The 111,316-nt window shown below is 65.7% G+C and carries 109 protein-coding genes, 1 tRNA gene and 2 pseudogenes (2 of these 112 only partly in view); 49 read left to right on the top strand and 63 right to left on the bottom strand.

Annotated elements, in window-relative coordinates; translation table 11 throughout:
- On the top strand, positions 1-768 hold the 3' portion of the coding sequence (locus QW887_RS05990) for a LysR family transcriptional regulator (protein ID WP_315714177.1). It extends 360 nt beyond the left edge of the window; the window shows 768 of its 1,128 coding nt (coding positions 361-1,128); its start codon lies off the left edge, out of view; its stop codon occupies positions 766-768.
- A 279-nt stretch (positions 769-1,047) separates the two neighbouring features.
- Here QW887_RS05990 and QW887_RS05985 read toward each other — a convergent pair whose 3' ends face one another.
- Complete coding sequence (locus tag QW887_RS05985) at positions 1,048-2,874, bottom strand: tannase/feruloyl esterase family alpha/beta hydrolase (protein ID WP_315706502.1); 1,827 nt, start codon at positions 2,872-2,874, stop codon at positions 1,048-1,050.
- Between the two features lie 59 nt (positions 2,875-2,933).
- Here QW887_RS05985 and QW887_RS34875 point away from each other — a divergent pair.
- Positions 2,934-3,062: pseudogene (locus QW887_RS34875) on the top strand (hypothetical protein); the annotation flags it as partial.
- Here QW887_RS34875 and QW887_RS05980 read toward each other — a convergent pair.
- The 7 genes and pseudogenes from QW887_RS05980 to QW887_RS05950 form a co-directional block, all read right to left on the bottom strand.
- Positions 3,063-4,784: an FAD-dependent oxidoreductase gene (locus QW887_RS05980; RefSeq protein WP_315706503.1), complete on the bottom strand. Its 1,722-nt coding sequence runs from the start codon at positions 4,782-4,784 to the stop codon at positions 3,063-3,065.
- A gap of 15 nt (positions 4,785-4,799) precedes the next feature.
- The gene (locus QW887_RS05975) at positions 4,800-5,615 is read right to left on the bottom strand and encodes a sugar phosphate isomerase/epimerase family protein (protein ID WP_315706504.1); all 816 of its coding nucleotides are present in this window, start codon (positions 5,613-5,615) and stop codon (positions 4,800-4,802) included.
- The gene (locus tag QW887_RS05970; protein ID WP_315706505.1) at positions 5,615-6,271 is read right to left on the bottom strand and encodes a hypothetical protein; all 657 of its coding nucleotides are present in this window, start codon (positions 6,269-6,271) and stop codon (positions 5,615-5,617) included. Before QW887_RS05970 ends, QW887_RS05975 begins: the two co-directional genes overlap by 1 nt.
- A gap of 13 nt (positions 6,272-6,284) precedes the next feature.
- Entirely contained in the window at positions 6,285-6,779 is a 495-nt protein-coding gene (locus tag QW887_RS05965; protein ID WP_315706506.1) for a type II 3-dehydroquinate dehydratase, read from the bottom strand.
- 28 nt (positions 6,780-6,807) lie between these two features.
- Positions 6,808-8,081, bottom strand: a pseudogene (locus tag QW887_RS05960) (TRAP transporter large permease).
- 55 nt (positions 8,082-8,136) lie between these two features.
- Positions 8,137-8,646, bottom strand: coding sequence for a TRAP transporter small permease (locus QW887_RS05955; protein ID WP_315706507.1), 510 nt, complete (start codon positions 8,644-8,646; stop codon positions 8,137-8,139).
- 74 nt (positions 8,647-8,720) lie between these two features.
- Entirely contained in the window at positions 8,721-9,740 is a 1,020-nt protein-coding gene (locus tag QW887_RS05950; protein ID WP_315706508.1) for a TRAP transporter substrate-binding protein, read from the bottom strand.
- 217 nt (positions 9,741-9,957) lie between these two features.
- Here QW887_RS05950 and QW887_RS05945 point away from each other — a divergent pair, with 217 nt between their 5' ends.
- From QW887_RS05945 to QW887_RS05935, 3 genes are read left to right on the top strand one after another with little or no spacing between them, the layout of a single operon-like run.
- Positions 9,958-10,617 carry a GntR family transcriptional regulator gene (locus tag QW887_RS05945; RefSeq protein ID WP_315706509.1) on the top strand — a complete coding sequence of 220 codons (660 nt, stop codon included), beginning with the start codon at positions 9,958-9,960 and terminating at the stop codon, positions 10,615-10,617.
- Positions 10,614-11,186, top strand: coding sequence for a hypothetical protein (locus QW887_RS05940; protein ID WP_315706510.1), 573 nt, complete (start codon positions 10,614-10,616; stop codon positions 11,184-11,186). The genes QW887_RS05945 and QW887_RS05940 overlap by 4 nt, the downstream gene beginning before the upstream one ends.
- The gene (locus QW887_RS05935; protein WP_315706511.1) at positions 11,161-12,102 is read left to right on the top strand and encodes an SMP-30/gluconolactonase/LRE family protein; all 942 of its coding nucleotides are present in this window, start codon (positions 11,161-11,163) and stop codon (positions 12,100-12,102) included. Before QW887_RS05940 ends, QW887_RS05935 begins: the two co-directional genes overlap by 26 nt.
- A gap of 27 nt (positions 12,103-12,129) precedes the next feature.
- Here QW887_RS05935 and QW887_RS05930 read toward each other — a convergent pair whose 3' ends face one another.
- Positions 12,130-13,224, bottom strand: coding sequence for a hypothetical protein (locus QW887_RS05930; protein WP_315706512.1), 1,095 nt, complete (start codon positions 13,222-13,224; stop codon positions 12,130-12,132).
- A 274-nt stretch (positions 13,225-13,498) separates the two neighbouring features.
- Between QW887_RS05930 and QW887_RS05925 the strand changes: the two genes are divergently transcribed.
- Positions 13,499-14,497 (top strand): LysR substrate-binding domain-containing protein, encoded by a 999-nt coding sequence (locus QW887_RS05925; protein ID WP_315706513.1) that lies wholly within the window; start codon positions 13,499-13,501, stop codon positions 14,495-14,497.
- Between the two features lie 27 nt (positions 14,498-14,524).
- Here the strand turns inward: QW887_RS05925 and QW887_RS05920 are convergent, their stop codons facing one another.
- The gene (locus tag QW887_RS05920; protein ID WP_315706514.1) at positions 14,525-15,997 is read right to left on the bottom strand and encodes a carboxylesterase/lipase family protein; all 1,473 of its coding nucleotides are present in this window, start codon (positions 15,995-15,997) and stop codon (positions 14,525-14,527) included.
- Between the two features lie 105 nt (positions 15,998-16,102).
- Positions 16,103-17,410 carry an MFS transporter gene (locus QW887_RS05915; protein ID WP_315706515.1) on the bottom strand — a complete coding sequence of 436 codons (1,308 nt, stop codon included), beginning with the start codon at positions 17,408-17,410 and terminating at the stop codon, positions 16,103-16,105.
- Between the two features lie 274 nt (positions 17,411-17,684).
- On the opposite strand from QW887_RS05915, the gene QW887_RS05910 reads away from it, so the two are divergent.
- Positions 17,685-17,882 (top strand): tetratricopeptide repeat protein, encoded by a 198-nt coding sequence (locus tag QW887_RS05910; RefSeq protein ID WP_315706516.1) that lies wholly within the window; start codon positions 17,685-17,687, stop codon positions 17,880-17,882.
- A gap of 94 nt (positions 17,883-17,976) precedes the next feature.
- On the opposite strand, the gene QW887_RS05905 is transcribed toward QW887_RS05910, so the two are convergent.
- Complete coding sequence (locus QW887_RS05905; protein WP_315706517.1) at positions 17,977-18,246, bottom strand: conjugal transfer protein TraD; 270 nt, start codon at positions 18,244-18,246, stop codon at positions 17,977-17,979.
- A 1-nt stretch (position 18,247) separates the two neighbouring features.
- Positions 18,248-18,574, bottom strand: a complete 327-nt coding sequence (locus QW887_RS05900; protein ID WP_315706518.1) for a conjugal transfer protein TraD — start codon at positions 18,572-18,574, stop codon at positions 18,248-18,250.
- A 169-nt stretch (positions 18,575-18,743) separates the two neighbouring features.
- On the opposite strand from QW887_RS05900, the gene traA reads away from it, so the two are divergent.
- Positions 18,744-21,755 carry a Ti-type conjugative transfer relaxase TraA gene (traA, locus tag QW887_RS05895; RefSeq protein ID WP_315827668.1) on the top strand — a complete coding sequence of 1,004 codons (3,012 nt, stop codon included), beginning with the start codon at positions 18,744-18,746 and terminating at the stop codon, positions 21,753-21,755.
- Positions 21,756-21,857: 102 nt separating this feature from the next.
- Positions 21,858-22,133 carry a helix-turn-helix transcriptional regulator gene (locus QW887_RS05890; RefSeq protein WP_315707353.1) on the top strand — a complete coding sequence of 92 codons (276 nt, stop codon included), beginning with the start codon at positions 21,858-21,860 and terminating at the stop codon, positions 22,131-22,133.
- A gap of 218 nt (positions 22,134-22,351) precedes the next feature.
- Here QW887_RS05890 and QW887_RS05885 read toward each other — a convergent pair whose 3' ends face one another.
- On the bottom strand, positions 22,352-22,615 hold the full coding sequence (locus QW887_RS05885; protein ID WP_315707331.1) for a hypothetical protein: 264 nt from the start codon (positions 22,613-22,615) through the stop codon (positions 22,352-22,354).
- On the opposite strand from QW887_RS05885, the gene QW887_RS05880 reads away from it, so the two are divergent.
- Positions 22,560-24,230, top strand: coding sequence for a recombinase family protein (locus QW887_RS05880; RefSeq protein ID WP_315714387.1), 1,671 nt, complete (start codon positions 22,560-22,562; stop codon positions 24,228-24,230). The genes QW887_RS05885 and QW887_RS05880 overlap by 56 nt on opposite strands.
- On the opposite strand, the gene QW887_RS05875 is transcribed toward QW887_RS05880, so the two are convergent.
- The 5 genes from QW887_RS05875 to QW887_RS05855 form a co-directional block, all read right to left on the bottom strand.
- Positions 24,187-24,263: transfer RNA gene (locus QW887_RS05875), tRNA-Met, on the bottom strand. The two genes, QW887_RS05880 and QW887_RS05875, sit on opposite strands and share 44 nt — an antisense overlap.
- A 237-nt stretch (positions 24,264-24,500) precedes the next feature.
- On the bottom strand, positions 24,501-24,851 hold the full coding sequence (locus QW887_RS05870; protein ID WP_316194262.1) for a hypothetical protein: 351 nt from the start codon (positions 24,849-24,851) through the stop codon (positions 24,501-24,503).
- A gap of 76 nt (positions 24,852-24,927) precedes the next feature.
- Positions 24,928-25,563 (bottom strand): class I SAM-dependent methyltransferase, encoded by a 636-nt coding sequence (locus tag QW887_RS05865; RefSeq protein WP_316166538.1) that lies wholly within the window; start codon positions 25,561-25,563, stop codon positions 24,928-24,930.
- Positions 25,564-25,590: 27 nt separating this feature from the next.
- On the bottom strand, positions 25,591-26,787 hold the full coding sequence (gene mnmA / locus QW887_RS05860) for a tRNA 2-thiouridine(34) synthase MnmA (protein ID WP_315714172.1): 1,197 nt from the start codon (positions 26,785-26,787) through the stop codon (positions 25,591-25,593).
- 140 nt (positions 26,788-26,927) lie between these two features.
- Complete coding sequence (locus tag QW887_RS05855) at positions 26,928-27,155, bottom strand: hypothetical protein (protein WP_316194261.1); 228 nt, start codon at positions 27,153-27,155, stop codon at positions 26,928-26,930.
- On the opposite strand from QW887_RS05855, the gene QW887_RS05850 reads away from it, so the two are divergent.
- From QW887_RS05850 to QW887_RS05815, 8 genes are all read left to right on the top strand, one after another.
- On the top strand, positions 27,142-28,746 hold the full coding sequence (locus QW887_RS05850) for a flagellar hook-length control protein FliK (protein ID WP_316194260.1): 1,605 nt from the start codon (positions 27,142-27,144) through the stop codon (positions 28,744-28,746). The genes QW887_RS05855 and QW887_RS05850 overlap by 14 nt on opposite strands.
- 12 nt (positions 28,747-28,758) lie before the next feature.
- Positions 28,759-29,457: a flagellar hook capping FlgD N-terminal domain-containing protein gene (locus tag QW887_RS05845; RefSeq protein ID WP_315714169.1), complete on the top strand. Its 699-nt coding sequence runs from the start codon at positions 28,759-28,761 to the stop codon at positions 29,455-29,457.
- 272 nt (positions 29,458-29,729) lie between these two features.
- Complete coding sequence (locus QW887_RS05840) at positions 29,730-30,005, top strand: DUF1153 domain-containing protein (protein WP_002714638.1); 276 nt, start codon at positions 29,730-29,732, stop codon at positions 30,003-30,005.
- A gap of 335 nt (positions 30,006-30,340) precedes the next feature.
- On the top strand, positions 30,341-31,939 hold the full coding sequence (gene fliF / locus QW887_RS05835; RefSeq protein ID WP_315750101.1) for a flagellar basal-body MS-ring/collar protein FliF: 1,599 nt from the start codon (positions 30,341-30,343) through the stop codon (positions 31,937-31,939).
- A gap of 44 nt (positions 31,940-31,983) precedes the next feature.
- Positions 31,984-33,078, top strand: coding sequence for a flagellar motor switch protein FliG (gene fliG / locus QW887_RS05830; RefSeq protein ID WP_315714167.1), 1,095 nt, complete (start codon positions 31,984-31,986; stop codon positions 33,076-33,078).
- Positions 33,078-33,698, top strand: coding sequence for a FliH/SctL family protein (locus QW887_RS05825; RefSeq protein WP_315714166.1), 621 nt, complete (start codon positions 33,078-33,080; stop codon positions 33,696-33,698). The genes fliG and QW887_RS05825 overlap by 1 nt, the downstream gene beginning before the upstream one ends.
- A gap of 30 nt (positions 33,699-33,728) precedes the next feature.
- Positions 33,729-34,076 (top strand): flagellar motor switch protein FliN, encoded by a 348-nt coding sequence (gene fliN, locus QW887_RS05820; RefSeq protein WP_015669138.1) that lies wholly within the window; start codon positions 33,729-33,731, stop codon positions 34,074-34,076.
- 53 nt (positions 34,077-34,129) lie between these two features.
- Positions 34,130-35,509, top strand: coding sequence for a sigma-54 dependent transcriptional regulator (locus QW887_RS05815; RefSeq protein ID WP_316194259.1), 1,380 nt, complete (start codon positions 34,130-34,132; stop codon positions 35,507-35,509).
- Between the two features lie 444 nt (positions 35,510-35,953).
- On the opposite strand, the gene QW887_RS05810 is transcribed toward QW887_RS05815, so the two are convergent.
- The 6 genes from QW887_RS05810 to QW887_RS05785 form a co-directional block, all read right to left on the bottom strand.
- Positions 35,954-36,109, bottom strand: coding sequence for a hypothetical protein (locus QW887_RS05810; RefSeq protein ID WP_315714164.1), 156 nt, complete (start codon positions 36,107-36,109; stop codon positions 35,954-35,956).
- 91 nt (positions 36,110-36,200) lie between these two features.
- On the bottom strand, positions 36,201-36,776 hold the full coding sequence (locus QW887_RS05805; protein ID WP_316172600.1) for a flavin reductase family protein: 576 nt from the start codon (positions 36,774-36,776) through the stop codon (positions 36,201-36,203).
- 14 nt (positions 36,777-36,790) lie between these two features.
- Entirely contained in the window at positions 36,791-37,651 is an 861-nt protein-coding gene (locus tag QW887_RS05800) for an ATP-binding cassette domain-containing protein (protein ID WP_316188081.1), read from the bottom strand.
- A 9-nt stretch (positions 37,652-37,660) separates the two neighbouring features.
- The gene (locus QW887_RS05795; RefSeq protein ID WP_315714161.1) at positions 37,661-38,467 is read right to left on the bottom strand and encodes an ABC transporter permease subunit; all 807 of its coding nucleotides are present in this window, start codon (positions 38,465-38,467) and stop codon (positions 37,661-37,663) included.
- On the bottom strand, positions 38,464-39,642 hold the full coding sequence (ssuD, locus tag QW887_RS05790) for an FMNH2-dependent alkanesulfonate monooxygenase (protein ID WP_315827660.1): 1,179 nt from the start codon (positions 39,640-39,642) through the stop codon (positions 38,464-38,466). Before ssuD ends, QW887_RS05795 begins: the two co-directional genes overlap by 4 nt.
- A gap of 36 nt (positions 39,643-39,678) precedes the next feature.
- On the bottom strand, positions 39,679-40,635 hold the full coding sequence (locus tag QW887_RS05785) for an aliphatic sulfonate ABC transporter substrate-binding protein (RefSeq protein ID WP_316194258.1): 957 nt from the start codon (positions 40,633-40,635) through the stop codon (positions 39,679-39,681).
- A 389-nt stretch (positions 40,636-41,024) separates the two neighbouring features.
- On the opposite strand from QW887_RS05785, the gene napE reads away from it, so the two are divergent.
- The 7 genes from napE to ppk2 all read left to right on the top strand — a co-directional run bounded on the left by napE (position 41,025) and on the right by ppk2 (position 47,856).
- Positions 41,025-41,210, top strand: coding sequence for a periplasmic nitrate reductase, NapE protein (gene napE, locus QW887_RS05780; protein WP_315714158.1), 186 nt, complete (start codon positions 41,025-41,027; stop codon positions 41,208-41,210).
- A 16-nt stretch (positions 41,211-41,226) separates the two neighbouring features.
- Positions 41,227-41,547 carry a chaperone NapD gene (locus QW887_RS05775; RefSeq protein ID WP_315750094.1) on the top strand — a complete coding sequence of 107 codons (321 nt, stop codon included), beginning with the start codon at positions 41,227-41,229 and terminating at the stop codon, positions 41,545-41,547.
- 15 nt (positions 41,548-41,562) lie between these two features.
- Positions 41,563-44,067 (top strand): nitrate reductase catalytic subunit NapA, encoded by a 2,505-nt coding sequence (gene napA / locus QW887_RS05770; RefSeq protein WP_315750092.1) that lies wholly within the window; start codon positions 41,563-41,565, stop codon positions 44,065-44,067.
- 5 nt (positions 44,068-44,072) lie between these two features.
- A complete protein-coding gene (locus QW887_RS05765; protein WP_315714155.1) occupies positions 44,073-44,543 on the top strand; it encodes a nitrate reductase cytochrome c-type subunit in 471 nt (156 codons plus the stop codon).
- Complete coding sequence (locus QW887_RS05760) at positions 44,540-45,202, top strand: NapC/NirT family cytochrome c (protein WP_315714154.1); 663 nt, start codon at positions 44,540-44,542, stop codon at positions 45,200-45,202. The genes QW887_RS05765 and QW887_RS05760 overlap by 4 nt, the downstream gene beginning before the upstream one ends.
- A gap of 267 nt (positions 45,203-45,469) precedes the next feature.
- On the top strand, positions 45,470-46,579 hold the full coding sequence (locus QW887_RS05755; RefSeq protein ID WP_315733892.1) for an ATP-dependent RecD-like DNA helicase: 1,110 nt from the start codon (positions 45,470-45,472) through the stop codon (positions 46,577-46,579).
- A gap of 146 nt (positions 46,580-46,725) precedes the next feature.
- Positions 46,726-47,856, top strand: coding sequence for a polyphosphate kinase 2 (ppk2, locus tag QW887_RS05750; RefSeq protein WP_315750091.1), 1,131 nt, complete (start codon positions 46,726-46,728; stop codon positions 47,854-47,856).
- A gap of 10 nt (positions 47,857-47,866) precedes the next feature.
- On the opposite strand, the gene QW887_RS05745 is transcribed toward ppk2, so the two are convergent.
- Both QW887_RS05745 and QW887_RS05740 read right to left on the bottom strand, forming a co-directional pair.
- Positions 47,867-48,118, bottom strand: a complete 252-nt coding sequence (locus tag QW887_RS05745; RefSeq protein WP_315750090.1) for a hypothetical protein — start codon at positions 48,116-48,118, stop codon at positions 47,867-47,869.
- A 178-nt stretch (positions 48,119-48,296) separates the two neighbouring features.
- A complete protein-coding gene (locus QW887_RS05740; RefSeq protein WP_315750089.1) occupies positions 48,297-48,554 on the bottom strand; it encodes a hypothetical protein in 258 nt (85 codons plus the stop codon).
- 1,046 nt (positions 48,555-49,600) lie between these two features.
- Here QW887_RS05740 and msrA point away from each other — a divergent pair.
- The 3 genes from msrA (at position 49,601) to QW887_RS05725 (ending at position 51,519) form a co-directional block, all read left to right on the top strand.
- Positions 49,601-50,314, top strand: coding sequence for a peptide-methionine (S)-S-oxide reductase MsrA (gene msrA / locus QW887_RS05735; protein ID WP_316166528.1), 714 nt, complete (start codon positions 49,601-49,603; stop codon positions 50,312-50,314).
- A gap of 112 nt (positions 50,315-50,426) precedes the next feature.
- Positions 50,427-50,837, top strand: a complete 411-nt coding sequence (msrB, locus tag QW887_RS05730) for a peptide-methionine (R)-S-oxide reductase MsrB (RefSeq protein WP_315750087.1) — start codon at positions 50,427-50,429, stop codon at positions 50,835-50,837.
- 397 nt (positions 50,838-51,234) lie between these two features.
- Complete coding sequence (locus QW887_RS05725; RefSeq protein ID WP_315714146.1) at positions 51,235-51,519, top strand: hypothetical protein; 285 nt, start codon at positions 51,235-51,237, stop codon at positions 51,517-51,519.
- 99 nt (positions 51,520-51,618) lie between these two features.
- Here QW887_RS05725 and QW887_RS05720 read toward each other — a convergent pair whose 3' ends face one another.
- Together QW887_RS05720 and QW887_RS05715 are read right to left on the bottom strand one after the other, a co-directional pair.
- Entirely contained in the window at positions 51,619-52,152 is a 534-nt protein-coding gene (locus QW887_RS05720; RefSeq protein WP_315750086.1) for a DUF4112 domain-containing protein, read from the bottom strand.
- Between the two features lie 75 nt (positions 52,153-52,227).
- Entirely contained in the window at positions 52,228-53,187 is a 960-nt protein-coding gene (locus QW887_RS05715) for an AraC family transcriptional regulator (protein ID WP_315714144.1), read from the bottom strand.
- A gap of 261 nt (positions 53,188-53,448) precedes the next feature.
- Between QW887_RS05715 and QW887_RS05710 the strand changes: the two genes are divergently transcribed.
- On the top strand, positions 53,449-53,694 hold the full coding sequence (locus QW887_RS05710; RefSeq protein WP_315714143.1) for a hypothetical protein: 246 nt from the start codon (positions 53,449-53,451) through the stop codon (positions 53,692-53,694).
- Between the two features lie 32 nt (positions 53,695-53,726).
- Complete coding sequence (locus QW887_RS05705; protein WP_316194257.1) at positions 53,727-53,975, top strand: GCG_CRPN prefix-to-repeats domain-containing protein; 249 nt, start codon at positions 53,727-53,729, stop codon at positions 53,973-53,975.
- 24 nt (positions 53,976-53,999) lie between these two features.
- Here the strand turns inward: QW887_RS05705 and QW887_RS05700 are convergent, their stop codons facing one another.
- From QW887_RS05700 to QW887_RS05675, 6 genes are all read right to left on the bottom strand, one after another.
- Positions 54,000-54,437, bottom strand: a complete 438-nt coding sequence (locus QW887_RS05700) for a DUF5413 family protein (RefSeq protein WP_315714141.1) — start codon at positions 54,435-54,437, stop codon at positions 54,000-54,002.
- A 54-nt stretch (positions 54,438-54,491) separates the two neighbouring features.
- Entirely contained in the window at positions 54,492-56,141 is a 1,650-nt protein-coding gene (locus tag QW887_RS05695) for a hypothetical protein (protein ID WP_315714140.1), read from the bottom strand.
- A 36-nt stretch (positions 56,142-56,177) separates the two neighbouring features.
- Entirely contained in the window at positions 56,178-57,470 is a 1,293-nt protein-coding gene (locus QW887_RS05690) for an adenylosuccinate synthase (RefSeq protein WP_315714139.1), read from the bottom strand.
- A gap of 347 nt (positions 57,471-57,817) precedes the next feature.
- The gene (locus tag QW887_RS05685; RefSeq protein WP_315714138.1) at positions 57,818-58,501 is read right to left on the bottom strand and encodes an ABC transporter ATP-binding protein; all 684 of its coding nucleotides are present in this window, start codon (positions 58,499-58,501) and stop codon (positions 57,818-57,820) included.
- Positions 58,494-59,720 (bottom strand): ABC transporter permease, encoded by a 1,227-nt coding sequence (locus QW887_RS05680; RefSeq protein WP_315750080.1) that lies wholly within the window; start codon positions 59,718-59,720, stop codon positions 58,494-58,496. The genes QW887_RS05685 and QW887_RS05680 overlap by 8 nt, the downstream gene beginning before the upstream one ends.
- On the bottom strand, positions 59,717-60,985 hold the full coding sequence (locus tag QW887_RS05675) for an efflux RND transporter periplasmic adaptor subunit (RefSeq protein WP_316194498.1): 1,269 nt from the start codon (positions 60,983-60,985) through the stop codon (positions 59,717-59,719). The genes QW887_RS05680 and QW887_RS05675 overlap by 4 nt, the downstream gene beginning before the upstream one ends.
- A 208-nt stretch (positions 60,986-61,193) precedes the next feature.
- Here QW887_RS05675 and mgtA point away from each other — a divergent pair, with 208 nt between their 5' ends.
- The gene (gene mgtA, locus QW887_RS05670) at positions 61,194-63,752 is read left to right on the top strand and encodes a magnesium-translocating P-type ATPase (protein WP_316194256.1); all 2,559 of its coding nucleotides are present in this window, start codon (positions 61,194-61,196) and stop codon (positions 63,750-63,752) included.
- A 143-nt stretch (positions 63,753-63,895) separates the two neighbouring features.
- Positions 63,896-64,825, top strand: coding sequence for a DMT family transporter (locus tag QW887_RS05665; RefSeq protein ID WP_315750078.1), 930 nt, complete (start codon positions 63,896-63,898; stop codon positions 64,823-64,825).
- 10 nt (positions 64,826-64,835) lie between these two features.
- On the opposite strand, the gene QW887_RS05660 is transcribed toward QW887_RS05665, so the two are convergent.
- Both QW887_RS05660 and QW887_RS05655 read right to left on the bottom strand, forming a co-directional pair.
- The gene (locus QW887_RS05660) at positions 64,836-65,615 is read right to left on the bottom strand and encodes a sulfite exporter TauE/SafE family protein (protein ID WP_316194497.1); all 780 of its coding nucleotides are present in this window, start codon (positions 65,613-65,615) and stop codon (positions 64,836-64,838) included.
- A 44-nt stretch (positions 65,616-65,659) separates the two neighbouring features.
- Complete coding sequence (locus tag QW887_RS05655; protein ID WP_316194255.1) at positions 65,660-66,370, bottom strand: TetR/AcrR family transcriptional regulator; 711 nt, start codon at positions 66,368-66,370, stop codon at positions 65,660-65,662.
- Between the two features lie 91 nt (positions 66,371-66,461).
- On the opposite strand from QW887_RS05655, the gene QW887_RS05650 reads away from it, so the two are divergent.
- The gene (locus QW887_RS05650; RefSeq protein WP_316194254.1) at positions 66,462-67,391 is read left to right on the top strand and encodes a DMT family transporter; all 930 of its coding nucleotides are present in this window, start codon (positions 66,462-66,464) and stop codon (positions 67,389-67,391) included.
- Between the two features lie 57 nt (positions 67,392-67,448).
- Here the strand turns inward: QW887_RS05650 and QW887_RS05645 are convergent, their stop codons facing one another.
- From QW887_RS05645 to QW887_RS05620, 6 genes are all read right to left on the bottom strand, one after another.
- On the bottom strand, positions 67,449-69,134 hold the full coding sequence (locus QW887_RS05645) for a methyl-accepting chemotaxis protein (RefSeq protein ID WP_315750075.1): 1,686 nt from the start codon (positions 69,132-69,134) through the stop codon (positions 67,449-67,451).
- Between the two features lie 117 nt (positions 69,135-69,251).
- On the bottom strand, positions 69,252-71,108 hold the full coding sequence (gene ftsH, locus QW887_RS05640) for an ATP-dependent zinc metalloprotease FtsH (protein ID WP_315714130.1): 1,857 nt from the start codon (positions 71,106-71,108) through the stop codon (positions 69,252-69,254).
- A gap of 130 nt (positions 71,109-71,238) precedes the next feature.
- Positions 71,239-72,882: a mucoidy inhibitor MuiA family protein gene (locus QW887_RS05635; RefSeq protein ID WP_316166522.1), complete on the bottom strand. Its 1,644-nt coding sequence runs from the start codon at positions 72,880-72,882 to the stop codon at positions 71,239-71,241.
- A gap of 197 nt (positions 72,883-73,079) precedes the next feature.
- Positions 73,080-74,669 carry a phosphoglycerate dehydrogenase gene (serA, locus tag QW887_RS05630; protein ID WP_316166520.1) on the bottom strand — a complete coding sequence of 530 codons (1,590 nt, stop codon included), beginning with the start codon at positions 74,667-74,669 and terminating at the stop codon, positions 73,080-73,082.
- Positions 74,670-74,945: 276 nt separating this feature from the next.
- Positions 74,946-76,118, bottom strand: coding sequence for a phosphoserine transaminase (locus QW887_RS05625; protein ID WP_315714128.1), 1,173 nt, complete (start codon positions 76,116-76,118; stop codon positions 74,946-74,948).
- A 145-nt stretch (positions 76,119-76,263) separates the two neighbouring features.
- Positions 76,264-76,554, bottom strand: coding sequence for a hypothetical protein (locus QW887_RS05620; protein ID WP_315714383.1), 291 nt, complete (start codon positions 76,552-76,554; stop codon positions 76,264-76,266).
- Between the two features lie 106 nt (positions 76,555-76,660).
- On the opposite strand from QW887_RS05620, the gene QW887_RS05615 reads away from it, so the two are divergent.
- Entirely contained in the window at positions 76,661-77,647 is a 987-nt protein-coding gene (locus QW887_RS05615; protein WP_315714127.1) for an aldo/keto reductase, read from the top strand.
- A complete protein-coding gene (locus QW887_RS05610; protein ID WP_315714126.1) occupies positions 77,644-78,495 on the top strand; it encodes an amidohydrolase family protein in 852 nt (283 codons plus the stop codon). Before QW887_RS05615 ends, QW887_RS05610 begins: the two co-directional genes overlap by 4 nt.
- On the opposite strand, the gene QW887_RS05605 is transcribed toward QW887_RS05610, so the two are convergent.
- From QW887_RS05605 to glmM, 4 genes are all read right to left on the bottom strand, one after another.
- The gene (locus QW887_RS05605; RefSeq protein ID WP_315714125.1) at positions 78,496-78,951 is read right to left on the bottom strand and encodes a GNAT family N-acetyltransferase; all 456 of its coding nucleotides are present in this window, start codon (positions 78,949-78,951) and stop codon (positions 78,496-78,498) included.
- A gap of 28 nt (positions 78,952-78,979) precedes the next feature.
- Positions 78,980-79,807 carry an outer membrane protein gene (locus QW887_RS05600; protein WP_315714124.1) on the bottom strand — a complete coding sequence of 276 codons (828 nt, stop codon included), beginning with the start codon at positions 79,805-79,807 and terminating at the stop codon, positions 78,980-78,982.
- Between the two features lie 188 nt (positions 79,808-79,995).
- Positions 79,996-80,838, bottom strand: a complete 843-nt coding sequence (locus QW887_RS05595; protein ID WP_315714123.1) for an outer membrane protein — start codon at positions 80,836-80,838, stop codon at positions 79,996-79,998.
- Positions 80,839-81,238: 400 nt separating this feature from the next.
- Positions 81,239-82,588 carry a phosphoglucosamine mutase gene (gene glmM / locus QW887_RS05590; protein WP_315714122.1) on the bottom strand — a complete coding sequence of 450 codons (1,350 nt, stop codon included), beginning with the start codon at positions 82,586-82,588 and terminating at the stop codon, positions 81,239-81,241.
- A gap of 407 nt (positions 82,589-82,995) precedes the next feature.
- Between glmM and QW887_RS05585 the strand changes: the two genes are divergently transcribed.
- Positions 82,996-84,132 carry an alpha-hydroxy acid oxidase gene (locus tag QW887_RS05585; protein WP_315714121.1) on the top strand — a complete coding sequence of 379 codons (1,137 nt, stop codon included), beginning with the start codon at positions 82,996-82,998 and terminating at the stop codon, positions 84,130-84,132.
- Between the two features lie 264 nt (positions 84,133-84,396).
- Here the strand turns inward: QW887_RS05585 and QW887_RS05580 are convergent, their stop codons facing one another.
- The 8 genes from QW887_RS05580 to QW887_RS05545 all read right to left on the bottom strand — a co-directional run bounded on the left by QW887_RS05580 (position 84,397) and on the right by QW887_RS05545 (position 93,177).
- Complete coding sequence (locus QW887_RS05580) at positions 84,397-84,975, bottom strand: hypothetical protein (protein WP_315714382.1); 579 nt, start codon at positions 84,973-84,975, stop codon at positions 84,397-84,399.
- 143 nt (positions 84,976-85,118) lie between these two features.
- Entirely contained in the window at positions 85,119-85,961 is an 843-nt protein-coding gene (locus QW887_RS05575) for a shikimate dehydrogenase (protein ID WP_315714120.1), read from the bottom strand.
- A gap of 102 nt (positions 85,962-86,063) precedes the next feature.
- On the bottom strand, positions 86,064-87,827 hold the full coding sequence (locus QW887_RS05570; protein WP_315714119.1) for a SulP family inorganic anion transporter: 1,764 nt from the start codon (positions 87,825-87,827) through the stop codon (positions 86,064-86,066).
- A 94-nt stretch (positions 87,828-87,921) separates the two neighbouring features.
- On the bottom strand, positions 87,922-88,224 hold the full coding sequence (locus tag QW887_RS05565) for a helix-turn-helix transcriptional regulator (protein WP_315714118.1): 303 nt from the start codon (positions 88,222-88,224) through the stop codon (positions 87,922-87,924).
- Between the two features lie 206 nt (positions 88,225-88,430).
- Positions 88,431-90,479: an elongation factor G gene (locus QW887_RS05560; RefSeq protein WP_315750067.1), complete on the bottom strand. Its 2,049-nt coding sequence runs from the start codon at positions 90,477-90,479 to the stop codon at positions 88,431-88,433.
- A 176-nt stretch (positions 90,480-90,655) separates the two neighbouring features.
- The gene (locus QW887_RS05555) at positions 90,656-91,132 is read right to left on the bottom strand and encodes a DUF992 domain-containing protein (RefSeq protein ID WP_315714116.1); all 477 of its coding nucleotides are present in this window, start codon (positions 91,130-91,132) and stop codon (positions 90,656-90,658) included.
- A 197-nt stretch (positions 91,133-91,329) separates the two neighbouring features.
- Positions 91,330-91,854 carry a DUF992 domain-containing protein gene (locus QW887_RS05550; protein WP_315714115.1) on the bottom strand — a complete coding sequence of 175 codons (525 nt, stop codon included), beginning with the start codon at positions 91,852-91,854 and terminating at the stop codon, positions 91,330-91,332.
- 120 nt (positions 91,855-91,974) lie between these two features.
- Positions 91,975-93,177: a pyridoxal phosphate-dependent aminotransferase gene (locus QW887_RS05545; RefSeq protein ID WP_315714114.1), complete on the bottom strand. Its 1,203-nt coding sequence runs from the start codon at positions 93,175-93,177 to the stop codon at positions 91,975-91,977.
- 191 nt (positions 93,178-93,368) lie between these two features.
- Between QW887_RS05545 and QW887_RS05540 the strand changes: the two genes are divergently transcribed.
- The 4 genes from QW887_RS05540 (at position 93,369) to QW887_RS05525 (ending at position 96,676) form a co-directional block, all read left to right on the top strand.
- Positions 93,369-94,601, top strand: coding sequence for a glycosyltransferase family 87 protein (locus tag QW887_RS05540; protein WP_316194253.1), 1,233 nt, complete (start codon positions 93,369-93,371; stop codon positions 94,599-94,601).
- Positions 94,602-94,794: 193 nt separating this feature from the next.
- Entirely contained in the window at positions 94,795-95,445 is a 651-nt protein-coding gene (locus tag QW887_RS05535) for a glutathione S-transferase family protein (RefSeq protein WP_315714112.1), read from the top strand.
- Between the two features lie 513 nt (positions 95,446-95,958).
- Positions 95,959-96,153 (top strand): hypothetical protein, encoded by a 195-nt coding sequence (locus QW887_RS05530; protein ID WP_315714111.1) that lies wholly within the window; start codon positions 95,959-95,961, stop codon positions 96,151-96,153.
- Positions 96,154-96,214: 61 nt separating this feature from the next.
- On the top strand, positions 96,215-96,676 hold the full coding sequence (locus tag QW887_RS05525) for a GNAT family N-acetyltransferase (RefSeq protein WP_315750064.1): 462 nt from the start codon (positions 96,215-96,217) through the stop codon (positions 96,674-96,676).
- Positions 96,677-96,837: 161 nt separating this feature from the next.
- On the opposite strand, the gene QW887_RS05520 is transcribed toward QW887_RS05525, so the two are convergent.
- From QW887_RS05520 to QW887_RS05505, 4 genes are all read right to left on the bottom strand, one after another.
- On the bottom strand, positions 96,838-98,820 hold the full coding sequence (locus tag QW887_RS05520) for an AI-2E family transporter (protein WP_316194252.1): 1,983 nt from the start codon (positions 98,818-98,820) through the stop codon (positions 96,838-96,840).
- Positions 98,821-99,401: 581 nt separating this feature from the next.
- Positions 99,402-99,722, bottom strand: a complete 321-nt coding sequence (locus tag QW887_RS05515) for an antibiotic biosynthesis monooxygenase (protein ID WP_315714107.1) — start codon at positions 99,720-99,722, stop codon at positions 99,402-99,404.
- 136 nt (positions 99,723-99,858) lie between these two features.
- Positions 99,859-101,082, bottom strand: a complete 1,224-nt coding sequence (locus QW887_RS05510; RefSeq protein WP_316194251.1) for a DUF1501 domain-containing protein — start codon at positions 101,080-101,082, stop codon at positions 99,859-99,861.
- Positions 101,079-102,599: a DUF1800 family protein gene (locus QW887_RS05505; protein ID WP_316166512.1), complete on the bottom strand. Its 1,521-nt coding sequence runs from the start codon at positions 102,597-102,599 to the stop codon at positions 101,079-101,081. Before QW887_RS05505 ends, QW887_RS05510 begins: the two co-directional genes overlap by 4 nt.
- A 139-nt stretch (positions 102,600-102,738) precedes the next feature.
- Between QW887_RS05505 and QW887_RS05500 the strand changes: the two genes are divergently transcribed.
- The 4 genes from QW887_RS05500 (at position 102,739) to QW887_RS05485 (ending at position 104,982) form a co-directional block, all read left to right on the top strand.
- Complete coding sequence (locus tag QW887_RS05500) at positions 102,739-102,960, top strand: cysteine-rich CWC family protein (RefSeq protein WP_315714381.1); 222 nt, start codon at positions 102,739-102,741, stop codon at positions 102,958-102,960.
- Positions 102,957-103,640, top strand: coding sequence for an HAD family phosphatase (locus QW887_RS05495; RefSeq protein WP_316166511.1), 684 nt, complete (start codon positions 102,957-102,959; stop codon positions 103,638-103,640). Before QW887_RS05500 ends, QW887_RS05495 begins: the two co-directional genes overlap by 4 nt.
- A 346-nt stretch (positions 103,641-103,986) precedes the next feature.
- Positions 103,987-104,484: a hypothetical protein gene (locus QW887_RS05490; RefSeq protein ID WP_316186726.1), complete on the top strand. Its 498-nt coding sequence runs from the start codon at positions 103,987-103,989 to the stop codon at positions 104,482-104,484.
- Positions 104,485-104,499: 15 nt separating this feature from the next.
- A complete protein-coding gene (locus QW887_RS05485) occupies positions 104,500-104,982 on the top strand; it encodes a hypothetical protein (protein ID WP_316194250.1) in 483 nt (160 codons plus the stop codon).
- Here QW887_RS05485 and QW887_RS05480 read toward each other — a convergent pair.
- On the bottom strand, positions 104,957-105,586 hold the full coding sequence (locus tag QW887_RS05480; RefSeq protein ID WP_316194249.1) for a helix-turn-helix domain-containing protein: 630 nt from the start codon (positions 105,584-105,586) through the stop codon (positions 104,957-104,959). The two genes, QW887_RS05485 and QW887_RS05480, sit on opposite strands and share 26 nt — an antisense overlap.
- Before the next feature lie 102 nt (positions 105,587-105,688).
- On the opposite strand from QW887_RS05480, the gene QW887_RS05475 reads away from it, so the two are divergent.
- Positions 105,689-106,471 carry a crotonase/enoyl-CoA hydratase family protein gene (locus tag QW887_RS05475; RefSeq protein ID WP_316194248.1) on the top strand — a complete coding sequence of 261 codons (783 nt, stop codon included), beginning with the start codon at positions 105,689-105,691 and terminating at the stop codon, positions 106,469-106,471.
- Here the strand turns inward: QW887_RS05475 and QW887_RS05470 are convergent.
- From QW887_RS05470 to QW887_RS05460, 3 genes are read right to left on the bottom strand one after another with little or no spacing between them, the layout of a single operon-like run.
- Entirely contained in the window at positions 106,468-107,163 is a 696-nt protein-coding gene (locus QW887_RS05470; protein WP_316194247.1) for a glutathione S-transferase family protein, read from the bottom strand. The two genes, QW887_RS05475 and QW887_RS05470, sit on opposite strands and share 4 nt — an antisense overlap.
- 30 nt (positions 107,164-107,193) lie before the next feature.
- On the bottom strand, positions 107,194-107,433 hold the full coding sequence (locus tag QW887_RS05465; RefSeq protein WP_316194246.1) for a hypothetical protein: 240 nt from the start codon (positions 107,431-107,433) through the stop codon (positions 107,194-107,196).
- A 7-nt stretch (positions 107,434-107,440) separates the two neighbouring features.
- Positions 107,441-108,205, bottom strand: a complete 765-nt coding sequence (locus QW887_RS05460; protein ID WP_316194245.1) for a sulfite exporter TauE/SafE family protein — start codon at positions 108,203-108,205, stop codon at positions 107,441-107,443.
- Between the two features lie 90 nt (positions 108,206-108,295).
- Here QW887_RS05460 and QW887_RS05455 point away from each other — a divergent pair, with 90 nt between their 5' ends.
- The 4 genes from QW887_RS05455 to uvrB form a co-directional block, all read left to right on the top strand.
- Positions 108,296-109,219 carry a LysR substrate-binding domain-containing protein gene (locus QW887_RS05455; protein WP_315714096.1) on the top strand — a complete coding sequence of 308 codons (924 nt, stop codon included), beginning with the start codon at positions 108,296-108,298 and terminating at the stop codon, positions 109,217-109,219.
- A gap of 66 nt (positions 109,220-109,285) precedes the next feature.
- A complete protein-coding gene (locus tag QW887_RS05450; RefSeq protein WP_035655128.1) occupies positions 109,286-109,498 on the top strand; it encodes a hypothetical protein in 213 nt (70 codons plus the stop codon).
- A 201-nt stretch (positions 109,499-109,699) separates the two neighbouring features.
- A complete protein-coding gene (locus tag QW887_RS05445) occupies positions 109,700-109,882 on the top strand; it encodes a hypothetical protein (protein ID WP_315714095.1) in 183 nt (60 codons plus the stop codon).
- Positions 109,883-110,069: 187 nt separating this feature from the next.
- On the top strand, positions 110,070-111,316 hold the start of the coding sequence (uvrB, locus tag QW887_RS05440) for an excinuclease ABC subunit UvrB (RefSeq protein WP_316194244.1). 2,035 nt of this gene lie beyond the right edge of the window; the window shows 1,247 of its 3,282 coding nt (coding positions 1-1,247); it begins with the start codon at positions 110,070-110,072; its stop codon lies beyond the right edge, outside the window.

Raw genomic sequence — 111,316 nt, 5'->3', positions numbered from 1 at the left:
ACCGGAGAGGGAGCCGCCTTCCACGAGCGGTGCGTGAGGCTGCTCGCCGATCTCGACGAAGCGGAGATGGCGATGCTCAGTCACTCGCAGGCGCCGCGGGGGCGGTTGCGGCTGGATCTGCCCGTATCCTTCGGCCGGCTGCACGTGCTTCCGGTCCTCAATGAGTTCATTCGCAAATGGCCGGAGATATCCGTCAGCGCCTCCTTCGGCGATCGCTATGTCGATCTCATCGACGAGGGCGTGGATCTCGCGATCAGGATCGGCAGCAGCGAAGATTCTCGGCTGATGAATAGGTTTCTGGCGCGCCATCGCCTGGTGACCTGTGCGTCGCCGGCCTATCTTGCCGAGCGAGGAACGCCGAGAAACATCGACGCGTTGGCGCAGCATAGCTGCCTCGCCTTCGTGCACGGCGGGCGCTCCGTCGACTGGCGATTCAACGAGAACGGACAAGCTCGCGTGATCGCCATCAATGGGCGTTTCGTCGCGACCAACGCTGAAGCCTTGCGCGACGCGACGATTGCGGGTTTCGGCATCGCTCGGCTTGCCACATTCCTGGTCAGCGACGATCTGCGTGCAGGTCGGCTGGTGCCGATCCTCAAAGAGGTCGACGCCGATGGTGCACCCATTCGCGCCGTCTATCCTTCGAGCAGGCACTTGTCGCCGAAGGTGCGTACATTCATCGATGCGTTGATAGAGGCTTGGCGGCCGGAACCGCCCTGGGACAGCGCAGAGACTTCACTGCGCGGACGTCCGACTGAGAGCGACTGACCTGTTTCAACGTCCTTCGGCGGAAATTGCGTGCCGTTCGCGGACGAGGACTGCCAGCAGCGGGAGTACGAATCACGAAAAATCGTAGTTTGGCGCATGAGATAGTAGGATTGGTAGCGAAGTCCGCTGCCAATCCCAAACCAATGGTTCTTCATTCCTATTTTGACGACGGAGCTGCGACATGCAACGGTGAAAGAGTCAGGCTCTTCCAACGACAACTGAGACCGCCATCGCCTCTCGTCTGTCTCCCCTCTGTCGAGAATTTCTTGATTGTAGTGACTAGCGGCAGCTGAAGCTCGAAGGCTGCGTCGCAGGGCCGCGGCCATCCCACGTCGTCCGCTGCGGATAGACGCAGACCGGATAGCTCACGCTGCCATCGCGCGAGGTCAACGTGATCTCGCCCGGCGGCACTCCCTTCTCGACCCAATCCGTCAATGCGGAGAAGAACTGGTCCTTGTCGCGGGTCGGCGTCTGGTTGGCATTGCCCGGCAGTTTCGGCAGCGGCACGGCGTCGTTCTTGCCGGTCACGGTGTACGAGCGGCCCTGCGAGGAATGCGCAGCCCCCGGGACCAGATACATCCGCATGAATTTTGAGACCTCGGCGTCGCCGCCCATCGCAGCAAGCACGCGCTCGTGATAATTGACGTTGCCGGCCGGCGGGATCGCATCATCCGCAAGGCCGCTCCATATGATCACCTTGCGGCCGAGATCGCGCAGCTTCGAGAGATCGGCCTTGTCGGTGATCAGATTGCTGAACAGCGTGGGCTGCAGTTCGACATTCTTGTCGACGCCAGCAGCGAAGGCGGCATAATCGAGCTCGAGCCAGCGGTTGCGCCTTGCGGTCGAGGTGTTGGTGATCGGAATGGCTGAGGTCGCGCTGGCATCAGCGGCGTAGCTGACGTCCTCCATGCCGAGCGCAAAATTGTCAGTCGACGGGCTCGTGATCTGCGTTGAGATCGACGTGCCCTTGGTAAAGGTCCACCACATCTGCTTCACGCCGAGCGCCTTGCCGCTGCGGGCTTCCGCCGTCTGAGCCGGATCGACGCTGCCATCGCGGGTCGCGCCGTACCAGATTTTGTTGAGCGCACCCGCTTCCTTCGAGCTCATGCAAGCTGCCTTGTCGGCGTTGCTTCCGGTGACGCCGTCGCTCGTTTCGCCCGTACAGAGCAGCACCGCGTCGCGGGCGGGATTGTAGTCGCAGGCGAAGGGATCAAGCAGGAAGCCGAGCCCGGCCTTGTCACAGGTTGCAACGGCGCGCTTGTTGGCAGCGTCGACCTTGGCGGCGAACGCGGCAGCCTCCGGCTTGTTGATGGCAGAGAAGCCGAGCTCGGTCTTCATCACGATCTGCGGATAGAGGCTGGTGGTGCCGAACCGCGCGATGTTCGGCGCAGGCTGCGCGATCATGTAGCCGTCATAGAGCTCTGGATATTCCTGCAGGATCTTCAGGCCCTGGCGGCCGCCCTGCGAGTGTCCATCGTAGTAGACGAATTTCGGCGCCTTGCCATAGTAGAGATTGACCAGCGCTTTGGTCTTGATCGCCTGCTCGACCATCGCCCGTACCGAGAAGTCGCGGAGGCCCTCGACGTTAACCTTGCCGTCAGAGAGGAAGGCGAACGAACCGTCCTGATACCACGGCTGGCCGGCATCCGTTGTGCCCGAAGCATAGCCGATATTGGCGTTGACAATTGCCGGCACCTTGCTCCCGATCTTGTCGGCGAAGCGATGGCCGCCGCCGACCCAGCCGCCACCGCCATAGTTACGGATGCGCTCGTTCCAGTTGGCCTGCGTCGGCAGCCAGACCTCGATGCCGATACCTTCTGAATAGGAGCGCGCGTTTTTGTCCTTCTCCGCTGTGACGCCGGGACCGACCAACAGCTTCACGAGGCAAAGATCGGCTGCCGCCGTGATCGGCTTCGGCGCATCGGGCGCCAAAAGCTCCTCACCCTTGTTGACCCGGCGGACCGCGATCACGGTCGTGATCTCGTCGGGATGGAAGGCGGCTTTGATGCCGTCGTCACAAGCCATCGGCTCGGCGAACGCCGATGTCACCTGGCAAGTCGCAGCCACCAGCAGCATTGCCCAAAAAATTCCTCGCGCGATCGGCATCAGTTCTCTCCTCTTGCTTATCGTTCTCTGTTGGCAGCCCGGGGCCGCCTTAGTCTACAATCGGTACCGTCAGCGGCTCATGGGTCTGTGCGGCGCAGCCGAGCCGCGACTCCGGGGGCGCCAACCCGGCGCCTGAACCCGAAGGCAAAATTGTCGCGAATCAGAATCGCCTGCGAACCTCCCGTTGGTCACTCAGACAGCCTCATTCGGTCAGCGAGCGTTCCTGCGCAATCGAGCGCGGCGCACCATGCAAAGACCATGGCGGGGCCGATCATCGTTCCAGGTCCGGGGTACATGCCGCGGAAAATGGAGGATGCATCGGTCCCGACGGCATACAGTCCGGGCAAGACCGTTCCGTTGCGTGACAACACTCTGGCGCGCTCATCCGTAAGTAGACCGCAACTGCTGGCGAGATCCGACGGCCACACGGCGACGGCATAATAGCGCCCCTGACCGATCCGCCGCAGACATGGGTTCGGCTTGGTCTCCGGATCGCCATTGAACCGGTTCAACGCGCTGGACCCTCGGCCGAAGTCTTCGTCGATCCCGCTGTCCGCGTAGCGATTATACTGCTCGACCGTTGCCGCAAGCTGCCCGGCGTCGACGCCGATCCTTCGCGCCAGCTGCTCGATCGTCTCCGCCTCGACCAGATAGCTGGCTTGCACGAACGCCTTCAGGTTTCGCGTCCCCGGACGAACGAGCCCAATGCCGAAATCCTTGATGAACGTCGCATCGCAGATCAGGAAGGCCGGACTTGAAGACGGCGCGTTCGATCGCAGCATCGCGGCGACGAAGTCATGATAGGAATCGGCCTCGTTCACGAAACGGCGGCCTGACCTGTTCACGGCCAGCAATCCAGGCTTGGCGCGATCGAGCATGATGTGCGGGAAGATCGACACATGACCGTCGGCCTGCGTCATCACCGAACTCGGCATCCACAACGCCGGACTGTCGAGGTCTCGGGCGATCGCTGCACTGACGCGCTCCGCCGCCAGGATGCCATCGCCGGTGTTCGAGGTGGGCGCGAGCGAAAGTCGACGCGCCGGCTCGGGGAATAGACGCTCTCTTAGCTCACGGCTCCAGCCGATGCCTCCGCTCGCCAGCACGACGCCCTTGCGGGCCCTTATCCTGAGCTCTCCGCCAGGAGACGAAAGAACCGCACCCATGATGTGATCCCCCTCGCAAACGAGATCGCGAAGTTCGGTCTCGAAGCGCAGGTCGACGGCGACGCGGCGGAGGCTGTCGAGGAGCCTCGCGACGAGCGCGTTTCCCATGACCAGGCGCGTTCCGCGCGTGTGGCTGATCCGGTCCATCGCATGCCGGGCGAGCAGACCCAGGACATGCCTAAGACTGCTCCAGCTGCGGAATGGCGCCAGCAGCGCCGGGATGTCCGCCTTGCTCACCATCATGCCGCCGAGCACCATGAACTCCCGACGCGGCGGCCTGACACGGGCAAAATCCGGTCCGAGCTTTCGGCCCTCGAACGGCATGGCCGTGAGCGCGCGTCCGCCGATCGCAGCGCCCGGAAGCTGCTTGTAGTCGGGGTGGATCGGAGGCGCCGCAAATCGAACGCTCGTCTTCTGCTCGAGATCATCAAGCACGACCCACCCTGCCCGAAGGAACATGTCGACGCGGCGGTCGGCGGCGTGCTCGCCGAGCATTGCAGCGAGATAGGTGCGCGCGGCCTCGACCGTATCAGGCGTCCCCGCAAGGCGGCCCTGCCGGTTGCCCGGGATCCACACCGTGCCGGCGGAGGTTGCGGTGGTGCCGCCCACCATGTCCGACTTCTCGCACAGGACGACGTCGAGCCCTTCGAGCGCGCCCACCAGCGCGGCCGTCATGCCGGCAGCGCCGGTACCGACGACCAGCAGATCGGTCTCAACGTCCCACGGGCGATCGTTGTGCGCCATCACCAGCCTCTTCCGTCACAGCGCCTGCGCCTTTTCGACCACGGCCCTGCCCGCTGCAAGGGCGCGCCGCGCCCGCGTTTCAGCATCGACGGTCTTCGCCAGCACAACGGTCGGCACCTCGATGCTGATGGTCAGGCAGTCCGGCATCGCCCGCGTGAGACCGACGAGATCGATGCCGCCCTCGCCCGGGAACATGCGCTCCTCGCGCGCGGCATGGATCATTTGCTCAGTCGTCGCGGGGCGCTCGGCCGGACCGTCGCAGAGCTGCCAATAGTGCAGCCGATCGGCCGGGATGGAGCGGAGATCCGCGAGCTTGCTTCGCGATCGATCGAAATGCAGCGCATCCACCAGAATGCCGGCCGCGGGATGGTCGACATCGTCAACGATCCGCATCGCGGTTGTCAGATCAGGAACGCTGGTCCAGGGCATGAATTCCAGATCGGCGGTCAGACCGAACGCAGCAGCCGCCTCGCAAAACTGCCGATAACGATCGGAGAACCGCGCCAGGTCGGGGTCATAGCCGGCGACAAGGATGTGCCTGGCGCCGAGGCGTGCGCCTGTCTCGAAGAACGGCATGAACGACGCGACGCTCGTCTCAGGTCTGAAGGCGACGACCTCGAGATCGGCAACGGTTACACCCGTCGACTGCAACTGCTGGAGCGTCGTACGCAGGAGCGCGGCGTCATCCATCAGGCGATAAGCCAGTCCACCGGGCACGGCCGGCAGCAGCCTGAGGCCGACCTTGTCGTAGCCGCAGCGGGCCGCCAGATCGATCATCTCGGGCGGCGCCAAGTCGAGCACGGTCAGCGCAGCGAGCGAAAAGGTCGCCATCAGCAAGCATCCGCGATGCGTGCGTCGAGCGCAAACATGCCCTGATAGAAGTCAGGCTCGCTGGCTCCCTCCATGACATCGGATGCAAGTGTCCGCGCCTGCCGCAAGGCCCTCTGCAACGAAGCGTCATCGAGCGCCTCGATCAACAGAAGCCCCGAGAAGAAGCCCTCGTGCTTCCGCATGCCCTTTTCAGCGGTCGGTACGGATGTCCGCGGCGCGTCGGTCGCCCCGATCTGCACGGCAGCGATCCCGTCGCAGCCAACGAGCGCGGTGGCCAGCCGTTGCGGGTCGGCGGGCAATTTGTCGATCCGCAGCGCCACGATCGTGGCGCCCTCGCCCCGCCCGGCGCGCGCGACGATCACACCGCCGCCACGCATGAAATTGCCGAGCTTCGGCATGATGCGCTGCGACCACGGGGTGGGCGCGTTGAGCCGCGCCAGATAGTCCTTGCCGTCGAGGACCTCGGGCGTTTCGAGCTCGTACAGGATGAAGAAGCGGTTGACGTCGCTGCGCACGGCACGAAACACACGCGACGCCAGGAAGCCCCGCGTCGTCACGCGCTCGGTGGTGTGCTCGCGCGTCAGCCAATGCCGGTAGTCGGTCAGATCATGCGCCTCGACGTCGCTCCAGATGGCGAGAAACCCTGTTCCGCGCATGCTTGTCTCCTGATTACATCTTGCCGGTTAGCGCAAGCCCGTGCAGGGCCGGCGGAATCGTTTCAGGCAATTGCCCGAGCCGCTGGACGACCGCCAGGATCGCAGCGAGATAGCCGTAAGCGCCAAGTCCGCAAATCACCGCTGTGCAGGCCCGCGAGGTGATCGAATGGCGGTGCAGCTCGTCCCGCGCATGGATGTTGGAGATGTGCAGCTCGATCTTCACCCCATCGAAGATGTTCAGCGCATCGATCAGCGCGACCGATGTGAAAGAATAGCCTGCCGGATTGATGATGATCGCATCCGCCTGGCCGTGAGCGGATTGGATCAGACCAACGAGCTCGCCTTCCATGTTCGACTGGTGGAACGAGACGGATACGCCGAGTTGGTCCGCGAGCGCGTGGCAGCTGTCCTCGATCTGCTTCAGCGTCGTCGAGCCGTAGATGTCGGGCTCCCGAATGCCGAGAAAATTGAGATTGGGTCCATTCAAGATCACGATCCGTGCGGCCATGTTCGACTCCTTTGCCAACGCAGCCCGATCAGCCGCCGAACCATCGCGCCGGCACCGTCACCAGGCCGGGAAACAGGACCATCGCGAACAGGACGATCAGCTGCGCGATCATGAAGGGCCAGACCCCCTTGATGATGTCTTCCATGCTGATCTTGGACACGCCGCAGACGACGTTAAGCACGATGCCGACCGGCGGCGTGATCAGGCCGATGGAGTTGTTGATGATGAACAGCACGCCGAAATAGACGGGGTCGATATTTGCCGCCTTGATGATTGGCATCAGGATCGGCGTCAGGATCAGGATGGTGGGCGTCATGTCGAGCGCCGTGCCCACGATCACGACGACCACCATGATCGCGAGCATCAGGATGGTGTTGTTGCTCATGAACGGCTTCAGGAGATCGACGACCTGGTTGGAGATCTCAGACACCGTGATCAGCCAGGACGACACCAAGGCCGCAGCGACCAGGAACATGACGACGCTCGTGGTCACGGCCGACGAGACCAGGACCGCGTAGATCTCGGACCATTTCAGCTCGCGATAGATGCACGTCGCGACGAACATCGAATAGACGGCGACGACGACGCCGGCCTCGGTTGGCGTGAAGATCCCGAAGCGCAGGCCGACGATGATGATGGCGGGGAGCATGAGTGCCCAGAAGCCGTCGGTGATCGCATGCCACACCTCGCGGCGCGCGGCGGCGGCGACAGGTTTTCCTTGCGCACCACCCAGTACCAGGCGGCGCAAAGGCCCAATCCCAGGAAAAGGCCGGGCACGATGCCGGCAAGGAACAGCTTCGAGATCGAGACGTTGGCGGCCACGCCGAAGATCACGAATCCGATGCTGGGCGGAATCACCGGGCCAATCACGCCGCCGGCCGCCACGAGACCCGCCGCATAGGTCTTCTTGTGTCCCGCCGCCACCATCATCGGCACCAGCAGCGCCGCCAGCGCGGCGGCGTCGGCCGCCGCCGACCCCGACAATGACGACAGGATGCAGGCGGCCAGGATCGTGACGTAGCCCAGGCCGCCCCGGAAATGCCCCACCGCCACGAGTGCGACATTGACGATGCGCTTGGCCAGTCCGCCCTTGTTCATGATCTCGCCCGCGAGCATGAAGAACGGGATGGCCATCAGCGGAAAACTGTCGGCGCCGTTGATGACGTTCTGGGCGACGATCTGGGGATCGAACATGTCAATGGTGCTCATCAGGGCGACGCCGCAGATGAGGAGCGCAAAGGCGATCGGCATGCCCAGCGCCATGGCGCCCAGCAGAGAGACGGTGAAGACGACGATCGTCATGGCATGATCCGGGTGACGCGGAGAGAGTGAGAGGGCGCGAAGACGATCGAGGCCATCACTGCTCCTCCGATTCCCTGACCGCCACCATGTCCTCCTCGCTCGCCTGCCCGCTGATCACCCGGTACAGGTCGTAGAGAAGGATAATTGCGGCCGACACACCGAAGATCACGCCGACGGCGTAGAAGATGGCCATCGACAGACCGGTCGCCGGCGCGCGGTCGTCGATGTTGATGAGGGTCTGACGCCAGCTGCCGGAGAGCAGCAGCCAATCGGCGAACAGCATCAGGCCGTAGTTGATGAGGAAGCAGATGCGCTTGCCGGAGGCCGGCAGCTTCCGCACCAGGCTGTCGACGCCGAGATGGGCGTGCTCGCGCAGCGCGACGATGGCTCCGAGGAAGGTCAGCCACACCAGCAGCCAGCGCGACAGCTCCTCGGACACCGTGATGCCGGAGTTGAAGCCATAGCGCAGCACTACGTTGCCGAAGACCAGCACCACCATGGCCGCGAGACACGCGGCAATGACGGCTTTCAGAAACGAGCAATAGAGGTCGAGAAACTGCGCCATGCGTCAGGTCCGAGCAGATGTGGGACGTGAGCCGGCATGGGCCGGCTCCGCCGCCTATCGTGATGGAGAGGCGATTACTTTACGTCCTTGCGGATGCGCTCGACTTCCTCGTTGAACAGCTTCACCGTCTCGGGCCGAAGATTGGCCGAGACCTTGTCCACGACCGGTTGAACCGCCTTGCGCATGCGCTCGGTCTCCTCGGGAGCGATCGCATTGTACTGCATGCCCTTGGCCTGCAATTCCGCCAGCGCCTTTTCGGTCTGGAGGCGCGTCTGCTCCTTCTGATAGTTGCGGCTTTCCTCATAGGCCTCGCGCATCAGGCGCTGCTCGGTCGGCGACAACTTGTCCCAGAACGTCTTGCTCACCAGGATGATGTTGAGGGTGAAGGTGTGGTTGGTGGCCGAGACGTACTTCTGCACCTCGTAGAACTTGTTGGAGAGGATGACGGTGTAGGGATTCTCCTGCCCGTCGACGGTGCGAGTCTCCAGCGCCGAATACAATTCGCCGAACGCCATCGGGACGGGATTGGCCTTGAAAGCGCTGAAACTCTCCAGATAGACCGGGTTCGGAATGACGCGCAGCTTCAGGCCGGCGAAGTCCTCGACCTTGGTGATCGGCCGGGTGCTGTTGGTGACGTTGCGGAAGCCAAGGCCCCAATAACCGAGGCCGATCAGGTTCTTCGACGGCAGGCCCTCAAGCATGGCCTTGCCGAATTTGCCGGTCGCGAGCGCATCGGCCTGCTCGGTCGTGTTGAACAGGAACGGGAAATCGATCAGGCCGAACTCGGGCACGACGGTCGCAAGCGACGTGGTCGAGGCCGACAGCATCTCCTGAGTGCCGCCGCGCAGCGCGGATTGCTGCTGCAATTCGTTGCCGAGCTGCGAGGCCGCGAACTCGCGGACCCTCATCTTACCCCCGCTCTTGGCCAGCAGGATCTCTCCGAACTTCTGCACGCCGAAGCTGACGGGGTGATCGGTGTTGTTCAGGTGCCCCCACCGGATCGTCCGCTCCTGAATGTCATCGGCGGCAGATGCGCCGACCGTCAGCGCCACCGAGATCGCGGCGGCAGACAGCGCCCGTGCGAACAAGCTCATCGTGTCCTCCCTGGTTTCTTCGGGGCACGCGGCGGGTTGAGCGCTTATTTTCCGTACCCTCTGTTTATCGAGAAAACACACATCAATATCGATGTCAAACGACAATCATAATTTCATATGAGATTTCAATGGACATCAGATGCCGCGACTCTGCTATAATGCCGGCGAGTGGCCCGCTCCCACAGGGCGGCGCTCCGGGCGAGCGGGATCAGAAGGCATGACGGATCTTGAGGAACGGCCGCTGTCGGCGGGCGACAGCGGCTATCGGCGCATCCGCTCCGACATCATTTTCGGCGTGCTCACGCCGTCGGGACGCCTCAGGCTCGAGGCGATGAAGGAGGATTACGGCGTCAGCATCTCGACCCTGCGCGAGATCCTCAATCGCCTGGCGTCCGAAGGCTTCGTGGTCGCCGAAGGGCAGCGTGGCTTCGAGGTGGCACCGGTCTCGCTCCAGAACCTGCGCGAGCTCGCCGAGCTGCGCATCCTGCTGGAGCATCACGCCATGGCCGAGTCGTTCCGCGCCGGAGACGTCGAGTGGGAAGGACGCGTGGTGTCAGCGCATCACAAGCTGGCCGCGACCGAGCGCACCATCCTGAAGGAGGGCGACGATCCCGAGTTGCGAAAGCGCTACGACGGCGAATTCCACCAGGCGCTGATCTCGCGTTGCGGGTCGCGCGAGCTGATGCATACGCATTCCATCGTGTTCGACAAATATTTCCGTTACGCACTGCGCTATCGCGGCAGCGAGACGATCAACCAGCACAAGGCGCTGCTGGAATGCGCCCTGAGGCGCGACATCGAGGGCGCAAGGACCGTCCTGAGCGAGCACATCAACAACTGTGTCGCGCATGCCCTGTCCTCCTGGACCGGCAATTGATCGCCCTCACCTTGCCGCCCCCCGGGTGGTCGACGCAGAGAACGATTCATGCGCGCCAACATTCCCTTCTCGACCGCCCGGCTCGACGGCCTGCTCGACGCGGCCGGCATCGACGTCCTGATCTGCACGTCGAAGCACAACATCAGTACCTTCTCGGCGGCTACTACCATTTCCAGTTCGACTTCATGGACGCGATCGGCATCAGCCGGCACCTGCCGATCCTCATCTATGTGAAGGGCGAGCCGGACAAGACGGTCTACACCGCCAACCGGAACGAGCGGGACAGCATCCCCAATAGGACGGACGCCGGATACTGGATGCCGCCGGCCGTGTTCGGATCGTCAACCTCGGTCGAGGCCATGACGCTCGCGCTCGGGCATGTCCGATCCGTCGCGACGCCGGGGCTTGCTGTCGGCGTGGAGTTGTCGTTCCTTCCGCCGACGCCGCGGACCTGCTGCGCAAGGAACTGCCGCTTCGTCCAGGCGATGCGCCCGCTGGAAAAGCTGAGATCGATAGCGCGCGCGGCTGGAACGGGATTCCGACATGACCATTCATTCGATCTCCGCTGATCGGGTCGAGATTGCGGTGGCCAACGCCGATCTCCTCGGCGAGACGCCATTATGGTGCGACCGGACCCGCAAGCTGTGGTGGATCGATATCGACGGCAGGCTGCATCAGTCGTTCGATCCGGAAACTGGCGCGCACCACGCTGTTTCCCATGAGTGTCAATTCCTTGGCAGCCAGGCGCTGACGGCGGACGGCTCGCATCTGCTCGCACGGGATCTGACTCTGTACCGTCGCGCGGCCGATCATCCGGAGCAGTTTGTCGAGGTCGAAAACGGCCTCGACAACCGCCTCAACGACGGCCGGGTTGATGCGCGCGGCCGCTTGTGGATCGGCACCATGGACAACCAGCTGCATCGCCCGAACGGCTCGCTCTATCGCGTGACCGGAGACGGCCAGGTGACGCGCATCTTCGGCGACGTCATCGTGACCAATGGGATCGCGTTCGCGCCGGACAACCGCACGCTCTATTTCACCGATACGCGGCGATACTGCACCTGGTCGTTCGACTTCGATCTCGACGACGGTATCATCAGCAACCGGCGCCTGTTTGCAGATTATAGCACGTCGAAGGAAAGACCGGACGGCGCCTGCGTCGATGCCGCAGGCGGGTTATGGACAGCCTTCTTCTCGGGCGGCCGCGTCGTACGCTACCGCCCGAACGGGCAGATCGACACCATCGTCCCATTGCCGGTGACGAACCCGACCTGCGTGTGCTTTGGAGGCAGCGACCTCAAAACGCTGTTCATCACGACGGCCAGAAAATTCCTGGATCCGAAGCAGTTGAGTGCCGAACCCATGGCGGGACATCTGCTTGCTGTCCGCGGCCTCGCACAAGGCCTCTCCGAACATCGTTTCCCATCGGGCGGTGCTGTGCGACGCCAAAAAGCTGACGACGGTCGCATCAGGCGCGGCAGGTAAACCGCTCTCCCCCGTTTTGTCGACGCACTAGAACTTCACGCTGATGCCGCTGGACAGACTCGATTCGGTGCAGGTGTTGTTGCTCACCCCTGGCGATCTCGTGCAGAGCTTGCTGACATTGTGATCGAGACCGTATTTGTTCTGCCAGTAGCGATAGGCCACCCAGACATCGAGATAGTGCGAGAATTTCGGGCCCCACATCGCTTTGGAGGCATCGAAGGTAAGGCGGATCGGCTCGGAGTTGAGTGAGACTTTGGTCATGGAGTTGGCCGGCGCCGCGACGGGCAGCGGATTATAGGGAAGTGGGCTGTTCTCGGGGCCGAGCGCGCCGAGCAACTGGGCGCGGCCGCTGATGGATAAATAGCGCATGCTCTCGGGTAAGAAGCCGAGGTCCATGTAGTAGTTCGTTTCAATCGCCCAGGTCGGCTGATACCGCCGGTTGCCGTCGGGCAGACAGCTCACGCCGGGCCCCGGAGGGGCAAAGCCACCACCGCACTGCAGGAATCCCATGTGTGCCATGTAGATCCATGTCGCGAGCGGCGCGACGTTGACGTAACCCTTGTAGGGAAGATCGAACTGGAACTGCAGGCCGGCCGATACGGCCTGCGCAGCGGCGGCGCGATAGTAGTTCGACGTGCTCAGGTCCAAACCGACCTCGAAGGAGATGTTGCGGAGCGGGCCGACCGTGAACGCCTTGGTATCGAAGATTTCATTCCAGCCAAATGTCGAACGGCTCTGACCGGTGAAAAAGATTGCACCCGCGCAATTGGCCGGTGTTGCAACACCGGTGCCCGGATTGACCACGACGCCCGCGTTCGTGCAGGGGCTGGCGGGATCGTTATGGTCCGCCTTGAACATCGAAATGTTCAGGAAGTTCGTACCGTACTGCCAGATGTCGAAATGCGTGAACGAGTAGACCTGCATCGCGGTCGTGCTGTTGAGCGACCCGTCCGGATTCCTGGAGAACACGCCGGGGTCCGTCGCCTTGGGGATATAGGAGAAGGTGAGGCGATCATCGATCAGCGAAAAGAATGGCTGACCGGAGGCCGCTGGCTTTGCCTTGACCGGCAAATCCTCCGCGACAGCTGCCGCGCTTGCGCACGACGCAAAAGCCAGTGCCATGAGTAATGGCTGAATATGATGCCTCAAGTCCCCCTCCAATGTCCTCTAAGCCCAGGTCCAAGACATCAGACGCTGTCGTGGTCCGGCGTGTTGTCCCTCGAACCGCCCCGTTCAGTTCGGTGAAACAGCATAGGCAGTGGACGCGGGACAAAAAGTCCGGCAATCGGTACAGTCACGTTCCAGGATTGGAACGACGACCTGCTTGCTGGAGTGCCGCTTTCGATCGTCTCATCGAATCCGGACTTCTGTCTGAGATCTCCGCAGAGGATTACTCATGGGAACGGTCGATGACCTGACACTTCTCGTCGAAATCATCGAGGCCGGCAGCCTGTCGGCGGCGAGCCGCAAGACAGGCATTCCGAAGTCGAGCTTGAGCAGACGGATCGGCGACCTCGAAAGTCAGCTCGGCGTGCATCTCGTTCATCGCGGCCCGCGCAACTTCGCGGCGACTGAAATCGGCCTCTCTATCTACGAGCGGAGCCAGAAGATCAGGGAAGAGCTGGTTGCGATCAAGGCGCTTGCGGAGGACCGCACGAACCGCCCCTCGGGCATGCTGCGCATCTCCTGCCCGGCCGTCCTCTCCGAGATTCTGGTCGCCGATTTTGCCATCCAGTTTGCCGAGACCTATCCGGATGTGCGCCTGACCTTGGACAACACCAAAGGGACGTTCGACCCGAAGATCGATCACTACGACCTCGCAATCCATCCTGTGCGCGAAGATCTGGCGGATTCCGAATTGATCTGCCAGAAGCTCGCGACAGCGCCTTACCGCTTAGTCGCAGCGCCCGCCCTGATGGCGCGCCTCGGCCCGCGCACGACCCCCGCAGACCTCGAAGGCCTCCCGGGCGTCGGATGGGGCGCCGACGGCTTCATGGCGCGCTGGCGTCTGTTAGGCGCAAGCGACGCGACGACGGAGATCAACGTCAAGCTCAACTTTTCAGCCAACAACCTCAACATCATTCGCCAGGCTGCGCTACGCGGCCTCGGTCTCGCGCGACTGCCGATGCCGATGTGCGACGCCGACCTGCTCGATGGCCGGCTCGTTCTGCCGCTTCCCGACTGGGCGCCGCCACCGGTGACGTTCTATGCGCTCTATCCTTCGCGCCGATCCCTGACGGTCGCCGGCCGTTTGTTCCTCGCCGGTCTCGCCAAATTTCTTCAGGACAGGCTGCGCTCGTCCGATAGTCCGCAGCCATCGGGTCCGGCGTCCGCCGTGAGGCGCAAATCCCAACGCGCCGTGAAGAAGCGCAGGCCCAGACCGGCCAGGCGTTGAGAGAACTCCCGGCCGTTCCTGCTCGAGTCAGGCGATGTATCGCGATGCCGTGATGCGGCGATCAAAATGCAGGACCGCCTGATCCGCCGCGTGGGCGGGCCATTCCGGGAGACCGCGCGCGTTCGGGTCTCCCGCTGCCGCGAACGCGGCGATCGAGCCTCTGAAGAGGCGGCTCAGGTCCTGCACTTCGCGCCGGTCCGCGCCTTTGACCATGGCAGCCGACTGCCAGATGTTGAAGTTGCCAAACAGGAAGGGAAGATCGATGCAATGGCAGGCTCCCAGGCCCGGAACGGGCGCCTGCCAGTCGAACAGATAGGTGAAGGCCTTTCGACCGAGGCTGGACTGCGTGGCGGCGATCTCCAGGCTCTGCTTTGTGAACATCCGTTCGCTGTAGAAGTCGCCCAGGAGCATGCGAGGTGTCGCAGGCACGCGCGAGGAACGCAGCCGTGCCAGCGTCGCACTTGCGTCGTCGTCCCCCTGGGATCGGATCACGTCCTCGAGCGCATCATCGGACAGTTCGTCGAGCGACGGATTCGAGATCGAGAACGCGGCATACTCCTCGCGCGTCAAGCCGATCATCATGTCGCACCACCGTGCGCCGCCGCTTCGAATTGACTCGATGGGATCGCGGTGCACGAGGGCATCATCCAGAACCGGCATGAAGGGAGGCGTGATATCTCCCGGGGTCGCCGGCGGCCGCCTTTGCAGCATGCGCAAGCCCTCGAGGGCGCGACCAATCGGGATCGTTCGGAGTTTGTCGACCTCGTCAGCGGCGATGCCGAGAACATCGAGGATTGCATTGGCGACCGGTCGCGACTGTTCGACGGTACGCAGCTTGACGCCGACCGGCGCGCTCATCAGGATCGCCCGGTTGAACAGCCCCGATCCAGCTTCGATGCCGGCAAGGGCCGCGATGCTGAATGCGCCCGCCGATTGGCCGATCACCGTGATCCGCTGCGGATCTCCGCCGAACACGCTGATGGCTTGTGCTATCCAGCGCAACGCTGCGACCTGGTCGTGCAGGCCGAGGTTCAGACCGCCGAGGCCGGGATGCGGGAAGAAGCCGAGAATGCCGAGCCGATAGCTGACGTTGACAACGACGAGGCCATTGTCCTTCGCGAGGATGCCTCCGTCGTAGCAAGGCAGCGATCCGCCTCCGGTCATGAAGGCGCCGCCATGAATGAACACCAGGACCGGAGCGCGGTCGCCTGCCGCATGACCGGTCCAGACGTCCAGATGGAGACAATCCTCGCTTTGCTCGACGTCGTAGGTCCCCATCACCACGTCGAGACGCGACGGATTCTGCGGAGGAATCGGCCCGGCCGCGACGGCGTCGCGAACACCGCCCCATCGCGGCGGCACTGACGGCATCTCAAAGCGCAATGGGCCGACGGGGGCTTCCGCATACGGAACTCTCCGAAACGCGGTCACTCCTTCTGATCGCGCGCCGCGCAGCCGACCAAACGGCGTTTCCAGCTCAACATGCTCCACAGCGGTCATTCCTATTCCGACAAGGCACTTCCCGGCCCCACGGCTTAAGCTCTCTCACCAAATGCAGCCAGCGTCCGAAAATGGCGAGCAGCGTTCCAGATTTGAAACGCCGCATCATGACCGCTCCGTCGTCCGCAAGTGCGGAAGCAGAGCGAAGATCGCAAGCAATGCGGGAAGCGTGGCCGCGAGCAAGATCGCTTTCGGCGCAACACCCTTCGAAACGAGGAGACCTGCGAACGCGGGCCCAACGATCGAGCCGATGCGGCCGGCGGCAGCGGAGAAGCCGACACCGTGGGTGCGAAGCGCTTCGGGATAGATCGCGACAGCGAGAGCGGACTGCCCCACGCTGCAGGAGATCAGACCTGCACCGGTTCCGGCAATCAGCAGCCAGACACCGAGCGGGACCACGTCGTGCGCCGCAAGCCCCGCCGCAGACATGACCCCAAGGGTCACGGCCGACACCAGGATACGCGCAATCGGAAGCCTGCTCACGAGGAGCATCACGAGGACGTTGGCGACCAGGCCGCCGGCGCTGAAGAAGCTGATGCCAAGCTGCGAATATTCGGTCGAGAATCCGAGCTTGACGAGCAGCGCCGGCAGCCAGAACACCAGTGCGTAGCCGTCAGCGAAGATCAGAAAGGAGAATATCCAAAGGCTGACGGTCCGGCTCGCAACGCCAGTGGCGAGCAGATCTCCGATCAGCTTCAAACCGCCCAGGTGCAGGTCGCGTTGATTGGTCGACAACGGATCGCGCGCGGCGGTCAGCCTGGGTAACCAAAACAGCAGAACGAGGGAGAGTCCGAGCGGCAGGGCACCGCCGATGATGAAGATGGACTGCCAACCCAAACGCGCGGTCAGGACTGCACCGAGCACACCGCCCAGGATGCCGCCGGCGGCGAGCCCGGTCCCGACGATGACGGCAGCCGTCTCCTTCAGCCTTGGCGGACATTGCGACGTCGCAATGGCAATCGCCGACGGCAACGCTGCACCGAGCCCAATAGCCGTGATCAGGCGCAGCGCTGCAAGCTGCTCCACGGAACCCGCAAGCGGCGTTGCCAGCGAGAGAACGCCAAACGCCGCCACGCTTGCGATCAGGACAGGACGCGCCTGCCAACGGCTGACCAGCGGGCCGGACGCCAGGTATCCGAGCACGGCGCCGACGCTCGTCAGCACGAACGCAGGTGTGAGCGACGCCGGCGAGACCATGAAGTGGGCTGCGATGACGGGAGCCGCCACGCCGATCGAACTGGTATCAAGCCCGTCGAGCAGGACCGCTGCGAAGCTGAGCGCGATCGCGATCCAGGCTGATCTCGATACACGTTCAGCGGACGTGCTCCCAAGGCGCGTGCTGGTGTCGTTGACGCCGGAGTCGCATTCTTCGCCTTCGCTTCCTAGCGGACTTGCTTGCGCTACGCCCTTCACCCTTTTGCCTCCACACCAATCCCGTTGGGGAAAACTCAAGGGGTTTCCAAACTAGCTGTCCAGCTCCAGGAATGGGATGCTCGGTTCTATAATTGAGACGCGAGCTGTTACGCGCAGCCCGTGATCCTCACTTGGCTTGAAGACATGTTCAAGCATGGCGACGTTGCTGGTGACGAGGTCGTTGCCAATCAGACCGTCGTGGCCCTGATGCAGCCTGAGCAACGATGCGCCGACCACCGTCGCGGCGCAGACCGCGGCCTCGGGGCGACCGCACATGAATCTGGCGGCGGCCTACCAGCAGTTGGGCCGGACCGAGGAGGCGAAGGCGGCCATGCAGGAGGGCCTGAGGTTGCGGCCTGGCACGACGGCCCTCAACGTTGCACCGCCGATGAAGAACACCAGCCCGGTCTTCGTCCAGGCCGCCGATCGGATGATCAAGCTGATGATCGCCGCCGGCTTGCCGGAGCGCTAAGCGGCATTGCTGCCATGCCTCTCGCCGGCTCAAGCTCACACCGCACAGCCGCCAATTGCGCGTCAAGGACACTGGCGATTGGGCAGGCAGAGTTTCAGCTCTTGCTTGGTGTTGAGCCATTTTGATCGTTCTTGTCTGGTGTCGCCGCTTCCGCCTCAAACACCCGCTTCCCCTCTGCCATCCATAGCGCTCGCGCCCGTTCGCGCTGATCACTTTGGAGTTTGTCAGCAACCCAGAGCAGCGCGCCATAGATGATGGCGCGATCATCGCCGGTTTGCTCCACGACACCGGCTTTGACGACGAGGCCACCGAGTTCGATGAGATGGCGGGTGCGCTTTCGGCGCGTGATCTGCCAAGAGCGCATGTCACGCCGTGCCCTTGCGGCTTGTTGCCGGTTGCGCGCCGCTCGGTTGCGTCGAAACCACATTAGCGTCGCGGTCAGTTGCTGGCGCATTCCGCATCGACCGTCCTTGAAAGAACGAGACGCCGCGCTTGGCCCATGCCTCCCTCTTTCCGGCCTCCTTGGTCTCGACCAGCACGATCAGCGCACCAGCGAGTTCGTCTGCGCTAAGCGCGTCAGCTCCCGTGGCAATGACGAGCTCGCCTAGCTGCCGCACCTTGCGGGTTTTAAGCTCGTGCGCTTTGTCGTCGAGTGCCTTCAGGTCCGCATCAAAGTCCCTTGGTTTGCGCATTGTCGTCTCCCTACGTCGGCGGAGAAATGATAACTCGGCTAGCGGCGCCTTGCCGTAAGGTCGTCAGGACGAGCTGAGATGGGATAATCCCTCCCGAGATTTTTTCGAGGGAGGGCGCGCTTATACGTCGTGCCGACGTACGCTTCGCTGTGTAGATGCTCTGCTCGCGATGGCGATCTATCATCTTCACGTCAAGGTCATTGGCCGGAAGGCCGGGAGCAGCGCGGTGGCATCGGCGGCCTACCGCTCGGGCTCGCGGCTGCGCGACGAGCGGTTGGGCCGTGAGCAGGATTTTTCGGCCAAGCGCGGCGTCGTCCATTCCGAGGTGATGCTGCCGGAGAATGCGCCGGAGGCGTGGAGTGACCGCGAGCGGCTCTGGAACGATGTCGAAGCATTCGAAGTCCGCAAGGACGCCCAGCTGGCCCGGGAGATCGAGTTCGCCCTTCCGCGAGAACTGACTGAGGCGCAGGGCATTGAGCTGGCTCGGGACTTCGTTCAGAGCGAGTTCGTCCGTCGCGGCATGATCGCCGATCTTAATGTGCATTGGGACAGGGCCGAAGACGGCCTGCCCAAGCCGCACGCCCATGTCATGCTGACAATGCGCTCGGTCGATCAGAACGGCTTTGGTCAGAAGGTGAGAGAGTGGAACCGCACGGAGATGGTCGAGCGCTGGCGCGAACGCTGGGCGGAGATTGCCAACGAGCGGCTGGCCGAGCTCGACATCGACGCGCGGATTGATCACCGCAGCCTGGAAGCCCAGGGCATTGCGCTCGAGCCGCAAAGCCAGATCGGCGCACCGGCCAAGCGCATTGAGGGGCGGAGAGGCGGAGGCGAGGGCGCTGAGGCTGACCGGGCCGAGATGCACCGCGAGATCGCGCGAAACAACGGCAGGAGGATCATCGCCGATCCCTCCCTTGGACTGGACGCGATCACCCAACAGCAATCGACCTTCACACGCCGTGACCTCGCAAAGTTTGCGCATCGGCACAGTGACGGGCTCGACCAGTTCAATGAAGTGCTGGGCGCAATGCAGGGAGCGCCAGATCTAGTCGACCTCGGCAAGGACGCTCGCGGCGAGGATCGGTTCACCACCCGCGGAATGATCGAAGCAGAACGGCGCCTGCACCGGGCCGCTGAGCTGATGGCAGAACGGGAGCGCCACCAGGTGCGCGACGAGGATCGCCAGGCCGCTTTGGCGCGTGCGGAAGCACGCGGCCTGGTGCTGTCATCCGAGCAGGTTGACGCCTTGGCGCACGTCACGGATGGACGCGGTCTCAGCGTCGTGGTCGGCCATGCCGGGACAGGAAAGAGCGCGCTGCTGGGGGTGGCGCGGGAGGCGTGGGAAGCAGCCGGCTTCGAGGTCCGGGGCGTGGCGCTGTCCGGCATTGCAGCAGAAAACCTCGAAGGCGGGTCGGGCATTGCGTCGCGCACGATTGCCAGTCTGGAGCATGGCTGGGAGCAGGGCCGTGATCTACTCAAATCGAGCGAGGTGCTCGTCATCGACGAGGCGGGCATGGTCGGCACGCGCCAGCTCGAGCGCGTGATGTCTCGTGCTGCCGAGGCGGGCGCCAAGGTCGTGCTGGTCGGCGATCCGCAGCAGCTGCAGGCCATCGAGGCGGGCGCAGCTTTCCGGTCGATCCATGAGCGTCACGGCGGGGCGGAGATCGGCGAAATACGCCGTCAGCGCGAAGACTGGCAGCGCGACGCCACGCGCAATCTGGCGACCGGCAAGGTCGGCCATGCGCTAGAAGCCTATCGGGCCAACGGCATGGTGCATGAGGCGATAACCCGCGAGCAGGCGCGGGGCGATCTGATCGCGCGCTGGGACCGCGACCGGCAGGTATCGCCGGACCGGAGCCGGATCATCCTGACCCATACCAATGACGAGGTGCGCGCGCTGAACGAGGCGGCGCGCGGACGGATGCGGGCCGCCGGCGCTCTGGGCAATGAGGTGGGTGTAACGGTCGAGCGCGGCGCGAGAAGCTTCGCCGGCGGAGACCGCATCATGTTCCTGCGGAACGAGCGTGGGCTTGGTGTCAAGAACGGCACACTCGGGACCATTGAACTGGTCAGCGCGCAATCCATGACCGTGCAGATCGACGATGGCCGGTCCGTGCGCTTTGACCTCAAGGATTACAACCGGATCGACCACGGTTATGCCGCGACGATCCACAAGGCGCAGGGTATGACGGTCGACCGGGTCCATGTACTGGCAACGCCCGGCATGGACGCCCACAGCAGCTATGTCGCACTGTCGCGGCATCGCGACAGCGTGGACCTGCATTATGGCCGCAACGATTTTACCGATGCGGATCGGCTCAACCGTGCTCTGTCGCGCGACCGGTCGAAGGACATGGCCTTGGATTACGACCGTGCCGATCCCGTCCAGAGCTACGCCGAGCGGCGCGGGATCACGTTCCGCGAGCGCGTGGCCGAGATCGTGCGCAAGGCCGTGCCAGAGACGCTGCGCGGCATGTTCGACGGCCTTAGCGTTTCTGGAGAGGTGCTCGACCGGGATGGCGGACGACGGCCCGAGCGGGGATCCCCCGAAAAAGAAAACAGCGGCACGGCAGCCGACCGGCGCGAAGCCGAAGTGCCGGCAAGGACCGTGGCGCAAGATCCCGAAGCGGAAGCCCGTCGTGTGCGGACCCGAGCGCTGGTGCGCCATGCTCGCGCCGTGGATGCGATCTTCGCAGCGCATGAGATGGGCGGCAGAGCGAGCCCCGAACAGGTCAAAGAGCTACAGACCGCCCGCCAGGCCTTCGAAAAGGTGCGCCCCTATGGCTCCCACGACGCTGAGGCCGCCTACAAGAAGAACCCCGAGCTGGCCCGCGAGGCCGCTGGCGGACGCCTCAACCGCGCCATCCGCGCGCTCCAGCTCGAGACTGAACTGCGCACCGATCCGAGCCGCCGCGCCGATCGCTTCGTAGAGCGCTGGCAGAAGCTCGAGCACACCAGTCAGCGACAATATCAGGCCGGGGACATGTCCGGTTACAAGGCCACGCGGTCCGCGATGGGCGACATGGCGAAAAGTCTCGAACGCGACCCGCAATTGGAATCCATTCTCGCCGGTCGCAAGAACGATCTCGGCATTGCATTCGAATCAGGCCGCCGGCTCGGCCAGGATCTGGCCTTCGTCCATGGCATCGATCTCGGCAGAGGCCGAAGCCTTGGAATTTGACCCATCCCGTTTGCCGCCGGCTCTACGCCACGCTTGGCAACGCGCGAACTCTTATTGTCCGCCTGCATCTGTTTGGCCTCTCTGGTCTCACAACACCTCAGAATCGACCAGCGAAGGGCATCACGGCCATGCGCGAACCAGATCATCAGGTTGAAGACCATCCTCACCAGGACCGGGCTGTCCCGGTCCACAATCTACCGCAAGATCGCCGAGGGCACGTTCCCGGCCCAGCTCAAAATCAGCAGCAACGGTTCGGGCTGGCATGAATCCGATATAAACCGATGGATCGCAGATCCAGCCGGATGGCGTGCGGAAGGTCGATTCGAGGAAGCCGCGGTGAGCTCGATTTCCGATCCTTCAACCGGCCGCAGAACGTAAAGACTCGTGCTCTCGTATCCTCACTTCATACACCGCCCACTTTCGATCCCGGACCCTTTCCTTCGCCAGCGCATCCTAAACGGCGAGCGCGTCTCCGATCCTCTTCCGTTTCCGGACACCCCTCTTTTGACTGTGCCGACGGCAGGCACAGTGCCCAAGGTCAAAGCGATCCGCATCCAAACGACGTTTCTGTTCTCGATTCTATCCAATGCTACGCTTCATCGTTCCCCGATCTCGCCTCGGCTCTCCCCGCGCAGCATCCTGTTGAGATGGCGCGACAAAAGACCGGACAGGGATCGCATCGGGCAACAGGCTGTGTTGCCGAAACTGACAATGCCCTGGCCAAATTCGTTGAAGCGCTTGCGATTGCCGATGCGAGGCGCGATCATCTGCGGGAAAGAGAGCCGCTGACAAAATGCCATCTTGATGCGGTCAACTCTCGGTGCCGCAGCAATGGTGTTCATGATGAAGCGCGCAGCCATTTACGCCAGATTCTCGACCGAGCTCCAAAGCGAAAGATCGACTGAAGATCAGATCGCTTTGTGTCGGACCTATGCGGCGCGTCATCAGCTCTCAGTCGTCGCTACGTTCGAGGACAAGGCCCGGTCTGGGGCCTCGGTTTTTGGACGCGATGGCTTGATGCAGCTGATGGATGCTGCACGCCTGCACACATTCGATGTCGTAGTCGTGGAGGCGTTGGATCGGCTCTCGCGCGACATGGAGGATCTCGCCGGAATTCACAAGAGGCTGTCCTTTCAGGGGATCCAGATCCAAGCGGTGCATGACGGCACGGCAGACTCCATCCTGATAGGGATTCGCGGTCTCGTCGGACAGATGCAACGCGAGGATGGCGCGAAGAAAGTCCGGCGCGGTATGGCCGGCGTGATACGCGATGGCCGCCACGCTGGCGGGCGCGCCTATGGCTATCGTGCGGTCGCCGGCAAACCCGGCGAGCTCGAAATCGTCGAGCAGGAGGCCGCCGTCGTTCGGCGCATCTTCGCCGCTTATGCCGACGGACGAACACCTCGCGACATTGCGCGGGATCTCAATCGCGAGGAAATTCGTCCGCCGCGAGGCCCGCGGTGGAATGCATCGACGATCAACGGCAACGCGCAGCGCGGGAACGGCCTCATTTTCAATGAGCTGTATGCGGGTCGCATCGTCTGGAACAAGGTCCGGATGGTCAAAGATCCCGACACCGGAAAGCGGCTGTCTCGGCCCAATCCGCCGGACGAGTGGCAGCGCATCGAAGCCCCCCATTTGCGGATCGTCGAACAGTCCATTTGGGAACAGGCTCATCTGTTGAAGTCGCAGAAGAGCCGTCTCGCCAGCCACGTCAAGCGCCGAACGCCACATCTGCTTTCCGGACTTCTTCGCTGCGGTTGCTGCGGATCCGGCCTGTCGGTGCATGACCGGGACAAAACGGGCAAGACCCGCGTCCGCTGCTCGGCCGTGCGCGAAAGCGGCAGCTGTTCGAACCGCAGAATCTTGTACCTTCGCGACGTCGAAAATCTGGTCCTCAGCGGCATGGCCGAAGAACTGAAGGATCCTCGGCTGATCGAGACCTATGTGCGCAACTATAATCGTGAACGAGAGCGCCTTGCCGGAGACGCCGCCGCAACACGCACGCGCCTGGAGGCGAAGCGCGATCGGATCGAGGGCGAGCGGCAGCGCAACATCGATCTTGTCGTCCGATACGTCATTTCGGAGGACGACGCTCGGCAACGCATCGCCGAGCTCAAAGAGGAGCGAGAGCGGGTAGAGGCGGAACTGGCCGCGCTCGAGGAAGCGCCTGTTCCGGTTGCCCTTCACCCGGCAACCTTGGACCGATATGTCGCAACCGTCGATGCGCTAGCGGAAACCTTGGCGGACCACGCCATTGCCGAGGACGACCGAGGCACGCTCATCGACGATTTCCGGGCTCTCGTGCACAGCGTCACGATTTACCCGAAGGGACCCAGGGAAGGATTTGAGATCGAAGTGAAGGGAAAGCTAGCTGCTTTACTCGGGAAAGGAGTGTTCCCAGACGGCAGCTACAATAGTGGGTCACGCGTGGTAGCGGGGGAGGGACTCGAACCCCCGACCCCAGGATTATGATTCCCGTGCTCTAACCAGCTGAGCTACCCCGCCACGATGTTCGATCAAGGCAAGACCGGTCGAAGCGGGCGCCGGGCCTTGTGAACGGGCGGCATATAAGGAGGCGTCTCCGCCCCTGTCAAGCAAAGCTCGCGGGCAGCAGCGGTTTTCACACCAGGGGATTTCCGGACGACTCTCCAAGGCCTTGCGCATGTATCCGCCGGTCGTCGAGGGCCGCAGGCCGACATGTGCGCCAAGAGCGACGGCTCGACAATGCAGATCACAAGAGGCTCATTTCGGCTGCACGTTCGGATTGCCGCCGGGGCTGCCGGGCGGCGGGATCACCGGCGTCGTGCCGCCCTCCGGGGTCGGCGCGTGCATCTCCGGATCGACCCCGCTCGGCGGACACAACACACCGTTGGTCTTCGCCAGCTTGTCGCCGAGCGGCTCGCCGGCACTGCCGGTGGTGATGCCGTCGGGCGTCGCCGTCGCGCGGGCATTCGGCGCACAGGCGGCATTCGCGTCGGGGGCCGGCGCCGTCGCCTGCGGAGGTGTGGCCGCCGTCGGCGGCGCCTGGGCGTGGGCCGCAGCCGCGGCCGAGACCAGTGCGAAGGAGAGGAACAAGGATTGCCTGATGCTCATGGCGGGGCAACGCAAACCCCGCGTTCGCGTTCCGCGCGGATGGCGTGGCAAAGCGCACGGCCAGAGGATCTGGCGGTCAGCCCTTGCGGTAGCGAATGAGCGAGAAGTGTCCGAGCGGTGGCATCGGCCGGCGCTCGGCCAGCGTGACGCCGCCATGCTTTGCAGCCCAGTTCACCAGTCGGGCCCAGGGGAACTCCGGCCGCCAACCGAGCCGGCGCGCGATCGGCGCGAAGGCGAGCTCGAAGATGCGGCGCGGGCCGCTCTCGGCGCCGATATGGTTGACCAGGATCAGCTCGCCGCCCGGCTTCAGCACGCGGATGAAATCATCGAGCGTCGCTTCGGGATCCGGCACCGCGGTGATGACGTATTGCGCGACCACCGCGTCGAAGAAATTGTCGGGAAACGCGAGATGCTTGGCATCCATCACCGCGAGCGTCTCGACATTGAGGAGCTTCAGCTCGCGCACGCGGGCCTGCGCCCGCCGCAGCATCGGCTCGGAGATATCGACGCCGCAGATCTTCGTGGTCCGGGCATAGTCCGACAAGGACAGACCGGTGCCGACGCCGACGTCGAGAATGCGGCCGCCGATGCGATCGGCCTCCGCGATGGTCGATTGGCGGCCCTGATCGAAGACCTTGCCGAACACCAGATCGTAGATCGGCGCCCAGCGCTCATAGGCCTTTTCGACCCCCGCGCGGTCGATGTCCCCCATGCCCCTGCCCTGAATGATGGATGCTGATCAGCCGCGGACCGGCTCGGCCACGCGCTGCGGCCTGATCACGTTGCCGCCCAAGCTGCTGCTTTCCGCAACAGCGCTCTGGATGAAGCCGCCACCGAGCACGCGGGCGCGGCCGGACGCGGCATCGTAGAACACGCAGGCCTGGCCCGGCGAGACGCCCTCTTCGCCGGCGACGAGCTCGACCTCGTAACGGCCGTCCGCACCGCGCAGCCAAGCCGGCTGCGGCGGCCGCGTCGAGCGCACCCGCACGAACAATTCGAGGCCCTCGCGCGCGGCGGCGTCGAGCGCGCCGTCACCGATCCAGTTGACCTCGCGCAGCGTGATGCGATGCGTGCGCAGCGCCTCGCGCGGGCCGACCACGACGCGGCGGGTGGCGACGTCCAGCTTGACGACGTAGAGCGGCGCGCCGGCAGCGATGCCGAGGCCCTTGCGCTGACCGATCGTGTAGTTCGCGATGCCCTGATGCACGCCGAGAACGCGGCCATTGAGATCGACGATCTCGCCCGGCTCCATCGCGTTCGGGCGCAGCTTGCCGATGATGTCGGTGTAGCGGCCGGTCGGCACGAAGCAGATGTCCTGACTGTCGTGCTTGTCGGCGACCTCCAGTCCGAAGCGGCGCGCGAGCTCGCGCACCTCCGGCTTGGTCATATCGCCGAGCGGAAAGCGCAGATAATCGAGCTGCTCGCGCGTGGTCGCGAACAGGAAGTAGCTCTGGTCGCGATCGCTGTCCGCCGCGCAAGTGAGCGCGCGCGATCCGTCCGCCAGCCGCCGCGAGGCGACGTAGTGGCCGGTAGCGAGCACGGAGGCGCCGAGCTCGCGCGCGGTCTTCAGGAGATCGCCGAACTTGATGGCGCGGTTGCACTCGATGCACGGCACCGGCGTTTCGCCCGAAGCGTAGCTGGCGGCGAAATTGTCGATCACCGACTCGCGGAAGCGGTCTTCGTAGTCCAGCACGTAATGCGGGATGCCGAGGCGCTCGGCGACGTTGCGTGCATCGTGGATGTCCTGGCCGGCGCAGCACGCGCCCTTGCGGTGCGTCGCCGCGCCGTGATCGTAGAGCTGCAGGGTGATGCCGACGACGTCGTAGCCTTCCGACTTCAGCAGCGCGGCCGTCACCGAGGAGTCCACGCCGCCGGACATGGCGACGACGACCCTGGTGTCTTCAGGACGGCCTTCGAGATCGAGACTGTTGAGCATGATCCGGTCACTGCGATCGCGGCGTCAGGCAACGGGTTCCCGGCGGGAACGCCTCGCATGCGCCGTCTTTGCGGATGGCTTGCTTCGGGCGATCTCCGGACAGGATGTCCTGATCGGAAACAACACGAAAGCATCTGTCTCTAATATAGGCGCACTTCCTGCGAAGCAATTGCGCCGGTCGCAGATGCCGGCGGCAAATCTTGCCGGCCGGGCAGAAATGGCGAGGGCGCGGCGGGGGATCCGCGCCGCGATCGATTCCATAAGAAATTGAATTTATTGACTATTTTCAGTGGCACCGGCTTGGCCCGCTCCTTGCTGAACTGCTTGGTCGAGTTCATCGCGAGAGGGTCCAAGGTGTTCAGCGTCACGTCAGACATCCAGGCAGGCACGGTTCTCAAGACCACGGCGCCGAGACAGTCCCGTCAGGACGCTCCGCAGCCGTCCGACAGCTTCTCGGCGCTGGTCGACGCCGCGACTCCGGATCCGTCGACAGCGTCGCCGCCCACCTCCGCGTCGCCGTCACCGCGCGCCGGCAGCGCTTCCACCCCGAGCCGCGAGCCGGCGCGGGCCGGCGACGCCGATCGCACCACCCAGGCCAAGTCGCAGGACAAGCCGGCGGACAAGGCCGACGGCAGCACTGCGGGCGCCGACGCCAGCGGTCCCGATACCACGGCCGACGCAACCACCGGCACGCCGACCAAGACCGATGCGGCCGGGACCGCCGACGGAAAGACCAGCGACGGCAAGACGGGCGACAAGAAGGACGGCGATCAGGCCAGCACGGATGCGAGCGCTGCGACGACCGCTATAGCCGAGCAGACCGTGGCCGTGCCGACGCCGGTCGCCGTCGTCATCCAGCCCGACATCACCCTCGCCAACCCCGCCACCGGCGATGGCACGGCGGGCGGCGACGGCAAAACCAATGCGCCCGGCGCGACCGCGCCCGTCGGAGTGGCCGGTGTTGGCCCGCAGGGCTCGGTCGATGCCGCGGCAGGTCTGCTGGCGGCCGCAGCCAAATCCACCGGGGCGGCCAAGGATGTCGACGGAGCCGGATCAACCGCGACGGCGCCCGAGACGGCAGCGGCGGCCTCCGGCGACGCTGCCGCATCTGCCGATCAGACCTTCACCGCCGCGCTCGATGCGGCCGTTCCCGGCAGCACCAAGACGACGGGCAAGCCGGGCACCCAGACCAAGACGGGGCTCGCCGACGGCGCAGCCGGCAAGGTCACCGAACCGGGCAATGGCAATGTCCAGTCCACTCAGCAGCCGGGCCAGGGCGCGCTCGCGCAACAGCCCGCTGTTGCAGCCAAGCCGGACTCCGTCGAGGCCGGCGACGGGAAGGCGAACGGCAATTTGCAGGCACCGGCCTCACATGATCGCAACGCCGCGCCGACGACCAGCCAGACCAACGCGCCGGCGCCCGATCCGAGCGCACAGACCACGGCCGCCGTGCAGCCCCAGCTGTCGACGCCGGCCGCATCGACCAACCAGATCACCTCGGCCAACCTGACCGCGACGGCCGCCACGGCGGCCGCTGTGCCGCTTCATGGGCTTGCCGTCGAGATCGCGGCCTCCGCGCTCAACGGCAAGAGCCGCTTCGAGATCCGACTGGATCCGGCCGAGCTCGGCCGCATCGACGTCCGCATCGACGTCGACCGCAACGGCCAGGTGACCTCGCATCTGCGGGTCGAGAAGCCGGAGACGCTGGCGATGCTGCAGCAGACGGCGCCGCAGCTCCAGCAGGCGCTGCAGGACGCCGGCCTCAAGAGCAACAACAGCGGATTGCAGTTCTCGCTGCGCGACCAGAACTCGTCCGGCCAGAATGGCGGCGATTATCAACAGAATGGCAACCCACAACGCCTGATCGTGACCGAGGACGAAAACGTCCCGGTCCAGCTCGCCGGACGGTCCTATGGACGGATGTTCGGCGCGCAAGGCGGCGTGGATATCAGGGTTTAATAGGAGGCTTCCATGGCAATCGGCGACGCGATCACGTCAAGCCCACCAGTCTCGGGCACGACCAACACCAATTCGTCAACCGGCAACAACAGCCTCGGCTCGAGCGCAGGCTCGACGATTGCAGGCAACTTCCAGACCTTCCTGACGCTGCTGACGACGCAGCTGCAGAACCAGAATCCGCTGGATCCGCTGGACACCAATCAGTTCACCCAGCAGCTCGTGCAGTTCGCCGGCGTCGAGCAGCAGCTCAAGACCAACGATCAGCTCGCATCGCTGCTCACGATGCAGCAGACGGCACAGGCGACCCAGGCGCTGGCCTTCGTCGGCAAGACCGCGGTCGTCGCCGGCGACACCACCAGCCTGTCCAGTGGAAAGGCGAGCTGGGGCCTCACCATCCCCAAGAACTGCAATCTGACGGTCAACATCATCAACAAGGCCGGGCAGACCGTCTTCACCGGCAAATATACGGCCAACGCCGGTGACAACCAGACCTACAGCTGGAATGGTCAGGGCAATGACGGCACGCAATGGCCGGATGGACAGTACAAGATCACGACGGTGGCGACCGACGCCACCAACGGCAATCCGGTTGCGATCAAGACCCAGGTCCAGGGCGCGGTGTCCTCGGTCGACCTGACCCAGCAGCCGCCATTGCTGACGATCGGCGGCCAGACCTACACGGTCAACCAGATCCGGCAGATCGTCGGCTAGCCCCCAAGGCCCGCAACCGGCTCCTGAGACCGCGGATGCGCCTGCAGCAGAGCTTGAACATCAAGCTCAGCCGCCGTGGCGACCTGTCAGCGTAAGCGCCGGAAATTCTTAACCAATCATTCACCACGATTCCGCTCCCGGGGCGCAGCGCCACCGGAAGTGGCGGCGTTCGCGCGCAACGCCGGATTCGCGCCCTCGGCTTAGGCAAATTTTAAGCGAGGCGGCGTAGGGTCTTACCGTGAGTTCAGTGGTTAAGAGTTTGTGAGTACGCCATGACAGAACCCCATCGCCCGAGGGTGAAATACGTCATCGGGCCTGACGGCAGCCCACTCACCATCGCGGATTTGCCTGCGCCAGGCACCAAGAGGTGGGTCATTCGCCGGAAGGCTGAAGTCGTTGCCGCCGTTCGCGGCGGCTTGCTGTCCCTCGAGGAAGCGTGCAGCCGCTACACCCTGACCGTCGACGAATTCCTGTCGTGGCAGTTCTCGATCGACCAGCACGGTCTCGCCGGCCTGCGCACCACCCGAATTCAGCAATATCGCCAATAGATCGTTGCCGACGCGACGGGATTTCTTCGAAAATCGGCTTGGCCCTGCCAAGCCGATTTTTTGCATGTCTACACTTTGTTAGGACCCTTTAACCACCGTTAACCATATCGAAACCTTCCCATAGGCAATAATTGCCCAGTGGTTCGATTCAACCTCCGCGCCCCGTCCCGCGAATGGCGGGGCAGCGGCTGACATCGGATCGCCACCTGGAATGCGGGTGCTGGTGAAGGTTAAGGATTGAATTTCGCGATCGATGCAACCGGCCGTAAAGGCCCGCGAAGCTCAAATCACCTTTCAGCGGCCACCCGTCGAATGCCGAACTATGGGGCAGTTGCTTGCAAGGTCTCTTGGACTTCCTGAAGGGTTTGGGCGCCGCGCGGCTCACCGCCATGATCGCAGTCACCGCTGCCTTAATCGGCTTCTTCGGCTTCGTCATCATGCGCGTGACCGCGCCGCAGATGACCACCCTCTTCACCGACCTGACGATGGAAGACTCCTCCAGCATCATCAAGGATCTGGAGCGGCAGGGCATTCCCTTCGAGATGCGCAATGAAGGCAGCGTGATCCTGGTGCCCAAGGACAAGGTGACCCGGCTGCGCATGAAGCTCGCCGAGGGCGGCCTGCCCAAGGGCGGCGGCGTCGGCTACGAGATCTTCGACAAGTCGGACGCGCTGGGCACCACGAGCTTCGTCCAGAACATCAACCATCTCCGCGCGCTCGAGGGCGAGCTCGCCCGCACCATCCGCGCCATCGACCGTGTCCAGGCGGCGCGCGTCCATCTCGTCCTGCCGGAGCGGCCGCTGTTCTCGCGCGAGACCCCGGAGCCGTCCGCCTCGATCGTCGTGCGCGTGCGCGGCACCCTCGAGCCGGCGCAGATCCGCGCCATCCGCCACCTCGTCGCCTCCGCCGTCAACGGCCTGAAGCCGCAGCGGGTGTCGATCGTCGACGAGGCCGGCCAGCTGCTTGCCGACGGCACCCAGACCGACATCGACCAGCAGGTCGGCGACGAGCGCCGCAACGCCTTCGAGAAGCGGATGCGCAAGCAGGTCGAGGACATCGTCTCCTCGGTGGTCGGAGCGGGCCGCGCCCGCGTCCAGCTGTCCGCCGACTTCGACTACAACCGCATCACCCAGACCTCCGACCGCTACGATCCGGAAGGCCGCGTGCTGCGCTCGAGCCAGACCCGCGAAGAGCAGTCGGCGACCAACGAGAACAACGGCCAGGTCACGGTCAACAACGAGCTGCCGGGCAACCAGCAGAACGCGCCGCCGCAACAGCCGCGGGACCAGAGCAAGAAGACCGAAGAGACCAACAATTACGAGATCTCCCGGACCACCAAGACCGAAGTCACCGAGGCCGGACGGGTCAACCGCATCTCGGTCGCGGTTCTGGTCGACGGAGCCTATTCGAAGAACGAAAAGGGCGAGCTGGTCTATCAAGAGCGCAGCAAGGACGAGCTCGACCGCATCGCCGCACTGGTCCGCTCCGCCATCGGCTTCGACCAGAAGCGCGGCGACCAGGTCGAGGTGGTCAACCTGAAATTCGCCGACGCTCCCGCCGTGCCGCAGATCAACGAGCCCACCGGCTTCCTCGGCATGCTCCACTTCACCAAGGATGACGTCATGTACGTCATCGAGCTCGCGGTGATGATGCTGCTCGGCATCGTGGTCGTGTTCATGGTGGTGCGGCCGCTGGTGAAGAAGATCATCGCCAGCGAGGAGATCGCCGCCCCGGGCGGCGGCCTGCCGGCCCTCACTGACGAAACCATCCAGGCAGCCGCTCACGCCCAGCAGACCGCCAACATGATCGACGTCGCCCAGGTCCAGGGCCAGGTCCACGCTCAGTCCGTCCACCGGGTGGGCGAGCTGGCCGACCGCAACCCGGGCGAAGCCGCCGCCATCATCCGCCAGTGGCTCGCCGAGCCGCAGAGCTGACCCGATCGACGTGAACCGCCTGAACTGAAAAGAACGTAGACGCCATGTCGCTGCCGCAGACCCAGAACGCCAACGCCAACAACAACGACATTTCCACGGTCATCGCGACCTTGGCGAGCCGCCAGGCGCAGCGCGAGAAGACCGAGCCCTTGAGCGGCCCGCGGCGCGCCGCCGTGATGATGCTCGCGCTCGGCGAGCAGTATGGCGGCAAGATCTGGCAGCAGCTCGATGACGACGAGGTGCGCGAACTGTCGCTGGCGATGTCGACGCTGGGAACCATCGAAGCCGACGTGGTCGAGGACCTGATGCTCGAATTCGTCTCGCGCATGTCGGCCTCCGGCGCGCTGATGGGCAATTTCGACGCCACCGAGCGCCTGCTGCAGCAATACCTGCCGCCGGAACGCGTCAACGGCATCATGGACGAGATCCGCGGCCCCGCCGGCCGCAACATGTGGGAGAAGCTCTCCAACGTCCAGGAAGAGGTGCTCGCCAACTACCTCAAGAACGAATATCCGCAGACCATCGCGGTCGTGCTGTCCAAGCTGAAGCCGGAGCATGCTGCCCGCGTGCTCGCGATCCTGCCCGAGGACATGGCGCTCGACGTCATCGGCCGCATGCTGCGCATGGAAGCGGTGCAGAAGGAGGTCATCGAGCGCGTCGAGCAGACCCTGCGCGTCGAGTTCATGTCGAACCTGTCGCAGACCCGCCGCCGCGACGCCCACGAGGTGATGGCCGAAATCTTCAACAATTTCGACCGCCAGACCGAGACCCGCTTCATCACGTCGCTCGAGGAAGAGAACCGCGAATCGGCCGAGCGCATCAAGGCGCTGATGTTCACCTTCGACGACCTGATCAAGCTCGATTCCGCCTCGGCGCAGACCCTGCTGCGCAATGTCGACAAGGACAAGCTCGGCGTGGCGCTCAAGAGCGCCAACGAGGAGGTCCGCAACTTCTTCTTCGGCAACATGTCGTCGCGCGCCGCCAAGATGCTGCAGGACGACATGGCCGCCATGGGGCCGGTACGGTTGCGCGACGTCGACGAGGCGCAGGCCCTGCTCGTCAATCTCGCCAAGGACCTCGCCGCCAAGGGAGAGATCATGCTCAGCAAGAACCGCGCCGACGACGAACTGGTGTATTGATGGCTCAGCCTGCGAAATTCCTGTTCGATACCGACTTCGCCGCGCCGGAGAAGACGACGCGGGAGCGTGCGGCCACGTCCGCCGAAATCGCACAGAAGGTCGCGGCCGCCGAAGCCGCCGCCTATCGCAACGGCTACGAGGCGGCGCAGCGCGAAGCCAAGGTCGAGGCCGACCGCCGCGTCGCCTCGGCGCTGGAGCAGATCAACATCCAATTGCAGGGCATCTCCGCCCGCTTCGAAGGCATCGAGCAGCGGATGGAAACCGAGGCGGTCGATGTCGCGGTCGCCGTCGCCCGCAAGCTGTGCGCGGCGCTGGTCGAGGCGGAGCCGCTCGGCGAGATCATTGGACTCGTGCACGACTGCTTCGCGCATCTGGTTGCCACGCCGCACCTCGTGCTGCGCATCAACGAGACGCTGTACGAGCTCGCCCGCGAGAAGATCGAGAAGCTCGCCAAGCAGAGCGGCTTCGAGGGGCGCCTCGTGATCCTCGCCGAGCCGGAGATCGCGACCGGCGACTGCCGTATCGAATGGGCCGATGGCGGCGTCGTGCTGGAGCGCGCTGCGATCGACGCCAAGATCAACGAGCTGGTCGGACGCTACATGGCGTCCAAGAAGAACTAGGCCGCTGTGGTGGCCGAGGGAGTTTAAGTCATGAGCGACAACGAGATCCCGCTTCCCGACCTCAATGCGGCGGACGCGCCTCCGCTGGGCGGGGACGTCGGCTACAATGAAGAAGAGCATGCCGCGCGCATCGCGGCCGACCTCGAGGCGGTGTTCGACGTCCCGGTTCAGGTCTCGGCCGTGCTCGGCCGCTCCAAGATGGATGTCGGCGAGCTCCTGAAGCTCGGGCCCGGCACCGTGCTCGAGCTCGACCGCAAGGTCGGCGAGGCGATCGACATCTACGTCAACAACCGGCTCGTGGCACGCGGCGAGGTGGTTCTGGTCGAAGACAAGCTCGGCGTGACGATGACCGAAATCATCAAGTCCGACCGCAACTGACAGACATGACCTGCGTGCCGATCGAGAGCGGCACGACCGAATAGGAGACCAACATGCGGCTTCTCATCGTCGGAACGCTGAAGGGCCAGCTGACGACGGCCACCAAGATCGCCATGGAGAACGGCGCCACCGTCACCCATGCCGAGGACAACGAGCAGGCGATGCGGGTGCTGCGCGGCGGCAAGGGCGCCGACCTGCTCCTCGTCGACGTCGCGCTCGACATCCGCGACCTGGTGATGCGGCTCGATGCGGAGCACATCCACGTGCCGATCGTCGCCTGCGGCATCACCAGCGATGCCCGCGCCGCGGTCGCCGCCATCCATGCCGGCGCCAAGGAATACATTCCGCTGCCGCCGGATCCCGAGCTGATCGCCGCCGTGCTCGCCGCCGTCGCCAATGACAGCCGCGACCTCGTCTATCGCGACGAGGCGATGGCGAAGGTGATCAAGCTCGCCCAGCAGATCGCCGGCTCCGACGCCTCGGTGATGATCACCGGCGAGTCCGGCACCGGCAAGGAGGTGCTGGCGCGCTACGTCCACACCCGCTCGGCCCGCGCCAAGCGTCCCTTCATCTCGATCAACTGCGCCGCAATCCCTGAGCACCTCCTGGAGTCCGAGCTGTTCGGCCATGAGAAGGGCGCCTTCACCGGGGCCGTCGCCCGCCGCATCGGCAAGTTCGAGGAGGCCAATGGCGGCACGCTCCTGCTGGACGAAATCTCGGAAATGGACGTGCGGCTGCAGTCGAAGCTGTTGCGCGCCATCCAGGAGCGCGTGATCGACCGCGTCGGCGGCACCCGCCCCGTCCCCGTCGACATCCGCATCATCGCGACCTCCAACCGCAACCTGGCCGACGCCGTGCGCGAGGGCACGTTCCGCGAGGACCTCTTGTTCCGGCTCAACGTCGTGAATCTGAAGATCCCTCCCCTGCGCGAGCGCCCCGCCGACATTCTCGAGCTGGCGCAGCATTTCGCGCGCAAATATTCCGAGGCCAATGCCGTACCGCTGCGGCCGATCTCGGCGGAGGCCAAGCGCATCCTCACCACCAACCGCTGGCCGGGCAACGTGCGCGAGCTGGAGAACACGATGCATCGCGCGGTGCTGATGGCGCAGGGCGACGAGATCGGGCCGGATGCCATCCTCACGCCCGACGGCACCCGCCTCGACATCGGCAAGACCCAACCTGCCGTAGCGCATGCTACGATGGCGGCGGAACAGGTCACGCGCGCCTTGGTCGGCCGCACGGTCGCCGATGTCGAACGTGACCTGATCCTGGAGACCCTGAAGCACTGCCTGGGCAATCGGACACATGCGGCCAATATCTTGGGCATCTCGATCCGCACGTTGCGCAACAAGCTCAACGAATATGCCGACGGCGGCGTGCCGATCCCGCCGCCGGGCTCCGGCGACACGCCGCGCATGCCGAGCCCCGTATAATCTGCCCATCCGGTTCGTTCTCGGCGGCGCGCTGGCCCTCGGCGCGCCGCTTGCCGTTTCCCCGGCTGATGCCGCAACGCGCGGCGTGCTGTCAGGCTGCTGGGAGCAGACGTCGCACGCGCCGCTCGTCAATCCGTCGTCGGGTCAGGAATGGGGCGCCCGGAGCTGGTGCTTCGCAGGCAAGGGCAAGCTGATCTCGCGAACGGTTGCCTGTGGCAGGGAGGGCTGCGACGGCTGGGACAATGAACGCAGCTATCGCTGGCGGCCGCCCACCCTGTCGCTATCCGATGTCGAGACGTCGCCGGATGGCGGACACATCAAAGTGTGGCGCCGCTGCCGCGTGCAGTTTCTGACCGACGATTGGATGCAGCTACAGGACTGTGAACAGTCCCCTGATCCGTGGGTTCGCGAGAATACGCCGGCGCGTCGTCGCCGGGCACAGCCTCACGAATAGTTCGGCGCCTCGGGATTGCGGAAGATGTGAATGGGATCGCCGGGCGTGAACTCGCGTTGCGTCAGCACGGCATAGGCATAGAGCGCGAGATACAGGATCGCGGCCGTGCCGATCACATAGAGCGCCCAGGTTCCGATCCGTTTCATCAGCTCCGCCGCAAACACCGCTTCAAGGCCGCGGTGCTTTTACGGCGTCCAGCTTCGGGACGCCACCCTGCGGCCAACCGCCGCTCACCGCCTAGGGCTCGTCCTGCGGATCGGGGCCGCCGAGGGGGGCGAGCCGGGCCACGTCCTCGTCGCGGTCGACGTGCACATAGCCGCCATGCCAATATGCCAGGGCTGCCGATTGCGGCGCCACCTCGACATGCACCACGCGGCCGATCACGATGCCATGAGAGTGCCGCTCGATGATCTCCTCGACCTCGCAGTCCAGCGCGGCGAGCGCCCCGACCAGGAGCGGCACGCCGGTCACGTGCTTGCGCCACTCCGCGCCGGCGAACCGCTCGGCGCCTCTCAGACCGCCTTTACCCGAGAACCGCTCGGCCACGCCGATCTGGCCCGCGGCGAGCAGATTGGCGCCGAAAACGCGCTCCCGCTGCAGGATCGGCCATGACGAGGCGTTCCGATTGAGGCTCACGATCACGGACGCCGGCTCGATGGAGAGCGATGACAGCGAACTCACCGTCATGCCGGTGACCTCATCGCCGCGCCCGACGGTGATCACGCTCACGCCCCCGACCAGCTGGCGCATCGCGGAGCGGAAATCGGGCTGAAGCGCGGTGGCGTCGGGCATGAGGCGGACGATGGAGTTCATTGCGATATTCTCTCCTAACCCGCCGCGCCCGGTCCAAGCAACTGGCCCAGGATCGAGCCTTCCTGCGCCGCAAGCTCCGCAGAGCCACGCTGGCGCGGGCGCGGCAGATCGACCATGATATCCTCGGCGATCCGGCCATTCTCGATGACCAGAACCCGGTCGGCCAGGGCCACGGCTTCCGCCACGTCATGGGTGACCAGGATTGCGGTGAAGGTTTGATCGGCCCAGACCCGCTCCAGCAGCCGCTGCATCGCGATCCGCGTCAGCGCATCGAGGGCGCCGAGCGGCTCGTCGAACGCCAGCAGGCGCGGACCGCTGACGAGCGCGCGCGCCAGCGCGACGCGCTGCTTCTGGCCGCCGGACAGCACCGCCGGCCATTGGTCGCGCTTGTCGGCGAGACCCACTTCCTCCAGCGCCTGCCGCGCGCGCTCATGGGCGCCGGCGGCCTTGCGCTCGCGGCCGAGGCCGACCTCGACATTGCCGAGCACCCGCGCCCACGGCAGCAGCCGCGGTTCCTGGAACATGACGCGGACGTCCTCGGGCCGCGCCGCGGCTTCACCGAAGCTGATGCTGCCCGACGTCGGCTTGTCCAGACCTGCGATCAGGCGGAGCAGCGTGCTCTTGCCGCAGCCACTCTGACCGACGATCGCCACGAACTGACCGCCCGGAATCTCGAGATCGATGCCGCGCAGCACCTCGTTGTCGCCGAACGCCTTGCGAAGGTCGCGGATCACCAGCGGCAGGCCGCGCGTCGCGGGTTTGGCCGGGGTCACGCCGGCCTTCCTCGCGTGGCGGAAGGCCTCGGCATGCCCGATCACGTCAGTGCCGTCGATCGCCTCGACGCCGGACACGGGAATTCGGAGCGCTTGCTGCATTTACGAACCTCAATGTTTGCTGAAGGCCGGATGCCAGGACAGCGTCATCCGTTCCAGCACCCGCGAAGCGCTGTCGGCGACCTTGCCCAGCAGGGCGTAGATCAGGATGGAAAGCACGACGACGTCGATCTGCATGAACTCGCGCGCCTGCATCGCCATGTAGCCGAGGCCCGAAGAAGCCGCGATCGTCTCGGCGACAATCAAGGTGAGCCACATGATGCCGAGCGCGAAGCGCAGACCGACGAAGATCGACGGCAACGCACCGGGGAAGATCACGCGGCGAAACAGTTCGCCGTCGGTCATGCCGTAGACGCGGCCCATTTCAATGAGTTGCGGATCGACGGTGCGAATCCCGTGCAGCGTGTTGAGGTAGACGGGGAAGAACACGCCGAGGGCCACCAGGAACAGTTTTGCGCTCTCGTCGATGCCGAACCACAGGATGACCAGCGGGATCAGCGCCAGATGTGGCACGTTGCGCACCATCTGCAGCGTGGTGTCCGTCAGCTTCGCCGACAGCTGCGACAGGCCATTGGCGAGCCCGAAGGCGAAGCCGATGCCGCCACCGATCAAGAAGCCGATCGAGGCGCGCCAGAAGCTGACCCAGATGTTGCGGCCGAGTTCGCCTGATAGCAGCAGCTTCCATCCGGCGCGTGCGACGTCGGTCGGCGCCGGCAGTACCCGCGGCGACACCAGGCCGGCGACCGAGGCCGCCTGCCAGATCAGGATGATCGCGAGCGGCACCAGCCAGGGGATCAGCGCATCCGCGCGCGGCACCACGAGCTTGCGGACCTTGGGAAGACTTTCGATCAGGCTCATGACTGCGAGGCTCTCTGCAACGGACGATGCTCGTTGGCGATGGTCTCACCGAATGGGCCGGTGTTGGTGCGCAGTTTGGTCACGTTGCCGGCCTGCTCGGACACGTTCAGCCCAAGCTTGGGAAACACCAGCTCGGCGAAGCGGTAGGCTTCTTCGAGATGCGGGTAGCCGGACAGGATGAAGGTGTCGATGCCGAGCTCCTGGTACTCGCGGATGCGCGCCGCGACCGTATCGGGATCGCCGACCAGCGCGGTGCCGGCGCCGCCGCGGACGAGGCCCACGCCGGCCCACAGGTTCGGGCTGATCTCGAGCTTGTCGCGCCGGCCGCCGTGCAGCTGCGACATGCGCTGCTGGCCGACCGAATCCATCCGCGCAAAAATCTTCTGTGCCGAGGCGATGGTGTCGTCGGTGACGTGCTTGATGAGGTCGTCGGCGGCGACCCACGCCTCCGCGTTGGTCTCGCGCACGATCACATGCAGGCGGATGCCGAACGACAGCCTGCGGCCACGGCTGTCGGCGACTGCTCTCACATTGGCGATCTTCGCCGCGACATCTGCCGGCGGCTCGCCCCAGGTAAGATACTTCTCGACCGTATCGACGGCGACGTCGATGCCGGCATCCGACGAGCCTCCAAAGAACAGCGGCGGGCGTGGCGACTGCACCGGTGGGAACAGCAGCCGGCCATCCTCGACCTTGATGTGCTTGCCGGCGAAGTTGACGGATTCGCCTTCGAGCAGCGCGTTGTAGACGGTGAGAAACTCGCGGGTGACCTCGTAGCGCTCCTCATGCGACAGGAAGATGCCGTCGCCCTTGTTCTCGACCGGATCGCCGCCGGTGACGACGTTGACCAGCAGGCGACCGTTGGTGACGCGGTCGAGCGTCGCGGTCATGCGCGCGGCCACGGCCGGCGATTGCAGACCCGGACGCACCGCGACGAGATACCGCAGCTTCTCGGTGAATGGCGCCACGGCCGACGCCACGATCCAGGAATCCTCGCAGCTGCGTCCCGTCGGGATCAGCACGCCGTAATAGCCGAGCTGATCGGCGGCCTGCGCCACCTGGCGCAGATAGTTGAAGTTGACCTCGCGGCCGCCTTGCGAGGTGCCGAGATAGCGGCCGTCGCCATGGGTCGGCAGGAACCAAAGCACATTGGGCTTCGACGAAGCGTTGCTCATGTCGTTCTCTTTCGGATTTGAGTGGCGGGACAGCCGTCAGGTGGACGGCGTCCATTTCCAGACGATGTCGGCGACGTTGACGGCTTTGGGAATGAGGCCGACACGGGCGAAGCGGTCGGCGACGGCCTGCTGGCTCTTGATCACTTCGTCGTCGATCGGCGCGACGCTATAGACCGAGCGGTCGACGAAGCGCTTGACCGCCTCAAGATCGACGCCGGTGGCCTCGGCCTGCGCCTTGGCGACCTCCTCGTGATGGCTGTTGGCCCACACGCCTTCGGCGGCGAAAGCCGCGTTCAGCCTGGCGACGACGGCCGGATACTTTTCGACGAAGTCGGAGCCGACGATGTAGAATGAGTTCGGCTTGTGGACATCCTTGTCCCACACGATCACGCGCGCATTCTCCTTGAGCTCGGCAAGCGCGAGATACGGATCCCAGATCGACCAGGCATCGACCGAGCCTTTGACGAAGGCGGCGGTGGCATCGGCGGGCGCGAGCGGCGCCGGCGTGATGTCGGTCCAGGACAGGCCCGCCTTCTCCAGCGCGGCGACCAGGAGATTGTGCGCGCTCGAGCCCTTGCCGAAGGCGACGCGCTTGCCTTTGAGATCGGCGAGCGACTTGATCGGCGAGTCCTTGGGCACGATGATCGCCTGGCTGCTGCCGTTCTGCTTGACGGCCGCCGCGTAGCGGATCTTGGCACCGGCGGCCTGCGCGAAGATCGGCGGCGCGTCGCCGACATAGCCGAAATCGACGCTGCCGACATTGATGGCCTCCAGCAGCGGCGGGCCGAACTGGAAGTCGACCCAGACGATGTCGATGCCGACGGGCTTGAACGTATCCTCGATGGTGCGGCGCGCCTTCACCGCCGGGAAGAAGCCGCCCTTCTGGGTGCCGATGCGGATCTCCTTCGGCTTGTCCTCGGCGCGCAGCGGCGCCGCTGAGGCCATCACCGCAGCCGATGCCAACGACAATTTCAGAAAATCACGACGCTTCATTGCCCTCTCCGACCAAGACTGCATCCGCATTGATGCGATGCACGGAATGATGGTGGCAGGCGCAACGCGTGTCGAGCGTCCCGGAAAAATAGCGATGCGGGTCCTATCGGCTTACGGCCGGAGGGGATGTTCGTATCGAGACCGCGGCGCAGAGCAGCGAGAATTTCTCGCAAGCAAAGCTGCGATCACGCGTCTTCACAGCCCGTCAACCAAGAGCTCAGTGGGGACCGGCGCGACTCCGCTCTGGCGGTGCGCCGGTGTGCGCGGGGTTCCGCCCGCTTGATCCAGGTCAACGCCGGTTTCCGGAGCCTTCTTAAACATAAGATCAGGCGCGGCCCGGATGCCGCAATCCCTCCTGAACTGAACCTCCCCTAGCAGAGAATTCTCTCATGTCGCTCGTTGGCGGCGATGCGAACGCGCGTGCGCGTCGCAGACGCATGGAAATTGTTGCCTTCCTGTTTCTCACCGCTGTGCTGATGCCCGCGCTCGCGGTCGCCACCGTCGGCTCCTACGGGCTCACGGTCTGGGTTTACCAGATGATGGCCGGGCCACCCGGGCCGCCCGCGGCGCACTGATCGGAAGGACCCCGCCATGCTCTCACACCGCACCTCCCTCGACCGCCGTGCTCTGATCACCGGCCGAGTCCTCACCGCCGATCCCGTCGTCGCACCGGCCAAGGGCGAGATCGCCAGCATCATCGTGCAGACCCGGCCCGAGCAGCTCGACCGCGTCGAAGCCGACATCCTCGCGCTGTCCGGCTGCGAGATTCACGGCCGCGACGCACGCGGCAAGCTGATCGTCGTCGTCGATGCGCCCGATGCCGGCGCGCTCGGCGCCACCATGAACCGGATCGGCCTGCTGCCGCACGTGCACTCCGCCTGCCTCGTCTTCCACGCCATCGACGCCGGCTAATCACACGAGACACCAATGACCGACATGAAGATCGATCGTCGCCAGATGCTGAAGCTGGAAGCCGCCGCGATTGCCGCGGCCGCCGCCGGCATGCCCGGCAGCTCGCTTGCGGCGAACCTCGTCACCGAGCGCGAAGCCAGCGAGCTGAAATGGGACAAGGCCGCCTGCCGCTTCTGCGGCACCGGCTGCAGCGTGATGGTCGCGACCAAGGACAACCGCGTCGTCGCCACGCATGGCGACATCAAGGCCGAGGTCAATCGCGGCCTCAACTGCGTCAAGGGCTACTTCCTCTCGAAGATCATGTACGGCCATGACCGCCTGACGCATCCGATGCTGCGCAAGACGAACGGCAAGTACGACAAGAACGGCGAGTTCACCCCCGTCTCCTGGGACGAAGCGTTCGACGTCATGGCCGCGAAGTACAAAGACGCGCTGAAGAAGCGCGGTCCCTCCGGCGTCGGCATGTTCGGCTCGGGACAGTGGACGATCTGGGAAGGCTACGCTGCGTCAAAGCTGTTCAAGGCCGGCTTCCGCTCCAACAACATCGATCCGAATGCGCGGCACTGCATGGCCTCGGCCGTCGCCGGCATGATGCGCACCTTCGGCATCGACGAGCCGGCCGGCTGCTATGACGACATCGAGGCGACGGATGCGTTCGTGCTGTGGGGCTCCAACATGGCGGAGATGCATCCGATCCTGTGGAGCCGCGTCACCGACCGGCGCCTGTCGGCGCCGCATGTCAAGGTCGCTGTGCTCTCGACCTTCGAGCATCGCTCGTTCGACCTCGCCGACATCGGCATGGTGTTCAAGCCGCAGACCGATCTCTATCTCCTCAACGCGATCGCCAACCACATCATCAAGACCGGCCGCGTCAACAAGGAGTTCGTCCAGGCGCATACGGTGTTCAAGAAGGGCCAGACCGACATCGGCTACGGCCTGCGCCCGGAGCATCCGCTGCAGAAGAAGGCCACCGGCGCAGCCAAGGCCAACGACGCCACCGACATCTCGTTCGACGAGTATGCCAAGTTCGTCTCCGACTATACGCTGGAGAAGGCCGCCGAGATGTCCGGCGTGCCGCTGAATCGGCTCGAGGCGCTGGCCGAGCTCTATGCCGATCCGAAGACCAAGGTGGTCTCGTTCTGGACCATGGGCTTCAACCAGCACACCCGCGGTGTCTGGTGCAACAACCTCGTCTACAACATCCATCTCCTGACCGGGAAGATCGCAGAGCCCGGCAACAGCCCGTTCTCGCTGACCGGCCAGCCCTCGGCCTGCGGCACCGCGCGCGAGGTCGGCACCTTCTCGCACCGCCTGCCCGCCGACATGGTCGTCACCAACAAGGAGCACCGAACCAAGGCCGAGCACATCTGGCAGTTGCCGGAAGGCACGATCCCCGACAAGCCGGGCTATCACGCCGTGCTGCAGAGCCGGATGCTGAAGGACGGCCTGCTGAACGCCTATTGGGTGCAGGTCAACAACAACCTGCAGGCCGGCCCCAACGCGAACGAAGAGACCTATCCGGGCTTCCGCAATCCGGACAATTTCATCGTCGTCTCCGACGCCTATCCGTCGGTCACCGCGCTCGCCGCCGATCTCATTTTGCCGACGGCAATGTGGGTGGAAAAGGAAGGCGCCTATGGCAATGCCGAGCGCCGCACCCAGTTCTGGCACCAGCTCGTGTCGGCACCGGGCGAGGCACGCTCGGATCTCTGGCAGTTGATGGAGTTCTCCAAGCGCTTCAAGATCGAGGAGGTCTGGCCCGAGGAGCTGATCGCCAAGAAGCCCGACGTGCGCGGCAAGACGCTGTTCGACGTGCTCTACAGGAACGGCCAGGTCGACAAGTTTCCGCTCGACCAGATCGAGCCGGGCTATGCCAACGACGAGTCCAAGGCGTTCGGCTTCTACGTCCACAAGGGCCTGTTCGAGGAATACGCCTCGTTCGGCCGCGGCCATGGCCATGACCTGGCGCCGTTCGAGGCCTATCACCGGGAGCGCGGCCTGCGCTGGCCGGTGGTCGACGGCAAGGAGACGCGCTGGCGGTTTCGCGAGGGCTCTGATCCTTACGTCAAGGCCGGCACCGGCGTGCAGTTCTACGGCTTCCCCGACGGCAAGGCGCGCATCTTCGCTTTGCCCTACGAGCCGCCGGCGGAATCGCCCGACAAGGACTATCCGTTCTGGCTGTCGACGGGACGCGTGGTCGAGCATTGGCATTCCGGCACGATGACGCGCCGCGTGCCCGAGCTCTACAAGGCGTTCCCCGAAGCCGTCTGCTTCATGCATCCGGACGATGCCGAGGCCGCGAACTTGAGGCGCGGTGACGAGGTCAAGGTCGCCTCGCGCCGCGGCTTCATCCGCGCCCGCGTCGAGACCCGCGGCCGCGACAAGCCGCCGCGCGGCCTCGTCTTCGTGCCGTGGTTCGACGAGTCGAAGCTGATCAACAAGGTGACGCTCGACGCCACCGATCCGATCTCGCTGCAGACCGACTACAAGAAATGCGCCGTGCGCATCGAGCGGGTGTGACCATCATGATGAGAAAAATCGCTGTCATGCTGATCGCGGCCAGCGTTGCGGCCGGATCGAGCGCCCTGCTCGCCCAGAGCGTCTCGTCCTCGCTGCGCGGTCCTGCGCCGCTCAACGACGAGGGTCCTGCGCCGCCGATGCAGCCGATGAAGAACACCGCCGAGAAGGAGGTGCGCAACTATCCGGAGCAGCCACCGGTGATTCCGCATGCCATCGACGGCTATCAGGTCGACATGCAGGGCAACAAATGCCTGTCCTGCCACGCCCGGGCGCGCACGGCGGAGTCGAAGGCGCCGATGCTGTCGATCACCCATTTCATGGATCGCGACGGCCAGTTCCTGGCGTCGGTGTCGCCGCGGCGCTACTTCTGCACCCAGTGCCACGTGCCGCAGAGCGTCGCCAATCCGCCGGTCAGCAACGACTTCGTCGACATCGACACGCTGCTGGCGCACGACAGGCCGGGGGGCAAGCGATGAGCAGCGCCGACATCCCGGAGGGCGCCAAAGCGCCCGTCCCCGAAAAGCGGCTCGGCCTTGCCGGCCGCGCCTGGCAGTTCATTCTCGACCTCATCGACGTGCTGCTGAAGCCGAGCTCCGTGTTCGGGCTCGGCGTGCTGGTGCTCGCCGGCTTCCTCGCCGGCGTCATCTTCTGGGGCGGCTTCAACACCGCGCTGGAGATCACCAACACCGAGAAGTTCTGTACCGGCTGTCACGAGATGCGCGACAACGTGTTCGCCGAGCTGAAGACGACCGTCCACTTCTCCAACCGCTCCGGTGTGCGCGCCAGCTGCCCGGACTGCCATGTGCCGCACAACTGGACCGACAAGATCGCGCGCAAGATGCAGGCCTCCAAGGAGGTCTGGGGCCATCTGTTCGGCTCGATCGACACCCGCGAGAAGTTCACCGACCGAAGGCTGGAACTGGCGTTGCACGAATGGGCGCGCTTCAAGGCGAACGACTCGCTCGAATGCCGCAACTGCCACAGCGCGCAGTCGATGGACATCACCAAGCAGTCGCCGCGCGCCGTCGAAGCCCACCAGCGCTTCCTCTTCACCGGCGAGAAGACCTGCATCGACTGCCACAAGGGCATCGCGCATCACCTGCCGGACATGCGCGGCGTCCCGGGCTGGCAGTAGGCTTCCTCTGGAGGGGAACGAGCGATCGCCGCAGGCACGCTGTGCCCCCTCCCCCGCTTGCGGGGGAGGGCTAGGGGTGGGGGGCGCCACACGGGCAGTCCCGCCGGAGCGTTCCCCCACCCGCATCGCATCTTCCGATGCGATGCGACCTCCCCCGCAAGCGGGGGAGGCGTGGACCCATTCACATCGAGCGCTTGATCTCTCCCCGTCAGCCCTTAGGTTCACGGAATGTCCCCGAGTCGCCGCGCGGCTCCATTTCGTTGAGCCATGACCACCTTCTCCCCGCATCAGGATTCCGCCCTCAAGGCCGTCGGCGACTGGCTGAAAGCCAAGCCAGGCAAGAACGGCACGCCGCAGGTGTTCCGGCTGTTCGGCTATGCCGGAACCGGCAAGACCACGCTGGCCCGCCACATCGCCGAAGACGTCGACGGCGAGGTCAAGTTCGCGGCCTTCACCGGCAAGGCGGCGCTCGTGATGCGCAGCAAGGGCTGCGACAATGCCTCCACCATCCACTCGCTGATCTATCGCGCGCAGGAGAGCGGCGAGGAGCAGCCGAACTTCGAATTGTGGGACGACGCGCCGGCGTCCAAGGCCAAGCTGATCATCATCGACGAATGCTCGATGGTCGACGCCGATCTTGGCCGTGATCTCCTGTCCTTCGACTGCCCGTTGCTGGTGCTCGGCGATCCCGCGCAGCTGCCGCCGGTCAAGGGCGGCGGCTTCTTCACCGAGAGCGAGCCCGACGTGATGCTCACCGAGGTGCATCGCCAGGCCAAGGACGATCCGATCGTGCGGATGTCGATGGACGTGCGCGAAGGCAACACGCTCGACATCGGCCGCTACGGCGAGAGCGAGGTGGTGGAGCGCCGCGAGCTCGATCCGTCGCGCGTGATGGAGGCCGACCAGGTGCTGGTCGGCCGCAACGCCACCCGCCGCGCCTACAACAACCGCTTTCGACAGCGCCTCGACATCGAGGACGCCCTCCCCGTTGCCGGCGACAAGCTGGTCTGCCTGCGCAACAACCGCAAGAAGGGCCTGTTCAATGGCGGGCTATGGCGGGTGAAGTCGCGCGCGACCTCGAAATCCAAGATCGTGACGATGCGGGTCGCGCCCGACGAGGATCTCGGACGCAAGGTGACGAAAGTCTCGGTGCGCGGCGAATGCTTCGGCGGCGGCATCGAGGACATCCCGTGGGAGCAGCGCAAGCCTTACGACGAGTTCGACTACGGCTACGTGCTGACCGTGCACAAGTCGCAGGGCTCGCAATGGGACGACGTCGTGCTGTTCGACGAGAGCTTTGCCTTCCAGGAGAGTCGCGCCCGCTGGCTCTACACCGGAATCACACGGGCCGCGAAGCGGCTGTCGATCGTGGTGTAACGCCGGCTTTACCGCGCGAGACGATTTCGCTCGCCTCGCTGGTACCCACCTGCGGCCGGTTGATCCACGTCAACCTGACGCAGGGTCCTTGGCGGATAAAAATCGATTCACATCTCTGTTAAACCAACAGCAGGCAGCGGAATCGCATGGCAAAGTCCAGGACCACGAAAGCCAAGGCCTCCAATGGTCAACGCATGAAGCGCGCAGCCGCCACCGTGCACGCCCCGCGCCGGCAATCAGCTGCGGGGCTCGATCCGATCGCCCAGTCGCTGGTCGACGAACAGATGCAGGCTGCGCAGATCACCGGGCTATCGGCGTTCGAGACCGTGCTGAACGGACCGCCGGCACTCGACGCCGACAGCGCACCGATCAGGGCCATGCTGGACGGCGCAGCACCCGACGATGCCAAGCTGATGAAGGCGCTGATCGAAGGCAAACAAACCAAGCGCGACAGGCGCCACACCTCCGACGAGCTCGCCGACAATTGGCGCCAGGGCGGCTACCCCTACAAATACCGGATGTATCGCAAGGACTACGAGGAGCAGAAATTCATCCTGCAGACCGAACTGCTGAAGCTGCAAAACTGGATGAAGGATGCGCGGCAACGCCTGGTGCTGCTGTTCGAGGGCCGCGATGCCGCCGGCAAGGGCGGCACCATCAAGCGCTTCATGGAGCATCTCAATCCGCGCGGCGCCCGCGTCGTGGCGCTGGACAAGCCGAGCGACGTCGAGCGCGGCCAATGGTACTTCCAGCGCTATGTCGAGCACCTGCCGACCGCCGGCGAGATCGTGCTGTTCGACCGCTCCTGGTACAACCGCGCCGGCGTCGAGCGCGTGATGGGCTTCTGCTCGCAGGCCGAATATGACGAGTTCCTGCGCCAGGTGCCGGAGTTCGAACGCAACCTCGTGCGCAGCGGCATGCACCTGATCAAGTTCTGGTTCTCGGTCAGCCGCGAGGAGCAGCGCCGCCGCTTCAAGGAGCGCGAGGCGCATCCGCTGAAGCAATGGAAGCTGTCGCCGATCGACACCGCCTCGCTCGACAAATGGGACGACTACACCCGCGCCAAGGAGGCGATGTTCTTCTCCACCGACACCGCCGACTGCCCGTGGACCGTGATCAAGTCCGACGACAAGAAGCGGGCGCGGCTGAACGCGATGCGCTGCGTGCTGCATTCGCTGCCCTATGCGGGCAAGGACGTCTCACGCATCGGCCAGGTCGACGATCTCATCGTCGGCCGCGCCAGCGTCATCCACGAGCGCGAGGAGCACGCCAACTGAGGCGACGCGCTCAGCGCCGATGACGTCGATGCGGCCCCACGCGATCGGCCGGAGGCATCGCTGCATTTGCATTCGGAAAGGCCGACGTGCCACGGCGGGCCAGTTCCGCCTGCGCCGCCGGCGTCAGCGCGCCGCCATTGAGCACGTCGCGTTCGGGATGCATGGCCGCATAGGCCGCCGGCTCGGAGAATTGGGCCGATGCCGCGGTGGCCGCCAGCGTCGACATCAGCAGAGCTGCCGCCAGGCTCCTGAATGCGATCATAATTGGTCTTCCCTGTTGCGCACCAGTTCGCGCAGGCGATGATGTAGGCAGGCGAAAGCGGCATCCCAATCACGACCGCGCGAGCCGACGGCCGTTCGTGATCGCGCCCATCGCTCAGACGTAGCGCGGCAGCCGCTGTCCGGGCAGCAGATCATAGGGGCGCCTTCCGGGCGACGCGTCATCGCCGCTGCGGCAGCCGATCATACGGGCGGAGATGAGCCGGCGGGGGAAACACGAGCACCGCGCCGGAGGCGCGCACCAGGCCCATTCGTCCCGCCGGCGTCAGTGCGCCGCCGTTGAGCACGTCGCGATCGGGATACATCGCCTGAAACGCCCCCGGCTCCTGCTCGCCGTAGAACCAACCCTGCGCCGATGCAGGCGCGGCAGTCGCCATCGACAGCAGCACGGCTGCCGCCTTCGATTTCCACATTGTCATGATTGTTCTCCAGGTTCTCAAGGGGCGGAGAACGCGCACTCGATTGATCGATGCCCTGGTCAGGGCCCTGCCGGTCGAGGCGCGACCGCCTCTGTATTGACCATCGGATGGAGGAAATATTCGCGGCGTCCCGCCGCGCCGGCATCACGACCGCGACAATGGAATGACATCATGGTTCGAGGATCGGCGAAGCGTGATGGGATCGTGACCTGGCGGGTTGGACGTCGCGCGTCGCGCCGTCGACGATATCGACTATGGTGAATCTCGTAGCTGCCCACCCATGCATGAATCACTGCACCTTCCTCGCATGCGGCAGCGCCGTTCGGCCCGTCGGGCAAATCGGCCGGCGACGACAAAAGCTGTCAATGTCTTCTGAAAAACATAAATCATTTCGCGCCGTGCCCAAATCAGGCTTATGATGCCTGCGTTTCGTTGCACGGCAGGGGACGTATCGCGATCGTCACGGACGTTGGCAGCGAAATGCGATGGATGCGACATGTTGCAGCGGGCGAAGCGCCTGCGGACGAACGGCATGGCGCGGACGGCGAAAGCGTGTGGTCCTGGCCTCCCGACGCTGAGGCCAAGCTGGCGGTGATGATCCGCCGGCGACGGGGGCAAGACAGCCGGTCCCCGGGGAGAGCACGTATAAGCGTTAAAACCATCGCGCAGGGAGGGCCGGATCTGTCCGGCTGAACCTGTGGTACCTGCCGCCTGCATTTTTTCCGCAGGCGGGCCACGGGCCTCAGTCGAGGTCCGGCCTTCCCTGCGCCCTCCGCTTTCGGAGGGCCAATGAACCGGCATCCCTCGGGCAATTCGGGCCGCGAGAACACATCGTCATGCCTGGAACGGTCTCGCCACAACTCCAGCGTCGTCCCGGCACCCATTGGGCGATTGCTTATGCCTCGCGCCACCCGCCTGTTCACGCAGTCGTGTCACGTCCCCCGTAACGCCGGCCGGGCACCGACGTATCTTGCAGCAGAGGCCGGACCGGGCCAGTGTTTCCGGCCGGCGAGACGAGATAAGCCACCCCTCACGAGGATCCGAAGATGCGCCTCACCCGCTCCCTTTTCGTCAAGACAGCCGTGCTCGGTGCGATGGCGGCCGGCGTCCTGGCCTGGCAGCCGCTGCACGCCGCCGAGCAGGCCGTTGTGATCCCGCCGCCGGCCCAGGATCAGCCGGCCTCAGACGCGCTGGAAACCGCTGTCGTCGCCGGCGGCTGCTTCTGGGGCGTCCAGGGCGTCTACCAGCACACGGCCGGCGTGGTCAGCGCCGTGTCCGGCTATGCCGGCGGCACCAAGGCCACGGCCGACTACCGCACGGTCTCGAGCGGCACGACGGGCCACGCGGAATCGGTCCAGATCAAGTACGACCCGAAGAAGATCTCCTATGGCAAGATTCTGCAGATCTTCTTTTCGGTCGTGCACGATCCGACCCAGTTGAACCGACAGGGCCCGGACTCGGGACCGCAATATCGCTCGGCGATCTTCACCACCTCGGAGGCGCAGAGGAAGGTCGCGGAGGCCTATGTCGCCCAGCTCGACAAGGCCAAGGTGTTCGGCAAGCCGATCGTCACCAAGATCGGCAAGCTCGACGCGTTCTATCCGGCCGAGGCCTATCATCAGGACTACCTGACGCTGCACCCGAGCCAGCCCTATATTGCCTATAACGACCTGCCGAAGATCGAGAATCTGAAGAAGATCTTCGCGGAGAACTATGTCGAGAAGCCGACGCTGGTCGGCGAGGCCAAGGCAACGAACTGAGGCGACGAACTAACTGGGTAACGAACTGAGGCGACGACCTGCGGCCGCGACCGAGGCCGATCAGCGCAATGACAGGGAGCGGACCAGTTCGGTCCGCCCGGAGGACAACGGGATGAGCGACACCAAGACGAGCGACAAGGTCATCAAGAGCGAGGCGGAATGGCGCGAGGAGCTGACGCCGATGCAGTACGCCGTGCTGCGCGAGAAGGCGACCGAGCGCCCGTTCTCGGGCGAATACGAGCATGAGCATCGCGCCGGGACCTATGTGTGCGCCGGCTGCGGCCAGACCCTGTTCGAGTCCGACGCCAAATTCGACTCCGGCTGCGGCTGGCCGAGCTTCACCCAGCCGGCGACGGAGAGCCACATCGACGAGGAGACCGACCATACCCACGGCATGGTCCGCACCGAGGTGCTGTGCTCGAAATGCTCCGGCCATCTCGGCCATGTCTTTCCCGACGGCCCGGGGCCGACCGGCCTGCGCTATTGCATCAACTCGGCGGCCCTGAAGCTGAAGCCGCGGTGACGTCTCCATCGGCCCCGGTTCCGTCACGGACGGTAATCGGGGCCGCTGGGCTGGCGGCCGGCGCGGCGCCGGGGGCCAAAACCGGCCACCAGGGGCGAGATTTTAGCCGTGCAGATCGGGCTCTCCTGCATTCACAAGTTGTGGATCGATTAAACCATTGAAAAAATAGGATATTTCAGTAGGCCCCGAACCAGGCCGGATTTACGATGTGAGCGTGCAGGATTCGCATTTCTGCCAAATCGGCCTATATTAGAGACCGTAACTGACTATGCAGGGCCGGGCCGCCTGGAGCGGCAAATCCCGCCCTCCACCCCCGCAATCGCTGGCGTCATTGCCAAGCTGAATGTTTTGAAAGCTCGCGTCAGCGCTTCCAGCCGACAAGAAGAGGTCTCAGACCATGCGTCCACTGCGTCCGTTCAACTTCAACACCTCTGCCGAACTGTTTCCCGCCGCCATCCGCAAGAAGAAGCGGGCGGGCTTCGCCTACCGGCGGTTCGGCACCGCGGCTGAAGCCGTGCGCTTCGCCATGGAGGAGTTGCCTGCGGATTCGCTGAATGGCGCCTACCTGCAGGTCGAGGAAGCCCGCTTCGACCAGAACGGCATCCGCACCTTGTATGAGAGCGAGGCGTTTCCGTTGCCGCGCCGGGGGGTCGACAAGGCGCAGGACGCCGATGCGGCCTGACGGCTGCCAGACCAGTCTTCAACACCCTGCCCCGCCTCGCGCGGGGCAGTTTTTTTATGGGGGTCGGTTTGCGAGGTTTTGGCCCGGTCTCGCAGCGCCTCAACGCGACTGGGTATCCAGCCACCGCCGCAGGATCTTGGCGTTGCGCATGTTGGCGCGGAACAGCACGTCGAAGGCGTCGCCCGCGACGGGGACCATGCCGATCACCCCCTCGACCGCGACATTGCCCAGCATCCGCGTAATGACGTGCCAGGGCGCGCCCAGCGCACGGGCCTCGCGCACCAGCCACAGCGACAGCGCGGTCGCGATGAGGTCGCCGACCACCGGGATCAGGCCGATGATGCCGTCGATGCCATAACGGATGTTGGTGCCGGGCAGGACGAAGGCGACGTCGAGCAGCTTCGCCACGGCCTCCAGCCGCGCGATGCGCTGCTCACGGGTCAGATTGCCGAAGGGATTGGCGGTGTTGAAATCGAAGCGCACACCGTCCGGACCGACGAAGGCGCCGTTGAACGAGGACCGGAAGGAGCCCTGCGGGATCTCACGTCCGTCCTGGTCGATGATCGGTCCGCGCGCCTCATTGGCGTCGAAGTGCGCCTGCGAGGCGCGTCCGCGGCGGGGCGAGGGAGCCATGTGGTCTTGCATACCCATGAGATGGCAACGCGCGGGGCTCGGCACAAGTTGCGTCGAACCGTCGCCTTGTCTCGCCTAGCGGCCCCGGGCGCCGGTCGGCGTCAGCCCGAAGCGGCGCCGGAAGCAGCGGTTGAAATAGGACAGGTCGTTGAAGCCGCAGGCAAACGCGATGTCGCTGATGCGGCGTCCGCCGCCGGCCAGCAGGTCCATGGCCTTGCGCAGGCGCAGCTCGTTCAGCCGGGCCGAGAAGCCGGCGCCGGCCTCATGCAGCAGGTCATTGACGTAGCGCTCGGACAGCCCGGCCGCGACGGCGAGCTTCTGCGCCGAAAAATCCGGCTCGGTGAAGCGGCTGTTCAGAATGGTCAGCAGCCCCGCCAGGCGAACGCTGCGCAGGCCGCCGCGGCCGGCCTTGCGCATCGCGTCGCCGCGCACACCGAGCCCGAGCGCCACCAGATCGAGCAGATGCTGCGCGATCGCCGGGCCGGCCTCGTCGGCCGCGGCGGGATGGGCGAGCAGCAGCTCGCTGTAATCCATCGCCAGCGACAGCGCGCCGCCCGGCGCCAATTCGCGTCCGACCAGATCATCGACACCGGAGACCATCGAGCGCAGCGTCATCATCGGCAGATGCACGTTGACGAAGCGCTTGTGGCTGGCGCCGTCGGCGCTGAAGAAAGGCTCATCGAGCTTGAGCAGCACCATTGCGCCGGGGCGCAGAACGAACTCGCGTCCGCGATGGACGACCATCGCCTCGCGGCTGCCGGCGTTGCGCGCCAGGCAATAGCGGTCGTCATTGGTCGCGAGCACTTGGCGCCGTTCGCGCCTGACACGGGTGAAGGTGCCGTCGCAGCGCCCGAGCAGGGTGGTCCCGATGTGGATCGCGTTCATTGCGGCGCGAAACGGCACGTCCTCGGCCGGATCGAGCTCACCCGTGTTGGAGAAGTGCTCGAACAATTCCGCAAAGCACAAGAAGCGCTGCCTGTCGTCGAGCCCTTTCGGCAGCATGTCGGTCGACAGCATTTTCCTGACGATGGTCATCGAAATCGGACCCGAGGCAAAGGAATTTCCGAAGCAACGCGATCAATGTGGCAGCGGCGGGATGAACGGCCGCTGAAGTCGGCAGAGCTCATCGAGACGGGATCGGGAGCGCCGATCAGTCCAAGTCGCGCGACCGTTCATGCCGATGAGTCCAAGACAGCGGCAACGGGTTCAACTAGCGATGCCGATGGACGCACGCGGACATGCGTTGCGGCCTGCACCCTTCAAGTCGAACAGCCATGAGTACGAGGAGAGATTGAAATGACCATGTCTTCCGCGGCCCGCAAGCTCTGCCTCGGCGCCGCCCTCGCGGGTTGCATCGGGATCGGCTACGCGCTCGGCGCGCAGCCGCACATGACCGCGACTATCACCATGCTGCAATCGGCGCGGGCCGAGCTGGCTCAGGCGACACCGAACAAGGGCGGCCATCGCGAGCGCGCGCTGGGGCTGATCGATCAGGCCATCACCGAGGTGCGTGCCGGCATCGCCTTCGCTGCCGGCGGCTGACCCTTTCGCAAATCACACCAGGGAGACCATCGATGCGAACCATCCTCACCAGCGCGCTCCTGTTGGGAGTTCTCGCCGTCGGCGCATCTGCGATGCCGCTGGCTCCGATCGACGCCGGATCCAAGCCTGAGGTGATCCAGGTCGCCGGCGGCTGCGGCCCGGGCTGGCACCGCGGTCCCTATGGCGGATGCCTGCGCAACTACGCCAATCCGGCGGCGCACGCCTGCCCGCGCGGCTTTCACATCGGCCCCGGCGGCCGCTGCCGCGGCAACGGCAGGTAGGGCTGATCGGCTCGTGCGATCGGCTTACGCAGTCGGCGGCTCAGTAACGACCGCCGGCTGCGGCTCCTCAACGAATCTGTGCACCAGCCACGATGACACCGTCGCCGGGATGAAGCCGACCAGCCCGTACAGGATCCACTGCACGATGCCGTATTCGGAGCCATGCGAGGCGTAGTTGAAGGCCGCGAGCAGGAAGGCGATGCCGCCCACCAGCAGCATCCGCAACGTCGGCCCGATGCGCCTGACGTGGAACAGGATGTCGTCGATCGCGCACATCATCAGCGCCGGCAAGAAGCCGAACAGGTAGCTGTATTGCAGCGAGGTGACGAAGACCTTGAACAGCTTGGCCACTTCGCCCGGATTGGTGTTGGTCCAATAACCGGACATGTAGGTCGTGACCAGGAGCAGCGCGAAGCCGCCCAGCGCCGGGCCTACGGCAACGAAGATGAGATATCGCTTCATGCCCAATCTCCTGCCTCGGCGATTCGCCGAACGCGCGAGGCGCGTGCGGCCTGCTCAGTCACCCCACAGCGCGAAGGCGTCGTTGAACGCGCGCTCGCCCGGCGCGCCCTTCTCGATCGCGATGATGGCCCGGCGCTGATTGGTGTAGACCAAGGGAACGTCGAACCAGGAGCGCTCCTTCAGGAGCTGCACGTTGCGGGTCCGGTCGGCGTCGACGTTGGACAGGCCGACCAGGAAGAAGCCGTCGGTGACCTTCACCGCAAGGCCCGCCAGCGGCGTTCCGCGTGACTGTTCGTTGGACTTCATCAGGATGCCCGGCACGTTGCCGACGCCGCCGCCCGAGAAGTCCTGCGGCAGGATGAAGGTGAGCTCGGCGGTGTGGCTCGCCGGCAGCGACGTGTCGGTGTTGCGGCGGAACGACATCGTCATCTTGAACTTGCGATCGGGAATCTCGATGTCGGCGCGCACCGCGATATCGGCCTTCTGCGTGCCCGTCGCCTTGATCTGCTCGGTACGCCAGACCACCGAGCCGATGTACTGCTTGCCCTTCGGATCGGCGGGATCCTCGTCATACAGCACGACGCGCTGTGCGACCGGCGCGATCTGGTCCGAGGACGGCGACTGGCCGACGCGGTCGGTGATCTTCGGCTTGCTCAGCGGCGCGCCGGTGTCCTTGGGCGCCTCGACCGTCGAGGACGATTTGAACAGGCCGTTGACCATCCCGACCAGCGGCCGGCCCCACAGAATTCCGGCGCCGATCAGGATCAGCACGATCCCGGCGGCGATGGCGGCCTTGAACGGAAAGGTCGAGCCGCTGCGCTCCGGCTTCTTCTTGCCCTCGCGATCCGGAGCGGCGCCACGCTGGCGGGTCGAGGTGGCCGGCAGCGCGTAGCGCTCGGCCTCCTGGACCGACTCGTCATAGGAGTACGGCGCCTCGGGCAGCGGCGGCCGGTCATCGTCGTCGCCCTCGAGCCGATCGAGATCGGTGGCCGGAACGTTGGCGTAGGTCTTGCGCGCCGCGCGGTTGGCCTGCGCGGTGGCCTTGCCGAGATCGTCGACATCAGCGGTGATGTCGCGGAAGCCGCGCATGGCGGGCGGCGTTGCCGGATTGCCGTTGTCCTGAGCACCGCGGCGGGCGGCAGCCGGACGTTCGCGCACGGGAGGCGCCGCCCCATCCTGTGGAGGCGTTTGAGGCGGCTGGGGCCGCGGTGGCACAGCTGGTGCGCCAGCGGCAGCCGGCGGCGCTTCCGGTCGCGGATTGCGCGCCGGACGCAGCTCGGCCGTCTCGGCGCCGAGCGGCGGCCGCTCGGCCCGGGCAGCAGCCGGGCCCGCCGGTCGTGGCCGGGGGGCGGCAGTGGCGGCCTGGTCTGGAGTCGGAGTGGGCTGAGCCGAGGGGGCTGCCGGAGCATCCGAATTGCGCGCACCGGCCCGCCGGAGGGCATCGCCTGGGCGGGCAGCGCCACTGGACGCCCGCTGCGCCTCGCGGGCACGCTGGGCTGCTTCCGCCTCGACCTTGCGAACGGCCTCCTCGAGCGACAGCCGCTCGCGCGTGATCTCGGACTCGCTGAGCGGCGGCTGGACGCTGCGCAACTGTGCGATCAACGCCGCCCGGGCCCGCTCGTAAAGCGCACGCCGGCTTTCCCCGGGAGCGTTGGGGTCCAATCCGGCAATGGCACGGGCTATCAGCGGGTAGTAGTCGGCCATATCAACTCAATTCGCGCGCTCAGCTGTCGGGTCCCGTCACGCCTCGAAGGGATTCTGGACCAGAATAGTATCCTCGCGTTCGGGGCTGGTGGAAAGCAGCGCGATCGGGCAACCCACCAGTTCCTCGATGCGCCGGACGTATTTGATGGCCTGTGCCGGCAGATCGGCCCAGGAGCGCGCGTTCGCCGTCGGCTGTTTCCAGCCTTCGATCGTCTCGTAGATCGGTTCGACCCTGGACTGCGCGCCCTCACCTGCCGGGAAATGATCGATCTCCTTGCCGTCCAGCCTGTAGCCGGTGCAGACATCGATGGTGTCGAAACCATCGAGAATGTCCAGCTTGGTCAGCGCAAGACCGTTAATGCCGCAGGTCCGGACCGCCTGACGGACCAGGACCGCATCGAACCAGCCGCAACGACGCGGCCGGCCGGTATTCGTTCCGAATTCGCGGCCACGCTCGCCGATCTTGCGGCCGGTCTCGTTGTCCTGCTCGGTCGGAAACGGCCCCTGCCCGACCCGGGTCGTGTAGGCCTTGCACAGGCCGAGCACGTAGCCGATCGCGCCCGGCCCGAGGCCGGCGCCGGTGGCCGCCTGCGCCGCCACCGTGTTGGACGAGGTCACGTAGGGATAGGTGCCGTGGTCCACGTCGAGCAGCGCACCCTGCGCGCCCTCGAACAGCATGCGCTTGCCTTCGCGGCGCTTGATGTCGAGCAGCCGCCAGACCGTCTCCGCATAGGGCAGCAGCTTCGGCGCGAAGGCGGTCAGCTCGCGCAGGATCTGCTGGCCGTCGATCGGCTCGAGGCCGAGGCCGCGGCGGAGCGCATTATGGTGCGCGAGCAGGCGGTCGATCTTGTGCGGCAGCGTATCGAGATCGGCGAGGTCCATCAGCCGGATCGCGCGCCGGCCGACCTTGTCCTCATAGGCCGGGCCGATGCCGCGGCGGGTGGTGCCGATCGCGGTCGCCGCGCTCGCGGATTCCCGCAGCGCGTCGAGTTCACGGTGCAGCGGCAGGATCAGCGTGACGTTCTCGGCAACGCGCAGATTGTCCGGGCTGATGGCGACGCCCTGCGACTGGAGCTTGCCGACCTCGTCCAGGAAGGCCTGCGGATCGAACACGACGCCATTGCCGATCACCGACAGCTTGCCGGTGCGCAGCACGCCCGACGGCAGCAGCGCCAGCTTGTACGTCGCGCCGTTGATGACAAGCGTATGACCGGCGTTGTGGCCGCCCTGGAAGCGAACGACGATGTCGGCCTGCTCCGACAGCCAGTCGACGATCTTGCCCTTCCCCTCGTCACCCCATTGGGCGCCGACGACGACGACGTTAGCCATTCGCAGCTCTTTCCTCTGCCAAGATCCAAAACAGCACGATCGGTTCGGACGAAATCGCTTCCGATGAGGGGCCAGCCTGGCCAACCATGCGCCCAGCCCAAATCGCGGCCAGGACCGCTCGCTTGCGAGGCGACCCACCGGATAAAGGAAGCCGCCGGGCTAGGCAAGCGAGAACGGGCCTTCGGAGCACACAAGAGCGCCACCAAGCCTTTGATAAGCCCCAAAATTTCAAGCCGCCCCGGCTGCGGATCGGGCGACCCGGCCGTGCGCTTCTGGCGGCGCATCGACCCGGGCAGTTCCATTAAGCCTCCGAACGGCGGCGAATCTACGATCGAAGCGGCCCGCCCTCAGCTCTGGATGCGGCCGTCGACAACCTCGATGATGCGATCGCAGCGCCGGGCCAGATCAAGGTTGTGGGTGACGAGCAGGAAGCTCGTGCCGACCTCCCGATTGACGTCGCGCATCAGGCCAAAGACCGCTTCGGCAGACTTGGTGTCGAGGTTGCCGGTCGGCTCGTCCGCCAGGACCAGATCGGGGTTCATCGCCAGCGCCCGCGCCACCGCGACCCGCTGCTGCTGGCCGCCCGACATGTTGCTCGCGAGATGGTCGGCGAATTTCGCCAGCCCAACCTGGTCGAGCAGCTTCGACGCCTGCGCCTCGATCTCGGGGCCCGGGAAGCCGCGATCGACCAGCAGCGGCATCATCACGTTCTCCTTGGCCGTGAAGGCAGAGATCAGGAGATGAGACTGAAAGATGAAACCGATGGTATGGCCGCGCAGATGGGTGAGCTCGGTATCACTGAGCGACGCAGTATCCTGGCCCTTGATCGTCAACCGGCCGGAGGTCGGCCGGTCCAAGAGACCGACGATGTTCAGCAGAGTGCTCTTGCCGGAGCCGGACGGACCGATCAGCGCGACGAACTCGCCGCGGTCGACCTCGATGTCGATGTCGTGCAGCACCTCGGTCTCGGTCGGCAGCCCGACATTGTAGGCCTTGCAGACCTTCTCCAGTCGCAGCAGGACCTCAGCCACGGATCGCCACCACCGGATCGAGCTTGGCCGCGCGCAGCGCCGGCGCGGTCGCGGCGAGCAGGCCCGTCACCGTCGCGAGCAGGGCCGTGATGAGAAACAATCGGCGTTCGAGGATCAACGGAAACAACTCCGAGCCATCGGCCTGGCGCTGCACCGCATGCCAATAGATCAGCGCACCCGCGCCCATTGCCGCGCCGAACAGCGAGCCGACGAAGCCGAGCAGCCCGCCCTGCAGCAGGAACACGCGCAAGATCTGTCCGCGCGAGGTGCCCATCGCACGCAGGATCCCGATCTCCTTGGAGCGCTGGATCACCGAGACGATCAGCACGGCCGCGATGCCGAACGCGACCGAGAGCGCGACGAAGACCCGGATCAACGTGTTGGATGTCGCCTGCGCGCGCACCGCCGTGAAGAACTGCGCATTGGTCTTGATCCAACTGTCGGCCTTGACGCGATTGGCGGCCTGGATGCGCTGCGCAATATCCTCAGCGGCATAGATGTCCCGTACGGTGATGTCGATCGTGGTGACGCCGCCGACCATGCCGAGCAGCGACTGCGCCGTGCGCAGCGCGACATAGGCGGAGCGCTGATTGGCGCCCTTGCTGCCGAGGTCGACGAGGCCAGTCACGATCAGCACCCGGTTGGCGCCGGATGCCGCCTGAACATTGAGCTTGTCGCCGACGATGGCGCCGAGATCCCTGGCAAGCTCGGTACCGATGATGATGTCCTCGCTGGTCAGCCGCGGCTCGCCGGCGACGATGTAGTCCGGCACGCGCACGATTGTGAAGTAGCTCTCCGGCTCGATGCCGGACAGCGTCACGGCGCGGCTGGCGTCGCCGCGAATGGCGAGGGCCGAGCCGGAGATGGTCGGCGACACCGCCGAGATCTCCGGCATCGCCAGCATCTGATTGCGGATCTTCGGCCATTGATCGATCGAGATCACGCGCTGGCTCGGACGCTGCACGATGGCATCCTCGATCACGCCATTGTCGTTGCGCAGGGGACGCGCAACCTGATCCGGCGTCAGCAGTTGGATCTGCGGCTGCGAGGTCAGCACCCGCTTGATGAAATTGGCCTCGAGGCCGGCCAGCATCGCCGACATGAACACGATGACGCCGACGCCGATCGCGATGCCGCCGATGATGAACAAGGTCTGCAGCCGGCCCTCGCGCAGGAAACGCACCGCCGCGATCCACTCGAAGGGCAGCCAGCGGTTCACGGCAGCACCGGGCGGAAGCGCTGGCCGGTCAGGATGCCGGAACTCTGGGGCACGGCGATGTCACCGGCGTTCAGGCCGTCGACGATCTCGACATGGCTGTTGCCGCGGATGCCGACGCGCACCGGCTGCTTGGCGGCGCGGCCGTCCTTCACCCCGAGCACCCAGGGCTGTCCCGAGGTGATATCGTGAACCGAGCGCACCGGCAGCTCCAGCGTATCCTTGCGGGAGGCGACCTCGATGTCGACAGACACCGTCATGTCCTGGCGCAGATAGTCGGGCGGGTCCTTGACGATCAGCTTGACCTGGACGGACGCGCGGGAAATATCGATGCCGGGATTGATGTAGCTGACCACAGCGGGGAAGCGCCTGTCGGGGTAGGCATCGGCCGACGCGAGCGCCGTCTGGCCGAGCGCCAGCTTGCCGAGATTGCGCTCGTCGATCTGCAGGACGAGCTGGAGATCGCCGGCAGGCGCCAGGACGAGCAGCGTCTTGCCGGGCTGCGCCACGGTGCCGCGCTCGACACTGCGCGTGATCAGCACGCCGTCGCGCGGCGCCGAGATCGTCGCATAGCCGAGACGCGACTGCGCCGTGTCGAGATTGGCGCGCGCCTGGTTCAGCTGCGTCTCGGCCATGACGTAGTCGCTGCCGCCGGGGCTCGCCGTGAAGACCTGGAATTCGGCGGCACGCTTCTGGGCCAGCGCAACGTCGAGCGTCTTCTGGGCCTCGTCGAGCGCCGCGCGCGTGGCATAGCCGTTGCCGGTCAGCTGCGACGTCCGGTTATAGGTCTGCTGAGCATTGAGCAAGGTCGCCTGCACCTGGCGCAAAGCCTCCTTCGCCGACGGCAAGGTCAGCTCGGCGAGCTGGCGCATCCGCGCCTCGGCCTGCGCCACCTGCCCTTGTGCCTGCACCACCGCAGCCTTCAGCTCGCGCGACTCCAGCGAGATCAGCGGCTGGCCCTTGGTGACGTGCTGGCCTTCCAGCACCAGCACGTCCTCGACGGTGCCGGTGATCTGGCTGCCGATCTCGACGCGGAACGGCGTCTCGACGTGACCGCTGGCAACGACGGTCTCGACGAGGTTGCCGCGCCGGACCTGATCGACCACGATGGCAGGCCCAAGCATGACCCGGACGCTTTGCCAGCCGCCAAGGCCGAGCAGCACGATGATGGCGAGAGCAAACCAGCGATGCGCCCAGACCGCCGCTAGGACGGTCGGACCAACGGCGGCTTTCGTAGGGGAAGGGAGAGCTGCGGCATGATCGGCCATGGTCGTCAACACAAACTCGTCAATGCGGATGATGCCCAGTGACGCGCCATCCATTCCTTGAGTGCGGCCGTCAGCCCGCGGCGCATTGCACACAAAGCTAGGGGATCGCGACAGCAGGATGTTGCGCTAGGTCAACCGGCGGACGATCGTTCATGCAAATCAGGCATGATGACCATTACCAATCATCCACGAACATGAACGGACGCATGTGAGCACTGATACGACCCCCGGCCTACACCGGTTCTGGCGCCTGTCGCCTGCGCAGGCAGGCGCAGCGCTGGGCTGCGACCTGGACGGCCTCGGCAGAGCCGACGCCGAGCAGCGGCTGCAACGCTACGGCCGGAATGCCGACTCCCCATCGCATGTCGTGGGGCCGATGCGCGCCGTGCTCCGCCGCCTGCTCGAGCCGCTATCGCTGATCCTGCTGGTGGCCGGCATCATCTCGATGGTGACGGGCGACGTGATCGGCGGCGCCATCATCGTCCTCATCCTCACGCTGTCGATCGGACTCGATACGGTTCAGGAGGGGCATGCCGTCAAGGCGGCCGAGGAGCTCCGCCGCTCCGTGGCCCTGAAGGCCGAGGTCAAGCGGGACGGCGCCTATCGCGAGATCGACGTCGACGCCGTCGTTCCCGGAGACATCCTGCGCGTCCGCGCGGGCGACATCGTTCCTGCCGATGCGCTGATCATCGAAAGCAAGGCCTTCACTGCCGGCGAGGCGGCGCTGACGGGAGAGCCCTATCCCGTGACGAAACAGGCCGGTATTCCCAGCGATGAGAACGACACGTCGAATGCGCTGTTTCGTGGCTCCGTGGCTCAGACCGGAGAGGCCGTCGCGCTCGTCGTCAACACCGGGCCGAACACGATGTTCGGCGCTGCCGCCTCGGCGCTGGCCGAAGAGCAGGCCCGCACGCCGTTCGAGCGCGACCTGCACGAGTTCGGCCTCGTCATCGCGCGGCTGACGCTGGCGCTGGTCGTGATCGTGCTCGCGGTGCGCGTCGTGTTCGGCCGTGATGTGCTCGACTCGCTGTTGTTCTCGGTGGCGCTGGCCGTCGGACTGACGCCCGAGCTGCTGCCGATGATCACCACCGTGACCCTGTCGCGCGGCGCGCTTCGCATGGCCAACCGCAAGGTGATCGTGAAGCGGCTCGCGGCGATCCATGATCTCGGCGCGATGTCGGTGCTGTGCACCGACAAGACGGGAACATTGACCTCAGCAGAGATCACGCTCGCCCGAAGCATCGCGCCCGACGGCAGCGACGACCCGCGAGCCGCGGAGCTCGGCGCGATCGCTGCCGCGCTCGGCGGCGATCGGGGCTCGCTCGACACCGCGCTCATCGCCGGCGCGGACCGTGCGGCAGCAGGATGGACCCTGGGCGGACAGCAGACCTTCGACTTCTCGCGCCGGCTCGGCTCGGTGCTGGCGATCCGCGGGGCAGATCAGATCCTGATCGTGAAGGGCGCGCCAGAGGCGGTGATCGAGCTCTGCACGCAGCAACGGCAGGGCAGCGCGACTACGCCGATCGACGCCAGCGGCCGCAACGAGATGTGCGCGCGCGTTCACGCGCTGGCGCGCGAGGGCCTGCGCACGGTCGCAATCGCGTCACGGCCCTGGACCGGCGCGCCGCGCGAGATCGAGACCGATGACGAGCAGGAACTGATCTTCGAGGGTCTGTGCGCGTTCGCCGATCCGCCCAAGCCGACCGCAGCCGCGGCCATCGCGCAGCTTGCGCGCGCCGGCATCGCGCTGAAGATCCTTTCCGGCGACGATCCGGTCGTAGTCAAGCGACTGGCCGGGCTGGTCGGACTGAGGGCGGATCGCGTGCTGTCCGGCAGCGACATCGCCGAACTCAGCGATGACGCGCTCGCGGTGCAGGTGCGCTCGGCCGACGCGTTTGGCCGGCTCGCCCCCGATCAGAAATCGCGCATCGTCAAGGCGCTGCAGGCCTCGGGCCACGTCGTCGGCTTCCTGGGTGACGGCATCAACGACGCGCCGGCGCTGAAGGTGGCCGACATCGGCCTGTCGGTCGACGGCGCCACCGCCGTGGCGCAATCCGCCGCCGACATCATCCTGCTCGCCTCCGATCTCGAGGTTGTCGCCAACGGTGTGGAGGAAGGGCGGCGCACCTTCGCCAACATCCTGAAATACGTGCGAATGGGCGCGAGCTCGAATTTCGGCAACATGCTGTCCATGGCGCTCGCTTCGATCATACTGCCCTTCCTGCCGATGCTGCCGACGCAGATCCTGCTCAACAACCTGCTCTATGATCTCTCCGAACTCGGCATCCCGTTCGATCGTGTGAGTCCGCAGGCCACCGCGCGGCCGCAGCGCTGGGACATGAAGCGGCTGCTGCGCTTTGCCGCGATCATGGGCCCGCTGTCGTCGCTGTTCGATTTTCTCACTTTCGGCGCCCTGCTCTATTTGTTCCATGCGACGCCCGACGAGTTCCGGACCGCCTGGTTCCTCGAATCGATGGCGACCCAGATCCTCGTCATCTTCATCATCCGGACCAACGGACGGCCATGGAGCAACCGCGCCGATCCGATGCTGACTGCGTCGTCACTGACCGCGCTCGCCGTCGCGCTCGTCGTGCCCTTCACCCCGGCCGGCGCCTGGTTCGGCTTCGTGGTGCCGCCGATCGCCGTGCTGGCCACCATCGCGGCTCTCGTTATCGCCTATCTGGTCTGCGCCGAAGGTCTCAAATCGGTCGCCGTACAGTCCACGACCTTGCGAACTCACTGGCGGCATCACCACCGCGGTTCATGACCAGCGCCGCTGCATAGTCGCGATGCATCTGCCCTCTTGATAGGCAGCTGCAATTGGTGTCTGTCGACGAGGCCGGGGAGGACCAGCGGCCGGGATGACCGGGCCGGATGCCGCGGCGCACGAACCGGGGCCAACACCGCCGCATGTCTGCCGCCGATCCCACCGCGTCCGCCGCGCCCGCGCGCGCCTGGATCGCCAACCAACCCTATGTGCTGCTCAGCATCACCGCGCTGTGCTGGGCCGGCAACGCGATCGTCGGCCGGCTGGCTGCCGGGCACATTCCGCCTGTCACCCTGTCGTTCCTGCGTTGGTCGCTGGCGTTCCTGATCATTCTGCCGCTGGCCTGGAAGCAGCTTCGCCAGGACTGGCCGGCGATCCGCTCCAAGCTCGGCGTCATGATCGCGCTGTCGGTGACCGGCATCGGCGCCTTCAACACGCTGCAGTACTGGTCGCTCGAATACACCCAGGCGCTCAACACGCTGCTGCTGCAATCCGGCGGTCCGCTGATCGTGGCGCTCTGGTCGATGCTGCTGCTGCGCGTGCACCTCACTTTGGCGCAGGCGATCGGCATCGTGCTGTCGATGATCGGCGTGCTGCTGATCCTCACGCGCGGCCATCCGGCGGCGCTCGCCGACATCAGCTTCAACAAGGGCGACCTGATCTTCCTGGTCGCGATGGCGGTGTTCGGCTTCTACTCGGTGCTGACGATCAAGCGACCGCAGATCCATGGCCTGTCGATGGTCGCCTTCACCTTCGGCTGCGGAGCCGCGAGCCTGATTCCGCTGTTGATCTGGGAGCTCAACACGCGCCCGGTGATGGCGCTCGACACCCAGAACCTGCTGTCACTGCTCTACGTCGCGATCTTTCCCTCGACCATCGCCTATCTGTGCTTCAACCGCGGCGTTCTTCTGATCGGTGCCAACCGCGCAGCGCCGTTCTTCCACGTGGTGCCGGTGTTCGGCTCGATCATGGCGTTCGTCTTCCTCGGCGAGCGGCCGCAGATCTTCCACGTGATCGGCTTCGCCCTGGTGCTGAGCGGCGTCTACGCGGCCTCGCGCAAGCAGGCGACATGAGGCGAACGGTTCATCCGAGCGCCTTGAGCGTCATGCAGACGGCCATCAGCGACACAAAGCCCACCAGCAGGACGCGCAACCGTTCCGGCGGAACGCGGTTCGCGAGACGCGCGCCGACATCGGTGCCGACCGCGAGGCCGACGATCACCGCGACGAGCGTGGGCCAGGCCGGCATGGCGCCGTGCCGCCAGTAGATCCAGGCGGATGGAAGCGTCGTGGGCACCAGCGTCAGCGCCAGGCTGATCATCTGGGCGCGGTGCTGTGCCATGCCCAGCACCGCGCTCAAGCCAACCACCGTGGCGAGCCCGCCGCCGATCCCAAGAAAGCCTGAGGACACGCCGGCCGCGCAGCCAACTGCAAGGAGCGCTGCTCGATGTGGATCCGGCGCGGCGCCGGTTGCTTCGGCGGACTCCTTCGCCCGTCGCCTGCGCAGCAGCAGAGCATCGAGCAAGAATAGGTAGATCACATAGGCCCATTGCAGGACCGCCGCCGTCGTCCAGTTCGCGATCAGTGCGCCGACGATGCCGCCGACCAGGAATCCCAGGCCGAGCCAGAGCAACACCGCAGCCGTCACCCGATTGCCGCTATCCCAATAGCGCCTGATGCCGGCCGCGCTGGTCGGCGGGATCTGCGCGACCAGCGAGAGCCCTTGCGCGGTGTGCTGCTCGGCGCCGAGCAGCATGACCGCGAACACGACGAGCCCACCGCCGGGAGTGACGCCGAGCAGCCCCGAAGTGAAGCCGCCGACCAGCCCGGTGCCGAGACCGCCAATGAGATCAGGAACGCTCATCATTGAGACCCGCCCGGTACGGTTGGAGAGGCAGTCGCTTCAGGTCATCGCCGCGCCGCGAGTCCCGTCAGCAGCGTCTCGAATGCGGCCATCGCTTCGGATGACGAGAACGGCTCGCCCCACAATCGCTGCAGCACGAACCCCTGGAACATCGCGACGATCGTGCGGGCCATGCTGCGTGGATGAACGGAGCGGTCGATGACGCCGAGCCGCTGGCCCCGCTGCAGCAGCTCGGTGATCAAGACGGCCGGCTTGCGCACACCGTCCGTCACCTGCGCGCGGATATCATCGTCCCGCAGCGCCTCGGCCCAGAGCTGCAGCGCGATGCGCCGGTGGCGCAGGCCCTCTTCCTTTTGCATGTCTGCCAACGAGGCGCGCGCAATGGCGCGCAACGCTTCCAACGGATCAGAAATCTCACGCGCCGTGGCCAACAGGGCGGCATCACGGGCATGGCGATGCTCGCCGATCGCCTGAATGAGCTCTTCCTTGCTGGCGAAATGGCCGTAGATGCAGCCCGCGCTCAAACCAGATTGCGCAATGACATCGGCGATCGTGGTCTGATGGAATCCCTGCCGGGCGAAGCAGGCCTCGGCGGCCTGCAGGATCTCGTCCCGGCGCGCGGCCATCGTCTCGGGCTTAAGTTTCGGCATGCGCAGCTCCTGCCGAGCGGTCGCAGGGTGCGGCTGTCGGCTCGATGGCGTTCCCGTCTGCGATGAGCATACAAAACGAATATTCGTTTTGTAAAGGAGGCCCATTGGTATTTCGACATGGCGGCCTTCCGCCCGGCGCTCTTGTCCCGCCCGCCATTTCGGGCACAAGCTCCGGTCAACAAGAGAAGCCGATTCCTTGCCCACCGCATCGCATCCGACCTCGCCGCTGGCCTGGCTCAACAACCAGCCCTATCTGCTTCTGACGCTGGCCTCGCTGTTCTGGGCCGGCAACATCGTGCTGGCGCGCTATGTCGCCGGGCAGGTGCCGCCGCTGACCCTGTCCTGCATCCGCTGGATCGGAACTTTCCTGATGCTGTGGCCGTTCGCGCGGACGCATCTCGTACGCGACTGGCGTACCTTGCTGGCCAGCTGGCCGCTGCTGCTGGTGCTGGCGCTGACCGGCTTCGCCATCAACAATGCGCTGTCCTACTGGGCGATGCAGTACACCCAGGCGCTCAACGGGCTGCTGATCCAATCCTCGGCCCCCCTGTTCGTAGCGCTATGGTCGCTCGTGCTGTTCGGGGTCAGGCTGACGGCGGCGCAGTTCGCCGGCATCGCGATATCCTTGACCGGCGTGCTGGTCATTTTGCTGCGCGGAGACCTCGGCGCATTGGCCGCCATTCAGTTCAACCGCGGTGACTTGATGTTCGCCGGGGCGCTGCTGGTGTTCGGGATCTACTCGGCGGTCATGACGCGGCGGCCGGCCGTGCACCAGCTGTCGCTGATCTCGTGCTGCACGGCCTTGGGCGCCCTGCTGCTGCTGCCGCTGGCCGCGTGGGAATACGCGTCCGGCTTCGTGCTGCAGCTCGATCTGCTATCGCTCCTGACCCTCGGCTACGTCGTGGTGTTCGCCTCGACGCTCGCCTATCTGTTCTTCAATCGCGGCATCGGCCTGATCGGGCCGAACCGCGCCGCGCCGTTTCTACATCTGGTGCCGCTGTTCGGCTCTGTGCTGGCGATCCTGCTGCTCGGCGAGGAGCTGAAGCCGTTTCATCTGATCGGCTACGCGCTGGTCATCGCCGGCGTGATCATCGCCTCCCGCACCGGCCGCACCAAGGTCGCGTGAGCGCCTGCAAGCTCACGCCGTGCTTTCAAGGCCAGGCCCGGTCCATCACCGCTGCGACTAGGCCGTGCGCACCTTCGCCATGAAGCCATCGACGGCCTGCTGCAGCAGGCTCGACTGGCTGTCGAGCTCACGTGCGCTCGACAGCACTTCGGCGGCAGCCATGCCTGTCGCTTCCGCCGCTTTGGTCACGCCGCCGATGTGCGCGCTGATCTCGTTCGAGCCGGCGGCGACCGACTGGATGTTGCGCGCGATCTCGCGCGTCGCGTCGCCCTGCTGGGCGATCGAGGTCGAGATCGAATTGGTGATCTCGCTCATCTGCGCGATGGTCTGGGTGATGCCGCTGATGGCGGTGACCGCATCCTGGGTCGAGGTCTGCATCGCCGCGACCTGCGCCGAAATCTCCTCGGTCGCCTTCGCCGTCTGGTTGGCGAGTGCCTTCACCTCCGAGGCGACGACGGCAAAGCCCTTCCCGGACTCGCCGGCGCGCGCGGCTTCGATGGTGGCGTTCAGCGCCAGCAGGTTGGTCTGCGCCGCGATCGAGTGGATCAGCTTGACGACCTCGCCGATCTTCTCGGCGCCGGTCGACAGCACCTGAACGGTGGCATTGGTGCGCTCCGCGTCGCCCACGGCTTTGCTCGCAATCTCGCTGGAACGGGCGACCTGGCGCGAAATCTCATTGACCGAGCTCGACAGCTCTTCGGCCGCGGCCGCGACCGTGCCGACATTGTCATTGGCGCTCTGGGTGGCGGCGCTGACCGTCGAGGCGCGCGAGCTGGCATCGCTCGCGGTCGAGGTCATCGATTGCGCGGTGTGCTGCATGCCCTCGGCCGCCGACGCCACCGAGCGGACGATGCCGTTGACGCTGCGCTCGAAGTCGGCGGCCAAATTCTGCATGGCCGCGGTCCGCTCGGCGGCCGCACGCTGCTGGGTGGCGGCCTCGGCCTGCTCGAGCTCGCGCATCCGCAGCGCGTTGTCCTTGAAGATCTGGACAGTGGAGGCCATCCCGCCGATCTCGTCGCCGCGGCCGACACCGGGAATCTCGCCCTCGAGCCGGCCATCGGCGATCTCGCGCATGCGGACGCCGAGACGATCGAGCGGCACGCTGATGCTGCGGCTGATCAGCCAGGCGATCCCGCCGGCGACGACCGCGATGCCTGCGCAGGCCATCCAGATCAGCCATTTCAGCGGCTTCATCTTCGCGTCGAGATCGTCGACATAGACGCCGGTGCCCACGAACGTATTCCAACCGGGAATCATCACGGCATAGGAGATCTTGCGGGTCGGCTGCTCCTGGCCGGGGCGCAGGTATTCGTAGTGCAAGGTGACTTCGCCATCCTTGGCAACGCCGTCGCGCAGCTCGACGACGAGCTTGCGGCCGTTGAGCTCGAAATCGATCACGTTCGAGCCGCGCTGCTTCGGATCCTGGGAAAGCACCACATTGCCGTCCATCGTATAGGCGAACAGATAGCCCGTGCCCTTGTCGAAGGTCATCGTTCTCCCGCGATTGACGAACTCGTCGAGCGCAGCCTCCTTCGTCAATTTGCCGGCTTCGACATCCTTGATGAGGCCGAGGGCCATGTTACGCGCGGTCTCGACGATCGCCCGGCACTGTTCGATGCGGGCATTGACCATCTCCTTTTGCATCAGAGTGCCGGCAAACGTACCGGCCGCGGCAAGGCCCAGCATCGCCACGCCGACGACGATGGCGAGCTTGGGGGCAATCTTCAGGTTGTTCAGCAGCACGCAACGAACTCCGCCCGGTCCCCGATCGACGACCTCGATCTGTCAAGGTGAGCCGCTGGTTAACTGATCAGGCGATGGTTAGAGTTCGGTTGCGAACGCCCTCCGTAGAATCCCGGATCAGCTCGGGGCAACGGCATCCCGGACCGGGACCGCAGCGGAGGCCGGCCGCAACGGCGCGAACTCATCGGCGGTCAGCGTCTCCTTGGCAATCAGGAGCGCGACGCCGCGCTCGAGGTCCGGGCGATGGCTTTCGAGAATCGCCCTGGCACGGGCATCGCCGTCTGCAATCAGATCCCGTACGGCGAGGTCGATCTCGCGCCCGGTCTCCTCCGCCGCCGACACGATCTGATCCTGTGGCTGCAGGAACGACACCTGTGGACGCGGCGCGTAGGTGCGCTGCCCGACGGTCGCATCCATCCCGTATTTGGTGACCATCTCGATCGCGATCTCGGTCGCGCGCTGCAGATCGTCGGCGGCGCCGGTCGAGACATCGCCATCGAAGATCAGCTGCTCGGAAGCCCGCCCGCCCATCAGCACGGCGATGCGGTTCTTCAACTCGCTGACCGCGAGCAGGAAGCGATCCTCGGTCGGGCGCTGCATCGTGTAGCCGAGCGCGCCGACGCCGCGCGGAATGATCGAGACCTTCTGCACCGGATCAACGCCGACGAGATTGGCCGCGACCAGCGCGTGACCCATCTCGTGATAGGCGACACGGCGGCGCTCGGCGGGACTGAGCACGCGGCTCTTCTTCTCGATGCCGGCGACGATGCGCTCGATCGCCATCGTGAAATCGTCGAACGTCACCTCGTGGCCCTTGCGGCGGGTCGCCGCGATCGCGGCCTCGTTGATCAGGTTGGCGAGGTCGGCGCCGGTGAAGCCGGTCGTCAGTGCCGCGACCTTGTCGAGATCGACGCTGTCGGCGACCGTGATCTTGCGGACATGCACCTTGAGGATTGCGAGCCGCCCGCCCCTGTCAGGACGGTCGACCAGCACCTGACGATCGAAGCGGCCGGCGCGCATGAGCGCGGGATCGAGGATCTCCGGCCGGTTTGTCGCGGCGAGCAGGATGACGCCGGAGCTTGGGTCGAAGCCGTCGAGCTCCGCCAGCAATTGATTGAGCGTCTGCTCCTTCTCGTCGTAGCCGCCAAACTGGCCGCCGACGCTTCGGCTGCGGCCAAGCGCGTCGAGCTCATCGATGAAGATGATGCAAGGCGCGGCCTTGCGGGCCTGCTCGAACAAATCGCGCACGCGGGCAGCGCCGACGCCGACGAACATCTCCACGAACTCGGATCCGGAGATCGAGAAGAACGCCACACCCGCTTCGCCCGCTACCGCGCGGGCGAGCAGGGTCTTGCCGGTGCCGGGCGGGCCAACCAGCAGGATGCCCTTGGGCACGTGCGCGCCGAGCCGGCCATAGCTCTTCGGATCCTTCAGGAACTGCACGACCTCCTGCAGCTCGAACTTCGCCTCGTCGACACCGGCGACGTCGGCGAAGGTGACCTTGGTGTCGGTCTCGACATAGACCTTGGCGCGCGACTTGCCGATCGACATCAGACCGCCGAAGCCCTGCCGATCCATGACCTTGCGGCCGAGGAACACCCAGATGAGATAGAACATCAGCGCCGGCACGACCCAGGACAGCAGCGCCTGAATCAGCCCGCCCGAGGGCACGCCGGTCACCGTCACGCCCTTCGCGGCAAGCTTCGCGGCCAGCGGCGGATCGACGCGCGCGGTGATGAACGACGTCTTGCCGTCGGACTGCTTGTCCTTGAACTTGCCCTGGATGGTGTCCTGGCTGACCGACACCTCGGAGATCTTGCCCTGCTCGATCAGCTGCTCGAACTGGCTATAGGGAATCGTCTCGACCGTGTTGTAGGTCGTCAGAAGCCATTGCAGCAGCAGCATGCCGACGCCGGCGAGGAAGATGTAGCCGACGGCGACGGCCTGCTTGCGGGTGTTCGGGTCGGATTCCATGTCGGCGCTCTCGGTCGAGATCGATCACGGCCGGACAGGACGTGATCGAACGGGGTCCCACTCGCGCATAACAGGGCCGGGACCGGGCGGCTTGTCATGGATCAAACGGCGCCGATCCCACGCCGGGCAATCAGCCCGACGGCTGCAACACGATCGACTTGTCCTTAGGCCAGCGCACACGCCAGGCGAAGGCGATATCCTTGGCCTCGCCGGGTCTGGCGTCGATCACCCATTCGACGACACCACGCCGGTCGCGGACGTTGGTCGAGGCCGGCGGCGTGGTCGCAGGAAGCATCTCAACCGTGATCTCCTCGTTCTCGCTGACCGGCAGTTGATCCTGGATCGCGACCTTGATCGGGAAATCATGCGCGTTGCGGACCGTGGTTTTGAAGGCGCGCTCGTCGATCTTCGCCGTCGTCACGATCAGACCGGCCGAACCTTCGTTCCGTTTGACGACACTGCGCTCGACTTTGACCTTGTCGTCGGCCCCGAAGCCGACATGAACGACCTCGTCCTTGCCGGCCGACGCCAATCTGCTAGTGCCGACGAACATGCCGTCGCGATAGATCGAGACCTTGCCCGGCAGCAGCGGAGCGTCATCGCCCAGCACGAAGCTCGCCTCGATATAGGCGGTGGGATCGACGACCGGGGCCGTACGAATGACGAGCTCCGGCGTGATCGTCGCCGTCGAGATGCGCAGGCTCTTCGCGCCCTCATTGGCGGCGACGCTGACGCGTCCGGGCACGCGGAAGACGGTCTGGAAGGCGCTGATCTCGACCGTCGTCTCACGCTCCTCGGCGCGCTTTGCAGCCTCCGGTGCCGGTGCCGGCAGTTCGGCCACGCGCCTCATGGCCCTGTCGGACAATGTCCCGAGTTGCACCGTCGGCGGATATTGCGCGATCATCGTCCTGAGTTCCGGCGCGCTGCTGCCGCGATCGGTGCGGACCGTCGAGACCGCGAGGGCGACGTCCGACCAGTCCTCACCCGTGCTCTGCTGAATCTCCGCACGACGCACCAGCTCCAATGCGGACTTGCGATCCTTTGCCGAGGTATCGAGACGGGCGTCGTACACCGGCACCCAGCGGGCGTTGCGGACGACGTAGGTCACGCGCAAGGTCGCCCTGGTTGCGACCGCAGCCGACAGCTCGACCTGGACTTCCAGCCGGCTCGGCGGCTTAGCCGCGCGATCGGCTTGCAGGCGGGCGATCTCGCGATCCAGGTCGCGCTGCTTGCGCTCGGCTTCGCGAATGGTCGCATCGGCCTGGCCGACCTCTTCGCCGACGGCCGCGAACGCGGTGCGCCATTCCGCAATCGGGCGTGCTTCGCCCTTGTCCCGCAACGCCGCGGTCGATCCGTCCGCAAACCGCTCGACGAATTTCTTGCGGGCGAGCGCCGCGGCAATCGCGCCGTCGATGTTGGCGCGCTCGTCCTTCAAGGCCTCGATGCGCCGGTCGATCTCGGGCAGGTTGCCCGGCGGCACCGCACGCGGCGGCTTGGCATCGACGGAGCCGATCATGAGCTTGGCCCCGGCCTCGCCCTCCACCCGCAGCGAGGCGACATCGAGCCCGAGCGGAAAGTCCCTGGCGATCGCCGTCGTGTCACCGGCGGGAAGATCGAGCGAGATGATGCGGGTTACGGTCGCGCCGTCCGGATAGACGGTGACGGCATCGACGGTCGAGCTCGCATCCAGGTTTGCGGCATGGCCGGGGGCTGCCGTCAGGGCCGCGCCTAGAACGAGCCCCGTGGTCGCCAGACATATTGTTCGCATCGTCATCGCTCCCTCCGCACTTCCAGCACCCGCAGGACCGGACCAGCCGGTCCCTTGCCCGGCTTTAGACGCGACGAGAGATAGCCCGGTTCAATTGAAGCCCCCGGGGAAAGGCGATCATTCGAATGCAGTCGAGAATGCAAAAAGGCAGCGCGGCCGGAACGCCGCGTTGCCTTCTTTGCTCGGCCGATACGGCCAGGCAATCAGAACGCCAGCGCCTTGGCCTGCTTGACCTGCGGCAATGCCTGGATCTTGGCGAGCAGATCCGCCGGCACCGCACCGTCGACCTCGACCAGCGCGATCGCGTCGCTTCCCGGCGCGACACGGCCGAGATGGAAGGTCGCGATGTTGATCTTCGCGTCGCCTAGGAGGCTTGCGAACTTGCCGATGAAGCCCGGCTTATCCTCGTTGGTGACGTAGATCATCGACTTGCCGAACTCGGCGTCGACACGGATCCCCTTGATGTCGACGAGGCGCGGCTTGCCGTCGGCGTAGACCGTGCCCGACACCGCGCGCTCCTGATGCTCGGTGGTGACCGCGACCGTGATCAGGCTCTCATAGTCGCTCTCGCCGGCGCGCAGCACCTCGTCGACGATCATGCCGCGCTCCTTGGCGATCACCGGCGCCGACACGACGTTGACCTCGCCCAGCATCGGCCGCAGCAGCCCGGCCAGCACCGCCGAGGTCAGCGCCCGGGTCTTCATCTCGGCGACGTGGCCTTCATAGGTGATCTGGATCTTGGTGATGCTGCTTTCGGTGAGCTGGCCCGCGAACGAGCCGAGTTTCTCGGCGAGCGCGATGAACGGCGTCAGCTTGGGCGCTTCTTCCGCGGTGATCGACGGGAAGTTGATCGCGTTCGAGATCGCGCCGGTGAGCAGGTAGTCCGACATCTGCTCGGCGATCTGCAGCGCGACGTTCTCCTGCGCTTCCGTGGTCGAGGCGCCGAGATGCGGCGTGCAGATCACGTTGGCATGGCCGAACAGCGGATTGCTGGTCGCCGGCTCCTCGGCGAACACGTCGAGGGCCGCGCCCGCGACATGCTTGCTGTTGAGGGCCTCGAGCAGCGCCTGCTCGTCGACCAGGCCGCCGCGCGCGCAATTGATGATGCGCACGCCCTGCTTCATCTTGGCGATCGCCGCGGCATCGATGATGTTGCGGGTCTTGTCGGTGAGCGGCGTATGCAACGTGATGAAGTCGGCGCGCTTCAGCAGCTCCTCGAGCTCGACCTTCTCGACGCCGAGATCGAGGGCGCGCTCCTCGGTGAGGAACGGATCGAAGCCGATCACCTTCATGCGCAGGCCCTGCGCGCGGTCGCAGACGATCGAGCCGATATTGCCGCAGCCGATCACGCCCAGCGTCTTGCCGGTGATCTCGACGCCCATGAAGCGGTTCTTCTCCCACTTGCCGGCCTGGGTCGAGGCGTCCGCCTGCGGAATCTCGCGCGCCAGCGACAGCATCATCGTGATCGCGTGCTCGGCGGTCGTGATCGAATTGCCGAACGGCGTATTCATCACGATGATGCCCTTGGCGGTCGCCGCGGGGATTTCGACATTGTCGACCCCGATGCCGGCGCGGCCGATCACCTTGAGCCGCTTGGCACGCTCGATGATCTTGGCCGTGGCCTTGGTCGCGGAGCGGATCGCAAGGCCGTCATAGTCGCCGATGATGTCGGCGAGCTTGTCCTTGTCCTTGCCGAGATTGGGCTGGAAGTCGACCTCGATGCCGCGATCCTTGAAGATCTGCACGGCAGCCGGGGAAAGTGCGTCGGAAATGAGAACTTTGGGTTTGGACATGACGATGTTCCTTCACGCCTCTCGCGAGAGAGGGACAGCGCATCGGCGCCGGAATGGGTGGAAGCAATCGAATCGTAGGGTGGGCCAAGCGCAGCGTGCCCACCGGTCTTTCGCGTCGGTTGACGTTGATGGTGGGCACGGCGCTTCGCGCCTTTGCCCACCCTACGCGTCTTGAATTTCGTCATTGCGAGGAGCGGAGCGACGAAGCAATCCAGACTTTCTTCGTGGCCCTGGATTGCTTCGCTGCGCTCGCAATGACGGCACGAAGAGCGTGCGTCACGCCGCCTTCGGCAGCGCGGCCTTGGCTTCGGCGAACGCCCAGTCGATCCACTGCGTCAGCAGCGCGACGTCGTTGGCTTCCACCGTCGCGCCGCACCAGATGCGCAGCCCCGCCGGTGCATCACGATAGTGCGCGAAGTCGAAGCCGGCGTTCTCCTTCTCGACCAGCGACACCAGCTTCTTGGCGAACTCCGCCTGGGCATCGGCCGAAAGCGATGTGATCGCGGGATCGACGACCTTGAGGCACACCGAGGTGTTGGAGCGGATGGCGGGATCCTGGGCGAGAAAGTCGATCCACGGCGTCCGCGCCTTCCAGTCGGCGAGGACCTTGGTGTTGGCGTCGGCGCGGGCGATCAGCGCCCTGAGGCCGCCGATCGACTTGCCCCAGTTCAGCGCGTCCAGATAGTCCTCGACGCACAGCATCGAGGGCGTGTTGATGGTCTCGCCCTCGAAAATGCCGGCGTTGAGCTTGCCGCCCTTGGTGAGGCGGAAGATCTTCGGCAGCGGCCAGGCTGGCTTGTAGGTCTCGAGACGCGCCACCGCGCGCGGCGAGAGGATGAGCATGCCATGCGCGGCCTCGCCGCCGAGCGCCTTCTGCCAGGAGAACGTGACGACGTCGAGCTTCGGCCAATCGAGGGCTTGCGCGAATGCGGCCGAGGTGGCGTCGCAGATCGTCAGGCCTTCCCGGCTCGCGCTGATCCAGTCGGCATTCGGCACGCGCACGCCTGACGTGGTGCCGTTCCAGGTGAAGACGACGTCACTGGCCGGATCGACCTTGGACAGATCCGGGATCTCGCCATAGCCGGCGTGCAGCTTGGTGACATCCTTGAGCTTGAGCTCCTTGACGATGTCGCTGACCCAGCCCTCACCGAAGGATTCCCAGGCGATCGTGGTGACAGGCCGCGCACCGAGCAGCGACCACAGCGCCATCTCGACCGCGCCGGTGTCGGACGCGGGCACGATGCCGATCTTGTAGTCGGCGGGCACTTCGAGGACGTCGCGCGTCAGCTCGATGGCCTGCTTGAGCTTCGCCTTGCCAATCTTCGCGCGATGCGAGCGGCCGAGGGGAGCGTCTTTGAGGTTTTCGGAGGTCCATCCGGGGCGCTTGGCGCAGGGGCCGGAGGAGAAGTGCGGCACGGCAGGCCGCTGCGATGGTTTCGCTGCAGTCATCGTCTATCCTTCCAGATAGTAAGCCTCCCGTTGGGGGGAGGTGTCCCGCTGGCGTGAATACGGGAAGGGTCGTTCCGCGTCAAGGAACTTCGCGCGCCGCCTGTCTGCGTTCACGCGGTCGTGCTGGCATGCAAGCGAATGCAATTCATTCCGGCGCGGCGCCGACCGGTGCCTGACCGGCCGGCGGACGATGCAGGAAGGTCATCGAGCCGTAGGCGCCGATCCAGGAGCCGACCGCCGCGAATGCGACGTAGATCCAGTTCTCCGTGTAGCTGATCACCGCGAATGACGACAGCATGTACCAGATCGAGCTCCAGGTCGCCGCTGACAGCCGTCGCTTGGCAACGACCGCCGACGTGAACATGACGTAGACCGCGTCGGTGGCTGCCGTCGCCAGCACGACACCGAAGGCCGTCAGTGGATTGATCGCCGACATCGTCCCCTCCTCCTCGTTGTACTGCACCATGCGACGTCATTGTTTCGTCGAACGCATCCATGCACAATGACGCGATCTGCACGCGCCGAACAACAAGGATAGAAGAATGGAACGCGTCCGTCTCGGGAGGAGCCCGCTCGACATCACCCGACTCGGTCTCGGGACGGCGCCGCTCGGCGGTCTTTTCGAACCGGTCAGCGACGGCGATGCCGAAGCCACGATCGCCGCGGCGTGGGCGCGCGGCGTGCGCTTCTACGACACCGCGCCGCTCTACGGCTTCGGCCTCGCCGAGCAGAGGCTCGGTGCATTTCTGCGCCGGCAGCCGCGCGACAGCTATGTGATCTCGACCAAGGTCGGCCGGCTGCTGCGGCCGGACCCGACCGCCTCGGGCGACGATCCGCACTACAAGGGCACGCCGCCGCTGCGGCCGCGGTTCGATTACTCCTATGACGGCGTGATGCGTTCGGTCGAGGAGAGCCTGGTCCGGCTCGGCCTCGATCGCATCGACATCCTGCTCGTGCACGATCCCGACGATCACTATGACGAGGCCGTGGCCGGCGCCTTTCGCGCGCTGCAGCGGCTGCGCGACGACGGCAGCATCCGGGCGATCGGCGCCGGCATGAACCAGTCGGAGATGCTGACGCGCTTTGCGCAGGCCGTTCCGGTCGACTGCTTTCTCCTGGCGGGCCGTTACACGCTGCTCGACCAGGGCGCGCTGACGACGCTCTTTCCGATCTGCCGCGAGAACAACATCGCCATCATTCTCGGCGGCATCTACAACAGCGGCATTCTCGCCAACCCTCACGGGCCGGCGAAGTTCAACTACGAAGATGCCGATGCCGCGCTGGTGGCGCGGGCGCGCCAGCTCGATGCGCTGTGCAGACAGCACGGCACCGAGCTCAAGGCTGCCGCGATCCAGTTCTGCCTGGCCCATCCCGCCGTGACCGTCGGCCTGCAGGGCGCCCGCAATGCGCAGGAGGCGGCCGATAACATCGCGATGGCGCAAGCTCCGATCCCGCCCGCCTTCTGGCGCGACCTGCGTGCCAGCAATCTCGTCGATGCCCGGGCGCCGCTGCCGGGAGACGCGCCATGAGCCGTGTCATCGATGCGCATCAGCACTTCTGGGATCCCGGTCGCGCCGACTATCCGTGGATGGCCGGCGACGCGCTGGCGCCGATCCGCCGTCCGTTCGGTCCCGCCGACCTCGCCCCGCTGCTGGCCGAGAACGCTCTCGACGCCAGCATCCTGGTGCAGACCCGCTCGTCGCTCGACGAGACCGAGGAATTCCTGCGCATCGCCCATGCGACGCCATTCGTCGGCGGGGTCGTCGGCTGGGTCGACCTGAGCGATCCGTCGGTAGGGTCGACGATCGACCGGCTGCGCGGCCTGCCCGGCGGCGACAGGCTGGTCGGCATCCGCCACCAGGTCCATGACGAGGCCGATCCGGCGTGGATCTTTCGCGGCGACGTCAGGCGCGGCCTCGACAGCGTGTTCGCGCACGACCTGACGTACGATCTGCTGGTGCGCACGCGAGAGCTGCCAGCGGCGATTGCGACGGTGCGCGCCTTTCCAAGAGCGCGCTTCGTGCTGGACCACGCCGCCAAGCCGCCGATCGCAACCGGCTTCGATCAGGACTGGGCCGATCGCATCGCCGAGCTCGCGGCTTGCAGCAATGTCTGGTGCAAGGTGTCGGGGCTCGCCACGGAAGCCGTCTGGACCGACTGGGACGCGGAGCGGCTGCAGCCGTACGTGACACATGTGGCGCGCTGCTTCGGCGCCGACAGGCTGATCTTCGGCTCGGACTGGCCGGTCTGCCTGCTCGCCGGCAGCTACCGTGAAATCAAGCAGGCGCTCGAGCGCTGCCTGACACAGCTCGGCTCGGACATCCGCGACAAGGCGTTCGGCCCGAACGCCGTCGCGGCCTACCGCCTGCCGCGCTGATCAGAACCGCATCACCATGCCGAAATGGCTCTTGGCGAAGCCGAGCCGCCCGTAGAAGCGTTGCGCGTCGGTGCGGCTTTGATGCGTCATCAGCTCGACCAGATTGCAGCGCTGCTTGCGCGCCTCGGCGATCGCCCATTGCAGCAGCTGCTCGCCGATGCCGCGGCTGCGGCGGTCGGTGGCGACCCGAACATCCTCGACCAGCGCGCGCGACGCGCCTTGCGAGCTGAGCCCGGGCAGGATGCAGAGTTGCAGGCAGCCGACCACCCGGCCCGCCTCCTCGGCAACGATCAGGGTGATGTTCCCATCCCGCGCGATCGTCTCGAACGCGTCGTAGTAGGACTGCGGCAACGGCTGCTCGAGGCGCTCGCGCGCCCGGCCGAGATGATCGTCGGCGAGCATGGCGACAATGGCAGCGACGTCGTCGCGCTGCGCAGGACGGATGCTGACGGACATCGGCATACAGGACAGGCTTGCAATCAGCTCAGAACTTGTAGCCGAGGCCCGCGCGCACCGTATTGATGCTGGTGTCGACCGTCGAGGTGAAGCGGACGTATTCGTATTCGGCCCGCGCAAACAGGCCGCCGACCAGATTGACGTCGACGCCGAGACCGGCGCTGTAGCCGTAGATCAGGTGATTGTGCTGAAGGTTGTTGGCGCTGAGCGGCGCAAGCGGCGTGTAGGTGCCGAGAAATGTCGTGCTGACCCGGTCCTGAACCGTCACGGACTGGCCGATATCTGCGTTGCCGAGTGCAAGGCCGAAAAATGCGTAGGGCAGGAAGCAACCCATCGCATAGCCGGCACGACCGCGGATCGTCGCCATGTCGGTGATCGAGATCTGCGAGGACTGCGTCGACGTCACGGCGTGGAAGTTGCCGTCGGTCAGTGCAGCCGTGCTGACGAGCGTGCGGCTCGAAGAGGCCATGCCGCCGTATTTGCCGTGCAGATAGCTCGCCTCGACGCCGAGCACGACGTCGTCCCACTGACTGTTGTAGCCGACGAAGGCGCCGAAGCCCGATGCGCGCGAGGATTGCTTGCCGAGATTCGGGTTCCAGGACGATACCTGCATCTGGCTCTCGATCAGCGTGTTGGCCAACACCGCCGCCGTCATGTTCTTGGTCGAGCCGTTGAAATTCTCATCGGACGAGCCGTAGCCGCCCTGGACGCCCACATAGTAACCGTCCCAGATGACCCGCGAATTGTTCAGGCCCTCGGTCAGGCCGCCGCGCAGGATCGGAAGGTCGGACAAGTCCGCGGCCTGGGCCGCGGAGACCATGCCGCACACCGAAACCGCCACCACCAGGCTACGCATCGCAACGCTCCAATCAGCACTTGACTCTCTGTTCCGATCATCGCGCGTTAACCTTAATCATTCGTTGTCGCAGCGCTCTGCACGGAAATTCTTTCAGCGAGAGCGCGCGCTTCGCCCGATCAGAAACGCGAAACGGCGCGGGAGGCCCGCGCCGTTCGTTCGATTTGCAGTGAGGGCGAGCGCTCGATTCAGCCCTTGCGGATCAGCGCCGGCATCGGCGGCGGCGGAGGATTGTCGAAATTCCAGCGCACGCCGAGCTTCAGGTCGTGCGAGGTGATGTCCTTGAACTTGAAGACGTTGCCGGTGGTGTTGCCGACGTAGTCGGACAGAACACCGGTCTGCCCGTGACCGAGATCGACGTAGCTGTAGGCCAGCTCCAGCACCAGGTTCGGATTGACGTTGTAAGCCAGACCGGCATGGGCCGCCCATGCGAAATTCCATTTCGAGGAGGTCGGCGCCGTCGCGAAGCTCGTGGTCGTGAACGGCAGGTTGTTGATGCCCGTGTCGGTGAAATTCGAAATCGTCACCCGCGCACCACCGACACCCGCGCCGATGAACGGCGTCACGCACCACCAGGTGCCGAGATCGACATAGGCGTTGGCGAGCACCAGCCATTCGGACTTGCTGCCGCTGTAATTGTCGATGCCGCTGTAGGGCACGCCGCCCGCCGTTGCATTGAAGCGGTCGGTGGCCTTGAAGTTCGCATTGCCGCGATACTGGCCGGTGACGTCGGCGCGGAACCAGCTGTTGAAGCGATAGCCGACGCCGACGCCGTAGATGCCCGCGGTATCGAACGCCGAGGTCTGGTTGAACGACGTCATCGGCGTATAGGCGGATTCGCGCGAGTAATGGACGTCCTTGACCTTCTGATTGCTGAAACCGATGTCGCCGCGCAGATACCAGCCACCGAAATCGGCCGCCGGCGGCGGCGCGTAGACCGGAGGGGGCATGATGGGCATGTCGGCAGCGAAGATCGAAGTGGAAAACAGAGTGGCCGCTCCGGCGGCGATCAGAAACTTAACGCTACGCATTTTTTCGTCCCTTTGGCCGGTGAAGCAATCGGAGAATTGCTTCCACATCACGCTGATGCCACACTATCACGCCAAATGCTTAAGCAGCGCTTAACCCTAATAATTAAGGTTGATTTTTCATGAGCGCGCGGAGTCGTTAACGGCCAAGCAACCCCTCCTAACAATTCGTTAGCGACAATTTTGACCGCAGGATGAAGAACAACTAATTAGTTGAGTCCCATCTCAATCGGTCGCAGCCAAGGCGCTGGCGCGCAGGCGATCGCGTCCGGCAGTCCGACGCGCCCTGCTCGCTCAGGCACATCCGCTCCCATCAGCTTGCGAGCAGAGAAGGGACCAACAAAAAGGCCTGCCATCCGACGTCGATGGCAGGCCGCAGAGATTGATATATTCCCGTCCGCGATCAAGCAGCAGCCGCAGCGTTGCCGACGGCAGCGACGATCTCGTCGACGACCTCTTCGACCAGATCGCGGTCGTCACCCTCGCCCATCACGCGGATCACCGGCTCGGTTCCGGAGGAGCGTACGAGCAGTCGGCCATGGCCGTTGAGGCGCTTCTGTCCGGTGTCGATCGCCGACTTCACCTCGTCCGCGTCGAGCGGCTTGCCGCTGCGATAGCGGACGTTCTTGAGAATCTGCGGCAGCGGGTCGAAGCGATGGCAGACCTCGGAGACCGGACGGCGCAGCCTCTGCACCGTCGCCAGCACCTGCAGCGCCGCGACGAAGCCGTCGCCCGTCGTCGCGTAATCCGAGAGAATGATATGGCCCGACTGCTCACCGCCGAGATTGTAGCCGTCGGCCAGCATGCGCTCGAGCACATAGCGGTCGCCGACCGGCGTACGCACCAGCTCGAGCCCCAGCCCCTGCAGGAAGCGCTCGAGGCCGAGATTGGACATCACCGTCGCGACGATACCGGCGCGCGCCAAGCGGCCGTCTTCCTTCCAGCTCTGCGCGATGACCGCGAGCAGCTGATCGCCATCGACGATGTGGCCGCGCTCGTCGACCAGGATCACGCGATCCGCGTCGCCGTCGAGCGCGATGCCGATGTCGGCGCGCATTTCCCGTACCTTCCGGCACAGTGCCTCCGGCGAGGTCGAGCCGCATTCCTTGTTGATGTTGAAGCCGTCCGGCTCCACGCCGATCGAGATCACATCGGCGCCGAGCTCCCACAGCGCCTCGGGCACGACCTTGTAGGCCGCGCCGTTGGCGCAATCGACCACGACGCGAAGACCGTCGAGCGAGAGATCGCGCGGCAGGGTGCGCTTGGCGAATTCGATGTAGCGATCGTGCACGCCGTCGATGCGGCGGGCGCGGCCGAGGCTCGCGCTCTGCGCCAGCTTCTTGTCGAGCGATTCATCGAGCAGTTGCTCGATCTGCCTCTCGACATCGTCGGACAGCTTGAAACCCTGCGGCCCGAACAGCTTGATGCCGTTGTCCTCGAACAGATTGTGTGAGGCCGAGATCATGACGCCGAGATCGGCGCGCATCGACTTGGTGAGCATGGCGACCGCGGGCGTCGGCATCGGGCCGACCAGCAGCACGTCCATGCCGACCGAGGTGAAGCCGGCCACCATGGCGTATTCGATCATGTACCCGGAAAGGCGTGTATCCTTGCCGATCACCACCCGGTGGCGATGCTCGCCGCGCTGGAACAGAAGACCTGCGGCCTGCCCGACCTTGAGCGCGAGTTCCGGCGTGATCAGGCCGTTGGCGCGGCCACGAATCCCATCGGTCCCGAAATAGTTACGGCTCATATGACCCCCAGCAACGGCTTCTGGATTTCGTTACCGGCGGGCGCGAATCACAGGACCCGCCCTGCCGGTCAGCCCGCGGGTTATAGTCGCCTTAAGGCTAAGATGGCTTCAAAAAATGTGATGAATCATTACCACGAAACCGCCATGACCTCTGTAAGCCGTTGTTAAGACTAATTTTTCATTCGACCTGACGGCTCTGGAGGGCTCACCCGTCGGAGCCCCGCCGCAGCAGGAAGGTGCTCGCTCCGGCAGCCCTGACGTCGTGTTGTTGCGGCACGCTCGCAGTTTGCGTGTCTTGCCCGGCCGCCGTGGCGGTTCCCAAGTTGGATTTGGCAGGCGCCGCAAAGATGCTAGAGGACTGCCCCAGCCCTAAGAAACGAGACGCCGGTGGGGAGCCGAAGACCGCGATGAAACACGTCACCTGCATTGAAGACCTGCGCCTGCTGCACAAGCGCCGCGTGCCCAAAGCCTTCTTCGACTACGCCGATCGTGGCTCCTATGCCGAGGAGACGCTGCGCGCCAATCGCGAGGATCTGCAGAAGATCAAGTTCCGCCAGCGCATCCTGGTCGACGTCTCCAAGCGCGATCTGTCGACAACGATCCTCGGCGAGCCCTCGTCGATGCCGCTGATCCTGGCGCCGGTCGGCCTCCTGGGCATGCAGCACGGCGACGGCGAGATTCACGCCTGCCGCGCGGCGCAGGCCGCCGGCATCCCGTTCACGCAGAGCACGATGTCGATCTGCTCGATCGAGGACATCGCGGGCAGCGTCGAGAAGCCGTTCTGGTTCCAGCTCTACGTCATGAAGGACCGCGGCTTCATCAAGGCCCTGGTCGAGCGCGCGATCGCTGCGAAGTGCAGCGCACTATGCTTGACCGTCGACCTGCAGGTGATCGGCCAGCGCCACCAGGACATCAAGAACGGCATGAGCGTGCCGCCGGAATGGACGCTGTCGAAGCTGTTCGACTTCGCCACCAAGCCGGCCTGGGTGCAGGGCGTGCTGCAGGGCAAGCGCCGCACCTTCGGCAACATCGCCGGCCACGTGAAGAACACCGAGGATCTCACCAAGCTCTCGGCCTGGACCGCCGCGCAGTTCGACACCTCGCTGAACTGGAAGGACGTCGACTGGATCCGCTCGATCTGGCCGGGCAAGCTGATCATCAAGGGCATCCACGACATCGAGGACGCCAAGCTCGCGGTCGAGACCGGCGCGCAGGCGATGGTCGTCTCCAACCACGGCGGCCGCCAGCTCGACGGCGCGCCGTCCTCGATCCACGTCCTGCCCGGCATCGCCGAGGCGGTCGGCGACAAGATCGAGATCATGTTCGATGGCGGCATCCGCTCCGGCCAGGACGTGATGCGTGCGCTCGCGCTCGGTGCCAAATCCTGCATGCTCGGCCGCGCCTATGCCTACGGCCTCGGCGCCGGCGGCCAGGCCGGCGTCGCCAAGGCCATCGACATCATCCGCAACGAGCTCTTGACGACGATGGGCCTGTGCGGCGTCAACACGGTGGCCGAGATCGACCGGAAGGTGCTGGCGGATTAGCTCGAGAATCGGCGAGCAAGGTGCTCGGACTAATCAGCTTACGCGCCCCCGACTTCCACCATGCAAAAGCTGTCGTCCCGGACAAGCCGTGACGCGCGTCAGCGCGGCGCGGCGCTGATCCGGGACCCATACTCCGTGGCCGTCGTGTTGGGCAAAAGCCCAATTGCCACTGCGCCCTAAACTCCTCCCTGGGGGTATGGTCCCTGCGTTCGCAGGGACGACACCGGCAACGGAGACGCAGTTGAGCACACAGAGAAAGGCAGGTCACATCGGCGGCGTCAGCCCATCGCGGCCGATGCTGACGCGGCTGGTCTCGAGCGAACCGTCAGGCAATTGCTTGACGGTGGCGATCACCTTGGCGCCGGCTTTCAGCTCGGACTTGTCGCCGGGCACGAAGGTGACGATCGGCGTGTCCGGCGTAATGTCGACGCGCTTTTCGCCCCCCTTGTACTTGACGAGCAGCGAGTGACCGTCGGTCGAGACCGAGCTTTCGGACACGGTGGCGTTGGTCATGCTCGAATTCGGCTTCAGGTCCCACGACCGCGAGCCTTCACCCGTTCCGCGCATGTCCTCGGGAAATATGTGGATCTCGACCGCCTTCGGCGCGCCATCCGGGCCGGGCACCGTGGTGGCGCCGATGAACGAGCCCAGCTTGATGTCGGAAAGCTGCGCCTTGACGACACCCGAGACGCGCAGATCACCGGCCATGCGCAGCTTGAAGATCTCGCCGCTGCGGGCTTTCACCGTCATCGTATTGGCGTCGACGCTTTCGATGGCGCCGCGCACGCGCGTCGGCACGGGGGCCTGCTGGGCGATGGCGAGCGCGGATACAGCCGCAACCATGGCGAGTGAAGCGACGGAACGGAACAGGATGAGACGAGGGGACATGCATGGCTCCGAGGGCGAGAGAAGATCATCCGCGTCCAATGCGGGGCTACGCGGACGCTCGATCAATGAGACGCCGACCATCTGCGCTTATTCCGCGCTCAAGCCCTTGTGAGATCGGCCTCGACCAGCGCGCGCAACTCGGGCGTGACCTGCGGACGGCGGCCGAACCACAATTCGAAGCCACGCACGGCCTGGTGCAGCAGCATGCCGAGTCCATCGGCAGTGCGCAGCCCCCTCGCCCGCGCCGCCGCGAGCAACTGCGTCTCCAGCGGCACGTAGACGATGTCGGCGACGACGGCCTGCTGCGGCAACAGCTCGACGTCGAGCTCGAGCGGCGGCTGACCGTGCATGCCGAGCGAGGTGGTGTTCACGAACAGGCCCGCGCGCGGCAGCAGCGCGCCGACGCGGTCCCAGCCTTCGGCAACGACATGGCTGCCGAACTGATCAGCCAGGGCTTGTGCGCGCGCCGCGGTGCGGTTGATGATGTGGACGCGGCCGATGCCGCGCTCGAGCAGGCCGAACACGACGGCCCGCGCCGAGCCGCCGGAGCCGAGCACCAGCGCCTCGTCGGTGCGGTCCCAGCCTGGGGCAGCGGCGTCCAGATTGCCGATGAAGCCTTCGACGTCGGTGTTGGTGGCCCGCAGGATGCGGTCCTCGTACCAGAGCGTGTTGGCCGCGCCGACGGCGCGGGCACGCGCGTCCGGCTCGCTCAGCTCCAGCACGCGCTCCTTGTGCGGGATCGTGACGTTGGCGCCGACGAAGCCGCGACGGTCGAGATGCATGACGAAGTCCGCCAGCTCTTCCGGCGGCACCGCCTCGATGGTGTAGCCGCCGGCAATGCCGAGCTCGTGCAGCCAATGATGATGGATCAAGGGCGAGCGCGAATGCGCGGCAGGCCAGCCGATCAGGCACGCAGCGCGGGGTTTGGCGGCAAGGGTCATGGCCGTGACATCGGACAAGCCCCGGCTGGAGTCAATGCTGGGGCGCGGCAGTCGCCCCCAGGCGCCATGGCCCAAACGGCGACGCGGCGTTGGGGCCGCGTGTCAGCTCGCGGCGAGCCCATCGGCGACGTCCGCCGGTGCCGTCTCCTTGCCCTTGATGTCGGCCACCGCGCGCTCGATGGTCTCGCGGTAGCGCACCAGCGGCGGCCGCACGCCATGGGTCAGCAGCGCCCGGCGCACGGTCGGCGAGGCGCCGGTGATGAACAGGCGGATGCCCTGGCGCTTGGCCTTGGCGGCAACGCGGCTCATGGCGTTGGCGGCCGTCGAATCCAGGAACGGCACCGCTGCGAAATCGACCACGAAGGCCTTGCGGCGGTCGGCGATCGAGTCGAGCACGGTGCCGACGGTCGAGGCGGCGCCGAAGAAGAACGCACCGGTGATGCGATAGACCAGCACGTCCTTGTCGGCGCTGAGCTTCGGATTGTACGGCACCCGCGCCTCATCCTCGAAGTCGGCGCGGTCCTTTGCGACCAGAGGCGACCCGTCCTCGACGCCGGTCATCTGCGCCATGCGGTTGATGAACAGCACGGCGCCGAGCGCGAAGCCGACCAGGATGCCCTCGGTGAGATCGCGGAAGACCGTCAGCCCGAAGGTCGCGAGCAACACCGTGGCATCGCCCCAGGACGATCGGATCAGGGTGGCGAACTCGTGCTTCTCGGCCATGTTCCAGGCGACAACGACGAGCACCGCGGCGAGCGCCGACAGCGGGATGTAGCTCGCCAGCGGCGCCGCGATCAGCATGAACACCAAAAGAAACAGCGAATGCAGCATGCCCGACACCGGTCCGCGGGCGCCGGCGCGAACATTGGTGGCGGTGCGCGCGATGGTGCCGGTGACGCAGATGCCGCCGAACAAGGCCGAGCCGACATTGGCAAAGCCCTGCGCCACCAGCTCGCAGTTGGAGCGATGGCGACGGCCGGTCATGCCGTCGGCGACGACGGCCGACAGCAGCGATTCGATGGCTCCGAGCAGTGCGAAGGCGATCGCGTCGGGGAACACCGCCTGGACCTTGGCGAGCGAGAACGCCGGCAACGCCGGCGCCGGCAGCTCGCGCGGGATACCGCCGAATTTCGTCCCAATGGTCTCGACCGGAAGCTGCAGCGCGAAGGTGATGATGGCCGCGACCACCACCGCGATCAGGATGCCGGGCCAGGTCGGCCGCAGATGCTTGAGGCCGATGATGATCGCGATCGACAGCGCGGCCGTCACGACCGCAGACATGCTCGCGGTCGGCGCGCCATGCGCGAGCGCCGTGAGCTTCGGAAGCAGCTCGCCCGGCTCCTTGCCCGCAAGCGTGATACCGAACAGATCCTTCAGCTGGCTGGCAAAGATGATGACGGCGATGCCCGCGGTGAAGCCGACTGTGACCGGATAGGGAATGAACTTGATGTAGGTGCCGAGCCGCAGATATCCGGCGATCACCAGCATCACGCCGGACATCATCGTCGCGATCAGCAGGCCATCGAGACCCTGGCGATCGACCGTCGCAGCGACCAGCACGATGAAGGCACCCGCGGGACCGCCGATCTGAAAGCGGCTGCCGCCGAGCAGCGAGACCAGGAAGCCGCCGATCACGGCGGTGTAGAGACCACGCCCCGGCGAGACACCGGAGGCGATCGCGATCGCCATCGACAGCGGCAGCGCCACGATCGCCACCGTCAGGCCCGCCAGCGCGTCGGCGCGAAAGTCGCTGAGGCCGTAGCCCTCGCGCAAGACCGTCAGGAGTTTGGGGGAATAAAGCTCGGCGAAGGTCGGCTCATGATGTCCGACCCGCCCGTGCGAACGGTGTTCGTTTGCGATGCTCATGCCCATCACGCTCCCGTCGCCTCATCGGGCCGCGGCGCAGCCGACGATGCGTCCCACACGAAGCGCCCAGGGGCCCCGTGCCCGCGCGATGAGCCTAGCTTGCGTCATCGCGCGCGATGTCAGTTTGACGGCCCATGCGGCGGGGCGGCCCCGGGTCCTTCAGGCGAACACCACGCCCGCCGTTCTCGCTGCGGGAATGCTCACCGATCAGATCCACGCCCGCGCGATTGAGCGCATCGACGACCTTGGTCAGCGAGTCCACCACGCCGCGGACGTTGCCCGTGGAGGCTTCCATCCGCTGGATCGTCGGCAGCGACACGCCGGCCAGCTCGGCCAAGGTTCTCTGATCTATCCCGAGCAGCGCTCGCGCTGCCCGCATCTGGAACGACGTGATCACGCTGGCCTCACGTGGCAGACACCATAAATGATGTCTGAGACAAAGACAATGATGTAAAATACATCACAAACTGATCTCGGACGCAAGCTGGAACCCGGCCCTCGCCGTTTGTTCCCTGCGCGCGCGAGCAAAGGTCCCGACGCGATCCGGCCCGCCATCCCGAGAGAGGATGACGGGCCGGCGCTGTTCGGCGCGGAGCGTTCGGCTCAGGCGGCGTCGCGATGGGAGGCGATGATGTGGTCGGCGGCGCGGCCGGTCACCTCGGCCATGTGGTCGAATTGGCGGGTGAAGCTGCCGGCGCCGGCCGTCGCCGAACGCAATTCGACGATCAACTCGCCGATCTCCGCCTCCGGCATCATCGCCCGGACGCAGTCCCAGCCCGGCCAGCCGTCACGGGTATCGAAGGACAGGATCTGGCCGCGCCGCGCCGAGAGGATCGCATTGATCCTGGCGGTCGCCTCCGTCGGGCAGACGATCTCGACGGTGTGAATCGGCTCCAGCAGCACCGGCTGGCATTGCGGCAGCCCCTCGCCGACGCCGACCCGCGCCGCGGTGCGGAACGCGAGGTCGGACGAATCCACGCTGTGATAGGAGCCGTCGGTGAGCGTCACCTCGACGTCGATCACCGGAAAGCCCAGGGGGCCGCGGGCCATTGCGTCGACGACGCCCTCCTCCACCGCCGGGATATAGTTGCGCGGCACCGCGCCGCCGACCACCTTCTCGGCAAAGCGGAAGCCTTCGCCGCGCGGCAGCGGCCTGATGTCGAGCACCACGTCGCCGAACTGGCCGTGGCCGCCGGACTGCTTCTTGTGGCGGCCGCGCTGCGTGATCGGCTTGCGGATGGTCTCCTGGTAGCCGATCGCGGGCTGGTGCGATTTGACGTTGACGCCGAAGCGGTCGCGCAGCCGCTCCAGCGCGACGCGCAGATGCATCTCGCCCTGCCCCCACAGCACGGTGTCGTGGGTGCGCGGGTTCTGCACCATGGTCAGCGACGGATCCTCCTCGTGGAGCCGCTGCAAGGCCTGGCCGAGCTTGACGTCATCCTTGCGGTCCACGGCGGCGATCGAGAGCGCCAGCACCGGCGGGCACGCCTCCACCTTTGCCAGCGGCGGTGGTGCCGTCTTGCCGGTCGCAACCGTATCGCCGGTCTTGACCGCATCGAGCTTGCCGAGCGCCACCGTGTCCCCGGCCTGGGCGCCCGCGCGCTTGCTGTCGTAGGCGCCGGTGGCAGCCAGGATGCCGGACACGCGCGCCGCCTCGCCCGAGGCGGCATGCAGCGTCGCGCCGTCGTCGAGATGGCCGGACAGCACCCGCGTCAATGACAGCTTGCCGCCATGCTGCAGATGCAGCGTCTTGAAGACATAGCCGAGCGCCTCCTTGGTGTCCTTCACACCGAGCCGCTGCGCGGTCTCGGCGATTCCGGGCGCCTCGTGGCGCAGCGCCTTCATCAGCCGCAGCACGCCGTTCTCGCGCAACGCCGATCCGAGCAGCACCGGGCAGATCAATCCCTCGCGCAATTCGCGCGCCAGATCGTCGAACACGGCGTCGCGCGGCGGCGGGATGTCCTCCAGCAGCTGCTCCATCAGCGAATCGTCGTGATCGGCGAGCTTCTCCAGCATCGAGAAGCGCGCCTCCTTCTCGCGGTCGAGATCGCCGCCTTCGAGCGCGATCACCTCGGAGGCCTTATGCTCGCGATAGATGAAGGCGCGCTCCAGCGCGAGGTCGACGAACCCTTCGATCAATTCGCCGTTCCAGATCGGGATCTGGCGCAGCACCAGGGGCACGCGCGAGGCCGGCTGCAATGTGGCAAGCGTCTCCCTGATCCGCGCATTGGCGCGGTCGATCTTGTTGAGAAACAGGAAGCGCGGAATGCGCAGCTCCTCGAGCTCGCGCAGGATGATCTGCAATTGCGGCAGCTTCTTCTCGTCCGCCTCGCAGACCACGATGGCGGCATCGACCGCCGGCAGCGCGGCGCGCATGTCGTGGATGAATTCGATCGAGCCAGGACAGTCGAGGAAGGTGTAGCTGTCGCCCATGAAGGTCGTGGTCGCCGCCGTCATGGCGACGCTCATCTTGTGCTGACGCGCCTCCGGGCTGGCATCGCCGACGGAGGTGCCGGCGTCGACGCTGCCCGCGCGCGGGATCGCGCCGGTCCGCGCCAGGATCGCCTCCAAGAGAGTGGTTTTACCGCTTTGGAAAGGGCCCACCAGCGCGATGCACCGTGGACCTCGGGGACTTCTCAGGTCTTGTCCCATTCGCCGCCTCCTCGTTGTGGAGCTCGGCCCTTGATTGGGTCGGCAAAGCCGAATGCTCTGCCTCGGCTGCCGCTTTGGCAAGCAGGCGGCCTGCGAAAAACGTTGCTGCAGTGCGGGGGATCGCGCCGTCTTCCCGCACGATGGCGGGAAGAGCGCTGTTCACGGCAAAGGGAAGATCACCGCCCCGGGCGCAATTCGAGGCTTTGCAGCCCCGCCGAGACGCTGAGGCCGACCTGGCCCTGGACGCTGAGCGGCTGCAGCGCGATCGAGTTGGCGGAGCCGCCGACCAGCACGTTGCCGCCGACACCGACGCCGACCGCGGCCGAGCCCTGGGCGCCGGCATAGTCGCCGGAGAGATCGCCCGGCCCGAGCCGCGCGACCGGTGCATAGACCACCCAGGCCAGCAGCGATTCCTGGGTGATGCCGAGATCGAGGCCGACCTTGCGGATGGTCGCGACGTAGCGGTCCTCGGGCAGGCCGTCGGCGCGCAGCACGCAGCCGAGATGGGTCACCGAGCCGACGATGAAGCCGACACTGGCGCCGCCGCGGCATTCGAGGACACCGACCCGCACGCGATCTTGCGCCTGGGCAGCGCCGGTGCCGGTGCAGAGGACGACCGCAGCGGCGAGCCCGGCGAGGATGGTCGAGCGCATGAATAAAACTCCGGCTGAAATGAACGTGTGATGCAGACCCGTCGATCGGACGCACGATCACAGGGCACCACGTCTATGCCACAAGCCTTACAGTCGCACCAGATTCGGCGCGCCGTCGGCACGAGCCGGCGCGCCGACGCAGGCAGCGATTGCGACGCGTTCGCCTGAACGTGTCCGAGTCTCTCCGATCGAGCGCCTCAGCGATAGAAACGCGAGAAGTAGGACGATGAACGGCTCGGGCTCGGGTGGATCGGCAGCAGCGGCACCAGCTCGACCTCGGTGATTCCGGCAGCGAGGTTCAAGCCGGTCTGCCCCTGCAGGCTGATCGGCTGCAGCGCCGCGGCGCGATCGGTGTCGCGCACCAGGAAGCTGCCGCCGAAGCCGACCAGAGCGGCAGCGTTGGCGGACAATCCGCCATAGCGCCCGCGCAGCTCGCTGCGGCCGAAATCGTTGACCGGTGCGCTGACCGCCCACGCCATCCTGGTCACATCCGTCAGGCCGAGATCGAGGCCGTAACGCCGGACCTTGGCGACATAGCGCTCCGGCTGGCGGCCCTGACTGCGAAACACGCAGCGCAGGCGGGACTGGGACATCACGAGCCTGCCGGAGGTCTTTCGTCCCTCGCATTCGAGCACGCCGGCGCGCATCGGCCGCCCCTGATGGGCCTGCGCGAGCGGCACGATCATCACCATCAACGCGATCGACAGCAGAAGCAGCCGCATCGAACTCCAACCCTACGCCACCAGACTTGTCGGCCGACAAAAGAAAGGCGCCATGTTCAAAACATGGCGCCTTTCGGCCTGGAAATTGGCTTCTGGTGTTTCGAGAAGGATGTTGCCCGATTACCTCAGATTGCCGCAGAAGCGCTGGATTCGCTTGCAGGCGTCCTCGAGGTCGGAGGTCTTGGTCGCGTAGGAGATGCGGAAGGCCGGGCCGAGGCCGAAGGCCGAGCCCTGCACCACGGCGACGCCCTCCGTCTCCAGCAGCTCGGTGACGAAGGCCTCGTCATTGTCGATCACCTTGCCCGACGGCGCGGTCTTGCCGATCGTCCCGGCGCAGGACGGATAGACGTAGAACGCGCCTTCCGGCCGCGGGCATTCGATGCCATTCGCCTGGTTCAGCATCGACACCACGAGGTCGCGGCGCTCCTTGAACACCTTGTTGTTGGCCGGGATGAAGTCCTGCGGACCGTTCAGGGCCTCCACCGCCGCCCATTGCGCGATCGAGCACGGGTTCGAGGTCGACTGCGACTGGATCGTCGCCATCGCCTTGATCAGGTGCGCCGGACCGCCGGCATAGCCGATGCGCCAGCCGGTCATGCAATAGGCCTTGGAGACGCCGTTCACGGTCAGCGTGCGGTCGAACAGCGAGGGCTCGACCTGCGCCGGCGTGGTGAACACGAAGTCGTCATAGACGAGGTGCTCGTACATGTCGTCGGTCATGATCCAGACATGCGGATGCTTGACCAGCACCTCGGTGAGCGCCTTCAGCTCGGCCTTGGTGTAGGCCGCGCCGGTCGGGTTCGACGGCGAGCACAGGATCAGCCACTTGGTCTTCGGCGTGATCGCCTTCTCCAGCGCCTCCGGCTGCAGCTTGAAGCCGTGGGCGGCGGTGCAGACCACCGGCACCGGCTCGCCGCCGGCGAGCGCGACCATCTCGGGATAGCTGACCCAGTACGGCGCCGGGATGATCACCTGGTCGCCGGGATTGATGGTCGCCATCAGCGCATTGTACAGCACCTGCTTGCCGCCGACGCCGACGATCACCTGGTTCGGCTTATAGGTGAGGCCGTTCTCGCGCTGGAACTTGCCGATGATGGCTTCCTTCAGCTCGGGGATGCCGTCGACCGCGGTATACTTGGTCTTGCCGTCCTGGATCGCCTTGATCGCGGCCTGCTTGATGTTGTCGGGCGTATCGAAATCCGGCTCGCCGGCGCCGAGGCCGATGACGTTGCGGCCCGCCGCTTTGAGGACGCGCGCTTTATCCGTGACCGCGATGGTCGCGGACGGCTTCACACGGTCGAGCGCAGCGGCGAGAAAGGACATCATCAGCTCCTATGCAGGCGTCGTGGATCACCCCCTCGGGGCCACGACCAGTCATGTCAGGGAAACGCCCATTTGTAGGGCCCCCAGCGCTGCATCGCAAGAAGCTTGGGCACATGGCTCCCAAGACTTTAGAGAACGTTAAAGCCGCCCCGTTAGCGTGGACCGACGATTATCCAGAGTCTCAGGCCGAAATGACCACTATCGGGTACGCCCTGCGATCCGGCGACTGGCTGACGGCCACGCGGATCAAGTCCTACAGCTGGATTCTGCTCGCGGTCACGATCGCGGCAATCGCCGGCTGGATCGCGCTGTCCGATGGCCTGGTCGACCGCAACGGCAAGCCGATCGGCACCGACTTCTCCAATGTCTATGCGGCAGGCGTGCTGACCCTTCAGGGCAAGGCGGCCGATGCCTATGATCCGCCGCTGCAGCATGCGACGGAAAAGGCCGTATTCGACGGCCGCGACGTGCCGTTCTTCGGCTGGCACTACCCGCCCTTCTTCTTCGCGATCGCCGCCATCACCGCCCTGCTGCCCTATGCCGGAGGGCTCGCGCTCTGGGTCGTGTCGAGCCTGCTCGCATACCTCGCGGTCATGCGCGCAATCCTGCCGCGTTCCGGGACCCTGCTGGTCGCGACCGCCTTTCCCGCCGTGTTCGTCAACATCGGTCACGGCCAGAACGCGTTTTTCACCGCGGCGCTGCTCGGCGGCGCGCTGTTGCTGATGGAGCGCGGCCGGCCGTGGGCGGCCGGCTTCCTGATCGGCCTGCTCGCCTACAAGCCGCAATTCGGCGTGCTCATTCCCGTGGCGCTGCTCGCAGGCACGCGCTGGCCGACGATTGCTGCGGCAGCCGCCACGGTGGCCGCGCTGGTCGCGATCAGCTTCGCCGCGCTCGGCAGCGACGTCTGGCACGCTTTCTTCCAGTCGATGACCTTCACACAGAGCGTCGTGCTCGAGCAAGGCGGCACCGGCTGGGAGAAGATCCAGTCGGTGTTCTCGGCCGCGCGTCATTGGGGCGCCGATATCAGGTCCGCCTATGCGCTGCAGAGCCTGCTGGCGCTGTCGCTCGCGGCCGGACTTGCATGGCTGTGGCAGAGCGAGGCCGCGTTCGATCTCAAGGCTTCGGCACTGGCGAGCGCGAGCCTGCTGGCGACGCCCTACGTGCTCGACTACGACCTCGTCGTCGTCGCGGTCGCGATCATCTTCTTCGTCCGGCACGGCCTCGCGCACGGCTTTCGCGACTACGAGCTCAACGTGCTCGCGGCCGCCTGGATCGTGCCGCTGCTCTCGCGCAGCGTCGCCGGGCTGACGACGATACCGCTGGGCCTCATCGTTCTGATGGCCCTGTTCGCGCTGACCCTGCGCCGCGCTCTCACCGATCGCGCCGTCGAGATCGGTGGACACGCACGCATCGCGCAGGCGTGATCTCGATTGTTTGAATCTATTGGAAAGTTGTTATTCGAGAGTGCAGTGCAGTAGCGCATTTCGACTTTTTCCATCCGCCGGCTCTTGCAGCCTGCGCCCATCGGCATCATTGTCTGGCCGCATTGCGGGACGATCTGGCGTCTGGATGTGCGATGCGTCCAACCTTTGATTCCTCGAACTCGAAATCGGCCGGATGTACAAGCTCTATTCGATGCAGCGGTCAGGCAACAGCTACAAGGTCCGCCTTGCGCTCGCGCTTCTGAACGCGCCCTATCAGGCGATCGAGATCGACATCCTGCGCGGCGAGAGCCGCACGCCGGATTTTCTCGCCAAGAATCCCAGCGGCCAGGTGCCGCTGCTGGAGGTCGGCGAGGACCGCTTCATCGCCGAATCGAACGCGATCCTCTGGTATGTCGCCGGCGGCACGCCGCTGGTGCCAGAGCAGCGCATCGAGCGTGCCGAAGCGCTGCAGTGGATGTTCTTCGAGCAGCATGCGCTGGAGCCGAACATCGGCGCCGCCTATTTCTGGCTGCTGCTGGTCAAGGGCGGGCGCGACCTGCAGACACATGCGCTCGAGGACTGGATGGAGCGCGGCTACGCCGCGCTCCAGGTGATGGAGAATCATCTCAAGAGCAACGACTACTTTGCCGCGAAGCAGCTGACGGTCGCCGACATCGCGCTCTACGGCTACACCCACGTCGCCGATCGCTGCGACTTCGACCTGTCGACCTTCCCGAAGATCCGCAACTGGCTGCGCCGCGTCGAACAGACACCCGGTTTCGTCGCGATGGATTGGCAGCCGGCACTGATCGATTCAGCCGGCATCGCCGCCGACTACGGGTGAGGCATTCACCGTAAAACTACTGGCTGTCCGTAGAACAGCGGGGAAAATACACGCATCGGCGGGAACAAACACCGCCAGCGCCATGTTCCTGCCTTTTTTTCCGATTTGCCGCCGCAATCCTGCCCAGCGCGACCTTAGAATTTACCTCTGCGAGTGATTCGCTCGCGGATGTATGGGTAAGGGATTTCGACTTCATGTCCGGGTGGCGTCTTGCTTCCGTTCCGAGGTTCAGTTGGGTCCGCGGCCATGCGTCGCCGCAGGAGTCGAACCACCGTAGAGGGCTCCGTACGCCCGTCAGCGGCTTTCACGACCACGCAACGCTCACCCTTTCGCCCAGCCTGACCACCGCCGTGGTCGCAACGATCGCGGCCAGCACGCTCTCGTTGGGTGTCAGCGTCACCATCGCGGTGGTGTCGATCCGCGCCGTCTTGTCGATGCCCGCTTAACAGGAAGCCATTTTGACAACCCTTCGCGGTTTTCGCGACAACAGGCGATGATTGTCTCGCGCACAAAATGGCGATGAAATCAACGGTCGTAATCGTTGCCGTGACCCTGGCACTCGCGATCCTGCTGGCGGCGTCACTGCTGATCCTGATCGAGCGGCGGGGCGAGCTCTCGCTCTCGCCGCTGACCGAGGAAGATCGGTCCGTCTATGTCGAGCTGGTACGGCCGCCCGCCGCCGAACCGGTGCAGCCCGTCCCGGATTGATCGCCAACGCGGCTGCGCGTATCGAAGGTCCGTCGAGATTCAAACGGACGGCGAAGCCTTCATGCACGAAGCACTCACTGTGCGCGCCATCGCGCGCGACGACCATGATCACTGGCTGCCGCTCTGGGACGGCTACAATGCCTTCTACGGCCGTTCGGGGCCGACGGCGCTGCCGGCCGAGGTGACCGCGATGACATGGTCGCGCTTCTTCGATGCCGACGAGCCGGTCCATGCCCTGGTCGCCGAGAGCGGTGGCGAGTTGATCGGCTTGGCGCACTACCTGTTTCATCGCGCCACCACCACGATCGGGCCGCTCTGCTATCTCAACGACCTGTTCACGAGCGAGGCCGCCCGCGGCAAGGGCGTCGGACGGGCGCTGATCGAGGCGGTCTACCGCGAAGCGCGTCAGGCCGGTGCGCCGCGGGTCTATTGGCAGACGCACGAGACCAACACCACGGCACAGGCGCTCTACGACAAGATCGCCGAGCGCTCGGGCTTCATCGTCTACCGCAAGGCGCTGTGAACGGGCGGTGTCACGCCGCCGTCACGGGGCAGGCCTACGCTCCATCGAGCGCCTGATCATCCCCCGTCACCGGTCACGCGTTTCAGCGGTCCCCGTCAGTCGCCGTCTCTGACCGGGGCCGCATTTTTTTGTCTGGCCTTGGTCGTTGGACGTGGCGCGTCTCACGCTACGTTGGTCGTCGTGTTCTGCTGCTTCAATGGGACCTGCTGAGAAGCCTTCGCCTGCGCGACTTCGACGCACATTCTGACAGCCTCACCCATGCTCGCCGCGACCAGATCGGCCTTGGTGGCTTCCTGCAGCACCTTCGCGGCCTCCTGATCGACGTCGGCCGCGCAGCAGACCAACATCACTCTTGCCTTGGGGAGTCGTCGCTTCAAGCGACGAACGGAGTAGCGCATATGTGCAACGCCGGAATTGCCGATATAGATCAGGCAGGCAATCGCAACACCTGCGGGCTCGAGCTTGATGACGTTCGCCGTCGAGAGCGCCTCCGCTCCTGAGACCTTCGCGCCCAACCCGTGCACCGACGACAGTTGCGCGAGAATCACCGCCGCCGCTTCGTCGATCGGGGTTCGCCCGGCCACGCACAGGACCGGCTGCTCGCTCCGCCATCCTTCGGCGAGATTGTCCTTGCTGAGGATGGGTATCGTGTCGATTGCCCCACTGCTGGCCGAGCTGTCGACGGCCGATGCAGCTTCCGGATCGCTGGTGGTCTCGCGTTTCGCCAGCGGACCATCATTTTGATCGGAAAGATCGGCGGTCAACTCGGCGACGGCGTCACGGATCGTTGCAAGGCGATCATAGGCGAGCGCCCCTCGGTCGGCGTCGGCTTGGGCCAATTGCAGTCCCTTCACCGCGACCTCGTCGCAATAGGCAATCAACGAGCGCTCCTTCAAGAACTCCTCTGCCTTCTCGGCTGCTTCCGTCGGATCGTTCGCAAGCATGCGCTGGTAGAAGATCTCGGCAGGAGACAGCGCTGGACGATCACCGAACATGACGTCGAGGAACTCCAGGCGCTCCACATGTCGTCCGATGACGACCAGGCAGACCGTCAGCGGCGTCGCGAGCACCAACCCGATTGGGCCCCACAGCGCGGTCCAGAACGCGGCTGAAACGACCACCGCCACCGGGGACAGGCCCGTGCTGCGCCCATAGACCATCGGTTCGATCACGTGGCCGAGCAACGGCTCGACCACGAGAAACAGGGCCAAGGTCCAAATCAGCATCGACCAGCCAGGGTCGACCGCTGCCGCCAGAGCAAGCGGAAACGCCGCGGCGATGACGGCGCCGATATAGGGCACGAACCGAAGCGCTGCGGCGAGGATCCCCCAAAGGAGGGCGCTGGGGATGCCGATGAACCACAGACCGACGCCGATCACGACGCCGAATCCGCCGTTCAGGGCGAGCTGGGTGAGGAACAGCCGGCTGAGCCTGTAAGCCGCATCATCGAGCGCCGCCGTGGTGCGCTGCAGGTCGGATGAACCCGCAAGGCGAATGAGCCGATTCCGCAGGTCCTCGCGTTGAAGCAATATGAAGATCACGAAGATGATGATGATGCCGGTCGTCGCCAGCGGATGAATGAGCGGCGAAATCAGCGTGCGAAGACTGTCCAGCGCTCCGGGATCGGGCTGCCGGACCTCCACCGGGATCGGGGTCACAGGGACTGAGGAATTCGTTCGCAGTCCGCTCGGCAGCCGAGCCGCTTCCGGCTCTTTCGGTTTGTCGAGTTCCTTGCCCAGATCCTTGAGCATGTCCGATGCACGCTCGAGCGTCCCTCTGCCGGCTTTGGTGTCGCGGAACGACTGGATCTTGTTGCTCATCGTCGATTGATAGTTCGGCAGCTCACTGGCAAGCTGGGTGAGCTGGGTGGCGAGCAGGCTGCCCAGTGTAAAGATCACGACGAATGCGAGAACGACCACGCTGACGACGGCCAGTCCGCGCGGGGCACGAAGCCGCTGCAGTTGCGCGACCAATGGCGCCAATACGAAGCTGAGCAGGATGGCCAGGGCCACGGGGACCAGGATATCGCGACCAAAATACAGCAGCGCGATGATGATGACCGCAAAAATGGCGACGGCCAGCGCGCTGATCAGCCCGAGAACTTCCTCCGGGGTGCGGACCTTGAGCGGCTGTCTGATGATCATCGAATCTCTCTCCGAACGAGGAAGGGCAGCGCGCGTCGCTCATGCGGTCAGGCTGTCAACGTCGACGAAGGTGGCGCGTTGCAACGGAGGGAAGCTTCTGACGATGTCGCCGGCGCCGGTGGTCATATGCCGGAAGGTTCGTCCTCGATCCGAGCAACCATCCGGGCCTTCGCTAGAACAGAACGACCGAGGGCGCTGGCTGGCGCTGCCCGCCCTGCCGGACATTCGGCTTCCTGTTTCAGACACGCGATAACAGCCTCGTGAGGCTCCAGTTCCCGAGAGCGCCTGAGGTCGCATGCGCGTCTGCCGACGGCGACGACTGGTCAGCGTCGGCACACCGTCGCATCTCCGCGACTCAGCCGGAGCTTCACTGGGGCGTCGTCCTTGTTGATGTCAGCAGGTTCGGCGGTACGGCTTGCCCGGCGAGGCCCGGCGCGAGCAGCTTCCGAGGGCGCACGACCGGCGACCGTCCGGGTCCTGTCGGCCGCCGTGTCGTTCAGCGCAAATCAAGCGTCCGCTCGGCCGTGCTCAGCCAAGACGGATCGCGGAGACGGATCGCAATAGTGGGCTTTGTCCTTGTCCTACGTCTTGCTGCCCACCGTTTGGCGGACCTCGAACCCCTCGAACTGCGGCGGGCCGAGATAGTGCACCTTGGTGTCGCCGGCCCGGTGGTGCGCGGCGCGGAAGGCTTCGGACCTGGTCCAGTCCTCGAACGCAGCTTTCGACGCCCAGATCGTGTGCGAGGCATACAGCGTATGGTCCTCCGCTTCCGGTCCCTTCAACAAGTGAAACTCGACGAAGCCCGGCACCTTGTCGAGATGGCTGTCGCGCGACAGCCAGACCTGCTCGAAGGCGGCCTCCGAGCCCTTGGCGACGCGAAAACGATTCATGGCGATGAACATGCTGATCTCCTGAGGGGTGAATGCCGCAGGTCGAGGAGTAGCAGACTTCGCGGTGCAATGCGCCCGCGGCGGTGGCCGCTGATGCCGCGATGTGGAACGCTTCAGGGCCCCGATCAGGACATGGCGCAAGCGAGCCCTAGGCCACGAGCCCCTTGATCGGCTTCACGGCCGCGCTGTCCGGAAACACCGCGCCGCCGAGCGCGTGCTCGCCGATGCCGAGATGATCGGCGAGTACGCCCTTGAACACCGCGCGCAGATCCGTCGTCGGCGCAAGATCGCGTCCCTGGTAGAGGCTCGCCATCTTCAGCGTCGGCCAGTCGGCGATCACCCGCCCGCCCTTCACCGCGCCGCCGGCGAGCAGCGCAATCGTCCCGGTGCCATGATCGGTCCCCTGGGTGCCGTTGATCTTCGCCGTGCGCCCGAACTCGGTTGCGACCACCACGACCGTATCCCGCCAGCGTGGGCCAAGACCGCTCTCGAACTCGGCGAGCGCGCCGTCGAGGCCCGACAACAGCTGCGCCAGCCGGCCGATTGCGCCGCCTTCATTGGCATGCGTATCCCAGCCGTCGAAGGCCAGCGCCGCGATGCGCGGACCATCATCCGCCGCGATCAGCTTCGCCGCGCCGCGCGCGACCTGGCGCATCGCCGCGATCTGGTTGCCGCCCGGCTTGGGCTTCATGTCGTCACCGAACGCGACCTTCTCGAGCTTCAGCCCTTGCGACAGCGCAGCCGCCAATGCGGGATCGCGATGCGCATAGAGGTCGACCAGCCGCATCGCGGTGTCGTCATCGGCCTGCGGCAAGGTTACCGGCGCCCAGCCGACGGTGGGCGCTGCGCCGCGCAGCACCAGCGGTGCCGTCGGACCGACCGCGAGCGCGCCCGTGACGCGGGGGCCGCGCGGCAGCGCCTCGACTGCGCGGTTCAGCCAGCCCGATTGCACGCGGCCGGGACCGGCGAAGCCGCTTTCGAGTACGTCCTGGCCATCGAAATGCGAGCGCTCGCGATACGGTGTCGCGACCGCGTGAACCACGGCAGCCTGCTTGTCGCGATACATGCGCGCGAATTCCGGCATCGACGGATGCAGCGCAAAGAACGAGTCGAGCGGCAGCGCCGGAGTTGGTCCCGCCGTCGTCAGCGCGATCGCGCCATGCAGTCCGGCGTAGTCGGGATCCCCGACCGGCGCGACGGTGGCGAGGCCATCGAGCGCGCCGCGCAGGATTACGACGATCAGCCGCGGATCGCGCTGGTCGGCGGCGCGGGCGAATTTCGGCAAATAGCCCCACGCGGCGAAGGACGCGCCTGCCAGCAGCAAGTGGCGTCGCGAGGTCAACAGCGAGGTCGCGATCCGGTCCATCGTCATCTCCTCTGGAATTCCGGCGACATCAACAGCAGCGCCAGCGCCTGCTGGCGCGACTCCGCGCGCTCGATCGTGCGGCGTGTCTCGGTCGACGCAGCATCGCCGGCGACGAGCTCGAGCAGCTCGCGCGGATCGAGATTGTTGCCGAGTCGGCCGCCGAGCTGCGACGAGATGTCCAGCCGCAGCTTCATGCCTTCCGGCGCGGCCCACACCGCATTGGTATCAGCGAATCCGTTTGGTCCCGCGGGCGTCCACAACGGCTGGCCCAGCGTGTTCAGGGAAGTGAGATAGAAGCCGGGATCCTCCGGCACGCGCGCCAGCAGCCGGCCGCCGGCGACCAGGAACTCATAGGGCGAGCGGATCTTGGTGAGCGGCGCCGACCAGGCATCGTCGGAGTCCACCAGCGCCAAGGTCAGCGCCTTGAGGTCGCCATCGCTCCTCCTGAACACGGCTTCGAGTCGCGCGACGAGCGCGGGCGGCGGATCGTCGGCAATGAAATGACGTGCGAGCTTGGCGGCGATGAACTTCGCGGTCGACGGATGCCGTGCGATGTCGGCGAGCGCAGCTTCGCCCTGGGCGAGGCCATCATCCGCATAGACCCTGCCGAGCAACGTCTGCGGCCCCGGCTGATGCGCATTGGCATTGAACACGAAGCTGCCGGGCGCCGCGTTGCGGGTGTTGCGGCCGGCGAAGCTCCAGCCGGTGATGATGCGCGCCAGCGAGGTCACGTCCTCCTGGCTGTAGCCGCCGCCGACACCCAGCGTGTGCAGCTCCATGATCTCGCGCGCGAGATTCTCGTTGAGGCCGCGCTTGCGGTTCTGGCCGGCACGCGAGTCCGGTCCGAGCGATTCCTGGTTGTCGAGAAAGAACAGCATCGCCGGATGCTGCTCGACCGCCTTCAGCATGTCGACGAAGCGCCCGAGAACGTGCGGCCGGATCGCCTCGCGCTCGAACGCGCCGGCCCACATCCGCGCCAACTCGCCCTTGCCGGCGGAGATGCAGAAATGATTCGACCAGAACGCCACCAGCCGCTCGGTGAAGCCGCAATCGGCGAGCACGGCGCGCTGCAGCCGCGCCAGCGCTTCGGCACGGAAGGTCTTCTGGACGACGTTGGGCGGCTGCTGGGCTTGCGCGGGCTTTGCCGGCGCTCCCTGCATCGCGGATGCGGGGTCGGCACCGGCCGCTGGGGCCGCCGAGGGCGTTGCGGCCATGGCTTTGTCCGCGCCGTTCGTGGACAGGCCGCGCGTGGGGCTGGACGGATCCTGCGGCGCAGCCTCCGGCTTCGCGGCCTCGCGGGCCCGCTTGACCTCGTCCTGATAGGTGAAGACGGCAGCGGCGAGTGCTGCCGTCGGCTGCAGACCCGGCGCCTCCAGCAGCGCTCCATCGGGACGGCCGAGCTCGGCGTTGACGAAGCCGCGCGGGTCCGACGCCGCATTGACGAGATCGCCCGAGGCACCGCCACGCGCGCCGAAGCCGAAGCGATTCAATGCGACAAGAGCCGCTCGAGCATCACGCGCCATGCCACATCCTCGAGCCCGTCATCGCGGGAGCTCCCGAAACGCTGTGTTGCCGCGACCGCAGACTGCGATGGCGCGGCAGATTGTCACGCACTATACTTGCCCCTGCAGATGAACCGGACATGAAAAGGGCTGGTCGGACGTGGTTCCGAAGGTGACAAATCGTTTAGCGGACATGACCGCGCGGCAACTCATCTGCGAGTCGTGCGGCACGGCGTTCAGCTGCGATCCGGGCGGCTCCTGCTGGTGCTTCGACGAGACCGTGCGCCTGCCGCTGCCCAAGACCGGACAAAGCAATTTCAAGGACTGCCTGTGCGCCAACTGCCTCAAGAGACTGGCCGGCAAACCGGAGCCGGGCTCGTGACGCGCTGGCACGTCGAAGCCGTCCTGCTCGACATGGATGGCACGCTGCTCGACACCGAGAAGGTCTATCTCGAAGCTGCGATCGCGGCGCTGAATGCGCTCGGCTACAGCGACGGCGTCGTCGAGCTCTGTCACGCGATGATCGGCATTCCCGGACCCGACAACGAGCAGACCCTGCGCGACCATTTCGGCGACGATTTTCCGCTGGCCGAAGTCAACCGCCTGTTCGCGGCCAAGACGGTCGAGATCCTGCAGGCGGGCATGCCGCTGAAGCCTGGCGTCATCGCGCTGCTCGATGCGATCGACGCGGTCGGCCTGCCCAAGGCCGTCGTCACCTCGTCCTCGCGCCGCACGGCCGCGGAGCATCTCCGCCTCGCCCGCATCGATCACCGCTTCGATGCGGTCCTGACGCGCGACGACGTGGCCCGCGCCAAACCGCATCCGGACCTCTATCTGCTTGCCGCGGAACGGCTGCGGACGCACGCGCCGGCCTGCGTCGCGATCGAGGATTCCAATCCCGGCGTCGCCTCCGCGCACGCCGCCGGCGCGATCACCTTGATGGTGCCGGACATCGTGCCGCCGAACGATCATTCGCGGGCGAATGCGGCGGCCGTGCTGCCGGATCTCGATGCCGCCATCGCGCTGCTCGCGCGCCGTTCGGTGTTGCCCCTCAGGACGTGACGTCACCTCGGCAGGCTGTGAATCGCCGTGCAGCCTTCTCATGAGCCATTTTCTTCAAACGCGGCCGAACACGGTCACGATCGGTTCACGTCGTTGCGCGCCGCCGGCGGCCCTATCGGATGCATTAACCCGCACGCACTACCGTGCAGGCGTTGGCGGATGGGCTTATTTCATGTTGCGATTCATTGGCGCCGCAGGTGCGGCATTTTTGGCTGCGTTCGCAGGAGTGAGTTGGGCGGTCAGGGGATTTCCGCTTCCGGATGGACCGTGGCGGGGCATGATGCGGACAGCTTCGATTGAAACGGTCTCAAACCTTGCTGCGCCGGCGCCGGGGGGCGTGGCTGTCGTGGCTCCCCTATCCCCGACGGTCGACATGACCTTCGGCGGCCCGGAGGCAAAGGAGTTCGACCGCAAGGCGTGGCTCGCGCAGCACACCTCGCAGAGCGACAAGAATCCCAAGCTCGACGCGTTGCGGATGGACGCATTGCAGGCCGCGACGGCCTACAAGCTGTCGCCGTGCGACCAGACCATGAAGCAGAACCTGGTGGACGCACTGACGGCCTACACCCGCGCCTATGTTGCCAAGCTGGATTGCAAGCGGCAGTTCTGGGGCGCAAAGATCTGCACCGACAAATCGCTCCAGGAGGCGGCCGACAGCGTCGGCACGCCGCTCGATCAGCGCGTGAAGGAGGCGTTGTTCGAAGCCTTCGAGGAGAAGGGGATCACCAAGGCGGACTTTCCGGCCGATGTGCGCGAGGAGGTCCCGCAATTCGCCGGACCCGCCTTCTGGTCCGACGAGTCTGCGGTGTGCCGGACGCGGCAGGCGCAACGCGACCGGCGATAGCAAACGAGCGCTGCCATGAACCGGCTGATCTTCATCATTGCGGCCATCGTCGTCTGGCAGGTTGGCGGACGCCTGTTCCTGACCGAAGCGCCGACCGCGGCGGCGTTTCCGCCCGTCACCGGCGCGGAGTTTCAGGACCACGAGAAATACACCGAGGACGCCCGGCGTTCGCAGCGCGAAGACGCGCTGAAGTCGCTCGACCTCGCCTGGAGCGACCGCTGCGGCGCCAAGCGCGACAGCTTCATCAGCGGCCTCAACCACTACTACTATCACCGGCAGAACCAGAACGAGCGCTATCCCGAGACCTATGGTCCGGCCGGCGCCGCCTATATCGCGGGCGTATGGAGCACCGCCGAGGATCGAAGGATCGAACGGCTCACCCAGGAAGCCTACGCCGCCGGCTACATCAAGCCATCCGATTTCGACGGCATGGCGAGCCGGATGGTCGCAACGATCGTTCGCGGCGAGCAGGTCAGGGGACGCGGCTGCGCCGGCTGACGGTCCTGCGGGAAGCATATCGCCTCCCCTTTGGCAGCGCCGCCGCGACCAGCGTCCGCGCCGCCGCGCCCGCGGTTTCCATGTAGCTGGCGTCCCGATGCAGCAGCACGACCGCGAAGGCGCCGTCGAGCAGCAGCAGCATCTGCCGCGCGAGCCCGCCTGCTTCGGCAATTCCCTGCTCCTCGAAGACCGCCTGCAGCCAGGCCTCGAACTTCTTCTTGTGGGCGGCGCCGATCCTGATCGCGGGATGGCCGGGCAGATTGGCGAGCTCTGCGGTGGTGCGCAGGAAGCCGCAGCCGCGCCATTTCGGATGTCGCGCGGCGCGCGCGAGCTGGTTGAAGATCCCAGCGATCTTGTCGGGCAGCCCGCCCTCGGTCTCGTCGAACCAGCGCTTGAACAGCGTCAGGTTCGGCTGGTCGCGCGCGGCGAGATAGGCCGCGACCAGATCGTCCTTGCTGCGGAAATGATAGTACAGCGTCTTCTTGGTGACCCCCGCCCTTTCCGCCACCGCGTCGACGCTGACGGCGCGGATGCCCTCGGCATAGAACAGCCTGCTCGCGGCGGCGATGATGCGGGCGGGCGTGGGATCGGAGGATCGGGGCATGGCGGCGCTCGGTCTCGGTCAATGTATACTGACCAGTGAATATACCTCGGCTGCCGCGACGCCTAGTCTTCGCCTGCTCCAACCGCCAGCCTGCGAGACGCCATGACCGACCTCCTCCTGCTCGACATCTCCGACCGCATCGCCGTGATCACGCTGAACCGGCCGCAGCGGCTGAACGCGCTCAGCTACGCGCTGATCGATCGATTGATGGGCGCGCTCGACCGCATCGAGACCGATGCCGGCGTCAGGGCCGTGATCCTCACCGGTGCGGGACAACGCGCTTTCTCGGCCGGCGCCGACATCGACGAATTCACCGCAAGCGTCCGCCAGGGGCGCGCTGGCGCGCTGCGCGACTTCGTCCGGCGCGGCCAGGCGATGACGGCGCGGCTGGAGGCGTTCCGCAAGCCGGTCATCGCCGCCGTCAACGGGCTCGCCTTCGGCGGCGGCTGCGAGATCACCGAGGCCGTGCATCTTGCGGTCGCGAGCGAGCGCGCCAGCTTCGCCAAGCCCGAGATCAGGCTCGGCATGCCGCCGACCTTCGGCGGCACGCAACGGCTGCCGCGGCTGGTCGGCCGCAAGCGCGGACTCGAACTGCTGCTGACCGGCGATTCTTTCCCGGCGCCGCGCGCGCTGGAGATCGGCCTCGTCAACGCCGTCGTGCCGCATGACGAGCTGTTGCCGGCGGCGCGCGCGCTGGCCCAGCGCATCATCCGCCACGGGCCGGACACCGTCGCCGGCATCATCACCGCCGCGACGCGCGGGCTCAACATGGCGATCGGCGAAGGGCTGCAGGTCGAGAGCGAACAGTTCGCGAGCCTGGTCGGCAGCCGCGATCTCACCGATGGGCTGGCGGCCTGGCGCGAGCGCCGGCCGCCGCGTTGCTAGACCGGATGGCCCGGCGACTTGCGCGCCAGCCCGTCGAATGCATCGAGCAGCCGCTCGCGCCAGGCATGGACGCTGTCGCTCTCCTCGAGCAGCCGGAACGGGCTCACCACGCGCGCCCATTGGAAGCCGCCGAACACGATGTAGTCGGCATAGTCGGGCGTATCGCCGCCGATGAAGGCCTGCGTCTTCAGGGTCTGCCGCAGCGGCTCCAGCGACCTGCGGAAGCCGATGACCGCCTGGTCGCGCGAGGCCATGACCTCTTCGAGGCTCTTGCCGAACCGCGCCTCGCGCGATTTGCGGAAATAGTCGGCATCCTCGGCGGCGAGGTTCTTCGGAATGTCGGCGATGATCAGCGGAAAGATGCCGCCGACGATGGCGATGTCGCCCCAGGCATTGAGGAAGCGCGCCATGGCGCGGCCGCCGGCGCCGCCGAACAGCGACGGCCGGTCCGGATAGGTGTCCTCGAGGTAGTTGGCGATCGCCCAGGAATCGGCCACCGCGCGGTCGCCGTCGAGCATGACCGGCACCTTCTCCGAGCCATGCGGCGCGATCGCGCTCTTCTCGGTGAAGCGCCACGGAATCGTATCAGCGCTTAGCCCCTTGTGCGCCAGCGCCATCCGCGTGCGCCAGCAATAGGGGCTGAACGGGCGGCCCGCATCGGTCCCGACGAGTTCATACAGCTTCACGGCCATTCCCGGTCCTTCCTCCAAGTCCGGACCGTTCTAGCGCACGACGCGGCCGTTGTCGCGCAGCAGCCGCGCACCGTCATCGGTGACGATGATGAAGAGGCCGGCGCCCGCGATCGCCTCGCGCGTGACATAGCCCAGATCGGCGGCGTCCTCCCACACCGTCAGGCGCGGGCAGCTCGTCCGCCAGGTCGCGACCACTTCGGCATGGCTGCGCGGCGCGCGCGCGACCCATTCGACGAAGTCCAGCACCAGGGGGTCTGCCGATCCGGCCATGCTCGCCTCACTCTGCCGCCGCCGAGCTCTGCGCGGCCAGCAGCAGCCAGCCGCCATAGAGGATGTAGTAGCTCGCCACCGCCGTGATGATGCGGTTGGCCCAGGTGCGGAACTGCTGCTCGCTCATCGCCTCGAGCAGCCGCCGCGCCAGGCTCGTGCCGAGCATCGACGCTCCGACGGCGACGAGCGCGAGCACCGGATCGAGGCTCGCGGCCTGATCGATGATGCCGCCGAAATAGATCAGCTTGGTGAGGTGGCTCGCGACCTGACACGTCGCCTTGGTGGCGACGATCGGGCGGCGGTCGAACCGCGCGCCGAGAAAGAACGTGTCGAGCAGCGGCCCCGACACGCCGGTCATCAGCATCAGCCCCATGCAGATCGTGCCGTAGATCGCGCCCTGCCAGACGCTGTCCGGATCGGGCTTGAGGCCGGCCGGCATCAGCCGCGCCATGAACGGGGTGACGCCGAGCAGCAAGAGCGCCGCCGGCTTGCCCGGCACGTAGCGCACCAGCGACCACAGGCCGAGCGCCAGCGCGCAGCCGACGAGATACACCGCGACTGGCCGCCAGCGGATGTGCCGGCGCCACAGCACCGCGCGCCAGCCATTGGACGCCATCTGCGTCGCCGCGTGCAGCACCATCGCCGCCGGCAGCGGCATGATCGCCAGCAGCACGCCGATCAGGATCAGCCCGCCCGCCATGCCGAACAGCCCCGACAGGAACGCCGTCGCCACCATCAGCAATCCGAGCGCTGCAATCAGGGGGGGTGTCATGGCTGATCTCCTCGCCATGCAATTTGTCGCACTGGCGACATCCGCACAAACCGAGTTATCTTGCCCTCCATCAGTTTTCCTGAGGGCGCGATGAGACGGCTGCTGTTCCTCAACGGCATCAAGGCGTTCGAGGCGGCGGCGCGCACCGGCAGCTTCGCCGCGGCAGGCAGCGAGCTCAACGTCTCCGCGGCCGCGATCAGCCGCATGGTCAACCTGCTCGAGCAGCGGCTGGGCGTCGTGCTGTTCGAGCGCAAGGCCAACCGCCTGGCGCTCACCGCCGCCGGCCGCGCCTATCAGAGCGGACTGACGCCGATCTTCGACGCGCTGTCGAGCCTGACCGCGCAGATCATGGCGCCGTCATCGATGCGGGTGCTGACGCTCGGCGTCGGGCCGACGTTCGCGATGAAATGGCTGATCCCGCGTCTGGCCGATTTCAGCACCGAGCAGCCGGACATCGAGGTCCGCATCACCACCGGCGGGGCGGCGGTGCCGTTCGGCGACGATTGGAGCTGCGGCATCAAGCTCGGCCACGGCGCCTGGCCGGGCCTCGTCGCCGAGCCGCTGTTCGCGGCGGATCTCGTGCCGGTGTGCACGCCGCGGCTCGCCGCGACCTTGAAGAAGCCTGCCGATCTCAAGGGCTCGAGCCTGCTGCGGGTTTCGCATGCCGCCGAGGACTGGGCGTTGTGGCTGAAGGCCGCGGGCGTCACGCGCGTCAGCGCGCGCGGCACCGAGTTCCAGTACTATGGACATGCGCTGCAGGCCGCGATCGACGGGCTCGGCGTCGCCATGGGCATCCGTCCCTATATCGACGACGACCTCGCGGCGGGACGCCTGGTTGCACCGTTTGCATTGACCGTCCCAAAAGGCGAGCGCTGGTATCTTGTCTACCGCCATTTCCAGGCCGGCCAACGTGATTTCGCCGCGTTCCGACGCTGGATCATGCGCGCGGCGTCACAGCCCGCGACCCGGAATTCCCAGCGCAGGGACGCCATCAAAAAAGACGCTGACGTGTGAACCCGTTCACAAATGCCCGGACCAATTCATGCTGTCGTTGCCATTCGGGACATCCAGGACTGCGCAATGACGTATTTGTACGAGGACTTCGCCATCGAGCCGTTCGAAGCAGGACGCGGCTTGTGGCACGCGCGGATCCGCCGCGCGGACATGACCCCGGTGGTGATCAATGGCGTTTCGTTCCCCTCGCTCGAAGTCGGCTTCGCCTGGTCCGATGCGGACATGGCGATTGCCGACGCGAAAAGCCATATCGACCGCTTTCGCAAGCGGTGGCGCTGACAACTGCAGACCGAATCGCAGCACTTTGAAGCACGCGACGGAGGATATCGACCGACCCCCGGGAAAAGACGGATAGCGCGACGTGGAACAATCTCCGAGAGTGAAGTCCCCGAGAGTCCCCTCGCGCGGCCAGACGGTTCCAAGCCAACATCAAACGCCAATTCGAAATGCCGAGTGTATTCGTAATGCGGACTGCAATTCATGGCTGAGCCTGCCGTCAAACACCTCGCTTTTTCGGTGCGTACGCGATGCCCGGACTGCGATGCGGAGCTGAGCGTCCTGAGCGTCATCAACGGCCGCGGCGGTTCCGAGTACTGGGCCCTGCAATGCGTCGCCTGCCACGGCGTGCATCTCGACATCGTCGAGCAGCCGACGCGGCATTGAACGGCAGCGTGGCGTCGCGGCAACGCCATCGTGCGCGCCATGGCTCGCGAGTCGCCCGCTGATCTCGTGTGGCCTTTCGGGAGCAGTGCGTCTCGATGCCTGCTGCTGCCACCATGCTGTCAGCAAGGCTGGTGCGCGGCGCCCGATCACTCTTTCAACTCGGCGCCATCCGTCCCATATTCGGGCCATGGCGAAGACCCCCGACACTCCCAAGAAGCCAGGCCGAACCCCGAAATCGAAAGCGCACCGGCCCGACGTGCAGCCGATCGCGCCCGCGCTCGCCGAGCTGCTCAATCCCGCCATCAACCGCGGCGAGAGCGGCATCGGTTCCTCAACGGGACTGAAGCCGCCGCCGGACAATTCCTGGGACCGCCGCAGCGGCGGCGAGGCCGCCGCGCACCGCGCGCGGGCGTCGACGCGCGGCAAGAGCGCTGAGGTTGCGACGGGCGATGCCTCGGCGCGGTCCATGCCGCTGCGGCCGAATCCGCAGCCGGTGGGTGGACGTTCATCGTCAAACAACGATCCGTCGCATGGCCCGCCCCCACCCAACCCTCCCCCGCACGCGGGGGAGGGCTCCAGGCGGCAGGCGCCGCGTGCCGGCGCCAGCGATGATGCCGAGACTGCGCCGCTAGCGTCCCCTCCCCCGCGTGCGGGGGAGGGCCAGGGTGGGGGCCTCCCTCCGCAGCATCACCCCCTCGGGGCGGATGACGCCGCCTCAGCCTCCGGACTCGCCGAAGCGCCGCAAGCCAATTACGGCACCGCCGCCACCATCCCGACGCTCGATCCGGAACTGGCGCGGCAGCTCGGCCTGCCCACCGCCGAGGACGACGAGGAGGCGCTCGCCCGCCCGCCGCGCAACAAGATGGAGGCGCTCGGCGTCAAGGCCACGGCGGAAGCGCTGGAGTCGCTGATCCGCGAGGGCCGTCCCGAGTTCCGCAAGGACGACGGCTCGCTCAAGGTGTGGACGCCGCACCGGCCGCCGCGCCCCGAGAAGTCGGAAGGCGGCGTCCGCTTCGAGATCAAGTCGGCCTATGAGCCGAAGGGCGACCAGCCGCAGGCGATCAAGGAGCTGGTCGAGGGCATCGCGCGCAACGACCGCACCCAGGTGCTGCTCGGCGTCACCGGCTCCGGCAAGACCTACACCATGGCCAAGGTGATCGAGGCGACGCAGCGCCCGGCGATCATCCTCGCGCCGAACAAGACGCTCGCCGCGCAGCTCTATGGCGAGTTCAAGAGCTTCTTCCCCGACAACGCGGTCGAGTATTTCGTCTCCTATTACGACTACTACCAGCCCGAGGCCTACGTCCCCCGGACCGACACCTATATCGAGAAGGATTCCTCGATCAACGAGCAGATCGACCGGATGCGCCACGCCGCGACGCGCGCGCTCCTGGAGCGCGACGACGTCATCATCGTCGCCTCGGTGTCGTGCAT

It is taken from the genome of Bradyrhizobium sp. SZCCHNRI3052 (assembly GCF_032484895.1).
GTDB lineage: Bacteria > Pseudomonadota > Alphaproteobacteria > Rhizobiales > Xanthobacteraceae > Bradyrhizobium.
Note: the sequence above shows the minus strand (reverse complement) of the source record. Positions and strands in the feature narration are given on the sequence as shown.

What these genes read in the sequence shown, in the direction of transcription:
- QW887_RS05985 (WP_315706502.1), bottom strand. Translation starts at nt 2,874, where the DNA reads ATGCCGATCGCGCGAGGAATTTTTTGGGCAATGCTGCTGGTGGCTGCG.
- QW887_RS05980 (WP_315706503.1), bottom strand. Translation starts at nt 4,784, where the DNA reads ATGGCGCACAACGATCGCCCGTGGGACGTTGAGACCGATCTGCTGGTC.
- QW887_RS05975 (WP_315706504.1), bottom strand. Translation starts at nt 5,615, where the DNA reads ATGGCGACCTTTTCGCTCGCTGCGCTGACCGTGCTCGACTTGGCGCCG.
- QW887_RS05970 (WP_315706505.1), bottom strand. Translation starts at nt 6,271, where the DNA reads ATGCGCGGAACAGGGTTTCTCGCCATCTGGAGCGACGTCGAGGCGCAT.
- QW887_RS05965 (WP_315706506.1), bottom strand. Translation starts at nt 6,779, where the DNA reads ATGGCCGCACGGATCGTGATCTTGAATGGACCCAATCTCAATTTTCTC.
- QW887_RS05955 (WP_315706507.1), bottom strand. Translation starts at nt 8,646, where the DNA reads ATGGCGCAGTTTCTCGACCTCTATTGCTCGTTTCTGAAAGCCGTCATT.
- QW887_RS05950 (WP_315706508.1), bottom strand. Translation starts at nt 9,740, where the DNA reads ATGAGCTTGTTCGCACGGGCGCTGTCTGCCGCCGCGATCTCGGTGGCG.
- QW887_RS05945 (WP_315706509.1), top strand. Translation starts at nt 9,958, where the DNA reads ATGACGGATCTTGAGGAACGGCCGCTGTCGGCGGGCGACAGCGGCTAT.
- QW887_RS05935 (WP_315706511.1), top strand. Translation starts at nt 11,161, where the DNA reads ATGACCATTCATTCGATCTCCGCTGATCGGGTCGAGATTGCGGTGGCC.
- QW887_RS05930 (WP_315706512.1), bottom strand. Translation starts at nt 13,224, where the DNA reads ATGGCACTGGCTTTTGCGTCGTGCGCAAGCGCGGCAGCTGTCGCGGAG.
- QW887_RS05925 (WP_315706513.1), top strand. Translation starts at nt 13,499, where the DNA reads ATGGGAACGGTCGATGACCTGACACTTCTCGTCGAAATCATCGAGGCC.
- QW887_RS05920 (WP_315706514.1), bottom strand. Translation starts at nt 15,997, where the DNA reads ATGACCGCTGTGGAGCATGTTGAGCTGGAAACGCCGTTTGGTCGGCTG.
- QW887_RS05910 (WP_315706516.1), top strand. Translation starts at nt 17,685, where the DNA reads ATGAATCTGGCGGCGGCCTACCAGCAGTTGGGCCGGACCGAGGAGGCG.
- QW887_RS05905 (WP_315706517.1), bottom strand. Translation starts at nt 18,246, where the DNA reads ATGCGCTCTTGGCAGATCACGCGCCGAAAGCGCACCCGCCATCTCATC.
- QW887_RS05900 (WP_315706518.1), bottom strand. Translation starts at nt 18,574, where the DNA reads ATGCGCAAACCAAGGGACTTTGATGCGGACCTGAAGGCACTCGACGAC.
- traA (WP_315827668.1), top strand. Translation starts at nt 18,744, where the DNA reads ATGGCGATCTATCATCTTCACGTCAAGGTCATTGGCCGGAAGGCCGGG.
- QW887_RS05880 (WP_315714387.1), top strand. Translation starts at nt 22,560, where the DNA reads ATGCGGTCAACTCTCGGTGCCGCAGCAATGGTGTTCATGATGAAGCGC.
- QW887_RS05885 (WP_315707331.1), bottom strand. Translation starts at nt 22,615, where the DNA reads ATGGCTGCGCGCTTCATCATGAACACCATTGCTGCGGCACCGAGAGTT.
- QW887_RS05870 (WP_316194262.1), bottom strand. Translation starts at nt 24,851, where the DNA reads ATGAGCATCAGGCAATCCTTGTTCCTCTCCTTCGCACTGGTCTCGGCC.
- QW887_RS05865 (WP_316166538.1), bottom strand. Translation starts at nt 25,563, where the DNA reads ATGGGGGACATCGACCGCGCGGGGGTCGAAAAGGCCTATGAGCGCTGG.
- mnmA (WP_315714172.1), bottom strand. Translation starts at nt 26,787, where the DNA reads ATGCTCAACAGTCTCGATCTCGAAGGCCGTCCTGAAGACACCAGGGTC.
- QW887_RS05845 (WP_315714169.1), top strand. Translation starts at nt 28,759, where the DNA reads ATGGCAATCGGCGACGCGATCACGTCAAGCCCACCAGTCTCGGGCACG.
- QW887_RS05840 (WP_002714638.1), top strand. Translation starts at nt 29,730, where the DNA reads ATGACAGAACCCCATCGCCCGAGGGTGAAATACGTCATCGGGCCTGAC.
- fliG (WP_315714167.1), top strand. Translation starts at nt 31,984, where the DNA reads ATGTCGCTGCCGCAGACCCAGAACGCCAACGCCAACAACAACGACATT.
- QW887_RS05825 (WP_315714166.1), top strand. Translation starts at nt 33,078, where the DNA reads ATGGCTCAGCCTGCGAAATTCCTGTTCGATACCGACTTCGCCGCGCCG.
- fliN (WP_015669138.1), top strand. Translation starts at nt 33,729, where the DNA reads ATGAGCGACAACGAGATCCCGCTTCCCGACCTCAATGCGGCGGACGCG.
- QW887_RS05815 (WP_316194259.1), top strand. Translation starts at nt 34,130, where the DNA reads ATGCGGCTTCTCATCGTCGGAACGCTGAAGGGCCAGCTGACGACGGCC.
- QW887_RS05810 (WP_315714164.1), bottom strand. Translation starts at nt 36,109, where the DNA reads ATGAAACGGATCGGAACCTGGGCGCTCTATGTGATCGGCACGGCCGCG.
- QW887_RS05805 (WP_316172600.1), bottom strand. Translation starts at nt 36,776, where the DNA reads ATGAACTCCATCGTCCGCCTCATGCCCGACGCCACCGCGCTTCAGCCC.
- QW887_RS05800 (WP_316188081.1), bottom strand. Translation starts at nt 37,651, where the DNA reads ATGCAGCAAGCGCTCCGAATTCCCGTGTCCGGCGTCGAGGCGATCGAC.
- QW887_RS05795 (WP_315714161.1), bottom strand. Translation starts at nt 38,467, where the DNA reads ATGAGCCTGATCGAAAGTCTTCCCAAGGTCCGCAAGCTCGTGGTGCCG.
- ssuD (WP_315827660.1), bottom strand. Translation starts at nt 39,642, where the DNA reads ATGAGCAACGCTTCGTCGAAGCCCAATGTGCTTTGGTTCCTGCCGACC.
- QW887_RS05785 (WP_316194258.1), bottom strand. Translation starts at nt 40,635, where the DNA reads ATGAAGCGTCGTGATTTTCTGAAATTGTCGTTGGCATCGGCTGCGGTG.
- napE (WP_315714158.1), top strand. Translation starts at nt 41,025, where the DNA reads ATGTCGCTCGTTGGCGGCGATGCGAACGCGCGTGCGCGTCGCAGACGC.
- QW887_RS05775 (WP_315750094.1), top strand. Translation starts at nt 41,227, where the DNA reads ATGCTCTCACACCGCACCTCCCTCGACCGCCGTGCTCTGATCACCGGC.
- napA (WP_315750092.1), top strand. Translation starts at nt 41,563, where the DNA reads ATGACCGACATGAAGATCGATCGTCGCCAGATGCTGAAGCTGGAAGCC.
- QW887_RS05765 (WP_315714155.1), top strand. Translation starts at nt 44,073, where the DNA reads ATGATGAGAAAAATCGCTGTCATGCTGATCGCGGCCAGCGTTGCGGCC.
- QW887_RS05760 (WP_315714154.1), top strand. Translation starts at nt 44,540, where the DNA reads ATGAGCAGCGCCGACATCCCGGAGGGCGCCAAAGCGCCCGTCCCCGAA.
- QW887_RS05755 (WP_315733892.1), top strand. Translation starts at nt 45,470, where the DNA reads ATGACCACCTTCTCCCCGCATCAGGATTCCGCCCTCAAGGCCGTCGGC.
- ppk2 (WP_315750091.1), top strand. Translation starts at nt 46,726, where the DNA reads ATGGCAAAGTCCAGGACCACGAAAGCCAAGGCCTCCAATGGTCAACGC.
- QW887_RS05745 (WP_315750090.1), bottom strand. Translation starts at nt 48,118, where the DNA reads ATGATCGCATTCAGGAGCCTGGCGGCAGCTCTGCTGATGTCGACGCTG.
- QW887_RS05740 (WP_315750089.1), bottom strand. Translation starts at nt 48,554, where the DNA reads ATGACAATGTGGAAATCGAAGGCGGCAGCCGTGCTGCTGTCGATGGCG.
- msrA (WP_316166528.1), top strand. Translation starts at nt 49,601, where the DNA reads ATGCGCCTCACCCGCTCCCTTTTCGTCAAGACAGCCGTGCTCGGTGCG.
- msrB (WP_315750087.1), top strand. Translation starts at nt 50,427, where the DNA reads ATGAGCGACACCAAGACGAGCGACAAGGTCATCAAGAGCGAGGCGGAA.
- QW887_RS05725 (WP_315714146.1), top strand. Translation starts at nt 51,235, where the DNA reads ATGCGTCCACTGCGTCCGTTCAACTTCAACACCTCTGCCGAACTGTTT.
- QW887_RS05720 (WP_315750086.1), bottom strand. Translation starts at nt 52,152, where the DNA reads ATGGCTCCCTCGCCCCGCCGCGGACGCGCCTCGCAGGCGCACTTCGAC.
- QW887_RS05715 (WP_315714144.1), bottom strand. Translation starts at nt 53,187, where the DNA reads ATGACCATCGTCAGGAAAATGCTGTCGACCGACATGCTGCCGAAAGGG.
- QW887_RS05710 (WP_315714143.1), top strand. Translation starts at nt 53,449, where the DNA reads ATGACCATGTCTTCCGCGGCCCGCAAGCTCTGCCTCGGCGCCGCCCTC.
- QW887_RS05705 (WP_316194257.1), top strand. Translation starts at nt 53,727, where the DNA reads ATGCGAACCATCCTCACCAGCGCGCTCCTGTTGGGAGTTCTCGCCGTC.
- QW887_RS05700 (WP_315714141.1), bottom strand. Translation starts at nt 54,437, where the DNA reads ATGAAGCGATATCTCATCTTCGTTGCCGTAGGCCCGGCGCTGGGCGGC.
- QW887_RS05695 (WP_315714140.1), bottom strand. Translation starts at nt 56,141, where the DNA reads ATGGCCGACTACTACCCGCTGATAGCCCGTGCCATTGCCGGATTGGAC.
- QW887_RS05690 (WP_315714139.1), bottom strand. Translation starts at nt 57,470, where the DNA reads ATGGCTAACGTCGTCGTCGTCGGCGCCCAATGGGGTGACGAGGGGAAG.
- QW887_RS05675 (WP_316194498.1), bottom strand. Translation starts at nt 60,985, where the DNA reads ATGGCCGATCATGCCGCAGCTCTCCCTTCCCCTACGAAAGCCGCCGTT.
- QW887_RS05665 (WP_315750078.1), top strand. Translation starts at nt 63,896, where the DNA reads ATGTCTGCCGCCGATCCCACCGCGTCCGCCGCGCCCGCGCGCGCCTGG.
- QW887_RS05660 (WP_316194497.1), bottom strand. Translation starts at nt 65,615, where the DNA reads ATGAGCGTTCCTGATCTCATTGGCGGTCTCGGCACCGGGCTGGTCGGC.
- QW887_RS05655 (WP_316194255.1), bottom strand. Translation starts at nt 66,370, where the DNA reads ATGGGCCTCCTTTACAAAACGAATATTCGTTTTGTATGCTCATCGCAG.
- ftsH (WP_315714130.1), bottom strand. Translation starts at nt 71,108, where the DNA reads ATGGAATCCGACCCGAACACCCGCAAGCAGGCCGTCGCCGTCGGCTAC.
- QW887_RS05635 (WP_316166522.1), bottom strand. Translation starts at nt 72,882, where the DNA reads ATGACGATGCGAACAATATGTCTGGCGACCACGGGGCTCGTTCTAGGC.
- serA (WP_316166520.1), bottom strand. Translation starts at nt 74,669, where the DNA reads ATGTCCAAACCCAAAGTTCTCATTTCCGACGCACTTTCCCCGGCTGCC.
- QW887_RS05625 (WP_315714128.1), bottom strand. Translation starts at nt 76,118, where the DNA reads ATGACTGCAGCGAAACCATCGCAGCGGCCTGCCGTGCCGCACTTCTCC.
- QW887_RS05620 (WP_315714383.1), bottom strand. Translation starts at nt 76,554, where the DNA reads ATGTCGGCGATCAATCCACTGACGGCCTTCGGTGTCGTGCTGGCGACG.
- QW887_RS05615 (WP_315714127.1), top strand. Translation starts at nt 76,661, where the DNA reads ATGGAACGCGTCCGTCTCGGGAGGAGCCCGCTCGACATCACCCGACTC.
- QW887_RS05610 (WP_315714126.1), top strand. Translation starts at nt 77,644, where the DNA reads ATGAGCCGTGTCATCGATGCGCATCAGCACTTCTGGGATCCCGGTCGC.
- QW887_RS05605 (WP_315714125.1), bottom strand. Translation starts at nt 78,951, where the DNA reads ATGTCCGTCAGCATCCGTCCTGCGCAGCGCGACGACGTCGCTGCCATT.
- QW887_RS05600 (WP_315714124.1), bottom strand. Translation starts at nt 79,807, where the DNA reads ATGCGTAGCCTGGTGGTGGCGGTTTCGGTGTGCGGCATGGTCTCCGCG.
- QW887_RS05595 (WP_315714123.1), bottom strand. Translation starts at nt 80,838, where the DNA reads ATGCGTAGCGTTAAGTTTCTGATCGCCGCCGGAGCGGCCACTCTGTTT.
- glmM (WP_315714122.1), bottom strand. Translation starts at nt 82,588, where the DNA reads ATGAGCCGTAACTATTTCGGGACCGATGGGATTCGTGGCCGCGCCAAC.
- QW887_RS05585 (WP_315714121.1), top strand. Translation starts at nt 82,996, where the DNA reads ATGAAACACGTCACCTGCATTGAAGACCTGCGCCTGCTGCACAAGCGC.
- QW887_RS05580 (WP_315714382.1), bottom strand. Translation starts at nt 84,975, where the DNA reads ATGGTTGCGGCTGTATCCGCGCTCGCCATCGCCCAGCAGGCCCCCGTG.
- QW887_RS05575 (WP_315714120.1), bottom strand. Translation starts at nt 85,961, where the DNA reads ATGACCCTTGCCGCCAAACCCCGCGCTGCGTGCCTGATCGGCTGGCCT.
- QW887_RS05570 (WP_315714119.1), bottom strand. Translation starts at nt 87,827, where the DNA reads ATGAGCATCGCAAACGAACACCGTTCGCACGGGCGGGTCGGACATCAT.
- QW887_RS05560 (WP_315750067.1), bottom strand. Translation starts at nt 90,479, where the DNA reads ATGGGACAAGACCTGAGAAGTCCCCGAGGTCCACGGTGCATCGCGCTG.
- QW887_RS05555 (WP_315714116.1), bottom strand. Translation starts at nt 91,132, where the DNA reads ATGCGCTCGACCATCCTCGCCGGGCTCGCCGCTGCGGTCGTCCTCTGC.
- QW887_RS05550 (WP_315714115.1), bottom strand. Translation starts at nt 91,854, where the DNA reads ATGCGGCTGCTTCTGCTGTCGATCGCGTTGATGGTGATGATCGTGCCG.
- QW887_RS05545 (WP_315714114.1), bottom strand. Translation starts at nt 93,177, where the DNA reads ATGTCCTTTCTCGCCGCTGCGCTCGACCGTGTGAAGCCGTCCGCGACC.
- QW887_RS05540 (WP_316194253.1), top strand. Translation starts at nt 93,369, where the DNA reads ATGACCACTATCGGGTACGCCCTGCGATCCGGCGACTGGCTGACGGCC.
- QW887_RS05535 (WP_315714112.1), top strand. Translation starts at nt 94,795, where the DNA reads ATGTACAAGCTCTATTCGATGCAGCGGTCAGGCAACAGCTACAAGGTC.
- QW887_RS05530 (WP_315714111.1), top strand. Translation starts at nt 95,959, where the DNA reads ATGGCGATGAAATCAACGGTCGTAATCGTTGCCGTGACCCTGGCACTC.
- QW887_RS05525 (WP_315750064.1), top strand. Translation starts at nt 96,215, where the DNA reads ATGCACGAAGCACTCACTGTGCGCGCCATCGCGCGCGACGACCATGAT.
- QW887_RS05520 (WP_316194252.1), bottom strand. Translation starts at nt 98,820, where the DNA reads ATGATCATCAGACAGCCGCTCAAGGTCCGCACCCCGGAGGAAGTTCTC.
- QW887_RS05515 (WP_315714107.1), bottom strand. Translation starts at nt 99,722, where the DNA reads ATGTTCATCGCCATGAATCGTTTTCGCGTCGCCAAGGGCTCGGAGGCC.
- QW887_RS05510 (WP_316194251.1), bottom strand. Translation starts at nt 101,082, where the DNA reads ATGACGATGGACCGGATCGCGACCTCGCTGTTGACCTCGCGACGCCAC.
- QW887_RS05505 (WP_316166512.1), bottom strand. Translation starts at nt 102,599, where the DNA reads ATGGCGCGTGATGCTCGAGCGGCTCTTGTCGCATTGAATCGCTTCGGC.
- QW887_RS05485 (WP_316194250.1), top strand. Translation starts at nt 104,500, where the DNA reads ATGAACCGGCTGATCTTCATCATTGCGGCCATCGTCGTCTGGCAGGTT.
- QW887_RS05480 (WP_316194249.1), bottom strand. Translation starts at nt 105,586, where the DNA reads ATGCCCCGATCCTCCGATCCCACGCCCGCCCGCATCATCGCCGCCGCG.
- QW887_RS05475 (WP_316194248.1), top strand. Translation starts at nt 105,689, where the DNA reads ATGACCGACCTCCTCCTGCTCGACATCTCCGACCGCATCGCCGTGATC.
- QW887_RS05470 (WP_316194247.1), bottom strand. Translation starts at nt 107,163, where the DNA reads ATGGCCGTGAAGCTGTATGAACTCGTCGGGACCGATGCGGGCCGCCCG.
- QW887_RS05465 (WP_316194246.1), bottom strand. Translation starts at nt 107,433, where the DNA reads ATGGCCGGATCGGCAGACCCCCTGGTGCTGGACTTCGTCGAATGGGTC.
- QW887_RS05460 (WP_316194245.1), bottom strand. Translation starts at nt 108,205, where the DNA reads ATGACACCCCCCCTGATTGCAGCGCTCGGATTGCTGATGGTGGCGACG.
- QW887_RS05455 (WP_315714096.1), top strand. Translation starts at nt 108,296, where the DNA reads ATGAGACGGCTGCTGTTCCTCAACGGCATCAAGGCGTTCGAGGCGGCG.
- QW887_RS05450 (WP_035655128.1), top strand. Translation starts at nt 109,286, where the DNA reads ATGACGTATTTGTACGAGGACTTCGCCATCGAGCCGTTCGAAGCAGGA.
- QW887_RS05445 (WP_315714095.1), top strand. Translation starts at nt 109,700, where the DNA reads ATGGCTGAGCCTGCCGTCAAACACCTCGCTTTTTCGGTGCGTACGCGA.